This is a genomic window from Streptomyces sp. 891-h, from assembly GCF_022760275.1.
Taxonomy (GTDB): Bacteria; Actinomycetota; Actinomycetes; order Streptomycetales; family Streptomycetaceae; genus Streptomyces; species Streptomyces spirodelae.
Genome location: NZ_CP050693.1, coordinates 1,718,762 through 1,832,518, shown reverse-complemented (window position 1 = coordinate 1,832,518; position 113,757 = coordinate 1,718,762). Strand labels below are relative to the sequence as shown.

The window sequence follows — 113,757 nt, the reverse complement described above, 5'->3', positions numbered from 1 at the left end:
TCCACCGCGAAGTACGTACGCCAGTGCGGCCCCCGGTCGCGCGGCAACGCGTCACCCACACCGTGGATACCGGCCACCGGCGCACCGTCCGTGCACAGGGTCAGATAGTCGAAGCCCGGCGCCTCGATGCTCTCCACCTCGTAACCGAACACCGCCTGGTAGAACTTGACCACCGAGCCCGTCTCCCGGGTGACGAGCTCGAACCAGACCGGAGCGCCCAACGTGCCCCGCGGCGCCGTCCCCAGGCCCGGAACGTGCATGTCCTGCCACAGCCCGAACGGGGCACCGTGCGGATCGGAGACGATGGCCATCCGCCCGGCCGACTCCGCGTCCAGCGGGCCCACCGCTACCGTGCCACCGTACGAACGGACCGCCGACGCCGTCTCGTCGGCGTCCGCCGTGGCCAGATACGGCAGCCACGCGACCGGCAGCTGTCTGCCGTCCGCCTTCTTCCCCAGCCCCGCCACCTCGTGCCCACCCGCGACCGCCCGCACATAAGGTCCCAACTGCTGGGGCCCGGCCCGGAACTCCCAGCCGAACAGGGACTGGTAGAACTCCTTGCCGGCCTCCAGCCCGTGCACCATCAGGCTCGCCCACGCGGGCGCGCCAGGCGTGTGCCGTAGCCGAGTCGCTGCCTCGGTCATCTGCTTCGCTCCTTGACCATCATCGATGCGGTCGTGCGGTGGAAGTGCCCGGCGTCCTTGCCGGAGCTCCGTGACTACTCGCCAGTGCAGATGCTGTCACCACCTGTCGTGCCGCGCTCCCCGGCCGCGCCGCTTTTCTCCGCTTCCGGGCGAGAATCCCCGATCCGTGTGCCGTCGCCGGACCCCCGGCCCGGCGGGCGGGCGACTGCGCGAAGATGGCGCCATGACAGCCATCATCTCCGTACCGGCACTCGCGAGCGACCTCGCGGGCTCGGCGGCACCCGTGCTGCTCGACGTCCGCTACAGGCCCGGTGACCCCCCGGGTCTGCCCGCGTACCAGAAGGGCCACCTGCCCGGAGCCGTCTATATCGACCTGGAGAGTGAACTGGCCGACCGGCCGGAACAGGGGACCGGCCGCCACCCGCTGCCGCCGCTGGAGGTCTTCGGCGACGCCATGCGCCGCGCGGGTGTCACCGCCGGCCGGCCCGTGGTCGTCTACGACGCCGGTGGCCTCGGCGGCGGCTGGGCGGCGGCCCGCTGCTGGTGGCTGCTGCGCTGGGCAGGCCACCCGGACGTCCGGGTCCTGGACGGCGGCCTGGAGGCCTGGCAGAGCTACCGCGACCCCGAGACGGGGAAAGCGCTGCCGATCAGCACCGAGACCCCCGAGCCCGCAACCGGTGACTTCACTCCCTCGCCGGGCTGTATGCCCACCCTGGACGCGGAGGAGGCCGCGGCTCTGGCCCGGCGCGGGGTGCTGCTGGACGCGCGCGCCGCGGAGCGCTACCGCGGGGAGGTCGAACCGATCGACCCCGTGGGCGGACACATCCCCGGCGCCGTCTCCGCGCCCACCACGGAGAACCTCACCGACGCCGGTACGTTCCGCTCGGCGACAGCCCTCGCCGAGCGGTTCGAGGCCCTGGGCGCCGGTCCCGGCACGGAGGTGGGGGTCTACTGCGGCTCCGGCGTCTCAGCGGCGCAGGAGGTCCTGGCACTGCACCTGGCCGGCATCGAAGCGGCCCTCTACGTCGGCTCCTGGAGCGAGTGGGTCGCCGACGGCCGCCGCCCGGTGGCCACGGGCCCCGAACGGGGCTGAGGGCTGCCTGGTCCGCCAGGGAGCACGAGGGGAGGGGCGCCGCACCGCCAGGTGCAGCGCCCCTCGCCCGGCCTCATTCCTTCTTGCGGCGGGTACCGAAGACGATCTCGTCCCAGCTGGGCACGGCCGCCCGGCGGCCCGGCCGGACGCCGTCGGCCTCCGCCTGCCGGTCGGTGTTGCCCTTGAGGCGGTCCCGGTGGGCGCCCACCGAACGAGGCATCAGCACATCCGCGTACGCGGACCCGGCGCTCGCGGCGGGCGCCGGCGGCTCCACGGCCTCCGGCTCCTGCTCCTCCTCGCGCTCGCTTTCGGTGCCCTCGACCGTCTCGGCGGAAGCGGCGGCCTCGCCGTCCTCGTCCGCGCCGGCGGGCTTCGACTCGGGGACCACCAGGTCGCCCCGGAAGCTGGGCACCGCCTCCAGGAGGCTGGTCAGCGAGTCCGGGGTGCCGCTGCCGTCCTCGACGCCGGGCGGCAGCTGGTCGTCCTCGTCGCCGGGCGCGGGCGCCAGGGACGCGGGCTCCAGCTCGTGGCGGCCGGTGCCGGAGCGCTCGCCGCGGTCCGTACGCTCCCGGGGCAGCCGGGCGATCCGGGGCACGAACGGGAAGCTGGGCTCCGGTGTGTCGTCGGTCTCCCCGATGAGCGCCCTGGCCTCGTCGTCCACAGCCTGCACCAGCCGGCGCGGCGGGTCGTAGGTCCAGGTCGCCGAGTGGGGCTGGGCTGCGACGCGGTAGGCGAGCAGCACCTCCCAGGTGCCGTCGTCGCGCCGCCAGGAGTCCCAGTGCACGGAGTCCTTGTCGGCGCCGCGCAGCAGCAGCCGCTCGGCCACTGCCTCGCCGAGCTGCGGTCCGACGTTCTCGCCGGGGCGGCGCACGGGGGTCTTGCGGGCGCGCTCGGCCATGAACGCGCGCTCGGCGAGCACGGGGCCCTCGAACCGGCGTACGCGGTCGACGGGGATGCCCGCGAGGGACGCGACCTCCTCAGCGGAGGCACCGGCTCGTATCCGGGCCTGGATGTCGCGAGGCCGCAGGTGGCTCTCCACCTCGATCTCGATCTGGCCCAGCCGCGCCCGGTCGTTCCGGACGGCGGCGCGCAGCCGCTCGTCGATCGGAAGCGTGTATTCCGTGCTGTCGGCAGCTTTGAGCACCAGTCGTGTGCCGTCGTTGCTGACGGCCACGACACGCAGTTCGGGCATGGGGACCTCCCGGGTGGTGCCTGCCGACGTCACGTGCGTCGCTGCTCCCGCTAGACGAGTGTGGCCTGCCCGGGTGCAGCCTGCCACAACCTTGCCGACTTCCTCGGGGTCCGAGGCTGTGTCCAGATCGTTGTTCGAATCGTTGGAACTGCCCAGAACCGCCGCTATGGCACGGTTACCTCCTCACAACGCACAGTCACCGAGGTGGTCACTGTGTGCAGCCAGCGCCGGGTCAGAACCGAGACCAGGGCTCGTCACACTACTCCATTAGGGCCACCCGGGTGGACCGGCGCGCCACCGAAGTTGCTCCGGAGTAAGGGAGTTGACGCCCCAAGAGTCCATTTGGCCTGGATACGGGGGTGGGAAGCGTCACAGAACCACCCGAAATGGAACCTTCCCCTTCGCTCGAAAGTCCCCTAATCGTGCACAGTGCTTGGAGTGTGCGATCAAGGGCGGTAGATGGACAAGAGCGACAAACGACCTGCGTCCCCCAGGGAAACCCCTCAACAGGAAGAGAGCAAGAGTGCCGGCAAGCTGGATCTGAGCGTGGCCCAGGTGCTGGGCAGCGCCGTCGCCGCGGTGATCGCCGCGTTCGCGGCGGGGCAACTGGGGGTGTACGGCACCTTCCTGGGCGCCGGCGTGATGAGCCTCGTCGCCACCAGTGGCGGCCCGGTCTTCCAGCACTTCTTCCGCAAGACCGGCGAGCAGATCAAGGAAGTCACCGTCCCGCCCAAGGCGCGGCAGGCCCCGGTGCGGGACCCCGCCGCGGGCTGGAAGGAGGACGAAGGCCACCACACCCGCCAGGCCCTCCACAACGCGGAGGCCCTGCACGACACCGGGGCCGCGGCCACCCAACTGCTCCCCACCGCGGGAGGGACGGCCGAGGACGCGACCCGGGTGCTGCGCAGTGTGGACGCCACGCGGAGGCCGCGCCATGACGACGCCACGCGCGTACTGGGCACCGTCAGGCGCCCTCCGGACGGTGCGGACACGATGGACGGCGACGAGGTCCCCGGTGACGGGGAGTTCACCGAGGCCACCACGCACGGCACCAAGTGGCGCGGCTGGCGGCGTACGCTGCTGCCCGCCGTCGTGGTGTTCGTGATCGCGATCGGTGGCATCACGCTGTACGAGGCGATATCCGGCCACAGCGTCTCCGGTGGGAAGGGCACCTCCCTCAGCGATGTGTTCCGGCCGGACCACGGCTCCTCCACCGGCGACACCCCCAAGGCCCCTGGGGTCGGTACGGATCAGGACGGGACGGGGAACAGCGAGAGCCCGAGCCCCACTCCGGAGAGTTCCCAGCAGTCCACGGAGCCGGGCGACCGCGACAGCAGGGAGAGCGGAAAGACCGGCTCCACGGACACCGACACCACGTCCGGCCCGACGCCGGACCCGTCCCACTCCCCGTCGGACGGGACGGAGGGCTCGGGGGACGGCTCCAGCAGCGACCCCGGCTCCGGCGACACCAGCGGCTCGGACAGTGGGCAGGACGGCGACGGAACGAGTTCCGGACAGAGCGACGGAGCAGGCAGCGGCTCCCAGCTCCCCCAGGGACAGCAGCCCGGACTCTCCTCGCAGGGCTAGTCCCCTTCCGCGACGCAGCACACGGACCCCGCGCCGCACACGGGCCGCACCGCACGTCTGCACAGACGGTGGTGCGGCCCGCTCCGTACGCCCGGGGCCGCCCTCGTAAGCCGGGGGCCGCCCTCGTACGCCCGGGGCGTACGAGGTCAGTCGCCCAGTACGCGCCGCAGATAGTCGTTGCCGAAGACCCTGTCCGGGTCCAGGCGGTCGCGCAGGGCCGTGAACTCCTCGAACCGGGGATACACCCGCGCGAGGTACTCGGCGTCCCTGCTGTGCAGCTTTCCCCAGTGGGGGCGGCCGGCGTGCGCCGTCATGATCCGCTCGACCGCGCTGAAGTACCCCTGGTGGGGCGTGCCCCGGTACAGGTGCACCGCCACGTACGCCGTCTCGCGCCCGCTCGCCGTCGACAGCGGTATGTCGTCCGCGGGCGCCGTACGCACCTCGACGGGAAAGCTCACCCGGAAGTCCGACCGCTCCACCAGCGCCTTCAGCTCCCGCAGCGCCTCCACCAGCGCGGCACGCGGAATCGCGTACTCCATCTCCACGAAGCGCACCCTGCGCGGGCTGGTGAAGACCTTGTAAGGGATGTCGGTGTAGCTGCGTGCGGAAAGGGCGCGGCTGGAGATACGGGCGACACCGGGAACGGTCGCGGGCACCGCCTTGCCCAGGGCGCAGGCCGCCTGGAAGACCCCGTTGGAGAGCAGTTCGTCGTCCACCCAGCCGCGCACCCGGGGGAGCGGGGCCGCGGGGCCCGCGCTGCGGTTGTTGCGCTTGGTGTTGCAGCGGTCGGTGTGGGGGAACCAGTAGAACTCGAAGTGTTCGTTCTCTGCGACCAGTTGCTCGAACTCATCGACGACCCGGTCGAACGGCATCGGCTCCTCGTGGGCCGTGAGCAGGAACTCCGGTTCGACCCCGAAGGTGATCTCGCTGACGACGCCCAGCGCCCCGAGCCCCACCCGGGCCGCTTCGAACAGCTCCCGCTCCTGTGGCGTCCCCTCCGGCGAGCAGCGCACCACCGAGCCGTCGGCCAGCACCAGCTCCAGGCCCTTGATCTGGGCCGCTATCGAGGCCGAGTCCCGGCCGGTGCCGTGGGTGCCGGTGCTGACGGCTCCGGAGACGGTCTGCTCCATGATGTCGCCCATGTTGGTCAGCGACAGGCCCCGCGCCGCCAGCGCGGCGTTCAGGTCCTTCAGCGGGGTGCCCGCTGCGACGGTGACCTCTCCCGCCGCCCGGTCCACGGCCCGTATCCCCCTCAGCCGTTCGGGACGTATCAGCACCCCGTCCGTGACGGCGGCGGCCGTGAACGAGTGACCGGTTCCCGCGGCCTTGACCCGCAGCCCGTCGGCGGCGGCGCGCCGCACCACCTCGGCCAGCGCCTCCGTGGTGGAGGGTGAGACCGTCCGCTGCGGCGCGGCCGTCACATTGCCCGCCCAGTTCCGCCATGTCGCCGCCCGGCCGCCCGCCGCCCGTATGCCCGATCGCGCGCTCATCTGTGACCGTCCCCTCTCGCCGCGGCGCCGGCCGGGGTTCGGCCGGCGGTGGCCGAGGGCCGCGCCACAACCGCCGACGCCCCCGCTCCGGCGGGCCCCCACCAGTTGGAGAGGGATCATACTCACGGGTCTCCTCCGGTCTTCCGTTCGGACACCGGCGCTCCGGAGCCGAGGGCGGCGGCTTCCGCCGCGCACCGGATGGCAGGATCGAGACATGTCCGATGCGCTCCCCACCGAATCCTCCGGCTCCGAGCCGGACGCCTCCCCGGCGCCCTACGACGCGCTCCTGCTGCTGTCCTTCGGCGGTCCCGAAGGACGCGAGGACGTCGTCCCGTTCCTGCAGAACGTCACCCGGGGACGAGGCATCCCCACCGAGCGGCTCGAAGAGGTGGGGCGGCACTACTACCTCTTCGACGGGATCAGCCCCATCAACGAGCAGAACCGGACGCTGCTGACGGCGCTCCGCGACGACTTCGCCGAGCACGGTCTCGACCTGCCGGTCTACTGGGGCAACCGCAACTGGGACCCGTATCTCACCGACGCGCTGCGCGAGATGACGCGTGACGGACACCAGCGGGTCCTCGTACTGGCCACGAGCGCGTACGCGTCCTACTCGGGCTGCCGCCAGTACCGCGAGAACCTGGCCGAGTCGCTGGCCGCCCTCCGGGACGAGGGGCTGCGTCCGCCGCGGGTGGACAAACTGCGGCACTACTTCAACCACCCGGGCTTCATCGAGCCCGTCGTGGACGGCGTACTCGCCTGCCTGGAGGACCTCCCGGCCCAGGTGCGCGACGGTGCCCACCTCGCCTTCACCACCCACTCCATCCCCGTCGCCGCGGCCGACACCTCGGGCCCGGTCGAGGCACACGGCGACGGCGGCGCCTATGTGGCACAACACCGCGACGTGGCAGCGCTGATCACCGAAACCGTCCGGGAGCGCACCGGAAGGCAGCACTCCTTCAGCCTCGTCTACCAGTCGCGCAGCGGCCCGCCGTCGGTCCCGTGGCTGGAGCCGGACATCTGCGACCACCTGGAGGAGCTGCACGGGCAGGGGGTTCCCGGTGTGGTCATGGTGCCGATCGGGTTCGTCTCGGACCACATGGAGGTCCGCTACGACCTGGACACCGAAGCCATGGCCAAGGCCGCCGAGCTGGGCCTGCCGGCACGCCGTTCGCCCACCGTCGGCGCCGACCCCCGGTTCGCAGCGGCGGTTCGGGACCTGGTGCTGGAGAGAGCCGCGAGTGAGCGGGGCGAGCAGCCCGCACGGTGCGCGCTGGGCGCGCTGGGCCCGAGCCACGATGTGTGCCCCGTCGGCTGCTGTCCGGCGCGGACACCCAAGCCGGCGGCGGCCGGCGCCGACGCTCCGGCCCTGTGAGGACGCTCTGGCCCCGCAAGGCCCTGCACCGTCCAACGACATACACCCGCCACACACGTACCGACTGGAGCAGCGACAACAGTGACTGACACCTCGCGGTCCGACACCGCGCAGTCCCCGACCGAGCCCGCCGACGACGCGCTCAAGGCCGAACTGCTCACCCTCGCCCAGGAGGCCGCGACCCGCGCGGGCGCCCTGCTGCGCGACGGCCGCCCCGCCGACCTGGGCGTCGCCGCGACCAAGACCAGCCCCATCGACGTGGTCACCGAGATGGACCTGGCCTCCGAGAAGCTGATCACCGGCTTCCTCACCGAGCACCGCCCGCACGACGGCTTCCTCGGCGAGGAGGGCGCCTCCAGCGCCGGCAGCTCCGGAGTCCGCTGGGTGATCGACCCGGTGGACGGCACCGTCAACTATCTGTACGGACGCCCCGACTGGGCCGTCTCGATCGCCGCCGAGTTCCACGGCGAGCGCGTCGTCGGCGTCGTGGCGGCGCCGGTGCGCGGGGAGACCTGGCACGCGGTCAGCGGACAGGGCGCCTTCCTGGACGGTCACCGGCTGCGGTGCCGCCCCTCGCCGCCGCTGGAGCAGGCGCTGATCGGCACCGGCTTCGGATACGTCACGGAGCGGAGGGTCGCGCAGGCAGCCGTGGCCCAGGAGCTGGTTCCCAGGGTGCGGGACATCCGCCGGGGCGGCTCGGCCGCCATCGACCTGTGCGATGTGGCCACCGGACGGCTCGACGGCTTCTACGAGCGCGGCCTCAACCCCTGGGACCTCGCCGCGGGGGAGCTCATCGCACGGGAGGCGGGCGCCGTCACCGGTGGCCGGCCCGGTGAGCCCGCCGACGGGGAACTGACCATCGCCGCCTCGCCCGGCGTCTTCGAGGCTCTCCAGCCGCTGCTGGACCGGCTGGGCGCCTGGCACGACTAGATGAGTGAGTCCGATGTGTGTGCTGGTCGCGACCATGGCGAAGGGCGCCCGTTGGTCAGTGTGTGAAGACAAACCTGGACGCCCTTCTGGCGGCACTGTACGTGTTCATCGACGACCATGTGGCGCCTTGTCGCCGGATCGGGCGACCACCGAAACTCACGGACGCCGAACTGCTGTGCCTGGCAGTCGCCCAGGTCCTGCTGGGCTTTCCCTCGGCCCGGCACTGGATCCGCTTCGCCCACGCCCGGCTCGGGCACCTCTTCCGCTACCTGCCCCAGCAGTCGGCCTACAACAAGCGCCTCAACGCGGCCGGACCGCTGATCAGCCAGGTGGTCGAGATGCTCGCCCGGCAGGTCCCGACCTGGGACGACGACCTGCGCCTGATCGACTCCACCCCGCTGCCGTGCGCGGCCTCCCGCGAGACCGTCAAACGCTCCGACCTGGCCGGGCATGCCGGCTACGGCTACTGCCGCAGCCATTCGCGCTTCTTCTGGGGCTTGCGCCTCTACCTGGTCACCACCGCCGAGGGCATGCCCGTCACCTGGTGTCTGGCCACCCCGAAGCTCGGCGAGCGGGAGGTGATGGCCGCGCTGCTGGAACGCGATCACCACCTCATCCGCCAGGGACAGGTGATCCTCGCGGACAAGGGCTTCGCCGGGAAGGAGTTCGAAGCCTTCGTGAGCGAGCGGTTCGGTGCCCGCCTCGTGCGGCCGGACCGCAAGGACGAGCCGGTCCGGCACGGGAAGATCGCCCGGGTCCGGCAGTGGATCGAAGCCGTCATCGACACCCTCAAAGGCCAGCTCAGCCTCGAACAGCACGGCGCCAGATCCCCGGCAGGGGTCTTCGCCCGCACCGGCCAACGACTCCTCGCCCTCGCCACCGGCATCTGGCACAACTGGACCACCGGCGCCACGGTCAAACGATCCCTGATCGCCTACGACCACTAAGAACATCGGACTCAATCATCTAGGGCGCGCCCCTGGGCGCGAAAACGCGCCCCCTGACGGGGTACAAAAAGGTGCGGCCCCCGGTCGGGGGCCGCACCGTCGGTTGTGTGAAGCGCGCCGTCAGGCGACCTGTACGCCGTGTTCGGCGGCGAGACGGCGGAGGTCTTCCAGTTCCGACTGCTCGACGTCCACGAGGAAGTCGTCGCCCGATTCACGTGCGCGGTGCAGGTCGGACTCGGTGGTCCGTATACGCTGCAGGATGCCTGCGGTGAATGCGTCCATGGTGTGCCCCCTCGTCGCGGGTCGGTGGCACGGGGTGTGCCGAGGGATTGTGGTGCTTCCCCGATCACGGCGTGGTCCCCGGACTTGCGTCAGCGGTACGTCGTGGCACGCTGCGCACAGGGCGTGATCGTGGGTGGTGCTCAGGTCCTCCCCAACCGGAACCTCAGAGAAACCTCAAGCGCCCTGAAAAAGTGCCACGGTCCCGTGCCGGAGTCCCTCCCCACCCTCTCACCTCGGCTCTTACCGCCGATTTACCGGGGGTCGAGGCACGATGGAGAGCAACGATCCCCCTTTCGTGTCCAGGGGAGTCCATCCGTACCCAGGGAAGGAACAGCGCCGTGCGCGTACTCGTCGTCGAGGACGAGCAGCTGCTCGCCGATGCCGTGGCGACGGGCCTCCGCAGGGAGGCCATGGCCGTCGATGTGGTCTACGACGGCGCGGCAGCGCAGGAGCGCATCGACGTCAACGACTACGACGTGGTCGTACTCGACCGCGACCTGCCGGTCGTCCACGGTGACGACGTCTGCCGGCGGATCGTCCAGCTCGGTCTGCCCACCCGGGTGCTGATGCTCACCGCCTCGGGGGACGTCAGCGACCGGGTGGAGGGCCTGGAGCTGGGCGCCGACGACTACCTGCCCAAGCCCTTCGCCTTCTCGGAGCTGACGGCCCGGGTGCGCGCGCTGGGACGGCGCACCACAACGGCGCTGCCGCCGGTGCTGGAGCGGGCCGGTATCCGGCTCGACCCCGGCCGCCGTGAGGTCTTCCGGGACGGCCGGGAGATCCAGCTGGCACCCAAGGAGTTCGCCGTACTGGAGGTGCTGATGCGCGGGGAGGGAACCGTCGTCTCCGCGGAGCAGCTGCTGGAGAAGGCGTGGGACGAGAACACCGACCCGTTCACCAATGTGGTGCGCGTGACGGTGATGACGCTGCGCCGCAAACTCGGTGAGCCGCCGGTGATCGTGACCGTGCCCGGCGCGGGGTACCGGATCTGACGTCGATGGCTTCCTCACCCTCCCCCACAGGGGCCGGCCCCGGCGCGGGCGACAACGGCGGCCCGCGCCAGGGTCAGATGCCGTCGACTCCGCCCAAGCCGAGCTGGGACCCGCGCGAGACGACACGCCCCTCACCCTGGCTGCGGCCCACCATCCGGATAAGGCTCACGCTGCTGTACGGCGGCATGTTCCTGATCGCCGGCATGCTGCTGCTGACGATCATCTATCTGCTGGCGGCCCAGGCCCTGGACGACGCCAGCCAGCTTCCGTTCCGCATCCTCAACGGAAACGCGCAGCCGACCTCGGACCGCTGTCCGGGGCTGACCGGGACGCTGCCCAGCGATGTGTTCATGCAGCGTCTGTCGGCGTGCGCGGAGGAGCAGCGCAGGATGGCGCTCGACGGGCTGCTGCGCCGCTCGCTGCTGGCCCTGCTCGGGCTGGCCGTGGCCGCTTTCGCCTTCGGCTATGTGATGGCCGGACGGGTGCTCTCGCCGCTTGGCCGTATCACTCGTACGGCTCGTCAGGTGGCCGGCTCCGATCTGCACAAGCGGATCGAGCTGGAAGGCCCGGACGACGAGCTCAAGGAGCTGTCGGACACCTTCGACGAGATGCTGGACCGCCTGGAGCGCGCCTTCACGGCCCAGCAGCGGTTCGTCGGCAACGCCTCGCACGAGTTGCGCACCCCGCTGACGATCAACCGCACGCTGCTGGAGGTGCAGCTCGCCGACCCGGGCGCCTCGCCGGAGCTGCGGCAGCTGGCCAAGACGCTGCTGGCCACCAATGAGCGCAGTGAGCAGCTCGTGGAGGGCCTGCTGCTGCTGGCGCGGAGCGAGAACGAACTGGTGGACCGCAAGCCGGTGGACCTTGCCGAGGTGGCCTCGCAGGCGGTCGAACAGGTGCGCGGGGAGGCCGAAGGCAGGGGCGTCGAGTTGCGCGGAGTGCGGCAGCCCACATATGTCCAGGGCAACGGGGTACTCCTGGAGCGCGTCGCACTGAATCTGGTGCAGAATGCCGTGCGCTACAACGTGCGGGAAGGCGGCTGGGTGTCGGTGAGTACCGAGGCTCAGCCGGGGCAGGCGGTGCTGGTCGTCGAGAACACCGGGCCGGTGGTACCGGCCTATGAGGTGGACAACCTCTTCGAGCCGTTCCGGCGTCTTCGCACGGAGCGGACGGGCAGCGACAAGGGCGTCGGGCTCGGGTTGTCGATCGTGCGCTCGGTGGCGCGGGCGCACGGCGGCGCGGTCTCGGCCGTGCCGCGCGAGGACGGCGGCCTGGTGATCCGGGTGACGTTGCCGCTGTGAGAGGGCGCGGAAGCCGTGCGGGACCGCGGCGCTCGGTGAGGCCGTGGCAGGAGTGAGCGAAGGCGAGAGACGTGGAGGTGACGAAGAGTGACTGAAAACAGCTCGACGTAGCCAGGATGTCGTTCGCTATATGCGGAATTCACGGCTTCGCACCGCTTACGACCGAGCTGTGATCGATCACACACGCGAATCTTTCAAGAGGTGCGCACTGTGGCCACCGGACGGGAACAAATCCCGGAAAGTCCAGGTTTCCGCAGGTGGAGATCGTGGGCAGTACCCCGGATGGCGTGTGTGGAGCACTACCGGGGACCGTTTATGGTCCTCCTCGGCAACCGACATGATCACCTCTTCAGGGGTGCGGTTGGGTGTCGATTGAGTAACAGACCTTGATGTGAGGCAAAATCTCCGCCTCAGGCCGGGCACAAGTCCGGCCTCTCACGCGTTACGTGCGCTGGAGACACCACAGACACCCAGAGGGGGAGAGCGACAATGGCTACGGATTACGACACTCCACGCAAGACCGACGACGACGTCAATGAAGACAGCATCGAGGAGCTGAAGGCCCGGCGGAACGACAAGTCCGCGTCCAATGTCGACGTGGACGAGTTCGAGCAGGCCGAGGGTCTTGAGCTGCCCGGTGCCGACCTCTCCAACGAGGAGCTGTCGGTGCGGGTGCTGCCCCGCCAGGCGGACGAGTTCACCTGCATGAGCTGCTTCCTGGTGCACCACCGCTCCCAGCTCGCCGCGGAGAAGAACGGTCAGCCGATCTGCCGCGACTGCGCGGCCTGACGAGCGGACCGACTGCTCGTGGCGGTCGAAGGTGCACGTGACGACGAGCGAGGCCCTCATGACCGGTCGGCCTCGCTCGTGCCGTACCAGGGCGGCCCCGAGCCGCACACAGGTGGCACAGCGCTGTCCGCGCTGCCCGGCGGCGACCTGAACGGAGCCGGGGGTGAAGGCCGGCGCGGCAGGGCGGCCCTGTGGCGTGCCGGGGGGCGCCGTGCCCGGGTCTTTCTGCACGCCGTCGCCGAGCGCATCATCGAGACCGCGCCGCGTGTGCCGGTGCGGGATCTGGAGACACTCCGCACGCAGTTCCCAGGGCTCGGCACCGAGGAGCTGGCCGAAAAACTGGTCGCGGGAGCCACCAAAGGCTCCGCGACCGTGGGCGCCGGAGTCGGCGCAGCCGCCATGCTGCCGGTGCCGCCCGCCATGCCGGCCGAGCTGGCCGCCGAGATCGTCGGCGTCGCCGGCGTCGAGCTCAAGCTGATCGCCGAGCTCCACGAGGTCTACGGCCGCCGCGCGCCCGGCAACGCCCGCGAGCGTGCCACCGCCTACCTGGGGTCCTGGGCCTCCGAGCGGGGCATCGAGCTCACCCGGCCCGCCACTGTGAGCGTGGCCATGGGCGGGGAGCTCCGCAGCCGCCTGCGGCAGCAGATCACCAAGCGCACGCTGCGCAATCTGCCGAACCTCACGCCGTTCCTGATAGGAGCAGCCGTCGGCGCCTTCGCCAATCACCGGGAGACCGCGAAGCTCGCCGAACGCATCCGCGCCGACCTGCGCACCGGCCGGCCTCCAGGAGCCTAGGCTCCAGGGGCAGCCTCAGGACTAGGACGTGGAAGCCGCACGGGCGGCGCGCAGCGCCGCGGCCAGCCGCTCCGGGTGCCGGGTGGAGACGTAGACGTACGGCGTCGGGTCGTCGGGGTCGGTCACCGGTATCCGCACCGCCGTCGGGACGTAGCCGCGCAGCACCATGTGCGCACGGGTGTCCGCCTTGTACGTACGCCACGCGCGCGCCGCCTCGGCGTCCAGCGGCTCGGCCTCGCCCAGCGCCGAGACGGGGATACGCGCCTCACCCGCGACCAGCGAGCCTGCCACCACCCGCACCCGGACGCCGCCGTACGCGCTCACGCACACAGCCGCCAGCGCGGTACCGCCCACCAGCCCGCACAGCAGCGGCAGGGGGCTGAAGGGGAACAGCACCAGTGCGCACGCCACACCGATACCGGCGGCGATCAGCCACCAGGACCGGGGAGCGGTCAGGCGTTCGTCGTAGGGCGGGGGCGCGGAAACCATGCGTCCAGCTTGGCACGGCGCCGCTTCGCAGCCCGCACGGCGGTAAGGTCTGCACCCGTGAGTGCAGTCAATCCCCCCGGTCCCCCGAAGTCGTCCCTGGTGCCGCCGCCCGACGCCGTACCTCCGGTCCGCCATCCCGAGGCTCCCGCGCCCGGCGAGCCCCTGGGCGCCCACTACGACATGTGCTTCGGCTGCGGCGGGGGGCAGCCGCACGGCCTGCACTTGGCGGCGCGGGCCGGTGAAGGGGTGAGCGTCACCGCCGAGTTCACGGTGCAGCCCGCCCACCAGGGCGCTCCCGGGCTCGCGCACGGCGGGGTGCTGACCACCGCGCTGGACGAGACGCTGGGCTCGCTGGGCTGGCTGATGCATGTGATCGCCGTGACGGGCCGGCTGGAGACCGACTTCCTGCAACCCGTCCCGCTGGACACGCTGCTGCACATCGAGGCCCATGTCACCGCGGTGCACGGGCGCAAGATCTACTCCACGGCCACCGGCAGGATCGGCGGTCCCGACGGGCCGGTTGCCGTGCGTGCCGACGCCCTCTTCATCGAGGTGAAGGTCGAGCACTTCATCGAGAACGGCCGCGAGGAGGAGATCCGCGCTGCCATGGACGACCCCGACCAGATCAGGCGCGCACGTGCCTTCGAGGTGAACCCGTGAACGAGAGCGTCGAGGTACTGCTGCGCCGCGTCGACCCCGAGGTGCCGGTGCCCTCCTACCAGCACCCCGGCGACGCCGGCTGTGATCTGGTGACCACCAGGAGCGCACGGCTGGCACCGGGGGAGCGGGCCGTGCTGCCGACCGGAGTCTCCATCGCCCTCCCGGACGGCTACGCCGCGTTCGTCCACCCGCGTTCCGGTCTCGCGGCCCGCTGCGGCGTCTCGCTGGTGAATGCACCGGGAACGGTGGATGCCGGGTACCGTGGTGAGATCAAGGTGATCGTGGCCAATCTGGATCCGCGCGAGGCTGTGCGGTTCGAGCGGTTCGACCGTATCGCCCAACTCGTCGTCCAGCAGGTGGAGAAGGTGCGTTTCCGCGAGGTTGAGGAGCTGCCCGGCTCGGCACGGGACACGGGCGGATTCGGCTCCACGGGCGGTCACGCGGCAGCCGGCCCGGCCCAGCGGACAGCCTCCGCCGACGAGCCGGGCGCCACCCGGCAGACAGCCGCACAGCAGAAGGATTACGTTGCGGTCGGTGCCGATCGAGCTTCCGACCTGAGAGGACAGTGACGTGTTCGGACGTCGTCGCAAGAAGAGCGAAACGCCCCAGAAGGGCACCTCGGACGAGTTCGAGACGGAACAGGACGGCCAGGACGAGCCGCAGGACAGCGTGGAAGCCGACTCCGGTGACATGACCGAGACCGGCGAGACCCGCGTCAAGCTGCCCCCGGCGCCCCGGCCGGACGGCCCCTGGGACATCGAAGAGGTCACCGAGCCCGCCTCCGGGCGGGTCGATCTGGGCGGCCTGTTCATCCCCGGTGTCGAGGGAATGGAGCTGCGGGTCGAGGTCGCGGGCGACGCGATCGTCGCGGCGACCGTCGTGCTCCAGGACAGCGCCGTTCAGCTCCAGGCCTTCGCCGCGCCCAAGCGCGAGGGCATCTGGGACGAGGTGCGCGAGGAGATCGCCTCCGGCATCACGCAGCAGGGCGGTGTCATCGACGAGGTCGAGGGCCCCCTCGGCTGGGAGCTGCGGGCCCAGGTGCCGGTGCAGCTGCCCGACGGCACGGGCGGCGTCCAGGTCGTACGGTTCGTCGGCGTGGACGGCCCGCGGTGGTTCCTGCGGGGTGTGATCTCGGGCCAGGGCGCGGTGCAGCCGCAGGCCGCGGGGGTGCTGGAGCAGATCTTCCGGGACACGGTCGTGGTGCGCGGCGACGGGCCGATGGCTCCGCGTGACCCCATCGTCCTCAAGCTGCCGGAGGACGCGCAGATGGTGCCGGACGGTGTGCAGCAGGAGACGGTCGAGGAAGGCTCCCGCTTCGCGGGCGGCCTGGACAAGCTCCAGCGCGGACCGGAGATCTCCGAGGTCCGGTAACGCACAGCGCACCCGCCGCGGCGCACAGACTTTCGGCGGCTCTTTCGGCGGCCGGGCCCTGTCACGGGTCCGGCCGCCGTCGCGCTCCTGCCCCCCCCTCCGGCCTGGTCAGGACCGCCGCCGTCCGGGATCCATACGGAACTCTGACGTCCCCCCGGCCCTTCGGCGGCCGGTCGCGCCCCGGGAGCGGTGACAATGGGAGGCATGTCGTCTGGAGCACAAGCGCGGCGGGGCCGACTGCGGGTCTTCCTCGGCGCTGCGCCCGGCGTCGGCAAGACGTACGCCGTACTGTCCGAGGCGCACCGCCGGGTGGAGCGGGGCACCGACGTGGTGGTCGGGTTCGTCGAGCACCACGACCGGCCGCGTACCGAGGTGCTGCTGCACGGGCTCGAACAGATCCCGCGCCGTGAGCTCACCTACCGCGGTGCCGTGCTCACCGAGATGGACACCGACGCGGTGCTCGCACGCCGCCCCGCCGTGGCCGTCGTGGACGAGCTGGCCCACACCAACGTGCCCGGCTCGCGGAACGCCAAGCGCTGGCAGGACGTGGAGGAGCTGCTGGCGGCGGGGATCGACGTCGTCTCCACCGTCAACATCCAGCATCTGGAGTCGCTCGGTGACGTGGTCGAGTCGATCACCGGCGTACGGCAGCGCGAGACCGTGCCGGACGAGGTGGTGCGGCGCGCCGACCAGATCGAGCTGGTCGACATGTCACCGCAGTCGCTGCGCCGCCGGATGGCGCACGGCAACATCTACGCGCCGGACAAGGTCGACGCCGCGCTGTCCAACTACTTCCGCCCCGGCAACCTGACGGCCCTGCGCGAGCTCGCACTGCTGTGGACGGCCGACCGGGTCGACGAATACCTCCAGCAGTACCGCACCGAGCACCGCATACGCTCCACCTGGCAGGCCCGCGAGCGGATCGTCGTCGGCCTCACCGGCGGGCCCGAGGGGCGCACCCTCATCCGCCGTGCCTCCCGGATGGCGGCCAAGGGCTCGGGCAGCGAGATCCTGGCCGTCCACATCTCCCGGGCCGACGGGCTCACCTCGGCCTCCCCGAAGGAACTCGCCGACCAGCGCACCCTCGTCGAGGACCTGGGCGGCACCTACCACCACGTCATCGGGGACGACGTGCCCCAGGCGCTGCTGGAGTTCGCGCGCGGTGTCAACGCCACGCAGATCGTGCTCGGCTCCTCGCGCCGCAAGACGTGGCAGTACGTCTTCGGCCCCGGGGCCGGCGCCACCGTGGCCCGGGACTCGGGCCCGGACCTGGACGTGCACATCGTCACCCACGAGGAGGTCGCCAGGGGCCGCGGGCTGCCCGGGGCGCGCGCCGCCCGGCTGGGCACGGGACGCGTCGTCGCCGGCCTGCTGACCGCCTTCGCGGCACCCTCGCTGCTGACGTTCCTGATGCTGGCCGGTGACCCCGGCATCGGCTTCACCAACGACGTCCTGCTCTTCCTGGTGCTGACCGTGGCCGCCGGACTGGTGGGCGGGCTGCTGCCCGCGCTCGCCTCGGCCGCCGTGTGCTCGGCGCTGATGAACTACTACTTCACAGAACCCGTCCGCACCTGGACCATCAGCGACGGCCGCAACATCGTCTCGCTCGCCGTCTTCTTCGCCGTGGCCGTCGCCGTCGCCTCGGTCGTCGACCTCGCGGCCCGCCGCACCCAGCAGGCGGCCAGGCTGCGCGCCGAATCGGAGATCCTCTCCACCCTGGCCGGCAGCGTGCTGCGCGGCGAGAGCCGCCACGGCACCGGCACACCCGGCGCCTGGCCCAGCCTCGACGCGCTGCTGGAGCGGGTGCGCGAGACCTTCGCCATGGACTGTGTGGCGCTGCTGGAGCGGACCGACGAGCGGGCCGCCTGGACCTGCGCCGGAAGCGTCGGCGCCACCGCGTCCGGCAGGCCGCCGGCCACCCCGGAGGACGGCGACACCGACATGCCCGTCGGCGACAACATGATGCTGGTGCTCTCCGGGCGGGTGCTGCCCGCCGAGGACCGCCGGGTGCTCGCCGCCTTCGCCGCGCAGGCCGTCGGAGCGCTGGACCGGCAGCGCCTGCTGGGCGAGGCCGAACAGGCACGCGAACTGGCCGAGGGAAACCGCATCCGCACCGCGCTGCTGGCCGCCGTCTCGCACGATCTGCGCACCCCGCTGGCCGCCATCAAGGCGTCCGTCTCCTCGCTGCGCTCGGGCGATGTGGAGTGGTCGGCGGAGGACGAGGCGGAGCTGCTGCGGGCCATCGAGGAGGGCGCGGACAAGCTCGACAACCTGGTCGGCAACCTGCTGGACATGTCCAGGCTGCAGACCGGCACCGTCAAGCCGCACATCAAGGACATCAGCCTGGAAGAGGTCGTGCCCAAGGCGCTGGGCGGGGTGCCCGACGGCAGTGTGCGGCTGGCCGTCGCCGAGGCGCTGCCGCTGATCGCCGTCGACCCCGGGCTGTTGGAGCGGACCGTCGCCAATCTGGTGGAGAACGCGGTCAAGTACAGCCCCGAGGGCAAGAAGGTGCTGGTGCGGGCGAGCGCGCTGGCCGACCGGGTCGAGGTCCGCGTCACCGACCGCGGTCCCGGTGTGCCCGACAGCGACAAGGACCGCATCTTCGAGCCCTTCCAGCGCTACGGCGACGCCCCCGGCGGCGCCGGCGTCGGGCTCGGCCTCGCCGTAGCCCGCGGCTTCGCCGAGGCGATGGGCGGCACCCTGGAGGCCGAGGACACCCCGGGTGGCGGGATGACCATGGTGCTCACCCTGCGCGCGGCACACAGCCGGGGGCCCGTACGCGCCCGCCCGTCCGCGCGGACCGGCACACCGGCTCCGACACAGCCGGGCGCGCCGCGGCCGGGCCCGTCCCAGCCCGTGCCGCGTCCCCAGCCGCAGCGCTCCGGCGCCTGAGCGGCCACAACGGAATCGAGAGGAAACCAGCATGCACCGGGTGCTCGTGGTCGACGACGAACCGCAGATCGTCCGTGCCCTCGTGATCAACCTCAAGGCACGCAAATACGAGGTGGAGGCCGCGCAGGACGGCGCGACCGCGCTGCGGCTCGCCGCCGACCGGCACCCCGACGCCATCGTCCTGGACCTCGGCCTGCCCGACATGGACGGCGTGGACGTCATCCGCGGCATCCGCGGCTGGACCCGGATACCGATCCTGGTGCTCTCCGCGCGGCAGACCTCGGACGAGAAGGTCGAGGCGCTGGACGCGGGGGCCGACGACTACGTCACCAAGCCGTTCGGCATGGACGAACTGCTCGCGCGGCTGCGCGCGGCCGTCCGGCGCGCCGAGCCCCCGGCGGGGATGCCGGACGGCGCGGGCGTCATCGAGACCGACTCCTTCACCGTCGACCTGGCGGCGAAGAAGGTCCACCGCGACGGCGGCGACGTAAGGCTCACCCCCACCGAGTGGCACCTGCTGGAGGTCCTGGTGCGCAACCCCGGCCGGCTGGTGAGCCAGAAACAGCTCCTGAAGGAGGTCTGGGGGCCCTCGTACGGCACCGAGACCAACTATCTGCGCGTCTACATGGCCCAGCTCCGCCGCAAGCTGGAAGCCGACCCCTCGCACCCTCGGCACTTCGTGACGGAGGCGGGGATGGGGTACCGGTTCGAGAAGTGAGGGGGCGGGGGTTGTCCCCCGGGGAAATGCAGCGTGACGGAGGCGGGGATGGGGTATCGGTTCGAGAAGTGACACAAGGCTCGAGACTGCCCGAGCACGGCGGGAAGGACGTAGCACGGGTGGGGGAGACGGGCGGCCGTCCGGCGGTACCCTGGCGGTTATGACTGGCGCCACCCGAGAGCAGCGGGGCACGGGAAGCGGGCGGTTCCGAAGGTTCCTGGAACGGCTCTCCTCCTCGGAGGAGGACCTGCGCTCGGCCGAGCTGCGTGAGGAATCCGAGGACACGGGATGTGCCCGCATCTCCGAATGCACCGACCGCGAGATGGTGCGGGTAACCGGTACGCTGCGCACCGTGACCCTGCGGCCACGCGCCGGAGTGCCCACCCTGGAGGCCGAACTGTTCGACGGCTCGGCCTCGCTGGACGTCGTCTGGCTGGGCCGCCGCTCCATCGCGGGGATCGAGCCGGGCCGCAAGCTGATCGCCTGGGGGCGGATCACCGTCAACCACGGCCGTCCCGTGTTGTTCAACCCCAAATACGAGCTGCGACCCCTCGGACAGGAGTAGCGGGTGACCTCTCCCGACAAGCGGACGACCGAAGCGGAGGAGCCGGCCGGCCGGCCGGCCGGTGAGACCGGATCGCACGCGGTGACGGAAGCCGCGCTGTTCGAGGCGTTCGGCGGCGTGCGGGGCCTGGTCGAGACGACCGTGCCCGGCCTGCTGTTCATCGCGATGTACACGGTGAACAAGGACATCCACCTCGCCGCCATCACCGCACTGGTGATCTCCGGTGTGATGGTCGTCGTCCGGCTGCTGCGCAAGGACACCGTCAAGCACGCGTTCAGCGGGATCTTCGGCGTCGGCTTCGGTGTGCTCTTCGCGATGATGACCGGGAACGCCAAGGACTTCTATCTGCCCGGCATGCTCTACACGCTCGGGCTGGCGCTCGCCTACATCGTCACCTCGCTGGCGGGCGTGCCCCTGCTCGGGCTGGTGCTCGGCCCGGTGTTCAAGGAGAACCTGTCCTGGCGCAAGCGCAACCCCGGCCGTAAGAAGGCGTACACCAAGGCGAGTTACGCCTGGGGGTTCATCCTGCTCGGCAAGTCCGCCGTGCTCTTTCCGCTCTACTTCTGGGGCGACACCACACAGTTCGGCTGGGTGACGGTCATCCTGAAGATCCCGCCGTTCCTGCTGGCGGTCTACCTCACCTGGATCTTCCTGGCCAAGGCGCCGCCGCCGATCAACGTCATCGCGGAGATGGAAGCCGAGGAAGAGGCCGCCAAGGCCGAGAAGGCGGCAGCGAAGGCCACCAACTCCTGAGAGCGCTCGCGCTGAGCGCTTGCGGCGCGGCGAGTGTGTCCGCCGGTTCCGCACCGGCCGCGGCCGCTACTCTCGGCGGGACGGAGGCGATGCGGCATGGAAGAGTCCACCCGACGCGAGCAGCCCGCCCACCGAGCGCCCCGCAGAGCCGTGCTGCGCACCGCGCTGGCGGCCGGCACCGGCGGCCTCCTCGCCGCCGCCTGCGGGCCCGGTGGCGACGACGACGCGTCCCCGTTCACCGGGGAGCGGCGCACGGGCGAGCACGTACTGGCCGTGAAGGTCGACAACGTGGCCGCTGCACGTCCGCAGACCGGGCTCCAGCACGCCGACATCGTCTACACCGAGCAGGTCGAGGCGGGCCTCAGCCGCATACTCGCCGTCTTCGCCTCCGACATCCCCGCCACCGTCGGGCCCGTCCGCAGCGCCCGCGAGTCCGACATCGAGCTGCTGCGCCAGTTCGACCGGCCCGCGCTGGCCTTCTCCGGCGTACAGGGCAAGCTCCTGCCCACCCTGAAGGCGGCCCCGCTGCTCCCGCTGTCACCCGGCGAGCTGACCGACGGCTACGAGCGCGACCCCGGCCGCCGCGCCCCGCACAACCTCTACCTCAAGGCGCGCCGTGCCGAGCGGGCCGCCGACGACGCCTCCGCGCCCCGCGACATCGGCTTCCGGTTCGGTGCCGCGCCCAAGGGCGGCACGGCCACGGACCAGGAGACCGTCCGCTACCCCGCGGCCCGCACCACCTTCACCTGGTCCGCCGACCGCCGCCGCTGGCTGGTGGCGATGGACGGCGCCCCGGCACGCTCCCGCGGCGACGGACGGCTCGCGCCCGCCACCGTAGTGATCCAGTACGTGACCGTGCGCTCCTCCCGCTTCCACGACAGCTCCGGCAGCGTCACCCCGTACACCGAGACGGTGGGCTCGGGCGACGCGCTGGTGCTGCGGGACGGCAAGGCGTACGAGGCGCACTGGTCCCGGCCCTCGGCGAGTGGCGGCACCACCTTCACCGAGGCGGAAGGAGGGCGCCGCCTGCCCTTCGCGCGCGGCCAGGTGTGGATCGCGCTGGTGGAGAAGAAGGGCTGAAGCCGGGGGAGGGGCTGAGGGGCCGGCCTGTCAGCAGGGCCGCCTCTCAGCGCGCCGAGAGCAGCTCCTCCAGCTGTTCCTCGCGTGCGGGCGCGGCGACGAACAGCAGCTCGTCACCGGCCTCCAGGACGTCGTCCTGGTCCGGCGTCAGCACCCGGGAGCCCCGGATGATCGTCACCAGCGAGGTGTCCTCCGGCCAGCTCACATCGCCCACCCGGGTGCCGGCCAGGGTGGACTCCGGAGGCAGCGTCAACTCGACGAGGTTCGCGTCACCCTGCGAGAAGCGCAGCAGCCGCACCAGATCGCCGACGCTGACCGCCTCCTCGACCAGCGCCGACATCAGGCGCGGCGTCGAGACGGCGACATCCACGCCCCAGGACTCGTTGAACAGCCACTCGTTCTTCGGGTTGTTGACCCGGGCCACGACCCGCGGCACCCCGTACTCCGTCTTGGCCAGCAGGGAGACCACCAGGTTGACCTTGTCGTCACCCGTCGCGGCGATCACCACATGGCAGCGCTCCAGCGCCGCCTCGTCGAGCGAGGTGATCTCGCAGGCGTCCGCCAGCAGCCACTCCGCCTGCGGCACCCGTTCGACCGAGATGGCCGTCGGCGCCTTGTCGATGAGCAGCACCTCGTGCCCGTTCTCCAGCAGTTCGCCCGCGATGGAGCGACCCACGGCGCCCGCTCCGGCAATAGCGACCCTCACGACTCCGGCCCCCCAGTGAAAATCTCCTCGACCCGTGCGACCTCGTCGCAGCGCATCATCACATGCACCAGGTCGCCTTCCTGGAGGACCGTTTGGGACGTGGGCAGTATGGCCTCGCCCAGCCGGGTGAGGAAGGCGATGCGCACACCCGCCTCCTCCTGGAGCTTGCTGACGCGCTCGCCGACCCACGCTGCGGAGGTGTGCACCTCGGCGAGCTGCACCGTGCCGCTCGGGTCGCGCCACAGCGGCTCGGAGCCGGACGGCAGCAGCCTGCGCAGCATCTGGTCGGCGGTCCAGCGCACGGTCGCCACCGTGGGAATGCCCAGCCGCTGGTAGACCTCGGCGCGCCGCGGGTCGTAGATGCGTGCGGCCACGTGCGTTGTGCCGAACATCTCACGTGCCACCCGGGCCGCGATGATGTTGGAGTTGTCGCCGCTGCTGACCGCGGCGAACGCTCCCGCTTCCTCTATCCCGGCCTCGCGCAGGGTGTCCTGATCGAAGCCGATGCCTGTGACCCGGCGGCCGCCGAAGCCCGAGCCAAGGCGCCGGAATGCGGTGGGGTCACGGTCGATGACCGCGACCGTATGGCCCTGTCGCTCCAGGGTCTGCGCGAGCTCCGCTCCTACTCGTCCGCAGCCCATGATCACAATGTGCAACGCCCGTCCCTTCGTCCCGTACAGCGGGCCGTCTCAGCATCGCACGACTGACCGCATACGATCCTCTGCGTGTCCAGGATGACCGACGTACCGAAACGACTTCTCCTCGGGAGGGCTCTCCGCAGCGACAGGCTCGGCGAGACGCTCCTTCCCAAGCGTCTCGCTCTCCCCGTCTTCGCCTCGGATCCGCTGTCCTCGGTCGCGTACGCGCCGGGCGAGGTACTGCTGGTCCTCTCGGTGGCGGGGGTCTCCGCCTACAGCTTCAGCCCGTGGATCGCCGTCGCGGTGGTCGTGCTGATGTTCACAGTGGTGGCCTCCTACCGGCAGAATGTCCGGGCCTATCCGAGCGGCGGCGGCGACTACGAGGTCGCGACGACCAACCTCGGCCGGAGGGCGGGTCTCACCGTCGCCAGCGCGCTGCTGGTCGACTATGTGCTGACCGTGGCCGTCTCGATCTCCTCCGGAGTGGAGAACCTGGGTTCGGCCATCCCCTTCGTCGTCGAGCACAAGACGCTCTGCGCGGTCGCGGTGATCGTGCTGCTGACGCTGATGAACCTGCGGGGCGTACGGGAGTCCGGCAAGCTGTTCGCCGTACCGACCTACTGCTTCGTCGTCGGCGTCTTCGGACTGCTGGTCTGGGGAGTGGTGCGCGGCGTCATCCTGGGCGACGAGATGCGCGCTCCCACCGCCGACTACGAGATCCACACCGAGCAGTCGGGCATCGCGGGCTTCGCGCTGGCCTTCCTGCTGCTGCGCGCCTTCTCCTCCGGCTGTGCGGCGCTGACCGGCGTCGAGGCGATCAGCAACGGCGTGCCCGCCTTCCGCAAGCCCAAGCCGAAGAACGCGGCGACCACGCTGGCCATGATGGGGCTGATCGCGGTCACCATGTTCTGCGGCGTGATCGCGCTGGCGCTCGCCACCCACGTCCGGATGGCCGAGAACCCGGCCAAGGACCTGCTGATCGACGGCCGGCCGGCGGGCGCCGACTACACCCAGAACCCGGTCATCTCGCAGGTGGCGGCGGCCGTGTTCGGCGACGGGACGCTCCCGTTCGTCTATCTGGCTGCGGCCACCGCGCTGGTGCTGTTCCTGGCCGCCAACACCGCCTACAACGGCTTCCCGCTGCTCGGCTCGATCCTGGCGCAGGACCGCTATCTGCCGCGTCAGCTGCACACCCGCGGCGACCGGCTGGCCTTCTCCAACGGCATCGTGCTGCTGGCGGGCGCGGCGACGATACTCGTGGTGGTCTACGGAGCCGATTCCACCCGGCTGATCCAGCTGTACATCGTGGGCGTGTTCGTCTCCTTCACGCTCAGCCAGACCGGCATGGTCCGGCACTGGAACCGGCTGCTGACCACCGAGACCGACCGCTCGCGCCGCCGCCACATGTACCGCTCGCGGGCCATCAACACCTTCGGCGCCTTCTTCACCGGGCTGGTGCTCGTGGTGGTGCTGGTGACCAAGTTCTCCCACGGAGCCTGGGTCTCCCTGGTGGGCATGGCGCTGTTCTACGCCCTGATGACCGGCATCCGCCGGCACTACGACGGGGTCGCCGAGGAGCTCGCGGCCGAGGACCCGGGCGAGGCGAAGCTGCGCCCCTCGCGGGTGCACTCGTTCGTGCTCGTATCCAAGATCCACAAGCCGACGCTGCGGGCGCTGCGCTACGCCAAGCTGCTGCGCGCGGACACCCTCGAGGCCGTCACCGTCAACATGGACCAGGCGGAGACCGAGCAGCTGCGCAGGGAGTGGGACGAGAGCGACATCGACATCCCGCTCACCATCCTCGACTCGCCCTACCGGGAGATCTCCCGGCCGGTCATCGCCTACGTGAAGCGGCTCCGCCAGGAGCAGCCCCGCGATGTGGTGAGCGTCTTCATCCCGGAGTACGTGGTCGGCCACTGGTACGAGCACCTGCTGCACAACCAGAGCGCGCTGCGGCTCAAGGGCCGGCTGCTGTTCACGCCCGGCGTCATGGTCACCTCCGTCCCCTACCAGCTCGAATCCTCCGAGCTGGCCAAGAAGCGGGCCAGGCGGCGCGAACAGTGGAACGCGCCGGGCTCCGTGCGCCGTGGCCCCGTCATCCAGCCGCGCAAGTCCCAGAAGGACGGCAAGTCGCAGAAGGACGGCAAGGACGGCAAGAGCAAGCAGGGGAAGGGCGGCAAAGGCCCCGGAAACGGACCGGGACCGGCGGGCAGTCTGACCCGGCAGCGCGGGAAGTAGACTGGACGGCTGCGGCCACGACCGCCGGCCGGCCCCTCACGCCCCTCCCCCTCCGCACCTCTTTCTTGGAGCCACTCACCGATGCCCGAAGCCAGCGCGTCCGCCAGCGCCTCAGACCAGCTCGCTCCCTCCCTGGTGGGGGAGGAGTACGAGGTCGAGGTCGGCCCGGTGGCGCACGGCGGCCACTGTGTCGCCCGCACGGAGAGCGGCCAGGTGCTCTTCGTACGGCACACACTGCCCGGCGAGCGGGCCGTCGCGCGGGTGACCGAGGGCCGTGCCGACTCCCGCTTCCTGCGGGCCGACGCCGTGCGGGTGCTGGAGGCCTCCAAGGACCGCGTCGAGGCGCCCTGCCCCTTCTCGGGCCCCGGGCGCTGCGGCGGCTGCGACTGGCAGCACGTCAAGCCCGGCGCGCAGCGCCGACTGAAGGCCGACGTGCTGGCCGAACAGTTGCAGCGGCTGGCCGGTATGACCCCTGAGGACGTCTCCTGGGACGGCACTGTCGAGCCCGCACCCGGCGACAAGGTCGCCCCCGGCGAGGTGCCGGCCTGGCGCACCCGGATGCGCTACACCATCGACGACGAGGGCCACGCCGGGCTGCTCAAGCACCGCTCGCACGAGGTCCAGCGCATCGACCACTGCCTGATCGCCGCGCCGGCCGTCGAAGAGCTGGGCATCGAGGAGCGCGAGTGGCCGCAGATCGCCACCGTCGACGCCATCGCCGCCACCGGCTCGGCCGACCGGCAGGTCGTCCTCACCCCGCGCCCCGGGGGCCGGCTCCCCATCGTGGAGCTGAACCGGGAGGTCTCCGTACTCCGGGTCGGTGAGAAGGACCGCGCCGTACACCGCGTACACGGCCGCGACTTCGTACGCGAGCGTGCCGACGGCCGCACCTGGCGCGTGGGCGAGGGCGGCTTCTGGCAGGTGCACCCGCAGGCCGCCGACCTGCTCGTCGACGCCGTGATGCGCGGCCTGACCCCGCGCAAGGGCGAGACCGCGCTCGACCTGTACTGCGGCGTCGGCCTGTTCGCCGGAGCGCTGGCCGACCGCATCGGCGAGAAGGGCGCGGTGCTCGGCATCGAGGCGGGCAAGCGGGCGGTGGCTGACGCCCGTAAGAACCTCGCCGACTTCCCGCGCGTACGCATCGAACACGGCAAGGTCGAAAAGGTCCTGCCCCGCACCGGCATCACCGAGGCCGACCTGGTCGTCCTCGACCCGCCCCGCACGGGCGCCGGCAAGCAACTCGTGGACCACATCGCAGGGCTGGGCCCCCGCCGCATCGCCTACGTCGCCTGCGACCCGGCCGCCCTCGCCCGCGACCTCTCCTACTTCTCCACCGCGGGCTACCGCCCCCGCTTCCTCCGCGCCTTCGACCTCTTTCCGATGACGCAGCACATGGAGTGCGTGGCGATCCTGGAGCCGGCGGAGAAGGGCAGCTGAGCCACTCACGCGCCCGACCGCAGAGGTGGCTCAGAAGGCGACGACGATCTTTCCGGCCAGGCTCCCGGCGAGGAAGCGTTCGTGCGCGGCCTCGATCTCGTGGAGACCGAAGGTGGCGTGCACACGCAACCGCAAGGAGCCTTCGTCGACGAGCTTGGTCAGCTCGCCCAGCCCCGTTCCGTCCTCACGCACCTGGTTGACGGTCGTACGGGCACCGCGTGCGGACAGGTCGGGGACCGGGCCCGCTTGCGTGGCGACCGATGCGTACCGGCCGCCGTCGGCCACGGCCTCGGTGAGGAAGGCCCCGAAGGTGTCGAAGACCGCGTCGTAGCCCCGGTCCTCAAAGCCGTCGCGATCGGTGGTGACGAAGTCGGCACCATGGTCACGGGCGAAGGTGGCCTGGGCGTCCCGTGAGACCAGGGCATCGACTTCGACGCCTCGTGCGTGGGCGATCTGCAGCGCCGACCCACCGACCGCGCCGGCGGCACCGGCAATCAGCAGCCGCTGGCCTGCGGATGCCTCGAGCCAGTCCAGTGTCTGCAAGGCCGTCAGCCCCGGAAGCGGGAGAGTGGCAGCCTCCAGCAGGCTGGCCGCCTGCGGTGCTGCGGCCACTGCCTCCGCCGGAAGGGCAACCAGCTCGGCCCACGTCCCGCGGCCCGAGCTGAGGTGGTGCGACATCGCGATCACGCGCTCCCCGGTGCGGAAGCCGCTGTCGCCCGGGTCGACCACGATGCCGGCCAAGTCCCATCCGAGTCTCATCGGCAGCGGCGGTGCACCCTCACCGATGGCTCCCTCCCGCGTCTTGTCGTCAACGGGATTGATACTGGTGGCGACGGTCCTGATCAGGACCTCCCCAGGCCCTGGCTCGGGCTGGGGAACCTCGACAAGGCCGAGGACGTCGGGTGCGCCGAAGCGATCGATCTGTACAGCTCGCACGGAGAGTCCTTCACACGACTACTGCTGACGCGTGATCCAACCGACGTGCTGATCACAGCATTCCCACCCGCAGGCCCCAATTGCCTAGCGTGGACGCTCGGCCCGGCGCCCGGCCTGGTGGCCTTCCTGGTAGAAGGCGTGGACGGTGAAGCTGATCCACTCGGGGTTCTCCCAGGTGGCCCAGCGGGCCCGCACGGCCTTCTCCAGGACTGCGGCCGCCTCGTCGGCCGGGACGCCCGTCGCGCGGAGGCGCTCCGTCTCGTCGCGGACATGGCGGAGGTAGTCGCGTACGTCGCGGAGCAGCGAGCTGTCGGTCACCTCGCCATGGCCGGGTACGACGATCCCGGCGTCCAGGGTGAGGAGTTGGTCGAGCACCGTGATCCAGCGGTGGGCGTCGATATCGGTGTCGTGGGGTGGGAAGTAGGGGGCGATCGGAAACATACGGGTCTCGAACAGGTCGCCGCCGAACAGGACGGAGTCGTCGATCAGTACGGTCTGGTCGGAGGCGGTGTGCGCGGGGCCGACGGCGCGGAGCGTCGCCCGGTGCCCTCCGAGGTCGATCTCGGCACGGCCGTCGTGAACGATGTCCGGGTCGACGAATTCGACACCCTCCAGCTGCGCCGCGATGTGCGGGCCGAGGCCCCTGAACATGTCGAGGTAGCCGGCGCCCTTGCGGCACAGCTCGTCGCGCTGGCCGCGGTTGCAGACGATGGTGGCCACTCCCTTGAACACCTGGGCGCCGAAAGCGTGTTCGGGATGGAAGTGGGTCGTGGTCAGGTAGAGCCGCCGGTCACCGGCCAGCCGCTTGGCCTGGTCGAGGACGTAGGCGCCATTGCGCGGTCCGGCCCCCGTGTCGATGACCAGCGCGGCGTCGTCGCCGACCACGATGCCGATGTTCGGGACGAGTGGCACCCGGTTGTCGGGGATCACATGGACCCCGTCGGCAATCCGCACCGGTTCGCCCCGCACGAGGGGTGCCGGTGCGCTCCGTATGTCGGGCGGTGCGTGCCCGGCCTGCGGGCCCGGCGGCTGTGGCGGCTCGGTGTCGGTCGTGCTCGGGGAGGGTTCGACAGCGCACATGACGGCTCCGGTCTGTCAGCGGTCTGAGCAGTGTTCAGATTGTCTTGTGCGGCGAGCATAGCAAGGATCTGAACACTGCTAAGATCGCCGACATGGCGAGAAGGCGCTACCACCACGGAGACCTGCGGACCGCACTGCTGGACGCCGCCGAGGCGCTGGTCCGCGAACGCGGCGCCCAGGGCTGGTCGTTGCGGGAGGCGTCCGCTCGGGTGGGGGTCAGTCCGAGCGCCGCGTACCACCACTTCGCCTCCCGTGACGTACTGGTGCGTGCGGTGTCCGAGCGGGTGCTCGCGCGGCTCGGGACACGTATGAGTGAGGCCGCCGGACGGGCGTCGTACGACGCCACCGAGGACGATCCGCTGCGGCGGATCGTCGCCGTCGGCCGGGGCTACGTCCGCTGGGCTGTTGAGGACCCGGCCGTCGCCCGACTGGTGTTCGGCGCGGGGGTGACGGACTCCGAGAGCGCCGTCTCGCCGCACCCCCACGATGTGCTCGCCGCCGAGCTCGACCGGCTCCACGCGAGCGGCGGCCTGACCGCATCGGCCCGCGAGGGCGCCGAGTTCGTCGTCTGGGCAGCCGTGCACGGACTCGCCACGCTGCTCATCGACGGGCTGATGCGACTCGACGGCACGCAGGAGATCGACCGGGAGGCCGAACGCGTCGTCCGCGCCGTCGTCCGCGGCCTGACGACGGAGACGGCACCGCCCCTGCCGTGGCCGGCCCCGCAGTCGGCGCACACCGAGCACCAGGCCGCCGTACGCTTCGGTACGGCGGCGCCTGGAGAGGCCAACGAACCCCGCTCAATTGACAGTTGAACGAATCTGTTCACGGGCGTGCGGGACTGGCAAGCTTGGCATGTCCCCGGCGAACCCCACCTGGCCGGGGCATCGGGCTCGTCCCCCTCGGAGGTTTCATGAGAATGCGCCGCCGTTACGCTGTCCCGCTCACCGCCGCCGCTCTGGCGCTTCCCGCCGTACTCGTCCCGGCCGGCTCCGCTTCGGCAGCCCCCGCCGACAAACTGCAGGTCCTCAGCTCGTGGACGCAGACCAGCGCGTCGAGCTACAACGCCTGGTACGCCGCCCGGCAGAACCAGGGCGACTGGGCGGCGTACGGGTTCGACTGGTCGACGGACTACTGCAGTTCATCGCCTGACAACCCGTTCGGCTTCCCGTTCCAGAACGCCTGCGCCCGCCACGACTTCGGCTACCGCAACTACAAGGCGATCGGCGCCTTCTCCGCCAACAAGTCCCGAATCGACTCCGCGTTCTACGAAGATCTCAAGAGAGTGTGCAACCGGTACTCCGGGGCGACGAAAGCCGCCTGCAACTCGACGGCGTGGACCTACTACCACGCCGTCGATATTTTTGGCCTGAAGGGCGCCGACAAGGCGGCTGCCGCCGCCGGCGGCTCCTGATGCGCTAGCGGGGCACCCTTTCCCCACCGCAGCGGTACGCAAGCACCGGGGTCGAACCCGGCGGTGCCGTTGCGGCGGGAACCCGCCGTTGGGCTGTTGCCGGATGCCGGATGCGCGTGCTTCGTGGCTGGTGGCACAGTTCCCCGCGCGCCCCTGAGGGGGCGCCCCTCACTTGCGGGTGAAGACCCAGGCGCGGAAGAGGAGAAACCGCAGCACCGTGGCGGCGAGGTTGGCGCAGACGAGGACGGCCAACTCGGCGCTGTGCGGAGCACCGGCCGCGGCAGTGTCCAGCGCGGCGAGCGAACCACTGGTCAGCGCCAGACCGACGCCGAACACGAGCAGCCCCTGGGCCTGATGGCGTACGGCGCGTTCCCGGCCGCGTACGCCGAAGGTGAGCCGCCGGTTCGCGGCGGTGTTCCCGAGCGCCGACAGCAGCAGGGCGAGCGCATTGGCAGCCTGGGCGCCCATGCCCTGCCGGAGCAGTGAGTAGAGCGCCAGATACAGCAGCGTGCTCAGCGCGCCGACGAGGCAGAAGCCGATGAGCTGCCGGGGCAGCCCGCCGGGCACGTCGGCGAGGTGACGGTCGCGTGGGTCGTCGCCGAACGGGCGGCGCAGCCGGTCGAGCGGCAGCGCCCCGCTCGCAAGCGCCCGTCCGACCCGCCAGACACCCTTGAGGTCGTCGGTCACGGTGCGCAGTATGTCGACGCGCGAGTCCGGGTCGTCCACCCAGTCGACGGGCACCTCGTGGATGCGCAGCCCGGCACGCTCGGCCAGTACCAGCAACTCGGTGTCGAAGAACCAGCCGTTGTCCTGCACCAGGGGCAGCAGCCGGTCCGCCACCTCCCCGCGTACGGCCTTGAAGCCGCACTGTGCGTCCGAGAACCGGGCGGCCAGCGAACCGCGCAGCAGCAGGTTGTACCCGCGCGAGAGAACCTCGCGTTTCGGGCCGCGTACGACACGCGAACCGGAGGCCAGCCGGGTGCCTGTGGCGACATCGGAGTGGCCGGAGATGAGTGGTGCTACCAGGGGCAGTACCGCGTTGAGGTCGGTGGACAGATCGACGTCCATATAGGCGCGCACCGGAGCGTCGGAGGCGGCCCACACAGTGCGCAGGGCGCGCCCCCGCCCCTTCTCCTCCAGACGTACCAGCGAGACGGAGTCGAACTCCTCCACCAGCTCGCGTGCCACCTCCTGGGTGCGGTCCCGGCTGGCGTTGTCCGCGACGGTGATGCGGAAGCCGTAGGGGAAGTGGCGGGTCAAGAAGGTGTGCAGCCGCCGGACGCAGGGCCCCAGGGACGCCTCCTCGTTGTAGACGGGCACCACCACGTCCAGCACGGTGGTGGGCGTCCGGGACGGCAGATGACGGCGGGCCGGAAGGGCACCGCCCGCGGTGAGATCGGTTTGAACGCTCATGCGACCGACCGTCGCGGGCGGGCCTGTCAGCCCGGTGTGGCCAGGCTGTGAGGCGCCTGTGAGCTGTCGGAGCCGGCACAACTCGCGGGCAGGTGTACGGTGAACACGGTGCGGCCCGGACGGCTGACGACCCGGACGTCGCCCTGGTGCGCAGCCACCACGGCGGCCACGATCGCCAGCCCGAGCCCGGTGCTGCCATGGTGACGGGAGCGCGAGGCGTCACCCCGCGCGAACCGTTCGAAGACCCGCTCCTGTACGTCCGCGGCGATACCGGGACCGTCGTCCACGACCCGCACCTCGACCTGTTCGCCGTCGAGCGCGAGTCGGGTGGTGACGGTTGTCCCGGGTGGGGTGTGGGTACGGGCGTTGGCCAGCAGATTGGCCAGCACCTGCCGCAGCCGCCCCTCGTCGCCCGTCACCGACAGCGGCGACGAGGGCATTTCCAGCCGCCACACATGCTCGGACCCGGCCACCCGCGCGTCGCTGACCGCGTCGACCACCAGCGCGGAGACGTCCACCGGGCGGCGCTCCAACGGGCGCCCCGCATCGAGCCGCGCCAGCAGCAGCAGATCCTCCACCAGCCCCGTCATGCGTACGGCCTCGGACTCGATCCGTTGCAGCGCGTATCCGGTGTCCGCCCCCGCGTGCGAAGCCGAACCGGGAGGCGGGTCGCCCTGCTTCCGGCGCGACAGCTCCGCGTACCCGCGGATCGACGCCAGTGGGGTACGCAACTCGTGGCTGGCGTCGGCGATGAACCGGCGCAGCCGCTGCTCGCTGTCGTGCCGAGCCGCGAGGGCCGATCCGACGTGCCCGAGCATCCGGTTGAGGGCTGCGCCGACCTGTCCGACTTCCGTCTCCGGGTCGGTGTCCCGCACCGGTACCCGCTCGCGCAGCCGCACCTCGCCGCTGTGCAGCGGCAGTTCGGAGACCCGCGTCGCGGTGTGCGCCATCCGCCGCAGCGGCCGCAGTGCGACCCGTACCGACGCCGCGCCCGCGAGCCCGGCACCCAACAGCCCGGCGCCGGCCACACACGCCTCGACCACGACCAGGGTGCTGATCGTGTCGTCCACCGAGGCGGTCGGCAGGCCGACCAGCAGCGTGCCGTCCGCCACGTGTACGGAGGTCACCCGGTAGCTGCCCAGCTGCGGCAGGTCGGCCGTGTGCGGCCGGCCGTCCCGCGGCACCGCGGCGAGCGCCGCGGACTGCTCGCTGCTCAACGGCCGGATGCCGACGCCGGGCCTGCCGTCGGCCGGCTTCTGCTGCACGCTGCGCGCCGCGGAGTCGAACGCGCGGCTGGATGCGCGGTCGGAGGTGCGGTCGGACGCGCGGTCGGAGGTGCCCTTCTCGGACTCCTCGGCAAAGGCTCCGATGGTGCCCACCGGCTGCCCGCCGACCTCCAGGAAGCGCAGCTTCTCCAGCCCCGGCGGCCGCGGATGGCCCGGGGGCCCCGGTCCGGCGGCGCGGAAGGAGACGTCTGTGAGCTGGTTGTCGAGCTGCTGGTACAGATACGTGTGCAGGGCGATCGTCGTCACCGTACCGATCACCGCGGCCACCACGGCGATCATCGCCACCGCCGAGAACACCAGCCGGGCCCGCAGGGAGCGGCGCATCCGCAGCCGGGCCCGCAACCGGTCCCAAAGCCGGCCGAAGAACCGGGACATGTCCGTGTTCCTTCGCTCTTCCCTCACTCGGCGGCGGGCTTGAGCAGATAGCCGGCCCCACGCCGTGTGTGGATCATCGGGGACCGCCCCGCGTCGATCTTCCGCCGCAGATACGAGATGTAGAGCTCCACGACGTTGCCCTGACCGCCGAAGTCGTAGGACCACACCCGGTCCAGGATCTGGGCCTTGCTCAACACCCGGCGCGGATTGCGCATCAGATAGCGCAGCAGCTCGAACTCGGTGGCGGTCAGCTGGATCTCCGTTCCGCCCCGCGTCACCTCGTGGGTGTCCTCGTCCAGGGTCAGGTCACCGACCACCAGCAGGGACGACGGCTGCCCTGCAGCGGTGGCACCAGCACGCCGCAGCAGTCCCCGGAGCCGCGCGATCACCTCTTCCAGGCTGAACGGCTTGGTCACATAGTCGTCCCCGCCCGCCGTCAGCCCAGCGATCCGGTCCTCGACCGCGTCCCGCGCGGTCAGGAACAGCACCGGAATCCCCGGCGTCACCGCGTGCAGCCGCCTGAGCACGGTCAGCCCGTCCACATCGGGCAGCATCACATCGAGCACCACGGCATCCGGCCGCCACTCCCGCGCGGCACGCACGGCCGCATCCCCACCGCCCTCGGCCCGCACCTGCCAGCCCTCGTACCGCAGAGCCATCGACAGCAGCTCCGTGAGCGACGGCTCGTCATCGACCACCAGAATCCGCACGGGGCTGCCATCCGGCCGCCGCAACGGCTCCTGCTCCAGCGCACCAGCACGCGCACCGGAACCCGCCTTCTCGTCCATGCCCGCAGCCTGCACGCCGAACCTGAGAGAACCCTGTGAAAGGGCTGGGGGACGGCTGAGAAGGCGGCTCGCTGGCGCCTGGCTCGCTGGCGCGGGGCTAGCTCGCGCGGGGCCGTCCGTCACGGCGGGCTCACCCGCCGATGCCGAGTGCCTTCCGACTGCGCGCGTTCAGCTCCGCGACACGTGCGCTCAGCACTTCGGCGTGGGTCAGGAGCTGGACGCGGTCGGGGCCCGCGTCCCACTCCCGACCGCCCCCGAGCGGCCGGAGCTGGAGGAAGGGACCCTCCCGCGCCATCACGACGCCGACCCGGGAACTGCTGAGGTCCCGTACGGTCGAACCGACGATCGGCTCCACGGGCGTGGTGGTGGCGGGCGCCTGTGGCTCCGTTCGTCCGCTTGTCACCGCTCGGCACCGCGTGCGATCACGGCCGCCAGCGCGAAGGCGACGGAGGCGGAGCAGACGCCGAGATGTACGAGGGCGTACCGGGCCGCCGTCGCCGAGTGCGCCTCGGGCTCCTCGTCGCGGCCTTCGATGGCGTCGCGCCACGGAGTGCGCACGTCCATCGCGGGGAGCTGGATGCCCGCGCGAGTGAGGGCCTCGGCCAAGGCGTCGCGCGCCTCCACCGCCTCCCGCACCTTGACGGCCCCGGCCGGGGTCCGGCCCGCCGTCCAGCCCTGGAGTTCGTTCTCGTTTGCGTTCTCGTCGCGGTCGGCTTGCTGAGGGCTTGCCATGAGGGGGCTCCTGAACATTTCAGAGTTTGTTCTGATATTTCGCCGCCCGGAGTGCACCGTCTGGACTACCGTGCGTGATGGGCGCATTACGAGAATGCGGCCTCGCTGAGCTGCGCACACCTCGGACCGGTTGTGCTTCCCCGGCAGACCAGCGCATGTTCCACACCTTCCACGGAGCACACCATGCCGACGAGGCGAGCGGTCACCGGCCGCAGCCGCGAACCACGCGCCCGGTTCGCGGAGGAACTGCGATATCTGCGGGCGCAGCGCGGGGAGAGTCTCCGCCAGCTCGGCGAACGGCTGGGCTGGGACTGGTCCCTGTTCGGAAAGATGGAGAGCGGCGAGACCCTGGGCGGCCCCGAGGTGGTCGAGGCCCTGGACCAGCACTACGGCACGCCGGGCTTGCTGCTGGCCCTGTGGGAGCTGGCCATCAACGACCAGACCCAGTTCCGCGAGCGCTACCGCCGCTACATGGAATTGGAGGCCAAGGCCACCAGCCTTTGGCACTTCGCGGTCAGTGTGCTGCCGGGGCTGTTGCAGACCCCGGGGTACGCACGCGAAGTGCTCGCCGCTGGAGGGCTGAAGGGGCTGGAGCTCGAACAGCAGGTTCAGGCCCGAATGAGCCGTCGCTCATTGCTCGAGGGCGACGACGCACCACCGTTCCGCACCATCCTGTCGGAGGCCGTGCTGCGGACGCCTTTGCGGGATGCGGGGGAGTGGCGGGCGCAGTTGGAGTACGTGGGGGAGGTGTCGGAGCGAGGGAATGTGACGCTGCATGTGTTGCCATTCACCAGTGGCCTGCATGGCTTGGTGGGCACGGACATGTGGTTCCTGCGGCTCCCAGACGCACGTACGGTGGCGTACAGCGAGAGCACCTACCGTGGCGACCTCATCGAGGAAAACGTGTCGGTTGAGCGTTTGCAACGTGCGTACGATGCGTTGCGCGACCTGGCGTTGTCCCCGACTGAGTCGCGGAAGTTCGTCCTACGCATGCTGGAGGAAGTACCGTGCGTCCCCTCGACCTGAGCGCTGCGACCTGGCGCAAGAGCTCGTACAGCAACCCCGATGGCGGCGCGTGCGTCGAGGTCTCGGATGACTTCGCCTCCATCGTCCCCGTCCGTGACAGCAAGGCCCCGCACGGGCCGGTGCTGACGTTCGCCGCGGACGACTGGTCGTTGTTCGTAACGGCAGTGAAGGCGGGCGAGCTGGGCGGCTGACCCGTCCTGGTCACCAGCAACGCAGCGGCCCCCGCGACCGGTTGACGGTCGTGGGGGCTCTGCGGTAAGTGACATCGGAGAGGAGGCGCCCGTGCGAACCTTCGAACCCAGCGCCGTCACTTGGCGCAAGAGCAGCTACAGCAACCCTGACGGCGGCGAGTGCGTGGAAGTTGCCGCCGCAAGCTGGCGCAAGAGCAGCTACAGCAACTCAGACGGTGGCGCGTGCGTCGAGGTCTCCGACGACTTCGCCACCCTCATCCCCGTCCGCGACAGCAAGAACCCGCACGGCCCTGTCCTCACATTCGCGGCGGATGGCTGGTCGGCGTTCGTGTCGGCGGTCAAGGACGGCGAACTGCGGGCCTGATCCACGACTGGCGCAACAAGGCGGCCTCCGCGTGTGCGCTCAGTCGTCTCGCTCTGCGGGGCGCAACGGACACCCCGTACCGACGCGCGCTGCGAGGTCGGCCCGCAGGGTGGCGAGCTCGGCCATGCGGGCGTCGATGAGTTGGATCTTCTCCGCCAGGAGAGCGGACAGCGCCTCGGCGGAGTCCGGTGCGTCGCGCAGTTCCTCGCCGTGCTGTGCGATCTCGGTCAGCGAGAAACCGAGTTTCTTGGCGGTGCGCACGTACTGCAGCCAGAGCACCGCTTCCGGCGGGAAGTCGCGATAACCGTTGGGCAGTCGTCGGCCGGTGATGAGTCCGGCCTTTTCGTAGAAGCGAATGGCGTCCTTGCTCAGACCGCTTTGCGCGGCCAACTCCCCGATACGCATGAGCCTCTGCCCCCTCGGACTTGACCTTGGAGCGTACTCCACTCTTTAACGTGACGCTGTCCTTGCCGAGAGCGCAGTAGAACAGCGGGAGCCCTGAACCATGGCGTATGCACTCCACCCTTCCGGTCGCAGTTACCTCCGCGTTGTACGCGCGAGCGCCTGGTATGACGTCCTCGTCACGGCGGGATTCGCGACACCCTGGACGTACACGCTGCTGCACGGCCTGCTCTCGTCGGTGGGCGATGTGCTCGGGCTTGGCGCGCTGCCCGCCCTCGACCCGATGCAGACTTTGTACGCGAACCTGATGGGTTCGGTGGTGGTCGTCTGGGCGCTTCTGCGGATCCTCAGGCCACTGCCGGTTCACGGGCTGTTCGACGGTGTGGCGCGGGTGCTGTTCGCGACGTGGCAGGTCTACGCGCTGACGCACGGCGTCACAGGGCTTCTGTGGGCATTCCTCGTCGTAGAGGTGTCGTTCGGTGCCGTCCAGCTTCTGCCGTGGTGGCGCTCCCGGGGCTCGATCAACGAACCAGCGCAGCAGCGGGTGTAAACCCTGGCTGTAATCCGCCGGGCGGTGCCTGTGCGGGCTACCGCGCTCGGGGGACAAGGGAATTCGACCCGTGGTTGCTGTCCGTCGGGGTCCGTGCCGCGTAGCGTTCTCGCCGTGTCGATCTCTTTCGGCACGGAAGGGGGAACACGTCAAATGAAGGCTCTGCGGAAGGCAGGTATCGCGATCGGTACCGGCTGCCTCGTCGCCGGCGGATTCACCGTACTCCCGGCTCAGGCCGCGCCGAGCGCGGCCTCCGCGAAGGTGGACAGCTACATGGCGGCCGTCCCGAACGGCACCAAGCTGAGCAACAACGAGATCGCCTACGAGGGCGGCCAGGTAAGGGTGCTCATGAACGCCACCGCGAAGTCCTGCAAGCCGGGATGGTACTGCGTGTGGGAGCACAGCAACTGGCGTGGCGCGATGGGGAAGTGGAAGGCCTCGTCCGAGAATTGCAAGAAGTTCAAGTTCACGAAGTACTGGCGGAACAAGGTGTCGTCGTTCTGGGCGCGAGGCGGGTGCCCGAGGCAGAACTACTTCCTCAAGGACGCGAAGAAGTGGCAGCCTGACCCGTTCGAGCCGTTCGAGGGCAAGAAGGCGTACGTCCGCTACAACGACCGCTACGACTACGCGGCCCGCGGCTATACGGACTGACGGGAACTCCTCTTCGCCCCGCTCGTCGGGCGGGGCGAAGAGCCCGGGAGCCGGCCGCCGGGCGGGCGCGCAGCGCGTGATCTCGCAGTTCAGCTTCTCCGAGCGCGCTACCGTGCGCCCCTTGTTCACCCCATCGAGTCATGTGACACTCCTGCCGTGACGACCCGGATATATACGGAAGGCCCGGAATGGCAGCGAGTCGCAGCGGTCAATCCGGAACTGCTATCCGTAGAAGTGACAGAGCAGTTCTTCCACGGCGGCATTGGCGACGATAGCGCGGCACAGTCAGACGGCGGGGACTACATCTACACCGTCACTGTGACGCTGGCGTTAGCACCTTTTTTGCAGTCTGTCGTGGGCGCGTTGGGGAATAAAACGGGCGATGCGCTGACCAGGAAGATCCCCGAGCGGCTGGCCAGCGTACTTCGCAGACGACGAGAAGAGACCGCCCCTACAGTGGGGGCACGAAACTTCCAGTACACGCTGCAAGTCGAGGAGACGCAGGTCAAGGTGGACCTGCCTCTCGAAGATTCCGAGCTCGTGAAGGCTGTGAATCTGCTGCCCGAGGCACATTTGACCACTTCGGCGACCAACCTGCCGGACTGTCCTGGGACGCTCACCGCGGAACGTGGCAGGCGTGGGTGACTGAGGGGGCAGGGATGCAGCTGTGGTATTGGAGCACGGAAAACCGGAAATGGGTGCGGCCAAGTCAGTTGTGAGTCTTTTCCTATGCGCGGGGACATGTACAACTCCGCGTCCTCGCGGAAGGCTCTGCGCCGCGCCCAGCGGGGCGGGGGCAAAGAGGTGGTGAAAGGCCGCCTCGCCATTTCTTGGTGGCCCGCCGTCCGCCTGTAGCGGGGGACGGTAGTCAGGCCAGGCCTTCGTCGGTCAGGCCGTGCTGGCCGACGACGGAGGCGTCGAGAGCGTCTCCTACTCGTAGTGCTCCTGTCGCCGGCCCTCCGCCGCCCCTGACGAGGCGATCACCACCAAGGTGAAAATCGTAACTGCGAGCGCCGTATCCGCTTCTCTCCTGCGCAGGCGCCACTCACTCGCGACGCGACCGGCCCGGCTGGGTATCCTTGATCCCTCGTCATCCGCGGCCCGCCGGGCTTCCGCTCTCCCTGACCGGAGACACACGGACACGCCCCCACCCGCACGAGTCTCGTCGTGTTGCCTGGGGGCATTTCTTGTTGTTCCGCGCGTCCGCCAAGACGGTTGCCGCCATGGTTCTTGACGGTTCGCTCTTCCTCCACCTGAACGAACAGTTCGCCCACCATCACGGGTACCGGGTCGGCCCGGCGGAAGCCCAGTCCTGGGAGCGGAGTATCCCGGCCCTGGTGAACGCGCTGAACGACGCGGGGCTCGGGGACGTAGAGGTGCTGCTGGAGTACGCGTTGCCGTTGAACAGCAGGCGCGCCGACGCGGTACTCGCCGGCCGGCATCCCACGACCGGCGAGCCTTCCTACGTGGTGGTCGAACTGAAGCAGTGGAGCCAGGCCGAACCGGACGCGGAGGACCCGGAGCTCTGCCACGTCCACGGCAACGACCGCTCCCGACCGAAGCTCAACCCGATCGAGCAGGTCCGCCGATACTGCGAGTACCTCGTCAACTTCAACGGCGCACTGGCCGAGCACGGGCACCGGGTGAGCGGTGTGGCCTATCTGCACAACGCGACAGAGTTCGGTGTCGCGGGGCTGCGCGCAATCGAGTCGGATGAGTGGGGCCAGCTGTTCACAGAGCAGCATCGGGGCGGGTTTCTGGAATATCTGCGCGCCAAGCTGAGCCGTGCGGTCCCCGGGGCTCCCGTGGCGGATGAGCTTCTCAGCGGGAAGCAGGTCCCTTCCAAACAGCTCATGTCGGTTGCTGCCCAGGAGGTGCGCGAACGCGAGCAGTTCGTCCTCCTGGACGAGCAGCAGGTCGCCTACCGCATCGTGCTCAATGCCGTACGCAGGGCCAAGCAGGCAGATCACAAGGAAGTCGTGGTTGTCGAAGGCGGTCCTGGTACGGGAAAGAGCGTGATCGCGCTCTCGCTGCTCGGCGAGCTCTACCGGCAAGGCGACACCGCGCTGCACGCGACCGGCTCACAGGCATTCACCAAAACGATGCGGAAGGTCGCCGGCGCCCGGAAGCGTGACGTGCAGGACCTGTTCAAGTACTTCAACAGCTTCATGGCCGCGGAGAAGAACGCCCTCGACGTGCTCATCTGCGACGAGGCACACCGGATGCGGAAGACATCCGCCAACCGCTACACCCCGGCCAGGCTTCGCACCGACAAGCCTCAGGTGGAAGAGCTGATCGACGCCGCCCGCGTTCCTGTTTTCCTCCTCGACCAGCACCAGGTGGTGCGCCCCGGCGAGATGGGCACGGTGGAAGAGATCGAGGCGGCCGCCAAGAAGCGGAATCTGGCCTGCACCGTCGTCCATTTGGACAGTCAGTTCCGCTGCGGAGGCAGTGATGCCTACCTTCGCTGGGTCCTCCGGCTCCTCGGGCTGGAGCCGGGCGGGCCCGCGCTCTGGGAACCCGACGATCGGATGGAACTCCGCGTCGCTGACAGCCCGGAGGAGATGGAGCGGTTCCTCGATGACTGCCGTGCTCAGGGATACGGAGCCCGCATCACAGCTGGCTACTGTTGGAAATGGTCGAAGGAGCCGAAGCCGGGGGACCCGTTGCCCGCCGACGTGGTGATCGGGGACTGGGCACGGCCGTGGAACCTGAAGGGGGAGCGGGGCGTGTCCGGCGCGCCACCGTCCGCGCTCTGGGCCACCGATCCAGCGGGCTTCGGGCAGGTCGGCTGTGTCTACACAGCCCAGGGCTTCGAATACGACTGGTCGGGCGTCATCATCGGTCCTGATCTTGTCTGGCGCGGTGACCGGTGGATCACTGATCGTGCGGCGTCGAAGGATCCGGCCTTCAACAAGTCGACGTCCGACGACGACGTCGACCGGCTCATCCGCAACACCTACAAGGTTCTGCTGACACGCGGCATGGTCGGCACCGTGGTCTATTCGACCGATCCGGAGACGCAGGAGAAGCTGCGTGCATTGGTGGGCGCCCAACGCGAGGTCGCTGTCGGCTGACGCCGATCGACGCGAGCCGGCGCCGGTGTTCATTAGGATCGTCGGGAACGGTTGCGGCCCGACGGGCTTCCAGCAGGACATGCCCCCACCCGCACGAGTCACTCGTGCCCTGGGGGAACAGAATCCGTGTCCATGCTCCTGCTGAAGCTCTCGGCGGAAGACCTGCTCACCCTGGACGAGCGGCATCGCATGGTGCCGCACCTCGCCGAGCGGTGGAAGCGCTTCCGGAAGAGTGACGCCTCCGATGGGGAGCGCGCCGCCTGGGCGGAGAGCCTGGTGGAACTGGCCCGCACCATGGTGGACGCCGGCCGTGGGCATGTCGAGATGGTTGTCGAGTGCGCGGCCACCATCGGACAGAGCCCCAAGAGCGTTCCTATCATCGATGTGGTGCTCCTCGGCAGCCATCCCGAGACCGAGGGTCTCTCGGTGCAGCTTGTCGAGCTGAAGCGGTGGTCGTCGGTGACGCAGGTGGACTCCGCGACAGCCACGGAAGTCGTCGTGCCGGGGCTGGGTAAGAAGCCGCACCCTGCACTGCAACTCGAGGCGAACTACCAACGCTTCGTGGGCGAAACCGGCCCTTTGCGCAAGCTGTCATTCGAATCCGGAGGCTTCACCTACCTGCACAACGCGACGGAGGAATCGGTTCAGCCGCTGTTGGGCATCAATGCGCCGATGGGCGCGTACTCCGCCGTCTACACGCGGGACAGACGTGAGCAACTGATGAAGGACCTGCGGAAGCACTTCGGCGAGGACAGCGGGTACTCCCACGCCGAGATCCTGCTTCGCCGGATGGGTGTCCGGAACACACCGCTGCTCGACGCGATGATTATGTCGAGAGGCGAAGACACCGTCTTCACCCTGCGGCGGGAGCAGCGGACGGTGGCGGACCATGTCAAGGACAGGGCCGCGAAGGTGCTGGACGAAAACGCCACGGACCTCGAGCGGGCGGTGTTCGTCGTCACGGGCGGTGCGGGCACCGGAAAGAGCGCCATCGGTCTGCAGCTCAAGGCTGAGTTCGAAGCAGCAGGATTGGAGGTCCGCTATGCGAGCGGGTCCAGAGCCTTCAACGGTGCGATGCAGCGGCATGTGGGTTACGGTGACCGCGAGTTCCAGGAGAGCTTCACCTACTTCAGTAGCTTCATGGACCCTCCCGAGGAGCCTCTGGACGTCCTGATCTGCGATGAAGCGCATCGGCTCAGGGAAATCTCCGAGACCCGATCAGGCGAGAAGGGGACAAAGCCACAAGTCGAAGAAATCCTGGACGCTTCTCGAGTCGCTGTGTTCTTTCTCGATGAGGGGCAGTCGGTACGGCCGAACGAAGTCGGCACCCAACAGTTCATCGTGGACGCTGCCGAAAAGTACGGAGCTCCGGTCGTTCCTCTCGACCTGCGGGCACAGTACCGGTGTGGAGGCAGTGATGCCTACGTGAACTGGGTCCACGACCTTCTCGGCCTCTCGGACAAGGAACCGGGGAGGTGGGTCCCCGACGGGCTGATGCACATCGAGGTCGCCGATTCACCGGAAGAAATGGAAAGGATCATCCACGCGGAAGCCCGTGCTGGGGCAACTGCCCGCATGGTTGCAGGGTTCTGCTGGCCCTGGAACCCACCGCAGGGTAAGGAGAAACGCCTCGTGGCCGATGTACGCATCGGCGACTGGCACCGCCCGTGGAACGCGAAAGGCGACAGCTACTGTGAGAACGGCGCTGTTCCTCCGGGCACGCTGTGGTCCGTCCACGAAGGGGGCATCGGTCAGATCGGATGCGTATATACCGCGCAGGGGCTCGAGTGGGACTGGTGCGGCGTCATCATGGGCGACGACATGGTGAGGCGGGACGGTCAGTGGGTGTTCCAGCGGGGAAAGTGGAGGATGGACAAGGAGACCGGGTACAGGCGCGTAGCCGTACCGGGTTCGCTGGACGATGAAGTCCGGAACAGCAACCTCAGTGATGAGGAGTTTCGTCAGTGCGTCCGCAACGCCTACCACGTGCTGCTGACCCGAGCCAGCCGGGCCACGGTGCTCTATTCAACGGATGAGGAGACGCGAGCGTACCTGAGAGAGCTGGTCGGCGAGGTGCAGATCCATGGGTTGCGGCCTTCCTGGCAGGAACTCCCACCGGCGCTGAGGGTCCCGCACCAGAAGCGACCGGAACGACGACGTTCCGGAAAGAAGAAGCCCCAAGCCCCGGAGGGCCAGGAACCTCTCTTTTGAGGTCTGTCCGACTACGGCACCTCGGGAGAGCGAAGAGACGTGGCGGGTTCCCGTACCCGCCACGCGCCGCCTCAGAAGAGGAGGCGGGAAGCTGCCGCCACCAGCGCCGTCACCAGCAAATTGGTGACGGTCTTGGTAGCGACGTCGAGCAGGACCTTGCGGATCCATGCGCGACGCGCAGACTTGTACTCGACCGGGTTCATATACCACTCCACAGATGAGTCGGCGGAATGGTGAAGCGGCTGCCCCACCGGGCAATCGCAGTGGTGCCGTACTGTTCAGCACGGCGGACCATTCGCTCGCACTCAGTGCAGTGGATCAGAACTCGGGCCTCGTACCTTCCGGGAAGGTGCGCAGCGCAAAAATCCTATCTCATAGGGGCGTTGGGTTTGGGCGAAGGGGGTGCAGTGCCGTGACGGCATCACCCCGGCACCGGCGGGGAGTCGCGAACCTCGGGGAATCAGGAGCCGAAAGATCGTCGTCCACCAGCTCAGGTGTCACCGGTCCGGAGTTGACGGCCCTCGGGTGGGCTTTCCGGACGGGTGTACGTGGTGGACAGGGCAGGGCGCGGCAGGGTGCGTTCGGCGCGCTGCCGCCTGTCAGGCGGCGCGCCTGCCTCGGTCACTGCTCGGACGCGGCGGTCAGCGCACCGAGTTGTGCGGCTCCGCTGTCCCTCAGCACTTCTTCGAGCTGCTGTGCCGGCCGCACCAGTGCGAAGCGGGTACTGCCGTCAGCGGCGCGCCAGAAGCCGTGCACGGCGGGGCGGGGAAGGCTGTTGTACTGGAAGGGCGTGGAGAAGTAGTAGGCGCCGGTGTCCCACAGGGCGACCACGTCGCCGGGTTCCAGTTCGGGCAGTGCCTTCTCGCGCGCCATCAGGTCCCCGGCGAAGCAGCACGGTCCTGCGACGTCCTGCACCACCTCGGGTGTGCTCTTCGGTGCGCCCTGTGCGTCGAAGGCACCCACCCGAAGGGGCCATGACTCAGGGGCGAACGCGGTGCGCGTCGCCACGTGTGCTCCCGCGTGGGTGATGGCGATCCGTCGGCCCCCGGAGGTCTTGGTGTACTCCACCAGTGCGGCGATGAAGCCCTGTTTGGCCAGCAGCGAGCGGCCGAACTCGGTGACGAGGGTGTACCGGCCGTCGAACAGGCCCGGGACGGTGCGGCGCAGCAGTCGTGCGTACGCGTCGAAGGACGGCTCGGTCTCGTCACCCGTGAAGTTGACCGGGAGGCCGCCGCCGATGTCGAGGGTGTCGATCTGCTGTCTGCCCGCCGCTCCGTTGATCCGTTCGGCCAGTTCGAAGACGACCCGTACCGACTCGGCCATCAGTTCCAGGGGTACGCCCTGTGAACCGGTGTGGGTGTGCAGCCGGGTCAGCCAGGGGCGGGCCAGAAAGCTGTCGACGATCCACTGTTCGGCACCCTCGTCGCGCAGTGCCACCCCGAACTTCGAGGTGGCCGTCGCGGTGCTCATGGCGCCGATGGCGCCGGTGCCCACCTGGGGGTTGATCCGCAGACCGAGCGGGGCGCCGGGAGGCTGCCCGGCGGCGGAGCGCTCGGCGACCAGGGTGTCGAGGCGGGCGAGCTCCTGCGGGTTGTCGGCGTTGACCGCGACGCCGCTCTCCAGCGCGTCCCGCAGCTCGGCCACGGTCTTGGCGGGGGAGTCGAGGACGGTGCGCTCGGCGGGTACGCCCGCAGCGCGGGCGAGTGCCAGCTCTCCCGGGCTCGCCACCTCGCAGCCGATCCCCTCGGCGGCCAGCAGCTCCAGCACGGGCACCAGCGAGGCCGCCTTGACGGCGAAGGTGTGCAGCACGGGGAAGGGGCCGGCGAACGCGGTGTGCAGCTGCCGGGCTGCCTCCCGGATGCCCTCCACGTCCAGCAGGGCTACGACCGGAGCGTGCGGGCCGAGCAACCGCTCGCGGACTGCTGCGACGATCGCGTCCTGTCTGCGCGTCACGCTGTCCAGCACCATTCGTCGCTCCCTTCTCGTGCGCCGGTCGAGTAGATCGAACCAGGCGGTCGCCCAGGTAGTCGAACCGAGCGGTGGCCCAGGCAGTCAACCAGGCGATGGGCCGAGAGGTCGAGACCAGTGGGGACGGAATCAGCGCGAGGACGGTACCCGTCCGCTCCGTGCCACGAACACCGGGACACGGCCCGAGGACGGCCCGGCAGCCGTGCCGTGCCGGGCGGGCGGGGCGGGCGGGGCGACCGGGGCCGATGGGGAACCGGGCGGCGTCACAGTGGCTCGTTCCACTGGTCGAGGAGGCTGTCGGTGTCCTGCTCGGCACTGTTCCCCTCGGGGTGCAGGTTCTGCTCGGTCCACATCACCTTGCCGTGCGGCGTGTAACGGGTCCCCCAGCGCTCGGCGAGCTGGGCGACGAGGAACAGGCCGCGCCCACCCTCCTCGGTGGCGGCCGCGCGGCGCAGATGGGGCGAGGTACTGCTGCCGTCGGCGACCTCGCAGGTGAGGGAGGTCTGGTAGAGCAACCGGACCCGGATGGGTTCGCTGCCGTAGCGGATGGCGTTGGTGACCAGCTCGCTGAGGATGAGCTCGGTGGTGAAGGAGGCCTCCTCCAGCCCCCACTCGGTCAGCTTGTGGTTCACCTTGGCGCGCAGCGGGGCCACCGCGCCGGAGTCGGCGGGCACGTCCCACTGCGCGACCCGGTCCGGCGCGAGCACCCGGGCGCGGGCCACCAGCAGTGCCACGTCGTCGCTGGGCTCGGCGGGCAGCAGGGCGTCCAGCACGGCCCGGCAGGTCTCCTCGGGGGATCTGCCGGGGTGACCGGTCAGCGTCTCGTGCAGGAGGGCGAGACCGTCGTCGATGTCCCGTTCGCGGTCCTCCACGAGGCCGTCCGTGAAGAGGACGAGCCGGCTGTCGCGGGGCAGCAGCAGCTCGGCCGTCTCGAACGGCGCGCCGCCCAGCCCGAGCGGCAGCCCGACGGGCACGTCGGGGTACTCCACGGTGCCGTCGGGCAGCACGAGAGCGGGTCCCGGGTGGCCGGCGCGGGCCACGGTGCAGCGGCCGGAGACCGAGTCGTAGATGGCGTACAGACAGGTGGCTCCGGTGACCATCGCGCCGTTGCTCTCGGCTGTCTGGTCCTGGTCGATCCTGTCGACCAGCTCGTCCAGGTGTGCCAGCAGTTCCTCGGGGGTCAGGTCGAGGGAGGAGAAATTGAGCACTGCTGTGCGCAGCCGGCCCATTGTCGCGGCGGCGTGCAGCCCATGGCCGACCACGTCGCCCACCACCAGCGCCACCCGTGCGCCGGGCAGCGGGATGACGTCGAACCAGTCGCCGCCGACCCCGGCTCTGGTGGGCCGGTAGCGGGAGGCCACCTCGAGGGCGTCCTGTTCGGGCAGCCCGCGGGGCAGCAGGCTGCGCTGGAGGGTGACCGCCATGGCGTTCTCGCGGGTGTACCGGCGGGCGTTGTCGATGCTGACCGCGGCGCGCGCCGTCAGCTCCTCAGCGAAGGCCAGGTCCTCCTCGTCGTAGGGCTCGCTCTGGTCGGTACGCCAGAAGTCGGCGGTGCCCAGCACCTTGCCGCGCGCCCGCAGCGGGGTGCTGATCAGCGAGCGGATGCCGTACTCCAGGGCGCGCCTGCCGTGTTCGGGGTTGTGCGCCAGCCAGTCGTGCGCCTCCCTCAGATCGGTCTCCAGCACGGCCTGCCCGCTCTCCTCCACAGCCTGGCCGGTGCTGGGAACGGTGACGCTGCGGACGGTAGCCCCCACCGGGCGGAGGGGCACGTCGTCGCGGATGCCGCTGATGGCCGCACGGCGGATGTCGGTGCGGGCGGCAGTGGGCTCCTCCCCGCGCAGCACAGGGTCCAGCAGCTCGACGGTGGCGAAGTCGGCGAACCGGGGCACGGCCACCTCGGTCAGCTCCTCGGCGGTGCGCACCACATCCAGCGTGGTGCCGACCCGCACCCCGGCCTCGTACAGCAGCCGCAGCCGCTCCCGTGCCCCCTCGGCGCGGCCTTCCAGCGCGTGCAGCTCGGTGGTGTCCCGCAGGGTCGCCACCCGGCCCCGAGGGCCCTCCCCGCCGCGGGTGGAGCGGACGTTGACGGCCAGCAGTCTCCCCCCGGCCAGGTGCACCTCGTCCGAGGCGGTACGGCCCGAGGCCAGCAGTGCCGCCATTCCGGCACCCAGGCCGACCTCGTCGACGCGGCGGCCCTCCGCGTCCTCGGGCAGCTCCAGCAGCCGTCTGGCCTCGTTGTTGACGAGCACCAGCCGCCCCGTGTCGTCGAGAATGAGCACGCCCTCCCGCACGGCGTGCAGCACCGCGTCGTGGTGCTCGTACATGCGCGTCATCTCTTCGGTGCCCAGCCCGTGCGTCTGGCGCCGCAGCCGCCTGCTCACCAGCGCGGAGCTCCCGGAGGCGAGGGCCAGCGCCCCGGCGGCCGACATCAACAGGACGGGGAGCTGGTTCTTCACTCCCTGGTTCACCCGCGAGACGGTGACTCCGGTGGACACCAGCCCGATGAGGGTGCCGTCCGGGTTGTTGACGGGAACGGCGGAGTTCACGGTCGGGCCGGGTGCCGCCTGAAGGGTCTCGGTGGTGGAGCGTCCCTCGCGGGCCTCCTCGACCACGTCCTTGAAGGGCCCGCTGACACGCTTGCCGATCAGACCGGGCTCCGGCGCTGTGACCCTGATTCCGTCGGGCTTCCAGACGACGACATAGGACACGTCGGTCGCCGCGCGTACCGCCTGCGCTCGGGGCTGGAGCTTGGCCGTGGGGTTCTTCCCGTCCAGTGCGGAGATCACTTCCGGTGACTGGGCGAAGGTCCTGGCGACGGCGAGAGCCTGTTTGCGAGCTTGGCGGATGTTGTCCCACCGGGCGTGCAGTACGAAGGCGATGACGACGGCGACCATCAGCAGCACGATGACCGTCACCTGGAGGACGAAGACCTCTCCGGCGACGGTGCGCGGGCCGAAGGGGAGCCGGAAGCGGCGTTTGCGGGGCGGTGGCTGCCCGGCGTCCTCGGACGTTCCCGGTTCCGTGGTGCGCTCGGCTCCGGGGCCGCGGGAGCGCGCGGAGGCGGGCGGCAGTCGGCGGTGCCGCTCGCGCCGAGCCGACCGGCGCCCGAAGAGTCCGCGCATGCCCCTTTTCTAGCAGTTAGTCGGATTCTGAGCCTCCGTCGACTCGGGCGTTCACCTCCGGGGGACGGGCAGTCGGGGGTCGCGAGCAAGGGGCTTGTCAAAAATCCAGGATTCTGTTTACTGTTCCCTCGTGAACGGTTACGACGAGCGGTTCCTGACCCGCAACGGCCTGGCTGCGCGCCAGCTCGCGCTCCTCCTGCTCGAGTACGAGCCGGAGACGCGGCTGCCCCGGGTGCGGGATTTCGCCGAGGAACTGGGGTGCGGCAACGGCACCGTGCAGGCCGCGCTGCGGCTGCTGGAGGAGGCCGGGGCGATCGAGATCGCCGCACGCGGCCATCTGGGCACCTTCCTCGTCCGGTCGGACCGCTCGGTCCTGTGGCGGCTCTCCGGCCTCGGCACCCTGCTCGCCGCCATGCCGCTGCCCTACTCCCGCCGATACGAGGGGCTGGCCACCGGGCTGCGCGCCGCCTTCGACGACGCCGGGACGCCGTTCGCCATCACCTTCATGCGAGGTGCGGGCAGCAGGGCCACGGCGCTGCTCGAGGGCAAGGCGGACCTGGTGGTCCTCTCCCGCTTCGCCGCCGACCGCCTGATCGAGGAGTATCCGGAAGACCTGTCCCTGGTGGTCGACCTCGGCCCCACCACCTATGTGGGGGCGCACGGGGTGCTGCTGCGGGAGGGCGGCTCGCTGGACGAACCCGGGCTGCGCGTCGCGGTCGACCACGCCTCGGAGGACCAGCGGATGCTCGCCGAACGGGCGTTCGCGGGGCGGGACGACGTCGAGTGGATCGAGTGCTCCTACATGCAACTGCCCGACCTGCTGGCGCAGAACAAGGCGGACGCCACCGTCTGGAATCTGGACGAGGTGCAGGGCCGGATCGACGCGGGCATCGAGGTGCTGCCGCTCGGCGACGAGATAACGCGTGACCTCTCGCTGCGGAACTCCAGCGCGGCGGTCATCGGCAGAGCAGAGAGCGTGGCCGCCCTGCACGCCATACGGGACGCCATCGACACCGAACGGGTGACAGAGCTTCAGGCCGAGGTCGTAAGAGGAGACCTGATGCCCTCGTACTGACCGGCCCCGTGCCCGTGTGGGCGCGGACGGAGAGGGCTCGGGCCGCCGTGAGAATCCAGAATCCAGATTTCTGCCGTTTTCTGTCGCCGTCGAGGAGAACCCGTGGACGATCAGCTCGCACTCCGCCTCCAGCTCTTCCGCGAGGGCGGCCAGGTCCGGCCGGACGTGGTCGACTTCGTGACGGCCGAGCTGTCCGCCCTCGCCGCCGAGGGCGCCGACGTCACCGAGGAGACGGCGGGCATGCTGACGAGCCATCTGGTGATGGCCCTCACCCGGCTGCTGGACGGCGAGCCCATCGAGAAGTTCCAGACGGACGAACAGATCACCGCCGAGCTGGCCGACCACCCGGCCGCCGTAGAGCGGGCCCGCCGCGTCGCCGCCCGTGCCGAGGCGGAGCTGGGCGCCACGCTGCCCCGTTCCGAAACCAACTTCCTCGCCCTGCACCTGGCCGTTCTCGCCCAGCGCATATCCGGCTGAGCCACCCGGCCTCCACTCACCCCACCCGACGGGCCGCACCCCGCACCCGCCCCCCACCGGTCACAGCGCACATGAGAGGCACCCAGCCATGACAAAGATCCTCACCGGCGGAGTCGGCAAGACCGAGGTCGCGAACGCCGTCGACGCGCTCGGTCTCGACGGCCTCGAAGTCGCGGTCTCCAGCGACATGGACGCCGCCATGAAGCTCCGCTCCGGCCAGGCCGACTACTTCCTCGGCACCTGTCACACCGGCGCCGGCGCCTCCCTCGGTGTGCTGGTCGGCCTGCTGGGGCAGCCCGCCTGCCACACCTTCGGGCGCTCGGTGCCCACCGAGGAGCAGGTCGCCGCGCTGCTGGCCGACGGCAAGAAGGTCTTCGGCTTCTCCATGGACCAGATCGACACCATCGCCCCCCTGCTCGCCCGCGCCGTCGCCGCGCGCGCCTGACCGGGTCCGGCACAGACACCCCGGGCGTGAAGGAGCGACCCCGTGAGCCTCAAGAGCACCGCCGGCCTCCAACTGGCCGCTGACGCCGGACTGGACCTCTCGCTGCCGCAGCAGCTGACCGTCATCCTCCTGTGTGCGCTGACCGCGTTGGTCTCGCACATGGCGCTCGCCGTCTTCAACGACGGAGTGCGCCCCTTCATGCTGGACTTCATCCACGGGCGCACCACCCGCTCGGCCACCACGGCGGTCTCCTTCGGGCTCTCCGCCGGCTTCATCTTCGGACTCGGCGCGCCGATGGCGCTCTCCTCCGGCGTCCTCAACCCGTGGCTGCTCTTCCTGCCCACCGACATCCTGGGTCTGTTGGCGCCCAAGAAGTGGCTGGCGCCGCTGCTGGGCGCCGGGTGGGGAGCGATCGTCGTCTTCGGGCTCAACGGCGCCAACGAGGTGGCACACGACCTGCCCGTCGACTTCCTGACGGCCATGCAGCAGATGTCGACGCCGATCCTCTTCCTCTTCACGCTCTTCCCGGTGCTGGCCATCACCAAGCAGTTCGGCCGGGCCTGGGGCGCGGCGGCGGGCGTCGCCGAACTCGCCCTCGTGGTGCTGACGATGAAGGTGTGGCCCAACATGTTCGCGGGCGCTCTCGCGATGGCCGTCGGCGTGCTGCTGCTGATCGGTCTCGCGGTGCGCCGGGACCTGGCGCACCGCAAGGCCGACCGCGAAGCCCAGGCCAAGGCCGGTCGTGTGGCCGATGCCGGGGGTGTGGCCGGGGCCGGGGGTGGGGAAGGAGCCGAAGCCGGAGCCCGGCCGGAGGCCGCTGCCCCGGCCCCGGCCGAGGATGACCCGATGGCCTCGCTGTTCACCAGCAGCGCGGCCCGGCTGCGCCGCTACCTGCCGCTGTTCATGGTGCTGGGCGCCGGTGTCTGTGTGCTGGCACAGATGCATATATTCGGCGGCGGTGAGGCCACCAGCTTCCTGATAGCCAAGGGCCACATATCCGAGGCGGCGCAGGTCGACTTCTACCGCTTCTTCGGCTTCCTCCCGCTGATCGCGACGACGGCGCTCGCCTCGGGCGCCTACGGCATCGCCGGTTTCACGCTCGTCTACCCGATCGGCTATCTGATGCCGAACCCCGTTCTGGCGGCGATAGCCGGAGCGGCCGTCTTCGCCCTGGAGATCCTGGCCCTCTCCTCGATCGGGAAGGTCCTCGGCAAGCTGCCCAGCGTCCGCGACTCGTCCGAACATCTGCGCAACGCCATCGGCGAGAGCCTCCGGTTGGCGATCCTCTTCGGCTCGCTGATGGCGGCCAACGCGATGGGCGCTGGGCTCGGCATCCTCATCGTGGGCGGGCTCTACCTGCTCAACGAAGCGATGGGGCGGCCCGTCGTACGGATGGCGGCGGCGCCCGCCGCGGTGCTCGTCGGCGGTGTCCTGCTGAACGTCCTCCACTGGCTCGACCTGTTCACCCCGCTCAAGAGCTAGCCCACCGGCCCGCTCCCAGGGCCGGCCCGGCCGTCATGGGCTGCCCCCGCCAAGGGGCAGGCCCCCTCCCGGCCGGTGTCCCAGGCCGCGCTGCCACAGGAAGGCCCACCATGAGCTCCACCGCCACCCCCCATGGCCCCGAACCGCTGCTGCGAACCGTCGCGGGAGCGCTGCCCGCAGCCTCCGTGGGCGGCCCTGCGCTGGCCCATGAGCACCTCGTCCTGGACCTGGACCTCAAGGGCGACGGCGCCGCCGTTCTCGACGCGCGGCGGCACGGCCCGGCCGTCAGCCGCGAGCTCGCCGAGCTGCGCGAGGAGTTCGGGCTGGCTCTCGTCATCGAGCAGACCTGCCGGGGCATGGGCCGGGACCCGGGAGCGCTGGCCCGGATCGCCGAGGAGAGCGGGGTCGCCGTCGTCGCCGCGACCGGGTGGTATTACGAGCCGTTCCACCCGGCTGCGGATCTGGCGGGCGCCTCCGTCGAACAACTCACCGCCACTCTGGTGCGGGAGATCCACGAGGGGATCACCGGGCCGGACGGCAGACCGACCGGAATCCGGCCCGGAGTGCTCGGCGAGGTGGGCAGCCACGGAGAGGTCCCCAGCGAGCCGGAGACCCGCTCGCTGCGCGCGGCGGCGCGGGCGGCCGTCGCCACCGGCCTGTCCGTCGCCACCCACGCCCAGCTCGGCCACGGCGGACTCGCCCAGCTCGACGTGCTGACCGGCGCGGGTCTCGCCCCGCACCGGATCTGCGTCGGCCACCAGGACCTGCTCACCGCCCCGGCCGTCCACCAGCGGCTCGCCGCCGAGGGCGCGTACGTCGCCTTCGACACCGTCGGCAAGGAGAGCTACCAGAGCGACGAGGTGCGGCTGCGACTGCTGCTCGCACTGCTGGAGGCAGGCCACGCCGACCGGGCGCTGCTCAGCTGCGACATCTCCCGCCACGGCTATCTGCGGTCCGAGGGCGGCCAGGGCTACGGCCACCTTTTCCGCTCGTTCCTTCCCGCGGTCCGCGCCGCGGGAGTCGACGACGACCTGATCGATGTGCTGACCCGGCGCAACCCGCTGCGCTTTCTGACCGGCGCGAGCCCGGAGGAGGGCTGAGATGGCCGAGACACCAGCCAACGAGAGGCCGGCCACCGAGAGGCCGGCCACCGAGACGCCGGCCACCGAGACGCCGGCCACCGAGACGCCGGTCACCGAGAGACCGGCCACCGAGACGCCGGCCACCGAGACGCCCGGCAACACCGCCCCGACGGCCGCCCCCGGGCCGGTGCCTCCGCCGCTGCCCCCTACCTTCCCGCTGGCCACCGTTCCGGTCGAGGAGGCGGTCGAACAGCAGTTCCGGCTGCTGGAGGCAACCACCGCGCACTTCGGCGGGACACAACTGTTCGCCGCCGACGCCGGTGTGGTGCCCGGACTCGGGCGGCCGCGGACCACCGCGCGCGTCGAGGCCGTGCTGGCCACCTACTTCGGGGCCGAGGACGCCGCGCTGGTGCAGGGCGCGGGCACCGGCGCGATCCGGGCCGCGCTGAGCGCCGCCGTCGGACCGGGCGAGCCGCTGCTCATCCATCGGGCACCCGTCTACCGCAGCACCGCCGTCACCCTGCGCGGGCTGGGCGTCGAGACCGTCGAGGCCGACTTCAACGACCTCGGCGCGCTGCGGGCCGCACTCGCCACCGGCCGCTTCCGCTGGGCGTACGTCCAGCACACCCGGCAGCGTCTGGCCGACTCCTACGACCCGGGCGAGGTCCTGGCCGCCTGCCGCGAGGCCGGGGTCCGTACGGTCACCGACGACAACTACGCCGTCTTCCGGGTGCCCGCCTCCGGTGTGGAACTGGGGGCAGACGCCTCCTGCTTCTCGCTGTTCAAGCTGCACGGCCCGGAAGGCGTCGGCGCGGTGGTCGGTGCCGCGGACCTGGTCGCCCGGGTGCACGCCGACAACTACTCGGGCGGCGGCCAGGTCCAGGGACACCAGGCACTGGACGCGCTGCGCGCCCTCACCCATGTGCCGGTGATGTGGGCGGTGCAGTCCCGCGTCGGCGCCGAGGTCGCCGAACGCCTCGCCGCCGGGGAGGTGCCCGGAGCCGCCGATGTGCGCGTGGCCAACGCGCAGGACAGATGCCTGCTCATCCAGCTCGACGCGCCCCTGGCCGGCCGACTCCCCGAGGTGGCGGCCCGGTTCGGTGCCGCGCCCTACCCGGTGGGCTCCAACTCGCGGTACGAGATCGCGCCGCTGTTCTACCGGATGTCCAGCTCGGCCCTGGAGGACGCACCGGAGCTGGCCGACTGGGTGGTCCGCGTCAATCCGATGCGCGCCGGAGCGGATCTCGTCCTCGAGATCCTGCGCCGCTCCCTGGAAGCGCTCCGCGCCGAATCACCCACTGCCGCCCCGCACGAAGCAAAGAAGCACCGCACAAAGGACTGACGTGTTCCTCGACAGCCTCCTCGCCCGCAATCCGGAGCTCGCCGACACCGCGGCCGACCTCCACCGGCGCGGCGAGATCCCGCCCGACACCTACGTCATGGACCTGGACGCCGTCGCGGAGAACGCCACCCTCCTCGCGGGCGAGGCCGAACGGCTCGGCCTGTCCCTCTGGTTCGTCGTCAAGCAGTTCGGCCGCAACCCGGAGCTGATCCGCGCCGTCTCGCGCGCCATTCCGTCCTTCGCCGCCATCGACCCCGTCGAGGCCCGCACGCTGCACGCCGCCGGTGCCCGCGCGGGCAACCTCGGCCACCTCGTGCAGATCCCGCACCGGGCGCTGCCCGAGATGCTCGGCTGGCGGCCGGAGGCCGTCACGGTCTTCGACCTGGCCAACGCACGAGCCGTATCGGCGGCGGCCCAGCGCCTCGGCCACGTCCAGGACGTACTGATCCGGCTCGAGGGCGCGGCCGGCGCCGGCTACCCGGGGCAGGAGGGCGGGGTCCCACTGTCCGCGCTCGACGCGTTCGCGGAGGAGGCCGAGCGGCTGCCGGGCATCAGAATCGCGGGCGTCACCGCGTTCCCCTGTGTGCTGTGCGACCCGGAGACCGGCGCCCCGGCCCCCACCCCGAGCTTCGACGTCGCCCTCAAGGCCCGGGAGCTGCTCGCCGCACGTGGCCACCAGGACCTCAAGCTCAGCGCGCCCAGCGCCACCTCCATGGCCAGCCTGCCCCTGCTCGCCCGGCTCGGCGCCACCCATGGCGAGCCCGGTCACGCCCTCACCGGCACCACGCCGCTGCACGCGCTCGATCCCGGTCAGCCCGAGCGGCCCGCGTATGTGTACGTCACGGAGGTCGCGCACACGCTGGCCGACGGCCGCCCGGCGGTGTTCGGGGGCGGGTTCTACCCCCGGGCCCGTATCGCCTCGGCGCTGCTGCCGCGTACCGGCGTGCGGCTGTCCGTGCAGAGCGCGCCCGCCGAGAACATCGACTACTACCGGCTGTTGTCCGCGCCAGCGCCCGCGCCCGCGCCCGGGGACGGGGCGCGGGAAGACGGACAGGTGCGCGCCGGTGACCCGGTGCTGCTGGCGTTCCGTACGCAGATCTTCGTGACCCGCTCCACGGTGGCGGTGGTGGCCGGCCTCTCGTCCGGAAGACCTCGGCTGACCGGACTGTACGACGCACACGGGAGGGCGCTGTGACCAGCGGGACCCAGGAGGCGCCCGGCCGGGGGCGTACCGTCATCGTCGTCGTCGACGGGTTCGGCATCGGCGCGATGCCGGACGCCGGGGCGCTGCGGCCCGGCGACGCCGCCGCCGACACCTGCGGCCATGTGCTCGACCATGCCCGCGAGGCGCTCGGCCGGCCACTGCGGCTGCCGGTGCTCGGTGCGCTGGGCCTCGGCCTGGTCCACCCGCACCCCGACCTCGCGCGCACTGCCCGGCTGCCGGTGGCGGCAGGCAGGGCCGCGCTGGGCTACCCCGGCGCCGACACGTTCGCCGGCCACCAGACGATGATGGGCGCGGACTTCAGCAGGGTGACGGTCGCGCGGCTCGGCGACCACCTGGGGGAGGTGACGGCCGCGCTGCGGGCGGCGGGCCACCGTGTCGAACGCCTCGACGGCAGGGCGCTGTTGCTGGTCGACGGCAGCGTGCTGGTGCACGACAACCTGGAGGCGGACCCCGGAATCAACTGGAACGCCTCGGCCAGGCTCGAGGACCTCGGCTTCGACGGCATCCTCCGCGTCGCCCGCACGGTGCGCGAAGTGGCTCCGGTGGCCAGGGTCATCGCGGTCGGCGGCCACGCGGACGGCCCGCTGCACGAGTTCGTCCGCGACGGCGACGGCGGAACGGTGGGCCTGGACACCCCGGCCAGCGGCTTCTACCGCAACGGCGGCCTCCAGGTGCGGCACCTGGGCGCGGAGCTGGACCACACCCGGCAGCTCCCGGAGCTCGCCGCGCGGGCCGGAATCCCCGTCACACTCGTCGGCAAGGCCGCGGACATCCTGGCGTGCGAGGCGGCCGTCCGCTGTCCCGCCGTGGCCACATCCGAGGTGCTGGCGCACACCGTGGAGGCCGCTCGCGCGCCGGGCGAGTCGCTGGTCGTCGCCAATGTCCAGGAGAGCGATCTGGCGGGTCATCAGCGGGACCCGGAGCGGTACGCGCGCATCCTGGAGCAGGTCGACGCCGGCCTGGCCGCACTGGTCGCGCTGCTGGACCGGCCCGGCGACCGCCTCGTCGTCACCGGCGACCACGGCAACGACCCAACCATCGGGCACGCCTACCACACCCGGGAGTATGTGCCCCTGCTCATCCACCGGCCCGGCGCCGCCACCGTCGATCTGCTGCCGGACACCGGAAGCCTGGCCAATGTGGGCGCCACAGCGGCGGCGGCCCTCGGACTCGACCCCGCGGGCCTCGCCAGCGGGAGGCGGATACCGGAGGGCGCGGCCGCCTGAGCGATCAGCGGCTGCCTGGGCGATCAGCGATCCCCTGAGCGATCATGGGTCGGAGTCCGTGCAGTACCGCCGCCCAAGGAAAGGACCGCGAACGTCGTGCGCACAGTGAACCTTCCCTCAGGTACGCCCGTCCCGGCGCTCGGCCAGGGCACCTGGCACATGGGCGACGACCCCTCCCGGCGCGCCCAGGAGCTGGACGCGCTGCGCACCGGCATCGACCAGGGCATGACGCTCATCGACACGGCCGAGATGTACGGCAGCGGCGCCGCCGAGGAACTGGTCGGCGAGGCCGTCAAGGGGCGCAGGGAGGACGTGTTCCTCGTCAGCAAGGTGCTGCCGTCCAACGCCGACCGGCGCGGCACCGTCGAAGCCTGCCGGGCCAGCCTGCGCCGGCTGGGCACCGACCGCATCGATCTGTACCTGCTGCACTGGCGTGGCGGCGTCCCGCTGGCGGAGACCGTCGAGGCGCTGGAGGGGCTGGTCGACGCGGGAGACATCCGCTTCTGGGGGGTCAGCAACCTGGACACCGACGATCTGGCCGACCTTCCGGATGGGGCCGTGCCCGCCACCGACCAGGTCCTCTACAACCTCACCCGGCGCGGCCCGGAGTTCGACCTGCTGCCCCGCTGCCGCGATCTGTCGGTGCCCGTGATGGCGTACTCGCCCGTCGAGCAGGGGCGGCTCCTGGACCACCCGGCGCTCCGCTCGGTCGCGGACGCGCACGGTGCGACGTCCGCGCAGGTGGCGCTGGCCTGGGTGCTGCGCCACCCGGACGTCATCGCGATCCCCAAGGCCTCCTCCCGCGCCCATGTCGAGGAGAACCGCGCGGCGGCCGACCTGCGCCTGACCGAGGAGGACCTCGCCGCGCTGGACGAGGCGTTCCCGCCGCCGAGCCGCAGGCGCCCGCTGGAAATCCTCTGAGGGCTCCGCCGCACGCGGCCCGGACAAATCAGTGGCACATCTCAGCCGCATGCGGGGACCCTGACGCCATGCCGGAACCGCCCAAGTACCAGATACGCGCCGTGCACACGGCGTCCACGGTCACCGTCTACCAGGCGTACGCGCCCCGGATCGGCCTGCCCGCGGCCCGCGACGGGCGGTTTCCCGCCGCCTGGAAGCGGGACCGGATGACCTGGATCAAGCCGTCCTTCCTGTGGATGATGTACCGCTGCGGCTGGGGCACCAAGCATGACCAGGAGACCGTACTGGCCGTGGAGATCACCCGCGAGGGCTTCGAGTGGGCGCTGCGCAACGCCTGCCTGTCGCACTACGACGCGGCCCGGCACGGCGACCACGCCGCGTGGAAGCAGCAGCTGCGGCAGTCACCGGCCCGGGTGCAGTGGGACCCCGAGCGGGATCTGCGCCTGAGCCCGCTGCCGCACCGCTCCCTCCAGCTGGGCCTGGCGGGCGAGGCGGCGCACCGCTATGCCGACGAGTGGACCGTCTCCCTCACGGATGTCACCCCGCTCGCCCACCAAGTGCACGCCGCCGTGCGGGACGGCGACCTGGAGGCGGCCCGCGCCCTGCTCCCCGACGAACGCCCCTACCCCGCACCGCCCGCCCTGACCGCCCACCTGACCGGCTGAGCCGGACGCCGGAGAGGAGCCCGGGCGGTGCCCCGGGAGACGGCCTACCCCTGGCGCTGGCCCGTGCGGCCCCCCGCGGGGAAGGAGCGGGGGCCGCGGCCCTGCGGGGCGAGGACCTCCACCATTTCGGCCAGATCGTCGCAGGCGGCGGCGATCCTGCGGTGGGTGTTGCGCTTCTCCGCCGTGACGGCGGCCAGTAGCAGGGTCGTCAGCGCTGCGGAGCCGTTGAGCGCCTGGAGTGTGACCATGTCCGTGATCAGGTCCTGCCGCGCGAACACCCCGGCACGGTCGGTGGCTCCCCAGGTGGCGGCGATGGCGAGGATGGTCGTGCTCACCGCGCTCCCGGCGAGCTGGAAGCGCAGCGCCGCCCACACCAGCAGCGGGAAGACCAGGAACAGCAGGTCGATCGGGGCGCGGGTCACCACGATGGCCACCGCGGTGGTAGCCGCCGCAAGGCCGACCGCTTCGCCGGCCTGCACCCAGTTGCGCGGGCGGCCCAGCTTGGGCAGCGACAGCAGCAGGGGGGTGACGACCAGGACACCGACCGCGTCGCCGGCCCACCACGCCGACCAGACCGGCCAGTACTCCCGCAGCTGCAGATTGCCGCCCGCGACCAGCATCAGGCAGCCCACGGTCGCGCTCACCAGCATGCCGAGGAGCGCTCCGAGGAAGACCAGGCTCACCCCGTCCCTGAGCCGGTCGACCTGCTCGCGGAAGCCCACCCGGCGCAGCAGGAAGCAGGCGACGACGGGCGCGAGCGTGCTCCCGGCCACGGACCCGGCGGCCGTCCAGCTCAGCGGTCCCATGTAGAGGAGCACCAGCAGCGAGCCCAGCGCCACGCCCGGCCACACCCGCAGCCCGAAGTAGAGCAGGCCGGCGACGGCGATACCGGTCGGCGGCCAGAACGGGGTGACCACCGCTCCCTCGACCTCCACCCGCCACAGCAGGCCGAGCCGTCCGCCCGCGTAGTAGCACAGGGCCAGTACGACGATGCACAGCGCGTACGCGGCGACCAGGCCTCCTCTGGTGCCGCCGGTCAGTGGCCGGACCGGGAAGGGGGAGGGCTCCGGTGTCCGGTCCGCCGTCGTCTCGTTGGGTGGTGCCACACCGTTCATCAGACAACGCCGGGTGCCGTGTCGGCCGTCTGACACGCCTCCGGCCCGTCATAGCTGAGCACCAGCACCGCCGCGTCGTCGGTGTGGCCGGTCTTCTCCGCCACATCCATGACGCGGTCGGCGAGCACCTCGGGGTCCTCCCGGACGCCGTCCCGCAGCACCCGCGCCACCTGGGCCAGGCCCTCCTCGAGCGGGAACCGGGGCCCCTCCACCACCCCGTCGGTCAGCAGTGCCAGCGCACCGGGCTGGGTCAGGTGGTACTCGGTCACCGGGTAGCTCTGGCACTCCATGACGGCCAGCGGGAGGCCGATCTCCTCCGGGGGGTGGTCGATGACCCCGCCCACCCCGTCGGCCCGTGCCCACACGGCTCCCGTGTGTCCGGCCCGCGCGGTGTGCACGCTCCAGGTGCGCGGGTCGAAGCGGAGGAAGACGCAGGTGGCGAAGAGCGGATTGTCCGTGGCGGCGAGCAGCTCGTTGGCGGTGTGCAGGATCTCGCCCGGGTCCGTTGTGCCCATGGCGGCCACGGCGCGCAGCGCGATCCGCACCTGGCCCATGTAGGCGGCGGCCTCCACGTCGTGCCCTTGCACATCGCCGACGGAGAAGCCGAGGGTGCCGTCGGACAGCCGGAAACCGTCGTACCAGTCGCCTCCGATGTCCAGGCCGTTGCGGGCGGGGGCGTAGCGGGCCGCGACGCGCAGGCCCGGTGCGGTGGGCAGGGTGGAGGGGAGCATTCCGCGTTGCAGGGCTTCGGCCAGCTCGACTCGGGCGCGCTGGACCTCGACCTCCTCGCGGACCCTGGCCGTGAGCCGTCCGAGCTGCGAGAGCAGATCGTCGGCGCTCGCCGGCCGTGCATGACGGTGCCGACCACCCATGTCATGAGCGTAGCCGCGGCCCTGCACCCTCGCCCGGCGAGCGCGTCCGGCCCGCGCACAGCGCCGCCACCGACAGCGCGCCCCAGCCCACCGAGACGGCGACCGCCTTGGCGCGGGCCTTGCGGGGGAGCGTCGCGCCCAGCAGCGCCGCGTCACCCAGGTCGGCGGCGGCACGCAGCCAGGCGGCGGTGGTCAGCGCCGGGCCCTCGGGCGCCAGCATCAGGGCCGCTCCGCAGGCCGCGTCCCGCCAGGCCAGCGGGCGCAGAGCGGTGCGGGTGTCCTGCGGGGTGCGGCCGTCCTCGGTCACCAGTCCGGAGGGCTTGGCCAACAGCTGCGGCCAGGCTGCGACGGCGACTCCGTAGCAAGCGGTCGCCGCGCCCACGGCCCTCAGCAGTCCCACGCGCGTCACAGGTTTCACCCGTCCTCCCTCTCGCAGCCCTCTCCCCGCGGTGCCCCGGTCCACCCGCACACCGTGCCCCGCGGCCGGCGGGCCAACCAGCCGTATCGCCGAACTTCGCGAACTCGGCCCGTACGTACGGTAGTCGTGCGCATACTTGCCGCATGCAGGGAGAGTGTGACGGGGCGGATCGCGTACCGCCCTACCGGACGATCAGAGTGGCCCCCCTGGCGGAGCCGGTGGCCGCCATGGCGGATGAGGAGGCGTGGCTGGCGCGGGAGCGCTACCCCGTACTGATGGGGTTCCGCCCCGTCTTCGGGCCGGCCAGGGAACGCAGGACGGAGGCGGACGGGAAGGCCCGCTGGCAGTTGCTGTCGTACTTCGGCGCGCCCACCCCGCAGAGCGCCCGCGACGGGCTGGGCTCGCACTTCCGCCGCCGCGCCCACGAGGCACGGGAGGCGGGCGATGAGGAGACCCGGGCGGCCTGCCAGGCGGCCGCCGAGCGCCTGGACCGGGAGGCGCTGGACGAGCTGACCGTGCTCGGCGAGCGCTACCGCGTGGTACGGGCCGAGAACGTCATCCGCTCAGGGCCGGCGGGCCCCGAGCCGCCCCGCCCCTCCGACCCCGACCCGGCCGCGCCCGGCACCGCGCGCCGGCTGCCCGACCGTACCGCCGGGTTCGTACTGGACGCGGCCGCACCCACCGGCCCCTCCGAGGGCATCCTCAAGGCCGAGCTGCTCGCCTCCGCCCACCGCGAGGGGGACGAACCCCAGGTCCGCGAGGACGCACGGCGGGCCGCCGTCACCCATCCGGGGGGTGTGCTGCTGCCCCCGGCGTTCCTCTTCGCCGAGGAGGAGTGCGGCGCCTGGCGCTCCGAGACCGGCGACAGCGGCACCCCACAGGAGGCCCGCGACTCCCTCACCATGCTGCTGCGGGTGCTGGCACCCGCCTTGCAGAACTTGGACGAGGCCACCCGCGCCGTCTACAAGGAAGCGGCCGACCGGCTCGACGAGGAGCGCGGCGTCGAGCTGCGCTTCGCGGGGCGCCGGCTGCGCCTCGTCCGCGTCGAACGGTTCGTCCGGATCGGCCCCGACGGTCCGGAGGGCCCCCGCCCCAGCGACTACGACCCGGACGAGCCGGTCCTGGTGCAGGACGAGCGGATGCGGGCCGAGGAGGTGGACGTCGAGGACGAGGACGAGGCCGACGATCCCGAGCTGGCCGCCCGGGTGGCGCTGCTCCAGCGGCTCACGGAGGAGGAACTGGCCCGTCGCAACGGCGACACCTAGGGCAGGGGCGCCCCCTTACCGGGCTTGCCGGACCAAGGAAGGGGCGGATTCCGGCGCGGGGGCGGCCCCCAGCCGTGAGCGGCGCCGGCCGTACGCCGAGTACACCAGCGCTCCGACGGCGACGAAGACGGCGAACTGCATCCAGGTCACCAGCGGCAGCCCGGACATCAGGTACAGGCTGAAGGCCACGCCCAGCAGCGGGGCCACCGGGTAGAACGGCACCCGGAACCTGCGCTGGAGGCCGGGGTGCGAGCGGCGCAGGGCGAGGACGCAGATGTTCACCACGGCCATGATCGCCAGCGTGCCGATGACCGTCATGTCCAGCACCACGTCCAGGGGCACGACGGCGGCCGGGACGGCGAAGACGACAGCGACGATCCAGGTGTTGGCGACCGGTGTCGAGGTCTTCGGCGAGACCCGCTCGAACACCTGCGGCATCAGCCCGTCCCGGGACATCGACAGCAGGATGCGGGTCTGCCCGTACATCACCGCCAGCACCACCGAGGCGATGGCCACCACGGCACCCAGCGCGATCACCGTGGAGCCGAAGGCGGAGCCGGTGGCGTGGTCGACGATCAGCGAGAGCGCCGCCGGCTTGCCGCCGACCTGCTCCCAGGGCATCGCACCGATCGCGGCGACCGACACCAGGCAGTACAGCAGCGCCACACAGCCGATGGTCACCATGATGGCCAGCGGTATGTTCCGGCGCGGGTTCTTGACCTCCTCACCGGCGGTGGAGATCGCGTCGAAGCCGATGAAGGAGAAGAACGCCAGCGAGGCGCCCGCGCCGATACCGCCGATGCCCTCCGGCGCGAAGGGCGTCAGGTTGCCCGCGTCGTAGGCGGTGAGGGCGATGGCGCAGAAGAGCACCAGGATGCCGACCTTGATCACCGCCATCACGGCGGTGGCCCGCGCGCTCTCCCGCACCCCGCGCACCAGCAGCACGGCGGCGAGCAGCATCACCACGACGGCGGGCACATTGACGACGCCGCCGTGTCCGGGAGCGTCGGCGAGGGAGGCGGGGATGCGCAGGCCGACGGTGTTCTCCAGCAGCTCGTTCAGATACTGCCCCCACCCGATGGCGACGGCGGAGACGGAGACCCCGTACTCCAGCAGCAGGCACCAGCCGACCAGGAAGGCCGCGCGCTCGCCCAGGGAGGCGTAGGTGTAGGAGTAGGAGCTGCCCGAGACGGGGATGGCGCCGCCCAGCTCCGCGAAGGAGAAAGCGGTGAAGACGCAGGTCAGGGCGGCGAGGAGGAAGGAGACGACGACGGCGGGTCCGGCCTCGGCCACGGTGTCGGACAGGCCGACGAAGATGCCGGTTCCCACGATCGCGCCGATGCCGAAGCACACGAGCTGGAACGGGCCCAGGGTGCGCTTGAGGCCGTGTCCCTCCAGGTCGGCGCCGGATTCGGCGACCAGCAGATCGGGGGACTTCAGGCGCAGGCCGGTGCGGGGCATGGAACTTCCAGGGCGGTGCGGGGTGTGCACGGGGTGGTGTGCACACGCGGACGTGCACAAGGGAAGGGTCCGGGCGGTGGCCCGGACCCTTCGAGGCTGGAGTCCATCGTAACGGCGAACTCTGCATGATCCCGCACTCAGCCGTATGACTATGCACACATGCACACATGGCGAGGTCGCCTCCGTCAGGGGCGAGGCCGCCCTGACGGCCTCAGCTCAGTGTCGCCACCAGGACGGCCTTGATCGTGTGCAGCCGGTTCTCGGCCTGGTCGAAGACGACCGAGTGCTCCGACTCGAACACCTCGTCGGTGACCTCCAGCGAGGTCAGCCCGTACTGCTCGTGGATCTCCCGAGCCACCGTGGTGCCCAGGTCGTGGAAGGCGGGCAGGCAGTGCAGGAAGCGCGCCCGGGGGTTCCCGGTGGCGCGGAGCACGTCCATGGTCACCGCGTAAGGCCGCAGCAGTTCGATCCGCTCGTCCCATACCTGCTTCGGCTCGCCCATCGAGACCCATACATCCGTGGCGAGGAAGTCGGCGCCGCGCACGCCCTCGGACACGTCCTCGGTCAGGGTGATCCGGGCCCCTGTCTCCTCGGCCAGCTCCCGCGCCCGCGCGGTCACCGACTCCTCGGGCCACAGCGAGCGCGGCGCCACGATGCGTACGTCCATGCCCAGCAGCGCGCCCGTGACCAGGTAGGAGTTGCCCATGTTGTTGCGCGCGTCGCCCAGGTAGGCGTACGCCAGCTCGGACAGTGCCCGGTCGGGGGCGCCCGGCGCGTGCTCGGCCATGGTGAGCACGTCCGCGAGCATCTGGGTGGGGTGCCACTCGTCGGTGAGCCCGTTGTAGACGGGGACGCCCGCGTGTGCGGCCAGCTCCTCGACGACCTCCTGGCCGCTGCCGCGGTACTGGATGCCGTCGAACATCCGCCCGAGTACACGTGCGGTGTCCTTCACGGACTCCTTCGCGCCCAGGTGCGATCCGGTGGGGTCGAGGTAGGTGGTGTGCGCGCCCTGGTCGGCGGCGGCGACCTCGAACGCGCAGCGGGTACGGGTGGAGGACTTCTCGAAGATCAGTGCGATGTTGCGTCCGCCCAGCCGCGGACGCTCGGTCCCGGCCCGCTTCTCGGCCTTCAGCTCCGCCGCGAGCCGGACCAGGGCGCGGAACTCCTCCGGCGTGAAATCCAGCTCCTTGAGGAAGTGGCGGCCTGTGAGGTCTGCTGCCATGAGGGCTCCTAGCTGCACGCGCTGAACGGTAGGGCTGCAATAGTATACGAGCTACCGAATTCCTATACGACCGGGTCGCGCTCCACCGGGCAGCTCATACAGCGCGGCCCGCCCCGCCCCCGCCCCAGTTCGCCGCCCGGGATCTCCACCACCTCGACGCCCTGCCGCCGCAGATGGGTGTTGGTCGTCACGTTCCGGTCGTACGCCAGGACGACACCGGGCTCGACGGCCAGCACATTGCACCCGTCGTCCCACTGCTCCCGCTCGGCCGAACGCACATCCTGCGTCGGTGTCAGCACCCGGACACGGTCCAGCCCCAGCGCGGCGGCGATGGCGTGGTGCATGTGCTCGGGCGGGTGGTCGGAGACCTTCAGCTCGGCCGCGCCCGAGCCCGGCTCGATCGTGTACGAGCGGAGCATCCCCAGCCCCTCGTACTGGGTGAAGGTCTCACCGTCGACCATCGTCAGCACCGTGTCCAGATGCATGAAGGCGCGGCGCTTGGGCATGTCCAGCGCCACGATCGAACGGGCCGACCCCTGCTCGAACAGCCCCCGGGCCAGCGTCTCCACGGCCTGCGGCGTGGTGCGCTCACTCATCCCGACCAGCACCGCGCCGTTGCCCAGCACCAGGACGTCACCGCCCTCGATGGTGGCCGGATACGCCGACTGGCCGCCCGCCCAGGTGTGGAAGCCCCCGCCCGTCCCGCCCTGCCCGGGCGCGGCGAAGAGCGGATGGTGCCGGTAGACGGCCTCGAAGTGGACGGTCTCGCGCTGCCGGGCCGGCCACCGCATCGCGTTGATGCACACTCCGTCGTAGACCCAGGCGGAGGTGTCGCGGGTGAAGATGTGGTTCGGCAGCGGGGCGAGCAGGAAGTCGTCCAAGTCCATCACATGGAAGCGCACGGAGGACGGTTCGGGACAGCGCTCCAGATACTCCCGCTTGGTCATGCCCCCGATCAGCGCCTCGGCCAGCTCGGCGGTCGGCAGCCGGTCGAAGGAGTCGCGCAGATGGTCGGTCGCCAGCAGCCCGTACTCCTTCTCGTCGAAGACCCGGTCCAGGACCAGGGCGCGGGCCGCCGGTACGTCGAGCACCTCCGCCAGCAGCTCCCCGAACAGGTGGACCTCGACACCGAGTTCGCGCAGCGTGCCGGCGAACGCGTCGTGCTCCTCCAGGGCCCGGCGCACCCAGAGCACGTCGTCGAAGAGGAGGTCGTCCTTGTTGGTCGGGGTGAGCCTCTTCAGTTCGAGCCCCGGCCGGTGCACGATGACGCGGCGCAGCCGCCCGGTCTCGGAGTCGACATGGAATCCCATGTGGCAATCCTCGCGGAGCGTCGGCCGCTTTGCGAGGACGCCTGCGATTTGCGGGGTTTGCGGGGAGGGGGTGCCCCGGCGGTTGTTACCGGTCTGCGGGTCGGTTTGTGGTTTGCCGCGCAGTTCCCCGCGCCCCTTCGGGGCGCAGTACCTCTCCCAGCGCGGCGACGGCGTCCGGGCCCACCCGGCAGCAGCCGCCGATCAGTCGGGCACCACGCGCCACCCACTCGGCGGCGAGCGCCGCGTCGAACGAGGCCGCACCCGTCCAGGCCGCGCGCGCGGCGTCCCAGCCCTCGCCGCTGTTGGGGTAGGCGACCAGCGGCACACCCGGGCATGCCGCAGCGGCCGCCTGCAGCGCCCCGCCGACATCCTCGGCCGCACAGCAGTTGACACCGACCGCGAGCACCTGCGGATTGCCGGCTGCCACGGCGAAGGCCTCCGCCAGCGGCTGGCCGGCACGGCTTTGGCCGCCCGCCACCGTGTAGCTCAGCCATACCGGCACCCCGCAGCCGTCCGCTGCCCGCAGCAGGGCCTCGGCCTCCAGCGCGTCCGGCACCGTCTCCAGTGCGAGAACATCCGGCTCCGCCGCGACCAGGGCCTCGATACGCGGACGGTGAAAGGCGACCAGCTGCGCCACGCTCAGCCCGTACCGGCCCCGGTATTCGCTGCCGTCGGCGAGAACGGCACCGTACGGGCCGACCGACGCCGCGACCCACACCTGCTCGCCGGCTGTGGTGCCGGAGGCCGCACGGGCCAGCTCCACGCTGCGCCGGAACAGCGCCGCCGACTCCTCCTCCGACAGGCCACGCCGCCCGAACCCCTCGAACGACGCCTGGTAGCTGGAGGTGATCAGCACCCGGGCACCGGCCCGTACATACGCGGCGTGCGCGGCCTCGATCTCCCCGGGCGCCTCTGCCAGCAGCCGGGCCGACCACAGCTCGTCGGACAGGTCGTTGCCCTGCGCCTCCAGCTGGTTGGAGAGCCCGCCGTCCAGCAGCACGGTGCCGTGGGCGAGCGCGTGGGCGAGCGGGGTCGCGGCGTCGGCGGCCGTCACGAGAGCTTGGCCTGCACCTGGTCCGCGATCAGCGCCAGGTGGTCGAGGTCGCTCAGATCGAGGATCTGCAGGTAGATACGGGTACTGCCGAGCTCGCCGTAGCGGCCGATCTTGTCGATGACCTCCTCGGGCGTACCGGCCAGGCCGTTCTCCTTCAGCTCGTCCACCTCGCGCCCGATGGCGGCGGCGCGGCGGGCCACCTCCGCGTCGTCCTTGCCGACGCAGGCCACCAGCGCATTGGAGAAGGTCAGCTCCGAGGCGTCACGGCCGCGCTCCTCGGCGGCGGCCCGCACCCGGTCGAACTGCCGCTCGCTGTCGGCCGGCGAGGCGAAGGGCACATTGAACTCGTCCGCGTACCGCGCGGCCAGCTTCGGTGTCCGCTTGGCACCCATGCCGCCGACCAGGACCGGGATACGTTCCTGATGCGGCTTGGGCAGCGCGGGGCAGTCCTTGAGCTGGTAGTAGGTGCCCTCGTAGTCGAACTTCGCACCGACCGGGGTCTTCCACAGCCCGGTGATGATCTCCAGCTGCTCCTCCAGCCGGCCGAACTTCTCCCTGGGGAAGGGGATGCCGTAGGCGGTGTGCTCGGCCTCGTACCACCCCGAGCCCAGCCCGAAGTCGACCCGGCCGCCCGACATGGCGTCCACCTGCGCGACCTGGATCGCCAGCGTCCCCGGCAGCCGGAAGGTCCCCGCCGTCATCAGCGTGCCCAGCCGGATGCGGCTGGTCTCACGGGCGAGGCCGGCCAGGGTGATCCACGCGTCGGTGGGCCCGGGAAGACCGTCCGAGTCGCCCATCGCCAGATAGTGGTCGGAGCGGTAGAAGGCGTCGAAGCCGAGGTCCTCGGTGGCCTTGGCGACCTTCAGCAGCGTGTCGTAGTCGGCCCCCTGCTGGGGCTCGGTGAAGATTCGCAGTCGCATGGTCCCATCTTGCCGCGCCGGTGGGACAGGACCGCCGCCCCTCCTGCCGGATCCGCGCCCGCTGCTGCCGACCCGGCCCCGAAGGGCGTTCCCTCACTCGGCGCCCAGCAGGCGCAGCACGCTGATGCGGAGGGTGTCTCTCGCCTGCCGAGGGGAGAGCCGACCGCCCTCCACCTGTTCACTCGCGGCGTGGGCCAGCGCGATGGTGGCGGTGACCAGCCAGTCCGTCGGGAGGCGGTCGTCGAAGTCGCCGCTCGCCTGCCCGCGCCGGACGACGCGCTCCAGCAGGGCGGTGACCGGGGCGTGCCGCTCGGCGTCGTCCGGAGGGCTCACGGGCAGCGTGCCGAGCAGCCGGACGAGGGCCGGATACGCCCCGGCGGTCTGCTCGGCGGCGTCGAGCACGCGCAGCAGGGCCTCGGCGGGCGGGCCGGAGTCGGGGTCGGCCGCTGCCATGGCGGCGACGGTCCGCTCGGTGAGCCGGTCGAGCACGGCGGTCAGCAGCTGCTCGCGGGAGGGGAAGTGGGCGTAGACGGTCTGCCGGGTCACGCCTGCGGCTGCGGCGATGGCTTCGACGCTGGCGTCGGGGCGGTCGTTCAGCAGCCGGATCGCGCCGTCGAGGATCGACGTCCTGCTGCGGCGGGCGTCGGCGCGGCGGTTCCGGGTGGTCCGGGTGGTCCGGGTGGTCCGGGTGGTCCGGGGGGTGGGCGGAGGAGTCATCATTGACACCTTGTCAAAGTTATCGCTGGGGTCATATCTTACAACTCATACAGCGTGTAAGACTTCCTTGGAAAGCCGAGGCCCCATGCGCCCGTTCGACGCGAACGACCCCGGGCGGTTCATCGCCGACTTCCTCACGGGGTTCCACGAGGATCTGCTCAGCAGTGAGGAGGACGCCGAAGCGGTCGTCGACCGGTACCACACCCCTGACGTCGTGCAGGTCGCCGACGGCCATTGGATGGACCGCGCGAAGCTCGTCGCCCACACCCGTCCCATCCGTAAGCGACGGCCCGGGCTTCAGGTGTCCGTGCACGAGGCGTTCGCGGCCGATGACCGGCTCGCGGCCCGCTATACGATGCATGTGCGGGACCCGAAGCGTGAACTGGAGCTCGAGGTCTGCTACTTCGGCCACTTCGCCGCCGACGGGCGCCTGCGGCGAGCCCACATGCTGACGCGTGCGGTGCCTGTGGCCGGGTGACATCTTGCGTACCCCTGCCATTCAGCGGCGCGGCAGCCTCAGGCGAGGCTGCCGCGTTCGCGCATGGAGAGTGTCCGCAGGATCGAGGCGATCCGGTCGCCCGACTCGTCCGCCGCGTCGATGGCTTCCATGCACTGCCAGTACAGCGTCTCGTCCTCGGCGGTGACGGCCACCCCCACCAGGGCGACCCCCGCCTCGCCCAGCAGGGCGCCCAGGTCGTCCAGCGTGCGCCGGGGGTCCTCGATGGCCGAAAGCTGTGCGGCTCGTACGGCGCCCGCGCGCAGCGCGTGGTTCCTGGACTGGCCTGCTCTGCCGCCCACCTCGCTCAGCCCCAGCGCCTCGGACCGCACTGCCGGAGGACCGCTGATCGCGAGGTGGCTGCCCACCGCCGCTGCGATCGCCTGCGCCTGCCAGGCCTCGGCGAGGATCTCGGACACGTCCGCGCTGAGCGCGAGGGCCTGGCGCGTGGCGGCGATGAGCCGGACTGCATCCATCTGCCTACCCCTCACTGGTCGTTACCCAGCGTGACTGCAAATGGTCAGCTCCGCCAGGAGGTTTCGGAATTACCTGGATAAAAGGCTCGTGTGAAGAAGTTCGTCACTCCATAGAGTGACCGGTTCCGGGCTTCGGGAAACGCGTTTCGTTCCTCTCGATCTTTGCTTCCAGTGCCACGAGGGGGTCGACACCCACCACATGGCAGAACTGGAGGAGGTAGGCGAGGACGTCGGCGACCTCGTCCTCGACCCGCGCGGCCGCCTCCGGGTCGGTCATCACCCGGGCCGACTGCTCCGGCGTCAGCCACTGGAAGATCTCCACCAGTTCGGCCGCCTCCACGCTCAGCGCCGCGGACAGGTTCTTGGGGGTGTGGTACTGCCCCCAGTCCCGCGCCTCCGCGAACCGTGCGAGGCGCTGCTGCAGCCCCGCGACCGTGCGGGGGGCCACTGCCGGGCCGTCCTGGTTTCCGGTGTCGCCGGCCGTCTGCTCGGCCGCTCGTGTCTCGTCGTGCTCTTCGTTCACCTCCCAAGGTCTACCAGGGCCAGGCCCTCGGTCCGCGCCGCCTCCCGCGCCAGCGCACCTCCCGACGGGCCGGTCGCCAGCAGCCGCACATGGCCGCGCCGCGCCATCCGGCCCGCCAGGGCCAGCAGTTCGGCCGTCTGCCGTGCGTCCAGCGCCCGGTCCAGGCCGTCGGCGAGCACCGTGAGCGCCTGCCGCGCCGCCGGTACCTCGTCCACCGTCTGCACCGACAGCACCCCGGGGCCGGTCACCAGCACCAGAGCCAGCGCCAGGAACCGCAACTCGCCCTCGCCAAGCCACTCCAGCGGAGTGGCCGGTGCGCTGCCGCCCCGCTCCCGCACACCCCGCTCGAGTACTCCCCGCACCAGGGCGCTCCCCGCGCTCCCGGTCGTCTCGGTACGCAGTTGGGTCACCGGCCCGGCGCAGCCCTCGCGCACCACCGCTAGCAGCGCGGCGTGCCGGGTGGCGCACTCCGCGTGCGTACGGCGCAGTACGTCGGCCAGGTTGCCGCAGTCGCCGCGCAGTCTGCCGTCCCGGGCCGCGACGGGCTCCCGTATCCGCGCGGGCACCGGGTCGCACCAGAAGACCGAGCGCAGGGCGACGACGACCTGTTCGACGGCCGCCAGCAGCGCGCGGTCCTCCGCGGTGTTGCCCGCCACGCGCAGCGGGAGCAGCGGGAGGGTGAGCCGGTCGTCGGGGAAGGGCGTCCGCAGCGCCCGGCTCACCCCCGCCACCTGCCGGGTGGCGGTCACCGAGTGCCGGGCCGGGTCCAGCAGGGCTGTCGCCACCAGCGTCTCGCCCGTGGGGCGTGACAACCGCTCGCCCACGACCCGCAGTTCGGGCTCGGCCTGTACGGCGACGTCGAAGTGCAGTGGTCCGGCCGGGCCCGTCACGGCGCAGCCCAGCCGGAACCCGCGCCGCCCCTGCCGGTCGGCCCGTGCGGTGTGCGGTACGTACGGGGAGGGGCGGCCCGGCGGGGTGGCCCGCTGCCCGAACACCTCCTCCAGCAGCCCGCCCTGCCCGAGCCGGGCCAGCGCCTCGTACGCCTCCAGGACCGTCGACTTGCCGCTGCCGCCAGGTCCGGTCAGCACCGTGACGGGGCCCAGTGGGACGGTACGGGCGCGCAAGGACCGGAAGGCGGACAGGCGCAGCGCGCTGACGGCCGGTGCCCGGACGCTCTGCCCGGGGCCGCCCGGAGCGGCCACCGGACCGTCCAGGGCGGCCGTCGGGCCGGCCTGCTGTGACGCTCCCATGGCGGCGACCGTACGCACGCCGCCGCGCGGCGAACCGTTCCCGCACCCGCCTGCTCCCCCGATCGGATGACGCGCGAGTGGGCTGCTGCGGCGGGCAGTTGGGCTGCGGCGCGGTATGGCACGACCCGTCGCATGTGCCGAGGGGGAGGCATCCACGGCTATCGCGTACTGGTGACGACAGTCACAGACGAGTGATACGTTCGCCGAGTGGAGCCGCACGCCCCCGTGGCGGTTCGCGGATGCACGGTTCGCCGACGGAGCGACGGAGGCTGCGGAATGAGCCCGTTCACCGGATCAGCGCGGCGCACCGAGGAGTGGCGGCATCTGCGCGTCGAGGAGCAGGACGGGGTCACCACCGTCACGCTCGCCCGGCCCGCGAAGCTGAACGCGCTGACCTTCGAGGCGTACGCCGACCTGCGCGATCTGCTCGCCGAGCTGTCGCACCGGCACCGCACCCGCGCGCTGGTGCTGGCGGGGGAGGGGCGCGGCTTCTGCTCGGGCGGCGACGTGGAGGAGATCATCGGCGCCACGCTCGGCATGGACACGGCGCGGCTGCTGGACTTCAACCGGATGACCGGGCACGTCGTGCGGGCGCTGAGAGAGGCGCCGTTCCCCGTGATCGCCGCGGTGCACGGCGCCGCGGCCGGCGCGGGCGCGGTGCTGGCGCTGGCCGCGGACTTCCGGGTGGCCGACCCCACGGCGCGGTTCGCGTTCCTGTTCACCAAGGTGGGCCTGTCCGGCGGCGACATGGGCGCCGCCTATCTGCTGCCCCGCGTCGTCGGGCTCGGCCACGCCACCCGCATTCTGATGCTGGGCGAGCCCGTGCGGGCGCCGGAGGCCGAACGGATCGGACTGCTCAGCCAGTTGGTGTCCGAAGGCGAGACCGAGCAGGCCGCCCACGCGCTGGCCCGGCGGCTGGCGGACGGCCCTGCGCTCGCCCACGCGCAGACCAAGGCGCTGCTCACCGCCGAACTGGACCTCCCGCTGGCCGGCGCCGTCGAACTGGACGCGGCCACCCAGGCGCTGCTGATGCACGGCGAGGACTACAAGGAGTTCCACGCGGCCTTCACCGAGAAGCGGCCGCCCGCCTGGCGGGGCAGGTGAGACAGCCGTGACGGTGCCACGGGCCGGGGGCCGGCCGCTGCGGGTGGCCGTCATCGGCGGCGGCCCCGGAGGGCTGTACGGGGCGCTGCTGCTCAAGCGGCTCGACCCGGCGCGCGAGGTGACCGTCTACGAACGCGACGCCCCCGGGGACACGTTCGGCTTCGGTGTGGTGCTCTCCGACGAGACGGTCGGCGGTATCGAGAACGCCGACCCCGAGGTGTTCGCCACCCTGGGCGAGCACATGGTGCGGTGGGACGCGATCGAGGTCGTCCACCGCGGCCGCACCCTCAGCTGCGCCGGGCACGGTTTCGCCGCGCTCGGCCGCCGTACGCTGCTGTCGGTGCTGCACGCGCGCTGCCGACGGCTCGGTGTCACCCTGCGCTTCCGCACCCAGGCGCCGCCGGCGGCGGAACTGGCCCGCACCAACGACCTGGTGATCGCGGCGGACGGGGTGCACAGCGCCACCCGTACGGCACACGCCGACATCTTCCGGCCCACGGTCACCACGCACCGGTGCCGCTACATCTGGCTCGCCGCCGACTTCGCCCTCGACGCCTTCCGCTTCGAGATCGCCGAGACCCCGCACGGCGTTCTCCAGCTGCACGCCTACCCCTATGCCCACCCGTCACCCGACCACCACCCCTCATCGTGGCCCTCCGGGCCGCAGGTCCATCCGTCACCCGACCACCACCCCTCATCGTGGCCCTCCGGGCCGCAGCTTTCGACCGGCCGCTCGACCGCCGTCGTCGAGACCCGTGAAGAGGTGTGGCGGGCCGCCGGCCTCGACCGGCTGGACGAGGACGGCGCCGCCGAGCGGTGCGCCGCGCTCTTCCCGCACACGCTCGGCGGGCGCACGCTGCGCGGCAACCGCTCGCAGTGGACCGCCTTCCGCACCGTCGTCAACGAGCGCTGGTGGCACGGGACGGACGCCGGAAAGATCGTGCTGCTCGGCGACGCCGCGCACACCGCGCACTTCTCGATCGGCTCGGGCACCAAGCTCGCCGTCGAGGACGCTCTGGCGCTCGCCGCCTGCCTGCGGGAACAGCCCGACCTGTCCTCCGCACTGGCCGCGTACGAGGCCGAGCGCCGCCCGGTCGTGGCGTCCACGCAGCGCGCCGCGCACGCCAGCCTGACCTGGTTCGAGGAGCTGGCCGGGTACACCGCTCAGCCGCCTTACCGGTTCGCCTTCAATCTGCTCACCCGCAGCCGCCGTGTCACCCACGCCAACCTGCGGCTGCGGGACGCCGGTTTCGTCGCCGCCACCGAGCGCGAGGCGGGGATACGGCCGAAGACCCCGCCCATGTTCACCCCGTTCCGGCTGCGCCGTCTCGAGCTGCGCAACCGGGTCGTGGTCTCCCCGATGGACATGTACAAGTCGCGCCGGGGCGTGCCCGGCGACTTCCACCTCGTCCACCTGGGCGCGCGGGCGCTCGGCGGGGCCGGGCTGGTGATGACCGAGATGGTGTGCGTCTCGGCGCGGGGCCGCATCACACCGGGCTGTGCGGGGCTGTGGGACGACGAGCAGGAGGCGTCCTGGCGGCGCGTCACCGACTTCGTGCACCGCCAGTCGCCGACCGCCGCGATCGGCCTGCAACTCGGCCACTCGGGGCGCAAGGGCTCGACCCGACTGATGTGGGAGGGCATCGACGAGCCGCTGCCGGAGGGCAACTGGCCGCTGGTGGCCGCATCCCCGCTGCCCTACCGTCCCGGTGTCAGCCAGACCCCGCACGAGCTGACGCCGAAGGGGATGGCCGCGATCCGGGAGGAGTTCGTCGCCGCGGCCCGGCGGGGCGCACGCGCCGGGTTCGATCTGCTGGAGCTGCACTGCGCGCACGGCTATCTGCTCTCGGGCTTCCTCTCGCCGCTGACCAACCGCCGCACCGACGCCTACGGCGGCTCGCTTGCGGCACGGCTGCGCTATCCCCTGGAGGTCTTCGACGCGGTGCGCGAGGTCTGGCCCGCCGAACGCCCCATGACCGTACGGATATCCGCCACCGACTGGGCTCCGGGCGGTACGACGGGGGACGACGCGGTACGGATCGCGGCCGCCTTCGCCGAGCGGGGCGCGGACGCGATCGACGTCTCGACCGGGCAGGTCGTCGCCCATGAGCGGCCCGACTTCGGGCGCTCGTACCAGACCCCGTACGCGGACCGCATCCGCAACGTGCTGGGCGTCCCCGTCGTCGCGGTGGGTGCCGTCTCCTCCTGGGACGACGTCAACTCGCTCGTGCTGGCCGGCCGCGCCGACCTGTGCGCGCTGGCCCGGCCGCATCTGTACGACCCGCACTGGACGCTGCACGCGGCGGCCGAGCAGGGGTACGAGGGGCCGGGTGCGCCGTGGCCGGAGCCGTACCAGGCGGGCAGCCGCAGACCCCCCACCGGGCGCACAGACGCCCCCAAGCCTCGGCTGGCGCTCTGAGCACAGTTGGCACATACCGTACGGTATGTAGTGATCCCCAGGTATTCGGGCCCGCAGCGGGTCTAGGCTGAGCGGTCTCGTTCGCGAACCCCGGCCTCCGGGTGGCAGGCGCCCCGGGGGGCGAACGGGCGAGCCAGCGCGGACACCCGCCGAGAGCCGGAAAAGGGGGAGATGTGCCCGCTGAGAACCAGGTCGAACTGGTGCTGGTGCACAGTCCGCTGACCGGAGACCTCGTCTGGCAGCCGGTCGCCGACGCGCTGCGCGCACGGGGGCGCACCGTCAGCGTTCCCTCCCTCGCCGGCGCCTTCGACGGTCCGGGCCCGTACTACCCCAAGCTGCTGGACGCCCTCGCCGGACAGGTGGCAGCGCGCCCGCCCGACCCGGCGCCCGCGCCCCTGTGGCCGGTCGTACTGGCGGGGCACAGCGGCGCCGGCCCGCTGCTCCCCGGACTCCGCGCCCGCCTCACCCACGGCCACTCCCCGCCGCGCACGGTCGCCGGCACGGTCTACGTGGACGCACAGTGGCCGCACCCCGGCCGCAGCTGGCTGGAGGCGGCCCCGCCGGACCTCGCCGAGCAGCTCCGCGAACTGGCCGTGGACGGGATGCTGCCGCCCTGGGACGCCTGGCTGCCGGAGCGGATGCTGAGCGACGAGGTGCCCGACCCCGAGCTTCGCGAACGGTTCCGCGCCGGACTGCCCCGGCTGCCCCTGGCCTACTTCCAGGAGCGCGCACCGCACGCAGCGCCCGACCCCGACCACGTACGCACCGCCTATCTGAGGCTGAGCCCCCGCTACGAGGACACCGCGATGCGCGCCGAGGCCATCGGCCACCGCGTACTGCGGCTCACCTCGCACCATCTGAGCCCGCTCACCGACCCGGAGGCCACAGCCGACGCCCTGGAGAAGCTGGCCCGGCGCTTCGCCGTGTGCCCCGACTGACGGCCGCGGGCCGCCGCCGTACGGTGGAAACATGTACGCACGAAGGCGGCGGCGGTATTTCACGCTGATGGCCATCTGCCTGGCACTGTTCATCAGCGCCTGGGCCTTCGTGCGGCTGTGGTCGGTGCCCGCCGCCATCGGAATGTGCGTCGTCGCCATGGTCATCCCGCCGCTCGCCGCGATCGTCGGCAACCGGCGGGAGTCCGACGACCGCTGGTGGGACGAGCCGCCGGACGATCAGGGACCGGACGATCCGGGACCCGACAACCAGGGAAAGGACGACCACGGAAAGGACGCCCCGTAAGGGGCGAGCCCGCACTCAGCGGCCGAGCGCCTCCGCGTGCGTCTCGCGCACATACGCGAGACCGGCGTCCCGCAGCTTCTCGTGCAGCGTGAAGAACACCTTCGCCGAACGCTCGCCCGGCCAGCGCGCCGGCAGCAGCGCGGGCGGCAGCCCCGGGTCCGCGTACGGCAGCCGCCGCCAGGCGTCCAGCGCCGGCAGGTAGTCACGGTAGGCGGCCTCGCCCGGTACCCGGCTGCGCCGCGCCCAGCGGCGCAGCACCGGCTCGTGCTCGGCGAGGAACGCGCGGTGCCGCTCCGCCACCGCCGCCAGGTCCCACCAGCGCGCCACCGCCTCGGCGGTCGGGGTGAAGCCGGTGTGGCGGCCGCGGAACAGGTCGACGTAGGGCGCCAGTTCCAGCCGGTCGAGGGCGTGCCGCGCCTCCTCCTCCAGGTGCGAGGGCGCGATCCACACCCCCGGAGCCGCGTTGCCGAACCCGAGCCGGGCCAGCCGGGAGCGGAGCAGATGCCGCCGGTCGCGTTCGCTCTCGGGCACGGAGAAGACGGCCAGCAGCCAGTCGCCGTCCGGTTCGGGACGGCTGTAGATCCGGCGGTCACCGTCGGCGAGGAGTTCGGCGGCAGCGGGCGAGGGCCGGTATCCGGCCGCCTTGCTGCCGGGTCTGTCCGCGGTCAGCAGCCCGCGCCGCTTGAGCCGGGAGACCGCGGAGCGGACCGACGGTGCGTCGATGCCCACGGTGCCGAGCAGCCGGATGAGCGCGGCGACGGGGACGGTGCCGGTACGGCCGTCCGCGCTCTCCAGTTCGCGCCCGTAGGCACCGTAGAAAGTGAGGATGAGGGAACCGGGTGAGGGCTTTCTCGGCTGCGGCGCACCGGGGGCCTGAGCAGCCTCGTCGAGCTGCGGAAACACGTTCTGAACCACGCCGTCACTCTAGGGCTGCCGCCCGCCAGGACCGCCGCCAGGCCGCGGCAGGCCCGCGCGCTCGCGCTCCAGCTCCCGCAGGCGGAAGCGCTGGAGCTTGCCGGTGGGCGTGCGCGGCAGCGCGCCGGTGAAGACGAACCGGTGCGGGCACTTGTATCCGGCCAGCTCCGCCTTCACGAACTGCCGCAGCCGCTCGGCCGTCCCGCTGTCGGGCTCTACCCCGGCCGCGAGCACCACATGGGCGACCACCAACTGTCCCCGGCGCTCGTCGGGGCGGCCCACCACGGCGGCCTCGCACACGTCGGGGTGGCGCAGCAGCGCCTCTTCGACCTCGGGGCCCGAGACGTTGTGCCCCGCAGAAATGATCATGTCGTCGGCGCGTCCCACGAAGCGGAAGTAGCCCTCCGCGTCGCGCACATAGGTGTCCCCTGTGAGGTTCCAGCCGTCGCGTACGTACGCGCGCTGGCGTTCGTCCGCCAGGTAGCGGCAGCCGACCGGGCCGCGCACCGCCAGCAGCCCCGGGGTACCGTCTGGCACCGGTACCAGCGATCCCCGCTCGTCCTGGGCGACGATCCGCGCCTGGTAGCCGGGCACCGGGACTCCCGTACGGCCGGGGCGGATCGCCTCGTCGGCTGCGGAGATGAAGATGTGCAGCATCTCGGTCGCCCCGATCCCGTCGATGATCCGCAGCCCCGTGCGCGCGTGCCAGGCCTCCCAGGTGGCGGCGGGCAGATGCTCACCGGCCGAGACGCAGCGGCGCAGCGAGGACAGGTCGTACGGACCGCCGGGGCCGGGCGCGTCCAGCAGCGGCAGCATCGTCCGGTAGGCGGTCGGCGCGGTGAACAGCACCGACAGCCGGTGTGCTGTGATCGCCTCCAGCGTCCGGGCCGCACCGCTCCACTGCTCCAGCAGCGCCGAGGCGCCCACCCGCAGCGGGAAGACCACGAGCCCGCCCAGCCCGAAGGTGAAGCCCAGCGGCGGTGTTCCCCCGAACACGTCGTCGGCGCCGGGCCGCAGCACCCGTGCGGCGAAGGTGTCCGCTACGGCGAGCACGTCCCGGTGGAAGTGCACACAGCCTTTGGGGTCGCCGGTGGTGCCGGAGGTGAACGCGATCAGCGCCACGTCGTCGGCTGCCGTGTCCACCGCCTCGAACCGGTCGGGCATGGCGGCCGCCGTGCGCAGCAGATCGTCCTCGTCTCCTCCCGGGCGCTGGGGAGCATCCCCGGTGCCGAACAGCCTCGTACGCAGGCCCGGCACCTCGGCCCTGGCCAGCTCGTCGGCCACCCGCGCGTCACACAGCGCGTGCGATATCCGTGCCAGTCGGCAGACGGTGGCCAACTCGCGCGCCCGGTGCGCCGCCAGCACGGTCACCGCGACGGCGCCCGCCTTCATCACCGCCAGCCAGCAGGCGGCCAGATAGGGACTGGTGGGCCCGCGCAGCAGCACTCGGTTGCCGGGCACCACCCCCAGCTCCCGCGTCAGCACATGGGCCAGCCGGTCGACGGTCGCGCGCAGTTCGCCGTACGACCAGGTGGCGCGCGGTGGCGGCCCGTCCTCCCCTTCCGCCGCCGGGAGTCCGCCGGAGTGGAACGCCGGACGGTCGGCGCCGAGCCGCTCGATGGTGCGGTCCAGCAGTGCGGCACCGCAGTTGAGGCGGGCCGGATACGCCAGGTCCGGGTCGTCCAGCAGGAGCTCGGGCCACTGGTCGCGGGGTGGCAGATGGTCCCGTACGAAGGTGTCGACGTGCGCGGACGGAGTCGGAATCATGACCGGTCTACCCCCTCGCGGGCGGCCTTCCGAACGCCGGCCGACGCTCGGCGGGCCGCCGACGGCGCCGGGTGCGGCAGTGGCGATGAGCGTAACGCGTTGGTGACGGCAGTCAATGGTCCGCGATAGACAGGAGGTGGTGGCCCGCGCGTGCGGGCCGCACCGGGTCGCACCGGGCCACGGCCGAGGGAGCAGCCATGACCACCACCCCGCCACCCACCTCCTCGTTCGCGCTCACCCCCGAACAGCGCGCCTGGTGCGCACAGTTGCGCGTGCTGGGCGCCGAACGGCTCGCCCCGCTGGCCGCCGAAGGCGAGGCCGGGCGCGTCAACCGGCCGTTGCTGCGGGACCTCGGCGAGCTCGGGCTGCTGGCCCGAGCGGTACCCGGCGCACCCCCGTGGCGCCGGGTCGCCGCCCTCGACCTGTGTCTGCTCCGCGAGTCCCTGGCGTACTCCTGCCCCGAGGCCGAGACGGCGCTCGCCCTCCAGGGACTCGGTGCGGGGCCCGTCGCGGACGTGGGAACGGCCGAACAGCGGGCACGCTGGCTGCCCGCCGTCGCCACGGGGGAGGCGGTCGCGGCGTTCGCACTGAGCGAGCCCGACGCGGGCAGCGACGCGGCGGCGCTGGCGCTGCGCGCGGAGCCGGAGGTGCGGGGCGGGAAAGGTGCGGGTGGTGGCGACGGGGTCGAGGGGGCCGGGGAGACCGGCGGTACGGGCGGCTGGCGGCTTACCGGGACCAAGACCTGGATCTCCAACGCGCCATGGGCGGACTTCTACACCGTCTTCGCCCGCACCGGCGAGGCGCCCGGCTCGCGCGGAGTGACCGCGTTCCTCGTCCCCGCCGACCGGCCGGGGCTCAGCGGCGAGCCGCTCGACATGCTGGCGCCGCACGCCCTCGGCACCCTCACCTTCGACGCCGTACCCGTCACGCGCGCCGACCTGCTCGGCGAGCCGGGCGAGGGCTTCCGGGTGGCCATGCGCACCCTCAACCTCTTCCGGCCCAGCGTCGGCGCGTTCGCCGTCGGCATGGCGCAGGCCGCGCTGGACGCCTCGCTGGCCCACGCCGGCCGGCGGCCCGCGTTCGGCGGCGTCCTGCGTGATCTCCAGGCCGTCTCGCACCAGTTGGCGGAGATGGCGACCCGTACGGAAGCGGCGCGGCTGCTGGTGTACGCGGCCGCCTGCGCGTACGACAGCGAGGGGGCGGGCGGCGAGGACGTGGCGCTGCGTGCGGCCATGGCCAAGCTGCTGGCGACCGAGACCGCGCAGTACGTGGTGGACGCCGCAGTCCAGATCCACGGGGCCGCAGCGCTCCAGCGTGGGCATCTGCTCGAACACCTCTACCGGGAGGTGCGCGCACCCCGCATCTACGAGGGCGCGAGCGAAGTGCAGCGCACCCTCATCGCCAAGGAGCTCTACAAGGAGACGCACAAGGAGGCGCGGCACCCATGAGCAGCACGAGCCCCGATTCCGCCGACGGCAGCGCCCTGCACCGGATCAACCCCGTCGAACTCTCCCCGCCGCGCGGCTTCTCGCACGCGGTGACGGCGGCCGGCTCGCGGCTGGTCTTCCTCGCGGGCCAGACGGCCCTGGACGGCGACGGCCGCATCGCCGCGCACACCCTCCCCGGCCAGTTCCGCACCGCGCTCACCAATCTCCTCGCCGCGCTCGCCGCGTGCGGCGGTGCCCCGGAGCAGCTGGCCCGGGTAACCGTCTATACGACCGACGTTCCCGCGTACCGGGCCCACGCACCCGAGCTCGGCCGCATCTGGCGGGAGCTCGCGGGCCGCGACTACCCCGCGATGGCGGTCATCGGCGCGGTCCGGCTCTGGGACGAGGAGGCGCACATCGAACTGGACGGCATCGCGGTGCTGCCGTAATGACCACCAGGAAGGGGCACACCCTCCCGGCGCGCACTCACCCCTCGCGCCGTCTACGACGCCGGTGCTCAGCGACGCGGCTCCGCGTGGCGCAGGTCCGCGAACAATAGCGCTGCGGCGCACCGGGCCCGGCCCCGAGAAAGAGCCGTCGGCAGCCCGGCGCCGCGCACTCGCCCCAGGCGACACCGCCGCGCTCGCTCAACAGCCGCGCGAGAGCCAGCGCGGCACTCGCGGTGAACCAGTCGGCCCAGCTCGCGTCGTCGCCCCGGTCGACGTGCAGATGCCAGGCATGACCGTCATGCCGGCTCAACCGAGGGCGTGCGGCACAGCGCTCCAGCAGCGTGTTGAGCGCCTCGGCCGCGCGGTCGGTCTCCGTCTCCGCCAGCACCCGCTCCGTCAGCTCGGCGACCGCGCGGCGCAGCGCTGCCGCCTCACCCTCCGTCAGGCCGCGCAACTCCCGTTCCGTCTCGCCGTGCCTGGCCAGGACGGCGGCCATCACCTCCCGGGGAAGCTCCGGGTCCGCGCGTACGGCGTTCGCCAGCTCGATCAGCCTCTCGCCGGGCCGGAACCCGCCCCAGGGTTCCCCATGCTGCTCCATGTAACGCATTATAGAAGTAAGCCGTTACACATAGGTACCGGAGCGGGAGCCGCGCGGATGAAGACGTACCTGGCCACGGCCTTCCTGGCACGGCTCGCGGACGAGGGCGTCGGCATCGCGCTGGCACTGCTGGCCGTGGAGCGGACGGCGGGCCACAGCCCGGAACTGGGCGCCTACGTCCTGGCCGCCTGGCTGGCACCGCACGCGGTGGCGGCCCCGCTGGTCGGCGCTCTGGCCGAACGAGCCGGAGCGCGGCGCCTCTTCCACGGCTGCGCGCTGGCCGTCTTCGGCGCGGCGATCGCCCTGCTGGGGCTGACCCTGGGGCGGGCACCGCTGCCGCTGACCCTGGCCGCCGCACTGGTCGGCGGCAGCGTGGGACCTGTCGTCACCGGCGGCCTCTCCAGCCTGGTGGCTTCCCTCGGCCCCGCCGGACAGCCCCGAACCCGGGCCTTCGCGCTGGACGCCACCACCTACAACGCCGCCGCCGTCACCGCACCGGCCGCCGTCAGCACCATCGCGGCAGCCGCCTCCGCGACCCTGGCAACGGCCCTGCTCGCCGCCTCAGCGACCGGCGCGGCCCTGCTCTCCACCGGCCTGCGGCTGCCCCCGCACCGGCACACGCCGGGCGCGCCCGCCCCCGCCCCCGGGGGCCAACCCCCGCCCGGATCCGCGTCCGGATCCGCGTCCGGATCCGCGTCCGGGTCCGTGCCCGCGTCCGGGACCCGATCCGTGCCCGGGTCCGTGCTCGGGTCCGTGCTCGGGTCCGTGCCTGGGCCCGCGCCCGCGCCCGCGTCCGGGCCGGAGTCCGGGGGCGGGTCCGAGTCCGCGTTCGGGGGCGGGTCCGCGCATCCGCCCGCGCCCAGGCCCGGCTCCGCGCCCAGGCCCGGCTCCGCGCCCAGGCCCGGCTCCGCGCCCAGGCCCGGGTCCGCGCCCGTACCCGGGCCTGGGCCCGGTGCGCTCACCATCGGCTTCCGCGCCCTGTGGCACGTCCGGCCGTTGCGGGCCATCACTCTCGCTACCTGCGTGGCCTTTCTGGGTGTCGGTGCGCTGCCGGTCACGGGTGTGCTGCTCGCGCAGGAGCGGGGCGAACCCGGCGCGGGTGGGGTGCTGATGACGGCGTTCGCGGTGGGCGGGCTCGCCGGTTCGCTGGGGACGGCGCGGTGGCGGCGGGCGCCAGGGCCCGCACGGCTGGCCCTGTTCAGCCTGCTGCTGACCGCCACCGCGCTGGCGGGTGCGGCGCCGGCCCCGCAACTCCCGCTGACGGTCGTACTGTTCGCCCTCGCGGGGCTGGGCGACGGTCCGCTGCTGACCGCCACCCTGCGTCTGCGCGCCGACCACGCACCCGAGGGCGCCCGCACGCAGGTCTTCACCCTGGGCGCCGGACTCAAGCTGACCTCGGCAGCGCTGGGCACCGCACTCGTCGGCACCCTCGCCCACCTCCCCGCCGGAGCCCTCACACTTCTCGTCGCGGCGCTGCACCTGGCCGCCGGTGTGCTCCTGTGGGCACTGGGCACTGGGCACTGGGCCCCGGCCACAAGCCGGCCGGTCCGGGGGCCAGCACCGACGGGCCGTTGACGCCTGACGTGCCAGGTGATGGCCTGTGACGGTGGAATCAGGTCAGATCGGCTTGCCGGCCGCCCGGGCGGAGGAGGCAGCGTGCGAGTTGTCGTGATCGGGGCCGGGATCGTCGGCGCGGCCGCGGCGTACGAACTGGTACGGGCGGGCGCCGAGGCGGTCCTGGTCGACGCCGTACACGAGGGCCGTGCCACCGCGGCGGGCGCGGGCATCATCTGCCCCTGGACCGGCCGGGTGGCCGACCCCCTCGCCGTGGCCGGTGCCGGTCACTACCCGGGCCTCCTCGCGGCCCTGGCCGAGGACGGCCGAACCGATGTCGGCCACCGCAAGGTCGGCGCCCTCGTCCTGCTCCCGCCCGACGGGGAAGCCGCCGAACAGGTGCGGACCCGCGTGACGGCACGCGCGGCGGCCGACCCGCACGCGGGCGAGGTCACCACTGTCGACGCAGCCGAGGCCCGACGGCTGTTCCCCGCTCTGGGCCACAGCGGTGGCGGCTTCGCGGGCACTGCCCTCCACCTGTCCGGAGCCGCCCGGCTCGACGGCCGCAGACTCCAGGCCGCACTGGTCGCCGCCGCCGAACGGCACGGACTGCGCGCCCTCTCCGGTACGGCAAGCCTGGAGGTCCGCGACGGCCGGGTACGCGGCGTACGGGTGGCCGGTGAACTGGTGTCGGCCGACGCCGTGGTGGCAGCGGCAGGCGCCTGGTCACCCGCGCTGCTGGGCCCTGCCGGGGTGCACATCGACGTAGTACCGCAGCGAGGCCAGATCGTGCACCTGCGGCTGCCCGGCTCGGACACGTCCGACTGGCCGGTCGTCCTGCCCAGCGGCAGCGGCCACTACCTGCTCACCTTCGACGACTCCCGCGTCGTCGTCGGCGCCACCCGCGAGGACGGCACCGGCTTCGACCACCGTGTCACGGCGGGCGGCCTCGCCGAAGTCCTCCGGCACGCTCTCGCGGTGGCCCCGCGCCTGGCGGATGCCACACACCTGGAGAACCGGGTCGGCTTCCGCCCGACGAGCCCGGACGGGCAGCCCCTGCTGGGCACCGTCGCCGCGCTGGAGGGCCTGGTCGTCGCGAACGGCCTCGGTTCAGGGGGCCTGACCGCCGGTCCGTACGCGGGTACCGTCGCCGCCCGCCTGGCCCTCGGCCGCGCCCCGGAACCCGACCCCGCCGTCGAGCTGGACCTGTCACCGTACGACCCGATGCGGTTCGCCCCGGCCTGACGCCGCGCACGGCCCGGTCACCCCCTTGGGCGCTGTCCCCTCGCGCGGCGATCCCGGCCGAGGGAGGGTGAGAACTCCCGGCATCCCACCCGTGAGGAGACCGCGCCATGCGCATGCTGCTGAAGGCCAGGCTGGACACGGAAAAGGGCTCCGAGCTGATCGCGAGCGGCAAGATGGGCCAGGTGCTCGAATCCCTGCTGCAGCGACTCCAGCCGGAAGCCGCCTACTTCACCCCGGACAGAGGGCACCGCAGCTGCCTGTTCGTCTTCGACATGGAGGACTCCTCCCAGCTGGTGACCCTCACCGAACCCCTCTTCCGGGAGCTGGGCGCAGAGGTGACGGTCCAGCCTGCGATGAACGTCGACGACGTCAAAGCGGGCCTTGCCTCCCTCAAGGGCTGATCCCTTCTTGCAGCACGGCGCGGACGGTCTTGCCGCTCGGTGGGTAGGGCACGGTGTCCCAGTGGTCGGCCAGGGCGGCGACCAGGGACAGACCGTGCCCACACGTACGCAGCGCACCGGACTCGGTCTCCGGCGGCGGGAGGTGCGGCCACAGCTCCCCGCGTGCATCGGTGACCTCCACACGCAGGCGGGCCGCCGACGGGTCGAAAGCGAGCGTGAGCCGGAAGCTGCGACCGGGCACGCGGCCGTGGAGCGCGGCGTTGGCAGCGAGCTCCGCGACGACGATTTCAGCACGCTCCGTAATGTTCTGCGGAACGCCCCAGCGGCGAAGTTCGGCCACGCCGAGCAGCCGGGCGAGCCGGGCGCCGCGCCGCGTCGATGAGAGCAGTTGAGTGAAGGTGCGGAGGGCGGCGTCGAGTTGGGTAACAGATCGGTCCATGGAGCCAGCGTGGCGGCCGGAAACCGATGGGTGCGAGCGTGGCGCCTCGTACGCGGAGTGAGCGTACGGGCACTTGGGGTGGACAGTACGCAGAAGGTCTCGTCACTCTGAGTCGTGAGCGCGACGGCTGTGAGGGGCCGTCACGGTGCGGACAGAGAGGGGCGGGCGTATGGACATCGCTGAGGAAGACGCCGACGGGCGGCCGGTTCCGGAGGGGGAGTGGGAGCGAGAACCCCACCCGTCGGACAGTGTGCGCACCTTCGGGGCGGTCGTCCAGGCCCTGCGCGAACACGCGGGGCTCAGCCGTACGGAACTGGCCACCCGCGTGCGGTTCTCCAAGCACACGGTGGAGTCCGTCGAGTTGGGACGCCGCATGCCGGACAAGGAGTTCGTGGAACGCGCGGAGGAAGCACTGGGCAACACCGGCGCCCTACGGAAAGCCGCCCGCCACCTCACCCGGGGTGAGGCGGGACTCGCCGCGTGGTTCCGCCGCTGGGCCCGGCTGGAGCGGAAGGCGGTGAGCCTGTGCACGTACGAGTGCCGACTGGTGCCGGGGTTGTTGCAGTCGGAGGCGTATGCAAGAGCCGTGTTCGACGGCACGATCCCCCTGCGGACCGACGACGAGATGGAGACGCAGCTCATCGCCCGAATGGAGCGACAGGCGACGATGAGGGAACGGCCGAAGGTGCCGTTCAGCTTCATCGTTGAGGAATATGTCTTCCGGCGGCGGTTCGGCGACGCGGAGGCGATGCGCGAGCTGTTCGACCACGTCTTGGAGCGCAGTGCCCCGAGGAATGTGACGCTTCAACTGGTTCCGCTGGAGGTTGGGTTGCATGCGTGTCTGGACGGGCCTGTGCAGATCTTGGAGACTCCTGCGGGACAGCGGCTCTGCTACTCCGAAGGGCAGCGGAACGGTCGGCTGATTTCGGACCGGAAAGAGGTAAGTCTCCTCTGTCAACGCTATGACACACTGCGCTCGCAGGCCCTGAGCCCCACGGAATCCCGGGCCCTGCTGGAGCGACTGCGAGGAGAGCTATGAGCAGCGGTATGACGGAACTTGCCTGGTTCAAGTCCAGCCACAGCGGCAGTGACGGCGACAGCTGCGTGGAGGTCGCGATCGCCGAACAGGCTGTCCACGTGCGGGACTCGAAAGACGCGTCCCGTCAGCCGTTCGCGGTGGGCCGTGAATGCTGGAGCCACTTCGTGCGGTTCGCGGCGGGGCGCTGAGGGCGTAGCTCAGCTCCAACTCGGTGTGGGCCCGACCAGCCCTCTGAACGGAACCGGTCGGCCCGTGATGGCGTCGAGCAGGACCCGGTCCCGCAGGGGCCGGTCCAGCTTCACCGTCACCTGTTGCAGCTTTGCCTGCTTGGTGCAGTGGCCGCCCTTCTCCCGTTTGCCGACGGTGGCCGACAGCACCACGCTGTCGCGCGTCTCGAGCGCCTTCACCACGGGTCCGCTGTCGCAGGCACCATGCTGGGCGACCACGGTCACCGAGTGGCCATCGTCAGCGATGCGCACCAGGTGATGGAGGCTGAACCCGGACACGTCGCTGGTCGGCTTGATCGGGGGCGTGGGGAGCTTCGACGGTACGACAGCGGCGCGTTTGAGGGGTGAGCCGTACCCGTCCAGGCTGAACAACCAGGCGGGCACGGTCGCCTTGCCCCGGCTGGTGTCCAGGGTCATCGTGCCCAGCTTCGCCCCGGTCACCGTCAGGTGTGGCCGTTCACCCCCACTCCCCGCCAGGCTCTTGTACGCCTCGCGGGCCCCGATCACGGGCCGTTCGAGGGATCGGCCACCTTCCCAGGTCACCTTGCCGTCCTTCGGCGAGGTGTCGGGAAGCTCGCCCCGCAAGACGAGGTTCCGATCCCTGAGGGCCTGCTTGTCGGCCCGGCTGTGCAGGCCACCGCTCGGCAGCTGGATCACATCTCCCATGGGGTGGTAGCCGGCTCGCCATTCGGCAGTGGCGGTTGCCCCGTCCCAGGCTTCGGCGACCTGCCGGGCCCGGTGCGCCAGTTCGTCCTCATCGTCGCCGCTGGACGATTCCTGCTGGCTGCCGCACCCGGCAAGGCCACCGAGGGCAGCCATGAAAAGGGCGCACGCAGCGAGTCGGCCAACGGTACGCGATGCTCTGATGCGCATGTGAGCTCCAGAACGGACGACGAAATGGGAGCGCTCTTCTGACGCAGCCGGACCAGGGCGGGTTTCACCGGCGGAGACGGCTGGGACGGCGGCGCGCCGTCAGTAGACGTGCAACCCGCGCTCGTTCAGTACCCGCTGCACCGGTTCGAAGTAGTTCCAATAGGTGCCGCTGGAAGAGGAACTGCACTTCGTCTCGTCGGTGCCCCCGGAGAGCAGGCCCAGCGCCGTCGACCCGGTGAGCAGGGGGCCGCCGCTGTCGCCGTGCAGAGCACAGACATTGGACTCGTGCATGCCGTACATCTTCTTGCCGTCGATGGTGACCGTCACTTTGACGTTGGTGATGATGCCCGTCTTGTCCTGGCTGGTGACGCCGATCCGGTCGACGCTCTCGCCCCCTACGCCGAAACGGGACTTGGTGATGTCCTTGTAGGTGCCTCCCCAGTACCGGACCGAGCCAACCGGGTGGATGCCGGAGTCACTCGCCCGGACCGTGGCACAGTCGCCGCACCGCCAAGGGGACGCATCGGTTCCGCCGCCGTTCCGGTAGAAGTTCTGGTTGCCGATCCTCTGGTCGTTCCAGTTCATGTACCAGGTGTTGCCGGTGCCCGGTACGCAGTGGCCGGCGGTGAGGGTGTAGATCGCTCCTGAGGAGTTCTTCGCGTTGAACCCGGCTGAGCAGAGCATGCCCGAGGAGTAGATCCCGTTGCCGCCGCGGATATCGGTGGCCTTGAAGCTCAGTTTGCTCCTGACCCGGTCGACGCGTATCGCGTCGGAGTGCGCCGCCGCGACCTTCTCGATCCGGGCCCGGCCGGCGGCGGGCGCCCCGTCGAATATCTTGACGTGCACCCGGTTGGTCCTGGCTTCGGCGGCCCACGCGGTGTTGTCGATGGTCCCGAGGCTGTCGAGCTCGTTGCGGAGGGCCGTGAGCTCTGCCGCGCTGCGCTTCACGCGCTTCGCGGTTCCCCCGGCATTCCTGACGGTACGTTCGGCGGCCTGGTCGGTCACCGTGACGACGAGGCGCCCATCCTGGTAGTAGACACCGCCGGTCCGGTCCTCGCCGAGCTTCTTCGCCAAGGCTTCCGCCCGAGCGGGGTCCGTAAGTGGCTTCGACGACCCATCGGCGGACGCAGGCACCGCTGCGGCGACGGTGACGAGAAGCGCAGCGGCGCCCATCTGTAAGAGTCTCTTTCCGACCTTCCCCACGTGCTGCCTCCCAGGGCTCTTGTGACACCAGTAGCTGTCATGTGCACCAAGGCAGCGAGCTTAAGCGAGGGAGCAGACAATCGACGCCTGTGTGACGCAAGGTGGCAGTGGGAGTTCCGCTTCCGCCACTGCGTTCAAGCCACAGCTGGGCCTGGGCCCGCCACGCACAACAAGCGGCAAACGGCTGGGGAGACCCAGCCCTTCAAGACCCCTCAGTCATCATCTGAGGCGTTTCGATAGCAGGGCGATACCAGTGTTACGGCGAGCAGGGGCGGCGCGGAGCTGCCATCCGGCCTCAAGCGCAACGACGCCTTGAGAAAGAACCCATCCTCGGGGCGACTGGCAACAATCTCAGGATTATTGTTGGGGGAGCCGTCGGGCCCGTCCTTCGAGATCTCCCAGCCGTTCTCCGGAAGACGCTCCCGAAGGCGATCCATGCCCGCGCGCAGTTCCGCCCTCGGTAGCTCATAAATGCTCCAGGCGTGTCGAACCCGGAATGTATTGTCCCCGCCGGGGCAATCAGCGTATCCGTCTACGAGCGCGCCGGGCTCTGTGGTCTTGCCAGCGATGTCGATCAGGTCTCGGATGCGACTGGAGACCTCCTCTGTATGATCCTGTGCGCTCTCTTCGGTGCGTGACTCATATTCGGGGTTCCCCATCCCTGCATCGCCCTTCCCGCACCCGCTCAGCACTCCGACCACGGCCAGAGAAGCAGTTTCCCCTAGCCTGGGCCCTCGCGCCTACTGCGCGTTCAGGCGGGCAAGGTGTCTGCAGCAGTTCAGTTGTGCTCGGTGGGCGGGGGATTATCCGGCAGTTGACGACCCGTCGGCCCGCCCTCGTCGACGAGCCGACGATTGCTCTCGGCTACGCGCGTCCAGCTCGGCACGCAGCTGCGCGCGGCGTCATGTCGTATGCGCTGTAGGCGAGTTCGAGGACGAAGAAAGCGTGGGGAAGAGGTGCAGAGGAATGGCGTCCGACGAGTGGCCCGTGGAGGAAGGGCTGATACCGGAGTGGTGGAGGCGGCAGCCGGAGCGGGCGAAGAGGCTGGCGGCGCGAGTTGTGCGATGGAGCCTGCCGGCGGCGTTCCTCATCGGCTCGGTTGTCTCCGTGCTGACCGGTATCCATGTGCAGGATGAGGCCGCCCTCCCGGCCGGTCATCCGCCGGAGGCGTGCGGCTCCGTCCTTTTCCCTGTGAACCGTCACATCGACGGCGACTACCGAAACGCCTTTGGTGAAGCCGCTGCCAAAAGGGCGGTCACCTGGCACGTCAGCCTGTGCGAGCCTGCGCGGAGCGCCCGGCTGGGCTGGACCGCGCTGCTTCTGGTGGGAGCGATCGCCACTGCCGTGCCCGCCACCGTGGTCGAGACGCGGCGGGCGGGGCGCCCGAAGGCGCACCCGCCCGCAGTAGCCCGCTGAGCGCGCGGGCGCGGCGGCAGCCGCCGCTCAGATGTCCCGGAACGTCTCGATCTGCGCTCCCACCTCGTTGAGGCGTTCGGCAAGGTCCTCGTAGCCGCGGTTGATGACGTACACGTTCCGCAGCACCGAGGTGCCCTCCGCCGCCAGCATGGCCAGCAGCACCACGACGGCCGGGCGGAGCGCCGGGGGGCACATCATTTCCGCTGCCCGCCAGCGGGTGGGGCCCTCGACCAGAACCCGGTGCGGGTCGAGCAGTTGGAGCCTGCCGCCGAGGCGGTTGAGGTCGGTCAGATAGATGGCGCGGTTGTCGTAGACCCAGTCGTGGATGAGGGTCTTGCCCTGCGCGGAGGCGGCGATGGCCGCGAAGAACGGGACGTTGTCGATGTTGAGGCCGGGGAACGGCATCGGGTGGATCTTGTCGATGGGCGCTTCCAGCTTGGACGGCCGCACCGTCAGGTCCGTCAGCCGGGTACGGCCGTTGTCGGCCGCGTACTCCGCGCTGCGGTCGAAGTCGAGGCCCATCTCCTCCAGGACCGCCAGCTCGATCTCCATGAACTCGGCCGGCACCCGGCACACCGTCAGCTCCGACTCGGTGACGACGGCGGCGGCGACCAGGCTCATCGCCTCGACCGGGTCCTCGGAGGGCGAGTAGTCCACGTCCGTGTCGATGACGGGCACGCCGTGCACCGTCAGCGTCGTCGAGCCGATGCCCTCGATCCGTACGCCCAGCTGTTCCAGGAAGAAGCACAGGTCCTGGACCATGTAGTTGGACGAGGCGTTGCGGATGACCGTGACGCCGTCGTGCCGGGCGGCGGCCAGCAGCGCGTTCTCCGTGACGGTGTCCCCGCGCTCGGTCAGTACGATCGGCCGTTTGGGTGCGACCCCGGCCTCCACCTCGGCGTGGTAGATGCCCTCGGTCGCGGTGACCGCCAGGCCGAAGTGGCGCAGCGCGCTCATATGCGGCTCGACCGTACGGGTGCCCAGGTCGCAACCGCCCGCGTACGGAATCCGGAAGCGGTCCATCCGGTGCAGCAGCGGGCCGAGGAACATGATGATGCTCCGGGTGCGGCGCGCGGCCTCCTCGTCGATGGAGTCCAGGTCGAGTTCGGCGGGTGGCACGATCTCCAGGTCCGCGCCACCGTTGATCCACCGGGTGCGCACCCCGATCGAGGAGAGCACCTCCAGGATGCGGTAGACCTCCTCGATACGGGCGACCCGACGCAGCACCGTACGGCCGGAGTTGAGGAGCGAGGCACACAGCAGGGCCACGCAGGCGTTCTTGCTCGTCTTGACGTCGATACTGCCGGAGAGGCGCCGTCCGCCCACCACGCGCAGGTGCATCGGGCCCGAATAGCCCAGCGACACGATCTCGCTGTCCAGCGCCTCGGAGATGCGGGCGATCATCTCAAGGCTGATGTTCTGGTTCCCGCGCTCGATCCGGTTGACGGCGCTCTGGCTGGTGCCGAGCGCCTCCGCGAGCTGGGACTGCGTCCAGCCCCTGTGCTGCCGGGCATCGCGGATCAACTGGCCGATACGTGCGAGGTAGTCGTCGGTCATGGAGGAAACCGTATCTCAGATCTGAGATAGGAGCGCGCCCGGGGGTGGTGAGGTGCGTGTGGCTGAAGGGCAACCGCCCGAATGCCGCAGCCGACTTGCGTACCTGGCGGTTCCGGTGCATGCGAGCGGCGGTCGTTCCTGGCCGTTCCTGGTGCATGCGCCTGGGTCGTTCGAGTGGATGCCACGACCCGTACGGCCCAGCGCTCGCCTCCGGGCGGACCCGTGCGGCGGTCACAGCCGCGACCCGCCCGGGTCCTCGCCGCGCGCCCTGAGCACCAGTTTGTTGACGGCCCACAGTGCGACGCCCAGCAGCACCAGGACGCCCGCCCTGAGGTAGACCCCGGCGGAGCGGTCCGCCAGCGGGCTCGCCAGGATCAGCGCGGTGACGGCGCCGAGGACCGGCAGCGGGGTGGGGGCCCGGAAGTGAGGGTGCGCCACCTGGTCGCGGCGCAGCACGAGCACGGCGACGTTCACCACGGCGAAGACGCACAGCAGCAGGAACGACGTGGTGTCCCCGAGCCCGGCGATCTCGCCCGTCGAGACCAGTCCGAGGGCCAGCAGCGTCACGAAGACGATGCCGGCCACAGGGGTGCGGCGGCCGGGCAGCACTCTGCCCATTCCGCGGGGCAGGATGCGCTCGTTGGCCATGCCGTAGCACAGCCGCGAGGCCATCATGATGTTGATCAGTGCGGAGTTGGCCACCGCGAACAGGGCGATCACGGCGAACAGCCGGTGCGGGAAGGCGACCCCGCCCGCCTTGACCACCTCCAGCAGCGGCCCGCTGGAGGCCGCCAGCGTGCTCGTCGGCACCAGCAGCGAGGAGACCAGCGCGACGAGGACGTAGACGGTGCCGGTGACCGCTACACCGATGAAGATGCCGCGCGGGAAGGTGCGCTGCGGGTCCACCGTCTCCTCGGCCATGTTGACCGAGTCCTCGAAGCCCACGAAAGCGAAGAACCCCAGCGCAGTGGCACCGAGCACCCCGGACAGCAGCGCGTAGCCGGTGCCCCCGGTCTCCACGTTGCCCAGCCTGGCCGGCTCGCCGTCACCGGTGAGGACGGCGGCGAGGCCGATCCCGAGGATGACGAGCAGACCGGTCAGCTCGACCAGGGTGAAGACGACGTTGGCCTTGACCGACTCCGAGACGCCGCGCAGGTTCAGCGCTGCGAGCGCCAGGATGAACAGGACGGCTGCCAGGGTCGCCGGCACGGTGCCGTTCGTCAGCTCGTCCAGGTAGTCCCCGCCGAAGGCCAGCGCTGCCGCGCTGGCCGAGGACAGTCCGGAACACATCACCATGAAGGCGACGAGGAACGTCACGAAGGGCACGTTGAACGCGCGCTGGGTGTAGAGCGCGGCACCGGCCGCCTTCGGGTACTTGCCGACCAGTTCCACGTAGGAGGCGGCCGTCAGTATCGCCACGGCGAAACCGATCGCGAACGGCAGCCACAGCGCTCCGCCGACCTTTCCCGCGACCTTGCCCGTGGTGGCGTAGATGCCGGTGCCCAGGATGTCGCCGATCACGAACAGGATCAGCAGTCTGGGCCCGATGGCCCGCTTGAGCGTCGGCTCGTGCGGCTCTCGGGGGCCGAGGGGTGCGGTGTCGGGCGGGCCGTTGCTGGACACGGAGACCACTGTGGGGCAGCCGCGGCCTCCCGTCCACGGGGCCCCCGTCCACGGGCCCGCGCGTGTCGGAGCCGCGTACGTCGGCGCCGCACCGGACCGGCGCCGCACGTGTCGGCGCCGCGCGCCGTGGGCACCCGGGGGCAGGCATGACCGGCGGGCGGTCGTGTACTAGAGTTATCTCGACATCGAGATAACTGGCGACGGCATACGTCGCGGTCGCTGTCGCAGGGCGAGATCGAGTTGGCGTCGGTAGTGACGTCGGTAAGAGTTGGTAAGGCTTACCTAACTTGCGTCCCGCTCACCATAGCGCACCGGCGGCCGATGCACTCAAGGCACTGAAGGAGACTGTCGTGTCGGCGAACAGCTTCGACGCCCGCAGCACGCTGCAGGTGGGCGACGAGTCGTACGAAATCTTCAAGCTGGACAAAGTAGAGGGTTCAGCGCGGCTGCCCTACAGCCTGAAGGTCCTGCTGGAGAACCTGCTCCGTACCGAAGACGGCGCCAACATCACCGCCGACCACATCCGCGCGCTCGGCAACTGGGATCCCGCGGCCAAGCCCAGCCAGGAGATCCAGTTCACCCCGGCCCGGGTGATCATGCAGGACTTCACCGGAGTGCCCTGCGTCGTGGACCTGGCGACCATGCGCGAGGCCGTCAAGGAGCTGGGCGGCGACGCCAACCGGATCAACCCGCTGGCCCCCGCCGAGCTGGTCATCGACCACTCCGTGATCGCCGACACCTTCGGCACCTCCGACGCGTTCAAGAAGAACGTCGAGCTGGAGTACGGCCGCAACCGCGAGCGCTACCAGTTCCTGCGCTGGGGCCAGACCGCCTTCGACGAGTTCAAGGTCGTCCCGCCCGGCACCGGCATCGTCCACCAGGTCAACATCGAGCACCTGGCCCGCACCGTCATGGTCCGGGACGGCAAGGCGTACCCCGACACCCTGGTCGGGACCGACTCGCACACCACCATGGTCAACGGCCTCGGCGTCCTGGGCTGGGGCGTCGGCGGCATCGAGGCGGAGGCCGCGATGCTGGGCCAGCCCGTCTCGATGCTCATCCCGCGGGTCGTCGGCTTCAAGCTCACCGGCGAGCTGCCCGTCGGCACCACGGCCACCGACCTGGTGCTCACCATCACCGAGATGCTGCGCAAGCACGGCGTCGTCGGCAAGTTCGTGGAGTTCTACGGCCAGGGTGTGGCCTCCGTGCCGCTGGCCAACCGCGCCACGATCGGCAACATGTCGCCCGAGTTCGGCTCCACCGCGGCGATCTTCCCGATCGACGAGGAGACCATCAGCTACCTCAAGCTGACCGGCCGCAGCGCCGAGCAGCTCGCGCTGGTCGAGTCGTACGCCAAGGAGCAGGGCCTGTGGCACGATCCGGCCCAGGAGCCGGAGTACAGCGAGTACCTGGAGCTGGACCTCTCGACGGTCGTCCCGTCCATCGCGGGCCCCAAGCGCCCGCAGGACCGCATCGCGCTCGCCGACGCCGCGCACAAGTTCGGCCAGGATGTCGTCAACTACGTCTCCGAGGCCGACACCGACGAGGCGGGCAAGGAGTCCTTCCCGGCCTCCGACGCACCGGCCGTCTCCAACGGCGTGCCCAGCAAGCCGGTGCAGGTCACCAGCCCTGACGGAGTGACCTACGAGCTCGACCACGGCGCCGTCGCCGTCGCGGCCATCACCTCCTGCACCAACACCTCCAACCCGTACGTCATGGTCGGCGCCGCGCTGCTGGCCAAGAAGGCGGTGGAGAAGGGCCTGACCCGCAAGCCCTGGGTCAAGACCACCCTTGCCCCCGGCTCGCAGGTCGTCATGGACTACTACGACCGCGCCGGTCTCACCCCGTACCTGGACAAGCTGGGCTTCAACCTCGTCGGCTACGGGTGCACCACCTGCATCGGCAACTCGGGCCCGCTGCCGGACGAGGTCTCCAAGGCCGTCAACGACAACGACCTGGCCGTCGTCTCCGTGCTGTCCGGCAACCGCAACTTCGAGGGCCGGATCAACCCCGACGTCAAGATGAACTACCTGGCGTCCCCGCCGCTGGTGGTCGCCTACGCCATCGCCGGCTCGATGAAGATCGACATCACCACCGAGGCGCTCGGCACCGACCAGGACGGCAACCCGGTCCACCTGTCCGACCTGTGGCCCTCCGAGCAGGAGGTCGAGGAGGTCGTCGCCTCCTGCATCGGCCAGGAGATGTTCACCAAGGACTACGCCGACGTCTTCGCCGGCGACGCCCAGTGGCAGGCCCTCCCCGTCCCCACCGGCAACACCTTCGAGTGGGACGCCGAGTCCACCTATGTGCGCAAGCCCCCGTACTTCGAGGGCATGGGCATGGACCCGGCCCCGGTCGAGGACATCTCCGGCGCCCGCGTACTGGCCAAGCTGGGCGACTCGGTCACCACCGACCACATCTCCCCGGCCGGTGCGATCAAGGCCGACACCCCGGCGGGCAAGTACCTGACCGAGCACGGTGTCGAGCGCCGCGACTTCAACAGCTACGGCTCGCGCCGCGGCAACCACGAGGTCATGATCCGCGGCACCTTCGCCAACATCCGGCTGCGCAACCAGATCGCGCCGGGCACCGAGGGCGGCTTCACCCGGGACTTCACCCAGGACGGCGGCCCGGTCTCCTTCATCTACGACGCCGCGCAGAACTACCAGGCGCAGGGCACCCCGCTGGTCATCCTCGCGGGCAAGGAGTACGGCTCCGGCTCCTCCCGTGACTGGGCGGCCAAGGGCACCGCGCTGCTGGGCGTGCGCGCCGTCATCGCCGAGTCCTACGAGCGCATCCACCGCTCGAACCTCATCGGCATGGGCGTCCTGCCGCTCCAGTTCCCCACCGGCGGCTCCGCGCTCGACCTCGGGCTGACCGGCGAGGAGACCTTCTCCATCACCGGCATCACCGCGCTCAACGACGGCAGCATCCCGGAGACGGTGAAGGTCACCACGGACACCGGCGTCGAGTTCGACGCCACCGTCCGCATCGACACCCCCGGCGAGGCCGACTACTACCGCAACGGCGGCATCCTCCAGTACGTGCTGCGTTCGCTGATCCGCGACTGAGTCCGTACGGGCGAAACGCCCACCACGAAGGGCCGCACCCCGCGAGGGGGGCGGCCCTTCGTCCGTCAGTGCCTGCCCAGGAGCTCCAGCTCCGCCAGGCGGGCTCCCGGCCGGGTGGGGACCAGGCGGTAGGTGCGGTAGCGGGCGGGGTGGGGGAGGGCGAAGACGCGGGTCTGGTTGTCCCAGCGGAACGTCTCGTCCGTGCGGCGGTCCACGGTGCGCCACCGCTTGCCGTCCCGCGAGCCCTCCAGCCGCCAGCCGCCGGGGGCCTTGGTGTGGTCGTCGGAGGTGAGGGTGTACGAGGTGACACGGGCGCCCTCGTGCACGGGGACGGGGTCGGGGTCGGTGCTGACGTCGGCGGCCGTGCTGGAGGTGTTGTCCAGCAGCGGAGAGCCACCGGGCTCGCTGACGTCAGCCTCCGGTGAGGGCACCTTGTCGTCGCGGGTGAGGGAGGAGGGGGCGCTGCCGGGTCCCGAGCCCCACTTCGACGGCTTCGGCCCCATGGCGAACTCCAGGGTGCCGCCCTTGGCCAGCAGCTTGTGCGGCAGCGCGGTGGAGTGCCACGCCTTGCCGTTGACCTTCAGCCCCTGTACGTAGACGTTCCGTGCGCTGTTCTTCGGCGCCTCGACCACCAGGTCCCGGCCGCCCTCCAGATGGACGGTGGCCTTGGTGAACAGCGGGGAGCCGACCGCGTATTCGGGGGAGCCCATCACCAGCGGGTAGAAGCCCAGCGCGCTGAAGACGTACCAGGCCGACATCTCCCCGTTGTCCTCGTCGCCGGGGTAGCCCTGGCCGATCTCGCTGCCGACGTAGAGCCGGGAGAGCGCTTCGCGGACCTTGGCCTGCGTCTTCGACGGCTGCCCGGCCGCGTCGTACATATAGGCGATGTGGTGCGACGGCTGGTTGCTGTGCCCGTACATGCCCATCCGCACGTCGCGGGCCTCGGTCATCTCATGGATGACGCCGCCGTAGCTGCCCGCGTACTTCTCCTCGCCCGTCTCGGGCGTGTCGAAGTAGCGATCCAGCTTCTTGGCGAGCGCTGCCCGGCCGCCGTAGAGGTTGGCCAGGCCCTTGGTGTCCTGAGGCGCGGTGAAGGCGAAGTTCCAGCCGTTGGTCTCGGTGTAGTCGTAGCCCCACACCCGCGGGTCGTACGCGTCGGGTGCGAGCCGCCAGGAGCCGTCGCGGTCGCGGCCCTGGAAGAAGCCGACCTTCTGATCGAAGAGACGGACGTAGCCGCGGGCGCGCTGGAGGAAGTAGGCGGACTCCTCCTTGTAGCGCTTCTTCCCGGTCTTCTTGTGGAGCGCCTTGCCCAGCTGCGCGATGCCGAAGTCGTTGAGGTAGCCCTCCAGCGCCCAGGACATGCCCTCCTTGGTGTCGGTGCTGGTGTAGCCCAGGAAGGGGGAGGTGGCCATGCCCTTGCGGCCCACGCCGGGGTCGGGCGGTGCCACGGTGGCGTTCTTGACGGCGGCCTCGTAGGCGGCCTCCGCGTCGAAGTCGACGCCCTTGAGATACGCGTCGGCGAAGGCGACATCGGAGGAGGTGCCGGTCATCAGATCGGCGTAGCCGGGTGAGGACCAGCGGGAGATCCAGCCGCCGTCCTTGTACTGCTGTACGAACCCGTCGGCCATCCGGCCCGCCTGCCGGGGCGTGAGGAGGGAGTACGCGGGCCAGGTGGTGCGATAGGTGTCCCAGAAGCCGTTGTTGACGTACACCTCGCCCTCGACGATCTTCGACCCGGTCTCGGTGGGGGAGTCCGGCTTCTCGGCGGGGGAGAAGGGACTGGCGTAGCGCGTCCTGCCGCGCTCCGTCCTCTCGTGGCCGGCGTTGGGGTACAGGTAGAGCCGGTAGAGGTTGGAGTAGAGCGTGGTGAGCTGGTCGGGGGTTGCGCCCTCGACCTCGACGACACCCAGCAGCTCGTCCCAGCGCTGCTGCGCCCGCTTCTCGACCTGTGTGAAGGAGCGGCCGGCCGGGATCTCCGCCCGCAGATTGGCCTTCGCCTGTTCGACGCCGATCAGCGAGGTGGCTATCCGCATGGTGACGGTGCGGTCGGCGCCGGGGTCGAAGCGCAGATAGCCGGCGGCGTCCTTGCTGCCGCCGCCCGCCAGCTTGCTCCCGCCGGTGACCGGCGCGTCGAACTCGGCGTAGACGAACATCCGGGTCGCTCCGGCCGACAGCCCGCTCCTGACGTCGGACCAGCCGTGGACGACGCCCCGGCCGGTGTCGAGGGTGAGCCCGGCGTTGTCGTCGACGTTGTCGAAGAGCAGCGCGGCGTCCTTCCCCGGGAAGGTGAAGCGCATCATCGCGGCGTGGTCGGCCGGGGTGACCTCGGCCCGCAGTCCGTTGGTGAAGGTGACCCCGTAGTAGTGCGGCCTGGCCGTCTCCTCGGAGTGCCGGAAGGGCAGCGCGCGAGCCGTCCGCGAGACATCCGGGGTCCCCTTCGCCGCGGACGGCATGACCTGGAACGTCTGCCGGTCGCCCATCCACGGGCTGGGCTCGTGGCTGGCGCCGAGGGCCTGCAGCGTCGGCAGGTTGTCGGCGTTGTTCCTGCGCGCGTACTCGTACAGCCAGTCCTTGGCGCCCGCGTTGGTCACCGGCGTCCAGAAGTTGAAGCCGTGCGGAACCGCCGTGGCGGGGAAGTTGTTGCCGCGCGAGAACGAGCCGCTCGAATTGGTGCCACGCGTGGTGACGACGTGGTCGGACAGGTGCGCCTTCGGCTCGGTCGGCCGCTGCGGGGCGAGGCGGACGTCGTCGAGCCAGCCGCGGAAGGCGCGGGTGCCGCTCGCCGGTCCGGCCGGAGCGTCGTAACCGAGCAGTACCCTGTCCACGGTCCTGCCCTCGGCGACGCGTCCGATCGCGGCCTCGACGCTGTTCCACTGGTTGACGTACAGCGTCTTGGCCGCACCCTGCGCGGCCGGGCTCAGCCGATTGCCGTGCTGGTCGGCGGCGTGCAGCTCGCTGAGCCGGCTGCCGTCGGTGAAGACGAGGTCGACGGCCACGTGGGTGGCCGCGTACGAGCGGTCGTCCCCGGTCATCTCCGGGAAGAGCCGGTAGGAGAGCACGGTGTCGCGGGTGACCGTGACATCGACGTCGAAGACCTTGTTGTACGCGTACCCACGGCCCGGCACCGTGTGCTCACCCGCGAAGCGCAGCGCGTGCCTGCCGGTGAAGCCCGCCCGGGCCTTGGCCGTGGGCGAGGAGACGGGCCCGCTGCCGGTGCGGGTGGCCAGCCCCGGCTTCCCGTCGGCGGTGACACCGTCGGCACGGGGCCTGCCGTCGGGGCCCGTCTCGACTGTGTCGTTCCAGTCGGGCGCCGGGGTGTCGGGCTCGAACGACGACGCGAACCGCGTACCGCGCGGACCCGTGCCCGGGTCGGGTGCCGCCGTCGCGGTCGTCACCTGCGCGGTGCAGGTGACGAGTATGGCGAGCACCACGGCGAACGCCCATCGCCGGGCCCGCCGGGAACAGGGCGGTAGGGGGCTGCGGCGCACGCGGACCTCTCAAACAGGCCGACAACGTTGTCAGGTTGTGAATTTCAGCGACCAGTAACGTACGTATACGCCCTGGTGTCAAGGGAGTTGGAGATGTCGGAAGAAGTGGAAATCCGCACAGGTCTCAACTCGGGAAAGATGGCGGGACGGAACGTTCTCGATCTTGCCCAGGTGGCGAAGAGTGGACTATACCTGTCCCACCTCGAACGGTACCCGCGCGCGGGCGCCGTTTCACTGGCGCACCATCCGCAAGATCCGCACCACCGCACCACCCAGCTTGAACTGACCCGCGGTGTCGGGCCCTTCGCCGGTGGCGAGTCGACGGGAGACCGGTACACCGCCTGAGTCCTGGAGAAGGCGAGGACTTGAGCATGGGAACCAACAGCGTCAACCGTCGCGATGTCGTCAAGGCCACCGCGGCCGGACTGCTCGCCGTGCCGGCCCTCGGCTCGCTGACGTCCTGCGCCACCGGCGGCGGTGACGACAAGAAGGCCGAGAAGGGCAAGAAGTCGGCCGAGAATCCGCTCTCCGTCAAAAAAGACGCCGCATTGCAGGTCTACATCTTCAACGGCGGATACGACGACAAGTACGCGCGCTTCGTCAGCGACATGTACGAGAAGCAGTATCCCAAGGCGGAGCTCGACCAGAAGAAGACCGAGCGAATCGCCACTCAGGTTCAGCCGCGGATCATCAAGGGCGATCCGCCGGACGTGGTCAACAACTCCGGCGCCGAGATGATGTCCATCTCCAAGCTCGTCAAGAACAAGCAGGTCAGCGATGTGACCGAACTGCTCGACGCGCCGAGTTGGGACGACCCGGACGTCAAGGTGCGCGACACCCTGGTGCCCGGCGTCCTGGAGATGGGCCAGTTCGGCAGCGACGCCTGCTACCAGCTCAACATCGCCCAGACCGTCTACGGCATCTGGTATTCGGACACGATGCTCCGCGAGAAGCTGGAGACGGAGTACCCGAAGACCTGGGACGACATGCTGGCCCTCTGCAAGAAGGCCAAGAAGAAAGGGCTGCACGGCTGGACGTACCCGGCGGGTCACCCCCGGTACATGTTCTTCAGCATGTACGCCATGTTCGGCCAGGCGGGCGGCCGCAAGCAGCTGGACGCCTTCGACTACCTGGAGCCGAACGCCTGGAAGACCGACGCGGTCAAGCAGGTCTTCGAAGCCTACGAGGAACTGCTCGCCAAGAAGTACGTGCTCACCGGTTTCGACGGCAAGAACGCCCACATCGAGGCGCAGACCGCCTGGACGAAGGGCAAGGCCGTCTTCATTCCGGACGGCTCCTGGGTGGAGAACGAGGCGAAGGACACCACGCCCAAGAACTTCGAGATGCGGGTCGGCGCGACCCCCTCCCTCGACAAGGGCGACGCGATGCCCTTCGGCACCCTCTACGCGCCGCCCGGCGAGCCGTACATCATCCCGGCCAAGGCCTCCAACCGGCAGGGCGGCCTGGAGTGGATGCGGATGATGTACAGCAAGAAAGCCGCGGTGAACCTCTTCCGTGAGGTCTCCTCGATGCCCGTGGTCAAGGGCGCCATCGACGGCATGGAACTCCCGCCGGGTGTGAAGAGCGCGCAGCAGGCGGTCAAGGCCGCAGGCGACAACATCGTGATCGCGTTCTTCAAGGAGTGGTACGCCGATCTGTGGCGGGTGGACTTCGACGCCGTCATCGGGAAGTTCATGAACGGCGAGACCTCGGTGAAGGAGGCCATGAGCGCGATGCAGAAGGCTGCCGACCGCACCGCCAAGGACCCCGACGTCACCAAGATCAAGAAGTCCTGAGCGGACGGGGTGGCGGCGGAGCCCCGGGGAGAATCGGAGCGGCGTGAAGACTGAGACACGGCCGGCCACGGGCGGCCAGACGAGCGGGAAGCGGCCTTCCGGGCGGGCACGGACGAGTAGCCAACTGGCCTTCGCGGTGGCCGTCGTCCTGCCACCCCGGTTCACCCCGGAGCGGGTGCGCAACGACCGCAGATACCGCACGCTGGACAAGTACCGGTTCATCGTGGGCTTCCTGGCTCTGCCGCTGCTGTTCTACGCGGTCTTCGTCATCTCCCCGTTCCTCCAGGCGATCTACTACTCGTTCACGGACTGGGCGGGCGGCACCACGGCGAACTTCGTCGGCGGCGACAACTACGTGAAGATGTGGAACGACGAGAAGTTCTGGGACTCGCTGCAGTCCAGCCTGCTGCTCCTGGTCGTCGTTCCGCTGATCACCCTGGCGCTGGGCATCTTCTTCGCCTACATGATCACCGCGGGTGGACGGCACCGCAGGGGCCGGGCGGTCTCGGGCGTGGCGGGCTCCTCGCTCTACAAGATCGTCTACTTCTTCCCGCAGGTGCTGTCCATCGCGCTGATCGCCGTCGTGTGGCAGCAGGTCTACAGCTCCCGCAGCGGCCTGCTCAACGGTCTGCTCGGCTCCGTGGGCCTGGAGAGCCTGGAGCAGCGCTGGCTGGGCGGCGACTACAAGCTCGCGCTGTTCTCCACCATGGCGGTGATCGCCTGGAGCTTCGTCGGCTTCTACGTGGTGCTCTTCTCCGCAGCCATGGGTGCCATCCCCAAGGACATCTACGAGGCCGCGCTGCTGGACGGCGCCGGGCGCGCGGCCACCTTCTTCCGGGTCACGCTGCCGCTGATCTGGGACACCGTGCGCACCGGCTGGATCTATATGGGCATCCAGGCACTGGACGCCTTCGCAGTGGTGCTCATCATGGTGCCGCCGCACGCGCTGAAGGTGACCCCCGTCTATCTGTACGAGCGGTTCCGGGAGGGCCAGTTCGGCTACGCCACGGCCATCGGCGTGGTGCTCCTCGTGCTGAGCATGATCTTCACGCTGATCGTGATGAGGATCGGACGCCGTGACCAGATCGAGTACTGAGAAGCGGGAAGCGAAGCGATGAGTGCCGAACCGATGCCCACCGACGCCGTCACCGACCAGTCGGCCGGTGCCCCGCCCTCCGCAGCCGCCGCGTCCGCCTCCCCGGCCCGCTCCGCGGCCTCGTCCAAGGGGCCCGGGCGCGGAGAGAGCGGCGTGCTGAACGTCTTCTCGCACGCCTTCCTGATCGCGTGGGTCGTCATGGCAGCGGGTCCGCTGGTCTGGGTCGCGCTGACGGCCTTCCGGCCAACGGCGGACTTCCTCAACGACCCGATGGGCCTGCCGACCTCCATCCACTGGCAGAACTTCACCAACGCCTGGACCGAGGCGAAGATCGGCCGGTACGCGTTCAACTCCCTGATCATCCTGGCGGGCTCACTGACCGGCACCATGCTGCTGGGCTCGATGGCGGCCTACGTCATCGCCCGCTTCACCTTCCCCGGCAACCGGTTCATCTTCCTGCTGTTCGCGGGCGGCATGATGTTCCCGGTCATCCTGGCGCTGATCCCGCTGTTCACGATCATGGACAACATGTCCCTGCTGGACACCCGCCCCGGCCTGATCATCGCGTACATCGCCTACTCGCTGCCGTTCACCACCTTCTTCCTCACCTCGTTCTTCCGGACCCTGCCCAGCGGGGTGCAGGAGGCGGCGATGATCGACGGGGCCTCGCACACCCGGACGTTCTTCCAGGTGATGCTGCCGATGGCCAAGCCGGGGCTGGTGAGCATCGGGATCTTCAACTTCCTCGGTCAGTGGAACCAGTACCTGCTGCCGCTGCTGCTCAACAACGAGGACGAGAACAACTACGTCCTGCCGCAGGGGCTGGCGGCGTTGACGGTCTCCCAGGGATACGCGGGAGACTGGGGCGCCCTCTTCGCGGGGCTGACCATCGCCATGGTCCCGGTGCTGGTGGTCTACGCCGTCTTCCAGCGTCAGGTGCAGGCGGGACTGACCGCGGGCGCCCTGAAGTAGGCGGCCGGGCATACCCTCGGACCGCCCGCCCGAACCTGCGGCGCCCGGCAGTGATTTCAGGTTGGCCACGAAAGTGGCCTAGACCTGTGCGGCGGAATATGCCGTGAGTAGTCTCTGCGCCGTAGCGGCACGGGGATCACCTCGCCAAGCAGTTCGGGGCTCTCCTCGCCCGACGTTGCCTGGGGGATCCGGGTCGCGCCCGGAGTGACGTACCACCTGCGAGCAAGTCGACACCGATGTCGAAGGGTTGAGCAACATGAACAAGAGAGCAGTGGCGGCCGGTGCCGCAGTGCTCGCCATGGCACTGAGCGTCACCGCCTGTGGCGGTGACGACGGGGGCTCCGGGGACAAGAACACCATCAAACTGGTGGCCGCCGACTACGGCGACAAGAAGTCCAACGCCTCCAAGATCTACTGGGACGAGGTCGCCAAGGACTTCGAGAAGAAGCACAAGGACATCAAGGTCGACGTCCAGGTCATCAACTGGAACGACATCGACAAGCAGGTCAAGACGATGATCCAGAGCGGAAACGTTCCGGATCTGCTGCAGACCGGCGGCTACGCCGACAAGGTCGCCGACGACCTGCTGTACAAGGCCGACGACGTGCTCTCGCCCGAGACGAAGCAGAACCTCATCCCCTCCTTCGCGAAGGCCGGCGAGGTGGACGGCACCCAGTACGGCATCCCGTGGGTCTCCTCGTCGCGGGTGCTCTTCTACAACAAGGAGATCTTCAAGAAGGCGGGCGTCAAGAACCCGCCGAAGACCTGGGACGAACTCGCCGACGCGGCGAAGAAGATAAAGAAGTCCAAGGCCGCCGACACCCCCTACGCGCTGCCCCTCGGCCCCGAGGAGGCGCAGGGCGAGATGATGATGTGGGAGCTGGGCAACGGCGGTGGTTACACCGACGGCAGCGGCAAGTACACCATCGACAGCAAGAAGAACGTCGAGACCTTCAAGTGGCTCCAGAACAACCTGGTCAAGCCCGGTCTGACCTACTCCAACCCGGGCACCACCGACCGTAAGGAAGCCTTCGCGGACTTCGCGGCGGGCAAGGTCGGCATGCTCAACGGCCACCCGAGCCTCGTCCAGATGGCCAAGGACGGCAAGGTCGACTACGGCGTCGTCACCATCCCCGGCAAGGACGGGCCGCTGAAGTCCACGCTCGGCGTCGCCGACTGGATGATGGCGTTCAAGGACGGCGGCAAGCAGAAGCAGATCAAGAAGTTCCTCGACTTCGTGTACTCGAAGAAGATGCTGAAGTTCGACGAGATGTACAACTTCCCGCCGGTCACCCAGGACGCGCTCAAGACGATGCAGTCCAACGGCAAGCACGAGGACCTCAAGCCCTTCTTCGACGAGCTGGAGAACGCGAAGTTCTACCCGCTCGGCGACCCCGCCTGGGACATCGTCTCCGCGGAGATCAAGAAGACCGGTGGCAAGGCGGCCAAGGAGGACCCGAAGAAGGTCCTCGGCGACCTGCAGAAGAAGGCCGAAGAAGCCGCCGCCAACAAGTAGGCCCCGAACGTACTGGCTGGGGCCGCCATTGATTCCGCCGGACCCTCGCCGTCGTGGCGCGCCGCCGTTGCGGCGGAAAGGGGGTCCGGGGGCTCCGCCCCCGGACCCCCGGCTGCGCTCGCGGCTCACCGGCAGTACCACCCCGCACCGCAAGGAGACCCCGTGTCAATGAAGGCCCCGCCGGTCCGCCGCACCCGAGGCGGACTGGCCCGGCTCGGCCCGCTTCCCTGGATCGCCCCCGTCGTCCTGCTCATTCTCGCTGTCGTCGTCTGGCCCGTCATCGAGCTGATCAGGACCTCGTTCCTGAACATCAGCATCGCGGGGATCGTGCGGGGCTCGGCCGGCACCGACAAGTACAAGAAGCTCTTCGACGAGACCGACTTCGGGCACGTCCTCCTGTGGACCGTGCTGTGGACGGTCGTGGTCGTCGGCGTGACGATGCTCGTCTCGCTGGGCCTGGCCCAGCTGTTCAACCAGCGCTTCCCGGGCCGCCGCGTCACGCGCTGGGCCCTGATCGCGCCGTGGGCCGCCTCGGTGCTGATGACCGCCATCGGCTTCAAGTGGATGCTCAGCCGCACCGCCGGCGTCCTCAACACCGTGATGATCGACCTCGGCCTCATCGACCGGTCCAAGGACTGGCTGGGCTCGGCGGGCACCGCCTGGCCCTGGATGATGTTCGTGGCGGTCTTCGTCTCGCTGCCCTTCACCACCTACACCCTGCTGGCCGGGCTCCAGACGATCCCGGGGGACGTCTACGAGGCCGCGCGGATCGACGGCGCGGGCGCCTGGCAGACGTACCGGGGGATCACGCTGCCGCTGCTGCGGCCGGCGTTCCTGGTCGGCGTGGTCATCAACCTGATCAACGTCTTCAACTCCTTCCCGATCATCTGGGCGATGACGCAGGGCGGCCCGGGCAGCGACACCGCGACGACCACGGTGTTCATGTACAAGCTCAAGGAGACGGACATCGGCGAGTCCGCGGCGATGTCGGTGGTCAACTTCGCGATGGTCGTCGTACTCGTGCTGATCTTCTTGAAGGTCAGCCGGTGGAACGAGGAGGACTGATGGCGACCGCGACACAGACCGCAGCACCCGAACCGGTCGAGAAGCAGCCCGCCGGAAGTGCTCCGCGCCCGGCGCGGACGAAGCGCACCTTCCGGCCGCGCACCCTGGTGATCACCGCGGTCGCCTGGCTGCTCGCCGCGCTGTTCCTGGCGCCCTATCTGGAGATGATCGTCACCGCGCTGCGGCCGGCGGACGAGCTGCGCGACCGTACCTATCTGCCGGACAAGCTGCACTGGTCCAACTTCATCGACGTCTGGAAGGAGTCCTCGCTCGGGGACAACCTCCAGGTGACGCTGTTGATCTCCGGCGGCGCCACGGTACTGGTGCTGCTGGTCTCGCTCCCGGCCGCGTACTACACGGCCCGGATGCGGTTCAAGGGACGCAAGTGGTTCCTGCTGCTGGTGCTGGTCACCCAGATGTTCCAGCCGACCGCGCTGCTGGTGGGTCTGTACCGGGAGTTCCACCAGCTGGAGATGCTCAACTCGGTCTGGACGCTGATCCTCACCAACGCGGCGTTCAACCTGGCCTTCGCGGTGTGGATCCTGACCGCCTACATCGGGTCGATCCCGGCGGAGCTGGAGGAGGCGGCGATGGTGGACGGCACCAGCCGCTTCGGAGCGATGATCAGGGTGACGCTGCCGCTGGCGCTGCCCGGCGTCGTCACCGCGGTGATCTTCACCTTCATCACGTCCTGGAACGAGTTCGTGATGGGGCTGACGCTCTCCACCGAACCGGACAAGCAGCCGCTGACCGTCGGGATCAACAACTTCATCGGTGCCTACACGGTGCAGTGGAACTACCTGTTCGCCGCTTCGGTCGTCGCGATCGTGCCGGTGATCGTCCTGTTCGCCTTCATCGAGCGGCACGTGGTCTCCGGACTGACGGCGGGCTCCGTGAAGTGACCGTACGGACGCCTGACAGGTGCCCGGTCGCCTGACAGACCCCGCAGCTCCGACGGGTCCCCGGCCTCCAGGGCCGGGGACCCACCGCGTTTCCCCCGTTTCCCTCCGTATGATGATCACAAATGAGCGCCGACCGTTCCCAGCCGAGCTCGAAGGGCTTGACGGGAAGAATCGCCGGGGCTCTCCTTAGGGTTCAGATGTTGGAGACAAACGGGGAGTGAACAGTGGTGGAGACTCCGGGGTCGCAGTCCTCGCTGCACCGGGCGAATCTCGAGCGCGTGGTGCGGGCCGTCCGCATGGCCGGCTCGCTCACCCAGGCCGAGATCGCCCGCACCACCGGGCTGTCCGCCGCGACCGTCTCCAATATCGTCCGTGAGCTCAAGGACGCCGGAACGGTGCAGGTCACCCCCACCTCCTCCGGAGGGCGCCGGGCCCGCGCCGTCTCGCTCAGCGCGGACGCCGGGATCGTCGTCGGCGTCGATTTCGGCCACTCGCACCTGCGCGTCGCCGTCGGCAACCTGGCGCACACGGTGCTGGCCGAGGACGCCGAGCCGATCGATGTGGACGCCTCGGCCGACCAGGGCTTCGACCGCGCCGAGCAGCTGGTGCGGCGGCTGGTGGGGGAGAGCGGCATCAGCCCGGCGAAGGTCATCGGCATCGGCCTGGGCGTGCCGGGCCCCATCGACATGGAGACCGGCGTGCTGGGCTCCACCGCCATCCTCCCGGGCTGGGTGGGCACCAATCCTCGCGACGAGCTCGCCGCCAGGATGGGCGTCCCGGTCTACGTCGACAACGACGCCAACCTCGGAGCCCTCGGGGAACAGGTCTGGGGTGCCGGCCACGGAGCGCGCGACCTGGCCTACATCAAAGTCGCCAGCGGTGTCGGCGCCGGGCTGGTGATCAACGGCCAGATCTACCGGGGCCCTGGCGGCACCGCGGGGGAGATCGGCCACATCACGCTGGACGAGTCGGGCCCGGTCTGCCGCTGCGGCAACCGCGGCTGTCTGGAGACGTTCACCGCGGCCCGCTATGTGCTGCCCCTGCTGCACTCCAGCCATGGCACCGACCTGACCATGGCCGGGATGGTGCGGCTGGCGGCCGACGGCGACCCGGGCTGCCGCCGGGTCGTCGCCGACATCGGCCGGCACATCGGCAGCGGTGTCGCCAGCCTGTGCAACCTCCTCAACCCCTCGCGGGTCGTCCTCGGCGGCGACCTCGCCGACGCCGGAGACCTGGTGCTGGCTCCCGTACGGGACTCGGTGGCGCGTTACGCCATCCCCAGCGCGGCCCGCCAACTGAAGGTGCTGCCCGGTGAACTCGACAGCCGCGCCGAGGTGTTGGGCGCGCTGGCCCTGGTACTCAACGAGATGGGCGACACCACCTTGGTGGACGCGGCGGCTTCGGCTGTCGTCTGAGGCCCCCACCAGCTGTCCTCGGGCCACCCATGGGTTCCCTCGGGGCACCCATGGGTTTCTGTCTTCAACAGATGGCATCGTTGTCATCTCGTTAAGGATTTGCTTATTGACCGCTGAGTCACCGGCGAGTTGACTTCCCGCTACCTCGGCCGCACCGCCGCGGCCCCGTCAGGGAGGTCTTACGAAATGCACGCAGCGCTGCGCGGCATCGTCCTCGGCACCGTCACACTCTCGCTCGCCCTCACCACCGCCGCCTGTGGCAGTGCCGATCAGGCGGACGGCAAGGACGACAAGAAATCCAAGAAAGGCCAGCTGACCATCGGGCTGCTGCTGCCCGAGAACCAGACGGCGCGCTACGAGCGCTTCGACCGGCCGCTGATGGTCAAGAAGATCAAGGAACTGGCGGGCAAGGACACCAAGGTCCTGTACGCCAACGCCAAGCAGGACGCCAACCTTCAGCAGCAGCAGGTCGAGACGATGATCGCGAAGAAGGTCGACGCGCTCATCGTGGACGCCGTGGACGCCAAGTCCATCTCCAGCTCGGTCAAGAAGGCGGACGACAGCGACATCCCGGTGGTGGCCTACGACCGCCTCGCCGAGGGCCCCATCAAGGCGTACACCTCGGTCGACAACCCCCGCGTCGGCAGGATCCAGGCCCGCTCCCTGCTCAAGGAGCTCGGCGACAAGGCCGACAAGGGCAAGATCGTCATGATGAACGGCTCCGTCACCGACCCCAACGCCAAGATGTACAAGGACGGCGCCCACTCCGTCCTGGACGGCAAGGTGAAGATCGGCAAGGAGTACGACACCAAGGAGTGGAAGCCGGAGAACGCCAACGAGAACATGAAGGGCGCCATCTCCTCCCTGGGCAAGAAGAACATCGTGGGCGTCTACTCGGCCAACGACGGCATGGCGGGCGGCATCATCACCGCGCTCAAGCGCGCGGGCTTCGACAAGGACAACCTGCCCCCGGTCACCGGCCAGGACGCCGAGCTCAACGCCGTGCAGCGGATTCTGGCCGGCGAGCAGTTCATGAGCGTCTACAAGCCGTACGTCCCCGAGACCTCCGCAGCCGCCGAGTTCGCCGTCGCGCTGGCCCGCGGCGAGTCGCTGGACAAGATCGCCACCTCGAAGACCGACAGCGAGTCCACCGAGGACATCCCGACGAAGATCGTGACGCCGCTGCCGCTGGTCAAGGAGGACATCAAGAAGTACGTCGGCAAGTCCGGCTTCTTCACGGCCAAGGAGATCTGCACCGCCGACTTCAAGAAGGCTTGCGCCGAGGCGGGCATCAAGTAGACCACCTCCGGTGGCCGGCACCCCGCCGCCGAGGCGGCCCGCGGTGCGATGGCCCAGGGGCATAAGGAGTGATTCACGTGTCCGCTACGCCCGTGCTGGCGTTGCGCGGTATCTCCAAGCGGTTCGGTGCCGTCCAGGCGCTCACGGACGTCGAGCTGGAGGTCCACCCGGGCGAGGTCGTCGCGCTCGTCGGCGACAACGGTGCCGGAAAATCCACCCTGGTCAAGGCCATCGCGGGCGTAGCCCCGGCCGACGACGGAACGGTGGAGTGGGACGGCCGACCGGTCCGTATCGAGCGGCCGCACGACGCCCAGGAACTGGGCATCGCCACCGTCTACCAGGACCTGGCGCTGTGCGACAACCTGGACGTCGTCGGCAACCTCTTCCTCGGGAACGAGATCAAGAGCCGCACGATCCTCGACGAGGTGGAGATGGAGCGCCGCGCCCGCGAGCTGCTCTCCACCCTCTCCATCCGCATCCCCAGCGTCCGCGTGCCCGTCGCCTCGCTCTCCGGCGGGCAGCGGCAGACCGTCGCCATCGCCCGCTCACTGCTGGGCGAGCCCCGTGTGGTCATCCTCGACGAGCCCACAGCGGCCCTCGGCGTGGAGCAGACCGCGCAGGTTCTCGACCTGGTGGAGCGGCTCCGGGAGCGGGAGCTGGGAGTGCTGCTGATCAGCCACAACATGGCGGACGTGCGGGCCGTCAGCGACCGGGTGGCCGTGCTGCGGCTCGGCCGCAACAACGGAACCTTCACGGTGAGCGAGACCAGCCAGGAGGAGATCGTCTCCGCGATCACCGGTGCGACCGACAACGTCGTCACCCGCCGCAACGCCCGTACCGCGCAGAGCGCACCCACCACGGAGGTGCACAAGTGACCACCGGCACCCCCACGGACGGCACGCCGGCCGACAACACGTCCGTGGACATCGCGAAGGCCCCGCGGGAGGGCGCCGCCGCGGATGACACGGCGGCCCCCGACTCGTCCGCCGCCACCGTCGATCCCCGGCTGCTGGTGCGGCAGCAGGGCTTCGCCGGCTACCTGGAGGATCTGCTGCGCCGGCTGCGCACCGGTGAGCTGGGCTCGGTCCCGGTCATCGTCGGCCTGCTGGTGATCGGCGTGGTCTTCCAGCTCCAGGACTCGGCCTTCCTGAGCTCCAACAACCTCAGCAACCTGTTCGTGCAGAGCGCGGGGACCGGGCTGATCGCCGTCGGGATCGTCTTCGTGCTGATCCTCGGGGAGATCGACCTGTCGGTCGGCTCGGTCAGCGGAATGTCCGCCGCGGTGCTGGCCGTCCTCAACGTCCAGCACGGGATGAACGAGGTCCTGGCGGTCCTCCTGGCGCTCCTCACCGGTATGGCGGCAGGCGCCGTCCACGGCTTCTTCTTCGCCAGGATCGGCGTCCCGGCCTTCGTGGTCACCCTGGCGGGCCTGCTGGGCTGGAACGGTCTGATGCTCCAGATACTCGGGCCCAGCGGCACCATCAACCTCGACGACGACGGCCTGGTGGCGCATCTCACCAACTACTACTTCTCCGACAAGGCGGCGGCCATGGGCCTGGCCACCGTCTGTGTCCTGGCCTTCCTCGGCTTCTCCCTGCTGGAGCAGCGCCGCCGCAAGGCCGCCGACGTGCCCAGCCGCCCGCTCAGCGAGATCCTGCTGCGCACGGTGGTGCTGGCGGTGCCCGCCTATGCCGTGGCCGCGGTCTTCAACTCCTACAAGGGGCTGCCGCTGGCAGTGGTGATCTTCCTGGGCGTGGTGGTGCTCGGCGACTTCGTGCTCCGCCGCACCAGCTACGGCCGCCAGGTCTTCGCCGTGGGCGGCAGCAGCGAGGCCGCCGCGCGGGCGGGCATCAGCGTGCCCATGGTGCGGATCACCGTCTATGCCATCGCCGGGACCATGGCGGCCGTGGGCGGACTGTTCTTCGCGTCACAGATCAACGCGGCCAACCAGTCCTCCGGCGCCGGCAGCCTGCTGATGAACTGCATCGCGGCAGCCGTCATCGGCGGCACCAGCCTCTTCGGCGGCCGGGGCAAGACCTGGTCCGCGCTGCTGGGCGCGCTGGTCATCCAGTCGATCAACTCCGGCATGGCGCTGCTGGGCACCGGCTCGGCGCTCCGCGACATGATCACCGGCGCGGTCCTGCTGGCGGCCGTCGTGATCGACTCCGTCTCCCGCAGGACGCAGAAAACGGCAGGCCGGGCGTAGCGCGGCTGCGTCGGCGCAGCGCGCAGCTGCGCAGGCGTCGGTCAGGCAGTCGGTCAGGCAGTCGGTCCAGCTCGTCGGTCCAGGCAGCGGAGAGCAGAACTCCGTGCCTGGACCGACGTGTGAGGCGGCGCCCTAGCGCCCGGCCTCCCTCTGCTCCCTCGCGAGCTCTTTCTGCTCGGACTTCTCCTTCGGCTCGTGCAGCCGCTCGTACGCTTCCTTCCACGCCGGGTCGGGCTTCTCCTTCTTCTCGGCCTTGTCGGGCTTGTCACCGCCGGCGACCGACGCCGGGCCGGCGGCCTGGGCCGGTGTGCCGGCCAGGGTCAGGGTGAGTGGAGCGGCAACCAGGGCCGCGACCGCGAGGGTGCGCTTGAGTCGGTTCGGCATCGGGCCTCCTGTGCGTCGGGACGACGCCGTGGAACGGGCATCGTTGTCTTCTGTCCGTTATAAGCACATTAGGGCCAAATCGGCTATATATCCCCCTCGATCGGGTGTACGGGCTCCGTGCGGGACGCTTGCGAGGGGCGGGTGCAAGGGGGCGGAGTCAACTCCTGTCACTTACACGTATGTATGCACCGCGGCTCGAGCGCGTGCTGGCATTCGTGTGAGTGAGATGGCACTGTCCGGTGAACCCGGGTGATGGCGGAACATTAGACTCTGGGGAATCAGCACGGTCCGACAACGACGGCTCGACAGCGTTCGATCACGCTTGACGCAAGGAGGTACGGGTGGCGTTGCTGACCCGCATCAGGGGACCACGCGATCTGGACCGGCTCACCCCGGAGCAGCTGGAGAGCCTGGCCGAGGAGATCCGCACCTTCCTGGTCGAGGCGGTCTCCAAGACCGGCGGCCATCTGGGGCCGAACCTCGGCGTGGTCGAGCTGACCATCGCCCTGCACCGTGTCTTCGACTCCCCGAAGGACAAGGTGCTCTTCGACACAGGGCACCAGTCGTACGTGCACAAGCTGCTGACCGGGCGGCAGGACTTCTCCAAGCTGCGCGCGAAGGGCGGCCTGTCGGGCTACCCGTCCCGCGCCGAGTCGGCGCACGACGTGATCGAGAACTCGCACGCCTCCACGGTGCTGGGCTGGGCGGACGGTCTGGCCAAGGCGAACGAGGTGCGGGGGCGTGACGACCATGTCGTGGCGGTCATCGGTGACGGCGCACTGACGGGCGGGATGGCCTGGGAGGCGCTGAACAACATCGCCGCAGCGAAGGACCGGCCGCTGGTGATCGTGGTCAACGACAACGAGCGGTCGTATTCGCCGACCATCGGCGGCCTGGCCAACCATCTGGCGACGCTGCGCACCACTGACGGCTATGAGCGCTTCCTGGCCCGGGGCAAGGACGTCCTCAACCGCACCCCGGTGGTCGGCAAACCCCTCTACGAGACGCTGCACGGCGCCAAGAAGGGGCTCAAGGACTTCATCGCGCCGCAGGGCATGTTCGAGGACCTGGGCCTGAAGTACGTGGGCCCGATCGACGGGCACGACATCGCGGCCGTGGAGTCGGCGCTGCAGCGCGCCAAGCGGTTCGGTGGCCCGGTACTGGTGCACTGCCTGACCGAGAAGGGGCGCGGCTATCAGCCGGCCCGCCAGGACGAGGCCGACCAGTTCCACGCCGTCGGCGTCATCCACCCCGACACCGGACTGCCCGTCAAGTCCTCCGGCGCCGACTGGACTTCCGTCTTCAGCGACGAGATGGTCAAGCTCGGCCGCGAGCGCGAGGACATCGTCGCCATCACGGCGGCCATGATGCGGCCCGTCGGCCTCCACGCCTTCGCGCAGGAATTCCCCGAGCGGGTCTACGACGTCGGCATCGCCGAGCAGCACGGCGCGGTCTCCGCC

General features: G+C 70.7%; 107 protein-coding genes (2 of these 107 only partly in view). 66 read left to right on the top strand and 41 right to left on the bottom strand.

Annotated elements, in window-relative coordinates; translation table 11 throughout:
- Positions 1-644 carry the 5' portion of a VOC family protein gene (locus tag HC362_RS07770; RefSeq protein WP_243083185.1) on the bottom strand. 151 nt of this gene lie to the left of the window's left edge, so only the first 644 of its 795 coding nucleotides appear in the window; its start codon is at positions 642-644; the stop codon falls past the left edge of the window.
- Between the two features lie 223 nt (positions 645-867).
- Between HC362_RS07770 and HC362_RS07765 the strand changes: the two genes are divergently transcribed.
- Positions 868-1,737, top strand: a complete 870-nt coding sequence (locus HC362_RS07765; protein WP_243083184.1) for a sulfurtransferase — start codon at positions 868-870, stop codon at positions 1,735-1,737.
- A gap of 73 nt (positions 1,738-1,810) precedes the next feature.
- On the opposite strand, the gene sepH is transcribed toward HC362_RS07765, so the two are convergent.
- Positions 1,811-2,929, bottom strand: a complete 1,119-nt coding sequence (sepH, locus tag HC362_RS07760) for a septation protein SepH (RefSeq protein ID WP_243083183.1) — start codon at positions 2,927-2,929, stop codon at positions 1,811-1,813.
- A 459-nt stretch (positions 2,930-3,388) separates the two neighbouring features.
- Between sepH and HC362_RS07755 the strand changes: the two genes are divergently transcribed.
- Positions 3,389-4,516 (top strand): MSCRAMM family adhesin SdrC, encoded by a 1,128-nt coding sequence (locus HC362_RS07755; protein WP_243083182.1) that lies wholly within the window; start codon positions 3,389-3,391, stop codon positions 4,514-4,516.
- Positions 4,517-4,662: 146 nt separating this feature from the next.
- On the opposite strand, the gene HC362_RS07750 is transcribed toward HC362_RS07755, so the two are convergent.
- On the bottom strand, positions 4,663-6,006 hold the full coding sequence (locus tag HC362_RS07750) for a D-arabinono-1,4-lactone oxidase (RefSeq protein WP_243083181.1): 1,344 nt from the start codon (positions 6,004-6,006) through the stop codon (positions 4,663-4,665).
- Between the two features lie 214 nt (positions 6,007-6,220).
- Between HC362_RS07750 and HC362_RS07745 the strand changes: the two genes are divergently transcribed.
- The 3 genes from HC362_RS07745 to HC362_RS07735 all read left to right on the top strand — a co-directional run bounded on the left by HC362_RS07745 (position 6,221) and on the right by HC362_RS07735 (position 9,258).
- Positions 6,221-7,381: a ferrochelatase gene (locus tag HC362_RS07745; RefSeq protein ID WP_243083180.1), complete on the top strand. Its 1,161-nt coding sequence runs from the start codon at positions 6,221-6,223 to the stop codon at positions 7,379-7,381.
- A gap of 153 nt (positions 7,382-7,534) precedes the next feature.
- Entirely contained in the window at positions 7,535-8,311 is a 777-nt protein-coding gene (locus HC362_RS07740) for an inositol monophosphatase family protein (RefSeq protein WP_243088422.1), read from the top strand.
- 62 nt (positions 8,312-8,373) lie between these two features.
- Positions 8,374-9,258: an IS982 family transposase gene (locus tag HC362_RS07735; RefSeq protein ID WP_243083179.1), complete on the top strand. Its 885-nt coding sequence runs from the start codon at positions 8,374-8,376 to the stop codon at positions 9,256-9,258.
- Between the two features lie 120 nt (positions 9,259-9,378).
- Here the strand turns inward: HC362_RS07735 and HC362_RS07730 are convergent, their stop codons facing one another.
- Positions 9,379-9,540, bottom strand: a complete 162-nt coding sequence (locus HC362_RS07730; protein WP_019359798.1) for a hypothetical protein — start codon at positions 9,538-9,540, stop codon at positions 9,379-9,381.
- A gap of 338 nt (positions 9,541-9,878) precedes the next feature.
- On the opposite strand from HC362_RS07730, the gene HC362_RS07725 reads away from it, so the two are divergent.
- The 4 genes from HC362_RS07725 to HC362_RS07710 all read left to right on the top strand — a co-directional run bounded on the left by HC362_RS07725 (position 9,879) and on the right by HC362_RS07710 (position 13,417).
- The gene (locus HC362_RS07725) at positions 9,879-10,532 is read left to right on the top strand and encodes a response regulator transcription factor (protein ID WP_209268554.1); all 654 of its coding nucleotides are present in this window, start codon (positions 9,879-9,881) and stop codon (positions 10,530-10,532) included.
- Between the two features lie 77 nt (positions 10,533-10,609).
- Positions 10,610-11,833, top strand: a complete 1,224-nt coding sequence (locus HC362_RS07720) for a HAMP domain-containing sensor histidine kinase (RefSeq protein WP_243088421.1) — start codon at positions 10,610-10,612, stop codon at positions 11,831-11,833.
- Between the two features lie 489 nt (positions 11,834-12,322).
- Positions 12,323-12,622: a DUF4193 domain-containing protein gene (locus HC362_RS07715; protein WP_016470291.1), complete on the top strand. Its 300-nt coding sequence runs from the start codon at positions 12,323-12,325 to the stop codon at positions 12,620-12,622.
- A gap of 18 nt (positions 12,623-12,640) precedes the next feature.
- Complete coding sequence (locus HC362_RS07710; RefSeq protein WP_243083178.1) at positions 12,641-13,417, top strand: hypothetical protein; 777 nt, start codon at positions 12,641-12,643, stop codon at positions 13,415-13,417.
- A gap of 21 nt (positions 13,418-13,438) precedes the next feature.
- Here the strand turns inward: HC362_RS07710 and HC362_RS07705 are convergent, their stop codons facing one another.
- Entirely contained in the window at positions 13,439-13,906 is a 468-nt protein-coding gene (locus tag HC362_RS07705) for a DUF3093 domain-containing protein (protein ID WP_243083177.1), read from the bottom strand.
- Positions 13,907-13,963: 57 nt separating this feature from the next.
- Here HC362_RS07705 and HC362_RS07700 point away from each other — a divergent pair, with 57 nt between their 5' ends.
- The 8 genes from HC362_RS07700 to HC362_RS07665 all read left to right on the top strand — a co-directional run bounded on the left by HC362_RS07700 (position 13,964) and on the right by HC362_RS07665 (position 21,945).
- Positions 13,964-14,566 (top strand): PaaI family thioesterase, encoded by a 603-nt coding sequence (locus HC362_RS07700; protein ID WP_243083176.1) that lies wholly within the window; start codon positions 13,964-13,966, stop codon positions 14,564-14,566.
- Entirely contained in the window at positions 14,563-15,135 is a 573-nt protein-coding gene (dut, locus tag HC362_RS07695) for a dUTP diphosphatase (RefSeq protein WP_243083175.1), read from the top strand. The genes HC362_RS07700 and dut overlap by 4 nt, the downstream gene beginning before the upstream one ends.
- Position 15,136: 1 nt before the next feature.
- Positions 15,137-15,937, top strand: a complete 801-nt coding sequence (locus tag HC362_RS07690) for a DUF3710 domain-containing protein (protein ID WP_243083174.1) — start codon at positions 15,137-15,139, stop codon at positions 15,935-15,937.
- 204 nt (positions 15,938-16,141) lie between these two features.
- Entirely contained in the window at positions 16,142-18,829 is a 2,688-nt protein-coding gene (locus tag HC362_RS07685; protein ID WP_243083173.1) for an ATP-binding protein, read from the top strand.
- Positions 18,830-18,860: 31 nt separating this feature from the next.
- Positions 18,861-19,547 (top strand): response regulator, encoded by a 687-nt coding sequence (locus HC362_RS07680; RefSeq protein WP_243083172.1) that lies wholly within the window; start codon positions 18,861-18,863, stop codon positions 19,545-19,547.
- 160 nt (positions 19,548-19,707) lie between these two features.
- The gene (locus HC362_RS07675) at positions 19,708-20,112 is read left to right on the top strand and encodes an OB-fold nucleic acid binding domain-containing protein (protein WP_243083171.1); all 405 of its coding nucleotides are present in this window, start codon (positions 19,708-19,710) and stop codon (positions 20,110-20,112) included.
- Positions 20,113-20,115: 3 nt separating this feature from the next.
- Positions 20,116-20,865 carry a DUF3159 domain-containing protein gene (locus HC362_RS07670; RefSeq protein ID WP_243083170.1) on the top strand — a complete coding sequence of 250 codons (750 nt, stop codon included), beginning with the start codon at positions 20,116-20,118 and terminating at the stop codon, positions 20,863-20,865.
- 96 nt (positions 20,866-20,961) lie between these two features.
- Positions 20,962-21,945 (top strand): DUF3048 domain-containing protein, encoded by a 984-nt coding sequence (locus tag HC362_RS07665; RefSeq protein WP_243083169.1) that lies wholly within the window; start codon positions 20,962-20,964, stop codon positions 21,943-21,945.
- Between the two features lie 46 nt (positions 21,946-21,991).
- Here HC362_RS07665 and HC362_RS07660 read toward each other — a convergent pair whose 3' ends face one another.
- Both HC362_RS07660 and HC362_RS07655 read right to left on the bottom strand, forming a co-directional pair.
- Positions 21,992-22,651, bottom strand: a complete 660-nt coding sequence (locus tag HC362_RS07660; RefSeq protein ID WP_243083168.1) for a TrkA family potassium uptake protein — start codon at positions 22,649-22,651, stop codon at positions 21,992-21,994.
- The gene (locus tag HC362_RS07655) at positions 22,648-23,307 is read right to left on the bottom strand and encodes a TrkA family potassium uptake protein (RefSeq protein ID WP_243083167.1); all 660 of its coding nucleotides are present in this window, start codon (positions 23,305-23,307) and stop codon (positions 22,648-22,650) included. Before HC362_RS07655 ends, HC362_RS07660 begins: the two co-directional genes overlap by 4 nt.
- A gap of 69 nt (positions 23,308-23,376) precedes the next feature.
- Between HC362_RS07655 and HC362_RS07650 the strand changes: the two genes are divergently transcribed.
- Together HC362_RS07650 and HC362_RS07645 are read left to right on the top strand one after the other, a co-directional pair.
- Positions 23,377-25,527: an APC family permease gene (locus HC362_RS07650; protein WP_243083166.1), complete on the top strand. Its 2,151-nt coding sequence runs from the start codon at positions 23,377-23,379 to the stop codon at positions 25,525-25,527.
- A gap of 81 nt (positions 25,528-25,608) precedes the next feature.
- Entirely contained in the window at positions 25,609-26,964 is a 1,356-nt protein-coding gene (locus HC362_RS07645) for a TRAM domain-containing protein (RefSeq protein ID WP_243083165.1), read from the top strand.
- A gap of 30 nt (positions 26,965-26,994) precedes the next feature.
- On the opposite strand, the gene HC362_RS07640 is transcribed toward HC362_RS07645, so the two are convergent.
- Together HC362_RS07640 and HC362_RS07635 are read right to left on the bottom strand one after the other, a co-directional pair.
- Positions 26,995-27,900, bottom strand: a complete 906-nt coding sequence (locus HC362_RS07640) for an NADP-dependent oxidoreductase (protein ID WP_243083164.1) — start codon at positions 27,898-27,900, stop codon at positions 26,995-26,997.
- An 84-nt stretch (positions 27,901-27,984) separates the two neighbouring features.
- The gene (locus HC362_RS07635) at positions 27,985-28,980 is read right to left on the bottom strand and encodes an MBL fold metallo-hydrolase (RefSeq protein ID WP_243083163.1); all 996 of its coding nucleotides are present in this window, start codon (positions 28,978-28,980) and stop codon (positions 27,985-27,987) included.
- Positions 28,981-29,072: 92 nt separating this feature from the next.
- Between HC362_RS07635 and HC362_RS07630 the strand changes: the two genes are divergently transcribed.
- Positions 29,073-29,795, top strand: a complete 723-nt coding sequence (locus HC362_RS07630) for a TetR/AcrR family transcriptional regulator (RefSeq protein ID WP_243083162.1) — start codon at positions 29,073-29,075, stop codon at positions 29,793-29,795.
- A 104-nt stretch (positions 29,796-29,899) separates the two neighbouring features.
- Positions 29,900-30,394, top strand: a complete 495-nt coding sequence (locus HC362_RS07625; RefSeq protein WP_243083161.1) for a phospholipase — start codon at positions 29,900-29,902, stop codon at positions 30,392-30,394.
- Between the two features lie 168 nt (positions 30,395-30,562).
- On the opposite strand, the gene HC362_RS07620 is transcribed toward HC362_RS07625, so the two are convergent.
- From HC362_RS07620 to HC362_RS07600, 5 genes are all read right to left on the bottom strand, one after another.
- Positions 30,563-31,807 (bottom strand): glycosyltransferase, encoded by a 1,245-nt coding sequence (locus HC362_RS07620; protein WP_243083160.1) that lies wholly within the window; start codon positions 31,805-31,807, stop codon positions 30,563-30,565.
- Between the two features lie 26 nt (positions 31,808-31,833).
- Positions 31,834-33,468 carry a HAMP domain-containing sensor histidine kinase gene (locus tag HC362_RS07615; protein ID WP_279240075.1) on the bottom strand — a complete coding sequence of 545 codons (1,635 nt, stop codon included), beginning with the start codon at positions 33,466-33,468 and terminating at the stop codon, positions 31,834-31,836.
- A gap of 23 nt (positions 33,469-33,491) precedes the next feature.
- Complete coding sequence (locus tag HC362_RS07610) at positions 33,492-34,256, bottom strand: response regulator transcription factor (protein ID WP_279240074.1); 765 nt, start codon at positions 34,254-34,256, stop codon at positions 33,492-33,494.
- A gap of 130 nt (positions 34,257-34,386) precedes the next feature.
- Positions 34,387-34,611 carry a hypothetical protein gene (locus HC362_RS07605; RefSeq protein WP_243088418.1) on the bottom strand — a complete coding sequence of 75 codons (225 nt, stop codon included), beginning with the start codon at positions 34,609-34,611 and terminating at the stop codon, positions 34,387-34,389.
- Between the two features lie 44 nt (positions 34,612-34,655).
- The gene (locus HC362_RS07600) at positions 34,656-34,988 is read right to left on the bottom strand and encodes a hypothetical protein (RefSeq protein WP_243083159.1); all 333 of its coding nucleotides are present in this window, start codon (positions 34,986-34,988) and stop codon (positions 34,656-34,658) included.
- Between the two features lie 183 nt (positions 34,989-35,171).
- Between HC362_RS07600 and HC362_RS07595 the strand changes: the two genes are divergently transcribed.
- The 3 genes from HC362_RS07595 (at position 35,172) to HC362_RS07585 (ending at position 36,569) form a co-directional block, all read left to right on the top strand.
- Positions 35,172-36,014, top strand: a complete 843-nt coding sequence (locus tag HC362_RS07595; protein ID WP_243083158.1) for a helix-turn-helix transcriptional regulator — start codon at positions 35,172-35,174, stop codon at positions 36,012-36,014.
- Complete coding sequence (locus HC362_RS07590; RefSeq protein WP_243083157.1) at positions 35,996-36,205, top strand: DUF397 domain-containing protein; 210 nt, start codon at positions 35,996-35,998, stop codon at positions 36,203-36,205. The genes HC362_RS07595 and HC362_RS07590 overlap by 19 nt, the downstream gene beginning before the upstream one ends.
- A gap of 91 nt (positions 36,206-36,296) precedes the next feature.
- Entirely contained in the window at positions 36,297-36,569 is a 273-nt protein-coding gene (locus tag HC362_RS07585; RefSeq protein WP_243083156.1) for a DUF397 domain-containing protein, read from the top strand.
- A 39-nt stretch (positions 36,570-36,608) separates the two neighbouring features.
- Here the strand turns inward: HC362_RS07585 and HC362_RS07580 are convergent, their stop codons facing one another.
- The gene (locus tag HC362_RS07580) at positions 36,609-36,974 is read right to left on the bottom strand and encodes a MerR family transcriptional regulator (RefSeq protein ID WP_243083155.1); all 366 of its coding nucleotides are present in this window, start codon (positions 36,972-36,974) and stop codon (positions 36,609-36,611) included.
- A gap of 100 nt (positions 36,975-37,074) precedes the next feature.
- Between HC362_RS07580 and HC362_RS07575 the strand changes: the two genes are divergently transcribed.
- The 5 genes from HC362_RS07575 (at position 37,075) to HC362_RS07555 (ending at position 43,460) form a co-directional block, all read left to right on the top strand.
- The gene (locus tag HC362_RS07575; RefSeq protein ID WP_243083154.1) at positions 37,075-37,521 is read left to right on the top strand and encodes a hypothetical protein; all 447 of its coding nucleotides are present in this window, start codon (positions 37,075-37,077) and stop codon (positions 37,519-37,521) included.
- A 153-nt stretch (positions 37,522-37,674) separates the two neighbouring features.
- Positions 37,675-38,172 (top strand): peptidase inhibitor family I36 protein, encoded by a 498-nt coding sequence (locus HC362_RS07570; protein ID WP_243083153.1) that lies wholly within the window; start codon positions 37,675-37,677, stop codon positions 38,170-38,172.
- 156 nt (positions 38,173-38,328) lie between these two features.
- Positions 38,329-38,817 (top strand): hypothetical protein, encoded by a 489-nt coding sequence (locus HC362_RS07565; RefSeq protein WP_243083152.1) that lies wholly within the window; start codon positions 38,329-38,331, stop codon positions 38,815-38,817.
- 542 nt (positions 38,818-39,359) lie between these two features.
- Positions 39,360-41,249 carry a DUF2075 domain-containing protein gene (locus tag HC362_RS07560; protein ID WP_243083151.1) on the top strand — a complete coding sequence of 630 codons (1,890 nt, stop codon included), beginning with the start codon at positions 39,360-39,362 and terminating at the stop codon, positions 41,247-41,249.
- Between the two features lie 132 nt (positions 41,250-41,381).
- Positions 41,382-43,460: a DUF2075 domain-containing protein gene (locus HC362_RS07555; protein WP_243083150.1), complete on the top strand. Its 2,079-nt coding sequence runs from the start codon at positions 41,382-41,384 to the stop codon at positions 43,458-43,460.
- 71 nt (positions 43,461-43,531) lie between these two features.
- Here the strand turns inward: HC362_RS07555 and HC362_RS07550 are convergent, their stop codons facing one another.
- The 3 genes from HC362_RS07550 to HC362_RS07540 form a co-directional block, all read right to left on the bottom strand.
- Positions 43,532-43,663, bottom strand: a complete 132-nt coding sequence (locus HC362_RS07550) for a DUF6408 family protein (RefSeq protein ID WP_243083149.1) — start codon at positions 43,661-43,663, stop codon at positions 43,532-43,534.
- Between the two features lie 418 nt (positions 43,664-44,081).
- A complete protein-coding gene (locus tag HC362_RS07545; protein WP_243083148.1) occupies positions 44,082-45,428 on the bottom strand; it encodes a diaminopimelate decarboxylase in 1,347 nt (448 codons plus the stop codon).
- Positions 45,429-45,691: 263 nt separating this feature from the next.
- A complete protein-coding gene (locus HC362_RS07540; protein ID WP_243088417.1) occupies positions 45,692-48,322 on the bottom strand; it encodes a SpoIIE family protein phosphatase in 2,631 nt (876 codons plus the stop codon).
- Positions 48,323-48,680: 358 nt separating this feature from the next.
- Between HC362_RS07540 and yhfZ the strand changes: the two genes are divergently transcribed.
- The 10 genes from yhfZ to HC362_RS07490 all read left to right on the top strand — a co-directional run bounded on the left by yhfZ (position 48,681) and on the right by HC362_RS07490 (position 58,490).
- The gene (gene yhfZ / locus HC362_RS07535; RefSeq protein WP_243083147.1) at positions 48,681-49,625 is read left to right on the top strand and encodes a GntR family transcriptional regulator YhfZ; all 945 of its coding nucleotides are present in this window, start codon (positions 48,681-48,683) and stop codon (positions 49,623-49,625) included.
- Between the two features lie 102 nt (positions 49,626-49,727).
- Positions 49,728-50,102, top strand: coding sequence for a PRD domain-containing protein (locus tag HC362_RS07530; protein ID WP_243083146.1), 375 nt, complete (start codon positions 49,728-49,730; stop codon positions 50,100-50,102).
- Between the two features lie 88 nt (positions 50,103-50,190).
- On the top strand, positions 50,191-50,547 hold the full coding sequence (locus HC362_RS07525; protein WP_243083145.1) for a DUF2620 domain-containing protein: 357 nt from the start codon (positions 50,191-50,193) through the stop codon (positions 50,545-50,547).
- Positions 50,548-50,589: 42 nt separating this feature from the next.
- Complete coding sequence (locus HC362_RS07520) at positions 50,590-52,029, top strand: YhfT family protein (protein ID WP_243083144.1); 1,440 nt, start codon at positions 50,590-50,592, stop codon at positions 52,027-52,029.
- A 110-nt stretch (positions 52,030-52,139) separates the two neighbouring features.
- Positions 52,140-53,129: a phosphotriesterase gene (locus tag HC362_RS07515; RefSeq protein ID WP_243083143.1), complete on the top strand. Its 990-nt coding sequence runs from the start codon at positions 52,140-52,142 to the stop codon at positions 53,127-53,129.
- Positions 53,130-53,298: 169 nt separating this feature from the next.
- Positions 53,299-54,453 (top strand): aminotransferase class V-fold PLP-dependent enzyme, encoded by a 1,155-nt coding sequence (locus HC362_RS07510; RefSeq protein WP_243088416.1) that lies wholly within the window; start codon positions 53,299-53,301, stop codon positions 54,451-54,453.
- Position 54,454: 1 nt separating this feature from the next.
- Positions 54,455-55,648 carry an alanine racemase gene (locus HC362_RS07505; RefSeq protein ID WP_243083142.1) on the top strand — a complete coding sequence of 398 codons (1,194 nt, stop codon included), beginning with the start codon at positions 54,455-54,457 and terminating at the stop codon, positions 55,646-55,648.
- Positions 55,645-56,904, top strand: coding sequence for a phosphopentomutase (locus HC362_RS07500; RefSeq protein ID WP_279240073.1), 1,260 nt, complete (start codon positions 55,645-55,647; stop codon positions 56,902-56,904). The genes HC362_RS07505 and HC362_RS07500 overlap by 4 nt, the downstream gene beginning before the upstream one ends.
- A gap of 96 nt (positions 56,905-57,000) precedes the next feature.
- Positions 57,001-57,825, top strand: a complete 825-nt coding sequence (locus tag HC362_RS07495; protein ID WP_243083141.1) for an aldo/keto reductase — start codon at positions 57,001-57,003, stop codon at positions 57,823-57,825.
- 68 nt (positions 57,826-57,893) lie between these two features.
- Positions 57,894-58,490, top strand: coding sequence for a DUF4291 domain-containing protein (locus HC362_RS07490; RefSeq protein WP_243083140.1), 597 nt, complete (start codon positions 57,894-57,896; stop codon positions 58,488-58,490).
- A gap of 44 nt (positions 58,491-58,534) precedes the next feature.
- Here HC362_RS07490 and HC362_RS07485 read toward each other — a convergent pair whose 3' ends face one another.
- From HC362_RS07485 to HC362_RS07475, 3 genes are read right to left on the bottom strand one after another with little or no spacing between them, the layout of a single operon-like run.
- The gene (locus tag HC362_RS07485; protein ID WP_243083139.1) at positions 58,535-59,605 is read right to left on the bottom strand and encodes an MASE1 domain-containing protein; all 1,071 of its coding nucleotides are present in this window, start codon (positions 59,603-59,605) and stop codon (positions 58,535-58,537) included.
- Positions 59,605-60,477: a PP2C family protein-serine/threonine phosphatase gene (locus HC362_RS07480; protein WP_243083138.1), complete on the bottom strand. Its 873-nt coding sequence runs from the start codon at positions 60,475-60,477 to the stop codon at positions 59,605-59,607. Before HC362_RS07480 ends, HC362_RS07485 begins: the two co-directional genes overlap by 1 nt.
- 1 nt (position 60,478) lies before the next feature.
- Positions 60,479-60,895 (bottom strand): hypothetical protein, encoded by a 417-nt coding sequence (locus tag HC362_RS07475; protein ID WP_243083137.1) that lies wholly within the window; start codon positions 60,893-60,895, stop codon positions 60,479-60,481.
- A gap of 143 nt (positions 60,896-61,038) precedes the next feature.
- Here HC362_RS07475 and HC362_RS07470 point away from each other — a divergent pair, with 143 nt between their 5' ends.
- A complete protein-coding gene (locus HC362_RS07470; protein WP_243083136.1) occupies positions 61,039-62,160 on the top strand; it encodes a DUF5954 family protein in 1,122 nt (373 codons plus the stop codon).
- Between the two features lie 15 nt (positions 62,161-62,175).
- On the opposite strand, the gene HC362_RS07465 is transcribed toward HC362_RS07470, so the two are convergent.
- The 6 genes from HC362_RS07465 to HC362_RS07440 all read right to left on the bottom strand — a co-directional run bounded on the left by HC362_RS07465 (position 62,176) and on the right by HC362_RS07440 (position 68,844).
- Complete coding sequence (locus HC362_RS07465; RefSeq protein WP_243083135.1) at positions 62,176-63,621, bottom strand: amino acid permease; 1,446 nt, start codon at positions 63,619-63,621, stop codon at positions 62,176-62,178.
- A gap of 211 nt (positions 63,622-63,832) precedes the next feature.
- Positions 63,833-64,843 carry an ornithine carbamoyltransferase gene (gene argF / locus HC362_RS07460; protein ID WP_243083134.1) on the bottom strand — a complete coding sequence of 337 codons (1,011 nt, stop codon included), beginning with the start codon at positions 64,841-64,843 and terminating at the stop codon, positions 63,833-63,835.
- A 62-nt stretch (positions 64,844-64,905) separates the two neighbouring features.
- Positions 64,906-66,153 carry an arginine deiminase gene (locus HC362_RS07455; RefSeq protein ID WP_243083133.1) on the bottom strand — a complete coding sequence of 416 codons (1,248 nt, stop codon included), beginning with the start codon at positions 66,151-66,153 and terminating at the stop codon, positions 64,906-64,908.
- 85 nt (positions 66,154-66,238) lie between these two features.
- Positions 66,239-67,207: a homocysteine S-methyltransferase gene (mmuM, locus tag HC362_RS07450; RefSeq protein ID WP_243083132.1), complete on the bottom strand. Its 969-nt coding sequence runs from the start codon at positions 67,205-67,207 to the stop codon at positions 66,239-66,241.
- The gene (locus HC362_RS07445; protein WP_243083131.1) at positions 67,204-68,127 is read right to left on the bottom strand and encodes an LLM class F420-dependent oxidoreductase; all 924 of its coding nucleotides are present in this window, start codon (positions 68,125-68,127) and stop codon (positions 67,204-67,206) included. The genes mmuM and HC362_RS07445 overlap by 4 nt, the downstream gene beginning before the upstream one ends.
- A 93-nt stretch (positions 68,128-68,220) precedes the next feature.
- Positions 68,221-68,844, bottom strand: a complete 624-nt coding sequence (locus tag HC362_RS07440; RefSeq protein ID WP_243083130.1) for a TetR/AcrR family transcriptional regulator — start codon at positions 68,842-68,844, stop codon at positions 68,221-68,223.
- 85 nt (positions 68,845-68,929) lie between these two features.
- On the opposite strand from HC362_RS07440, the gene HC362_RS07435 reads away from it, so the two are divergent.
- Positions 68,930-69,322 carry a nuclear transport factor 2 family protein gene (locus tag HC362_RS07435; RefSeq protein ID WP_243083129.1) on the top strand — a complete coding sequence of 131 codons (393 nt, stop codon included), beginning with the start codon at positions 68,930-68,932 and terminating at the stop codon, positions 69,320-69,322.
- Between the two features lie 38 nt (positions 69,323-69,360).
- Here the strand turns inward: HC362_RS07435 and HC362_RS07430 are convergent, their stop codons facing one another.
- The 3 genes from HC362_RS07430 to HC362_RS07420 all read right to left on the bottom strand — a co-directional run bounded on the left by HC362_RS07430 (position 69,361) and on the right by HC362_RS07420 (position 71,589).
- Positions 69,361-69,816, bottom strand: coding sequence for a DUF6099 family protein (locus tag HC362_RS07430; RefSeq protein WP_243083128.1), 456 nt, complete (start codon positions 69,814-69,816; stop codon positions 69,361-69,363).
- 103 nt (positions 69,817-69,919) lie between these two features.
- Positions 69,920-70,264, bottom strand: a complete 345-nt coding sequence (locus HC362_RS07425) for a nucleotide pyrophosphohydrolase (RefSeq protein WP_243088414.1) — start codon at positions 70,262-70,264, stop codon at positions 69,920-69,922.
- Positions 70,265-70,335: 71 nt separating this feature from the next.
- Positions 70,336-71,589, bottom strand: a complete 1,254-nt coding sequence (locus tag HC362_RS07420) for an ATP-binding protein (RefSeq protein WP_243083127.1) — start codon at positions 71,587-71,589, stop codon at positions 70,336-70,338.
- A 276-nt stretch (positions 71,590-71,865) separates the two neighbouring features.
- Here HC362_RS07420 and HC362_RS07415 point away from each other — a divergent pair, with 276 nt between their 5' ends.
- The 4 genes from HC362_RS07415 to HC362_RS07400 all read left to right on the top strand — a co-directional run bounded on the left by HC362_RS07415 (position 71,866) and on the right by HC362_RS07400 (position 76,354).
- Positions 71,866-72,693: an enoyl-CoA hydratase family protein gene (locus HC362_RS07415; RefSeq protein ID WP_243083126.1), complete on the top strand. Its 828-nt coding sequence runs from the start codon at positions 71,866-71,868 to the stop codon at positions 72,691-72,693.
- Positions 72,694-72,700: 7 nt separating this feature from the next.
- Positions 72,701-75,112 (top strand): FAD-dependent monooxygenase, encoded by a 2,412-nt coding sequence (locus tag HC362_RS07410; protein WP_243083125.1) that lies wholly within the window; start codon positions 72,701-72,703, stop codon positions 75,110-75,112.
- A gap of 173 nt (positions 75,113-75,285) precedes the next feature.
- Positions 75,286-76,050, top strand: a complete 765-nt coding sequence (locus HC362_RS07405) for a hypothetical protein (RefSeq protein ID WP_243083124.1) — start codon at positions 75,286-75,288, stop codon at positions 76,048-76,050.
- Between the two features lie 31 nt (positions 76,051-76,081).
- Complete coding sequence (locus HC362_RS07400; RefSeq protein WP_243083123.1) at positions 76,082-76,354, top strand: DUF3099 domain-containing protein; 273 nt, start codon at positions 76,082-76,084, stop codon at positions 76,352-76,354.
- Positions 76,355-76,369: 15 nt separating this feature from the next.
- On the opposite strand, the gene HC362_RS07395 is transcribed toward HC362_RS07400, so the two are convergent.
- A complete protein-coding gene (locus HC362_RS07395) occupies positions 76,370-77,257 on the bottom strand; it encodes a PaaX family transcriptional regulator C-terminal domain-containing protein (RefSeq protein ID WP_243088413.1) in 888 nt (295 codons plus the stop codon).
- A gap of 21 nt (positions 77,258-77,278) precedes the next feature.
- A complete protein-coding gene (locus HC362_RS07390) occupies positions 77,279-79,036 on the bottom strand; it encodes an AMP-binding protein (protein ID WP_243083122.1) in 1,758 nt (585 codons plus the stop codon).
- 197 nt (positions 79,037-79,233) lie between these two features.
- Here HC362_RS07390 and HC362_RS07385 point away from each other — a divergent pair, with 197 nt between their 5' ends.
- Both HC362_RS07385 and HC362_RS07380 read left to right on the top strand, forming a co-directional pair.
- Entirely contained in the window at positions 79,234-80,484 is a 1,251-nt protein-coding gene (locus HC362_RS07385) for an acyl-CoA dehydrogenase family protein (RefSeq protein WP_243083121.1), read from the top strand.
- Positions 80,481-80,912, top strand: coding sequence for a Rid family hydrolase (locus tag HC362_RS07380; RefSeq protein ID WP_243083120.1), 432 nt, complete (start codon positions 80,481-80,483; stop codon positions 80,910-80,912). The genes HC362_RS07385 and HC362_RS07380 overlap by 4 nt, the downstream gene beginning before the upstream one ends.
- Positions 80,913-80,949: 37 nt before the next feature.
- Here the strand turns inward: HC362_RS07380 and HC362_RS07375 are convergent, their stop codons facing one another.
- Positions 80,950-81,510, bottom strand: a complete 561-nt coding sequence (locus tag HC362_RS07375; protein WP_243083119.1) for a CGNR zinc finger domain-containing protein — start codon at positions 81,508-81,510, stop codon at positions 80,950-80,952.
- A 57-nt stretch (positions 81,511-81,567) separates the two neighbouring features.
- Here HC362_RS07375 and HC362_RS07370 point away from each other — a divergent pair, with 57 nt between their 5' ends.
- The 3 genes from HC362_RS07370 to HC362_RS07360 all read left to right on the top strand — a co-directional run bounded on the left by HC362_RS07370 (position 81,568) and on the right by HC362_RS07360 (position 84,710).
- A complete protein-coding gene (locus tag HC362_RS07370; protein WP_243083118.1) occupies positions 81,568-83,085 on the top strand; it encodes an MFS transporter in 1,518 nt (505 codons plus the stop codon).
- Positions 83,086-83,166: 81 nt separating this feature from the next.
- The gene (locus HC362_RS07365) at positions 83,167-84,309 is read left to right on the top strand and encodes an FAD-dependent oxidoreductase (protein ID WP_243083117.1); all 1,143 of its coding nucleotides are present in this window, start codon (positions 83,167-83,169) and stop codon (positions 84,307-84,309) included.
- Positions 84,310-84,416: 107 nt separating this feature from the next.
- Positions 84,417-84,710: a hypothetical protein gene (locus HC362_RS07360; RefSeq protein WP_243083116.1), complete on the top strand. Its 294-nt coding sequence runs from the start codon at positions 84,417-84,419 to the stop codon at positions 84,708-84,710.
- Here the strand turns inward: HC362_RS07360 and HC362_RS07355 are convergent.
- Positions 84,700-85,149 carry an ATP-binding protein gene (locus HC362_RS07355; protein ID WP_243083115.1) on the bottom strand — a complete coding sequence of 150 codons (450 nt, stop codon included), beginning with the start codon at positions 85,147-85,149 and terminating at the stop codon, positions 84,700-84,702. The genes HC362_RS07360 and HC362_RS07355 overlap by 11 nt on opposite strands.
- A gap of 169 nt (positions 85,150-85,318) precedes the next feature.
- Between HC362_RS07355 and HC362_RS07350 the strand changes: the two genes are divergently transcribed.
- Together HC362_RS07350 and HC362_RS07345 are read left to right on the top strand one after the other, a co-directional pair.
- Complete coding sequence (locus tag HC362_RS07350; RefSeq protein WP_243083114.1) at positions 85,319-86,188, top strand: helix-turn-helix transcriptional regulator; 870 nt, start codon at positions 85,319-85,321, stop codon at positions 86,186-86,188.
- Positions 86,185-86,376: a DUF397 domain-containing protein gene (locus tag HC362_RS07345; RefSeq protein ID WP_243083113.1), complete on the top strand. Its 192-nt coding sequence runs from the start codon at positions 86,185-86,187 to the stop codon at positions 86,374-86,376. The genes HC362_RS07350 and HC362_RS07345 overlap by 4 nt, the downstream gene beginning before the upstream one ends.
- A 9-nt stretch (positions 86,377-86,385) precedes the next feature.
- On the opposite strand, the gene HC362_RS07340 is transcribed toward HC362_RS07345, so the two are convergent.
- The 3 genes from HC362_RS07340 to HC362_RS07330 form a co-directional block, all read right to left on the bottom strand.
- Positions 86,386-87,234: a hypothetical protein gene (locus tag HC362_RS07340; RefSeq protein ID WP_243083112.1), complete on the bottom strand. Its 849-nt coding sequence runs from the start codon at positions 87,232-87,234 to the stop codon at positions 86,386-86,388.
- 153 nt (positions 87,235-87,387) lie between these two features.
- Positions 87,388-88,362: a S1 family peptidase gene (locus HC362_RS07335; protein ID WP_243083111.1), complete on the bottom strand. Its 975-nt coding sequence runs from the start codon at positions 88,360-88,362 to the stop codon at positions 87,388-87,390.
- Between the two features lie 341 nt (positions 88,363-88,703).
- Positions 88,704-89,192, bottom strand: a complete 489-nt coding sequence (locus tag HC362_RS07330) for a hypothetical protein (protein WP_243083110.1) — start codon at positions 89,190-89,192, stop codon at positions 88,704-88,706.
- A 265-nt stretch (positions 89,193-89,457) separates the two neighbouring features.
- On the opposite strand from HC362_RS07330, the gene HC362_RS07325 reads away from it, so the two are divergent.
- Positions 89,458-89,907, top strand: a complete 450-nt coding sequence (locus HC362_RS07325) for a hypothetical protein (protein WP_243083109.1) — start codon at positions 89,458-89,460, stop codon at positions 89,905-89,907.
- Between the two features lie 27 nt (positions 89,908-89,934).
- On the opposite strand, the gene HC362_RS07320 is transcribed toward HC362_RS07325, so the two are convergent.
- Together HC362_RS07320 and HC362_RS07315 are read right to left on the bottom strand one after the other, a co-directional pair.
- Complete coding sequence (locus HC362_RS07320; RefSeq protein ID WP_209264293.1) at positions 89,935-91,464, bottom strand: UDP-N-acetylglucosamine 1-carboxyvinyltransferase; 1,530 nt, start codon at positions 91,462-91,464, stop codon at positions 89,935-89,937.
- A 231-nt stretch (positions 91,465-91,695) separates the two neighbouring features.
- The gene (locus HC362_RS07315) at positions 91,696-93,012 is read right to left on the bottom strand and encodes an APC family permease (protein WP_243088412.1); all 1,317 of its coding nucleotides are present in this window, start codon (positions 93,010-93,012) and stop codon (positions 91,696-91,698) included.
- 425 nt (positions 93,013-93,437) lie between these two features.
- Here HC362_RS07315 and acnA point away from each other — a divergent pair, with 425 nt between their 5' ends.
- Positions 93,438-96,158: an aconitate hydratase AcnA gene (gene acnA / locus HC362_RS07310; RefSeq protein ID WP_243083108.1), complete on the top strand. Its 2,721-nt coding sequence runs from the start codon at positions 93,438-93,440 to the stop codon at positions 96,156-96,158.
- Positions 96,159-96,223: 65 nt separating this feature from the next.
- Here acnA and HC362_RS07305 read toward each other — a convergent pair whose 3' ends face one another.
- The gene (locus tag HC362_RS07305; protein WP_243088411.1) at positions 96,224-99,553 is read right to left on the bottom strand and encodes a GH92 family glycosyl hydrolase; all 3,330 of its coding nucleotides are present in this window, start codon (positions 99,551-99,553) and stop codon (positions 96,224-96,226) included.
- 186 nt (positions 99,554-99,739) lie between these two features.
- On the opposite strand from HC362_RS07305, the gene HC362_RS07300 reads away from it, so the two are divergent.
- The 11 genes from HC362_RS07300 (at position 99,740) to HC362_RS07250 (ending at position 111,913) form a co-directional block, all read left to right on the top strand.
- Positions 99,740-99,991 carry a hypothetical protein gene (locus tag HC362_RS07300; protein WP_243083107.1) on the top strand — a complete coding sequence of 84 codons (252 nt, stop codon included), beginning with the start codon at positions 99,740-99,742 and terminating at the stop codon, positions 99,989-99,991.
- Positions 99,992-100,017: 26 nt separating this feature from the next.
- Positions 100,018-101,442, top strand: coding sequence for an N-acetylglucosamine/diacetylchitobiose ABC transporter substrate-binding protein (gene ngcE, locus HC362_RS07295; RefSeq protein ID WP_243083106.1), 1,425 nt, complete (start codon positions 100,018-100,020; stop codon positions 101,440-101,442).
- Between the two features lie 148 nt (positions 101,443-101,590).
- A complete protein-coding gene (locus HC362_RS07290) occupies positions 101,591-102,538 on the top strand; it encodes a sugar ABC transporter permease (RefSeq protein ID WP_243088410.1) in 948 nt (315 codons plus the stop codon).
- A gap of 18 nt (positions 102,539-102,556) precedes the next feature.
- A complete protein-coding gene (locus HC362_RS07285) occupies positions 102,557-103,510 on the top strand; it encodes a carbohydrate ABC transporter permease (protein ID WP_243083105.1) in 954 nt (317 codons plus the stop codon).
- A gap of 256 nt (positions 103,511-103,766) precedes the next feature.
- Positions 103,767-105,026 (top strand): extracellular solute-binding protein, encoded by a 1,260-nt coding sequence (locus tag HC362_RS07280; RefSeq protein ID WP_243083104.1) that lies wholly within the window; start codon positions 103,767-103,769, stop codon positions 105,024-105,026.
- A 168-nt stretch (positions 105,027-105,194) separates the two neighbouring features.
- Positions 105,195-106,091: an ABC transporter permease subunit gene (locus HC362_RS07275; RefSeq protein ID WP_243088409.1), complete on the top strand. Its 897-nt coding sequence runs from the start codon at positions 105,195-105,197 to the stop codon at positions 106,089-106,091.
- Positions 106,091-106,993: a carbohydrate ABC transporter permease gene (locus HC362_RS07270; protein WP_243083103.1), complete on the top strand. Its 903-nt coding sequence runs from the start codon at positions 106,091-106,093 to the stop codon at positions 106,991-106,993. Before HC362_RS07275 ends, HC362_RS07270 begins: the two co-directional genes overlap by 1 nt.
- A 227-nt stretch (positions 106,994-107,220) precedes the next feature.
- Positions 107,221-108,408: an ROK family transcriptional regulator gene (locus HC362_RS07265; RefSeq protein ID WP_243088408.1), complete on the top strand. Its 1,188-nt coding sequence runs from the start codon at positions 107,221-107,223 to the stop codon at positions 108,406-108,408.
- Positions 108,409-108,594: 186 nt separating this feature from the next.
- Positions 108,595-109,707, top strand: coding sequence for a substrate-binding domain-containing protein (locus tag HC362_RS07260; RefSeq protein ID WP_243083102.1), 1,113 nt, complete (start codon positions 108,595-108,597; stop codon positions 109,705-109,707).
- A 68-nt stretch (positions 109,708-109,775) separates the two neighbouring features.
- Positions 109,776-110,582 (top strand): ATP-binding cassette domain-containing protein, encoded by an 807-nt coding sequence (locus tag HC362_RS07255; RefSeq protein WP_243083101.1) that lies wholly within the window; start codon positions 109,776-109,778, stop codon positions 110,580-110,582.
- A 50-nt stretch (positions 110,583-110,632) separates the two neighbouring features.
- Positions 110,633-111,913: a sugar ABC transporter permease gene (locus tag HC362_RS07250; RefSeq protein WP_243088407.1), complete on the top strand. Its 1,281-nt coding sequence runs from the start codon at positions 110,633-110,635 to the stop codon at positions 111,911-111,913.
- Positions 111,914-112,045: 132 nt separating this feature from the next.
- Here HC362_RS07250 and HC362_RS07245 read toward each other — a convergent pair whose 3' ends face one another.
- Positions 112,046-112,297 (bottom strand): hypothetical protein, encoded by a 252-nt coding sequence (locus HC362_RS07245; protein WP_243083100.1) that lies wholly within the window; start codon positions 112,295-112,297, stop codon positions 112,046-112,048.
- Positions 112,298-112,638: 341 nt separating this feature from the next.
- Between HC362_RS07245 and dxs the strand changes: the two genes are divergently transcribed.
- Positions 112,639-113,757 carry the 5' portion of a 1-deoxy-D-xylulose-5-phosphate synthase gene (gene dxs / locus HC362_RS07240; protein ID WP_243083099.1) on the top strand. It continues 798 nt past the right edge of the window, so 1,119 of the gene's 1,917 nt are visible here — the first part of the coding sequence; it begins with the start codon at positions 112,639-112,641; its stop codon lies off the right edge, out of view.

Bases quoted from the DNA above. Each gene is read 5' to 3' on its own strand.
- HC362_RS07630 (WP_243083162.1), top strand. From the start codon at position 29,073: ATGGCGAGAAGGCGCTACCACCACGGAGACCTGCGGACCGCACTGCTG.
- sepH (WP_243083183.1), bottom strand. From the start codon at position 2,929: ATGCCCGAACTGCGTGTCGTGGCCGTCAGCAACGACGGCACACGACTG.
- HC362_RS07685 (WP_243083173.1), top strand. From the start codon at position 16,142: ATGTCGTCTGGAGCACAAGCGCGGCGGGGCCGACTGCGGGTCTTCCTC.
- HC362_RS07525 (WP_243083145.1), top strand. From the start codon at position 50,191: ATGACAAAGATCCTCACCGGCGGAGTCGGCAAGACCGAGGTCGCGAAC.
- HC362_RS07720 (WP_243088421.1), top strand. From the start codon at position 10,610: ATGCCGTCGACTCCGCCCAAGCCGAGCTGGGACCCGCGCGAGACGACA.
- HC362_RS07490 (WP_243083140.1), top strand. From the start codon at position 57,894: ATGCCGGAACCGCCCAAGTACCAGATACGCGCCGTGCACACGGCGTCC.
- HC362_RS07435 (WP_243083129.1), top strand. From the start codon at position 68,930: ATGCGCCCGTTCGACGCGAACGACCCCGGGCGGTTCATCGCCGACTTC.
- HC362_RS07400 (WP_243083123.1), top strand. From the start codon at position 76,082: ATGTACGCACGAAGGCGGCGGCGGTATTTCACGCTGATGGCCATCTGC.
- HC362_RS07555 (WP_243083150.1), top strand. From the start codon at position 41,382: ATGCTCCTGCTGAAGCTCTCGGCGGAAGACCTGCTCACCCTGGACGAG.
- HC362_RS07765 (WP_243083184.1), top strand. From the start codon at position 868: ATGACAGCCATCATCTCCGTACCGGCACTCGCGAGCGACCTCGCGGGC.
- HC362_RS07430 (WP_243083128.1), bottom strand. From the start codon at position 69,816: ATGGATGCAGTCCGGCTCATCGCCGCCACGCGCCAGGCCCTCGCGCTC.
- HC362_RS07550 (WP_243083149.1), bottom strand. From the start codon at position 43,663: ATGAACCCGGTCGAGTACAAGTCTGCGCGTCGCGCATGGATCCGCAAG.
- HC362_RS07345 (WP_243083113.1), top strand. From the start codon at position 86,185: ATGAGCAGCGGTATGACGGAACTTGCCTGGTTCAAGTCCAGCCACAGC.
- HC362_RS07360 (WP_243083116.1), top strand. From the start codon at position 84,417: ATGCGCATGCTGCTGAAGGCCAGGCTGGACACGGAAAAGGGCTCCGAG.
- HC362_RS07755 (WP_243083182.1), top strand. From the start codon at position 3,389: ATGGACAAGAGCGACAAACGACCTGCGTCCCCCAGGGAAACCCCTCAA.
- HC362_RS07275 (WP_243088409.1), top strand. From the start codon at position 105,195: ATGAAGGCCCCGCCGGTCCGCCGCACCCGAGGCGGACTGGCCCGGCTC.
- HC362_RS07355 (WP_243083115.1), bottom strand. From the start codon at position 85,149: ATGGACCGATCTGTTACCCAACTCGACGCCGCCCTCCGCACCTTCACT.
- HC362_RS07730 (WP_019359798.1), bottom strand. From the start codon at position 9,540: ATGGACGCATTCACCGCAGGCATCCTGCAGCGTATACGGACCACCGAG.
- HC362_RS07350 (WP_243083114.1), top strand. From the start codon at position 85,319: ATGGACATCGCTGAGGAAGACGCCGACGGGCGGCCGGTTCCGGAGGGG.
- HC362_RS07595 (WP_243083158.1), top strand. From the start codon at position 35,172: ATGCCGACGAGGCGAGCGGTCACCGGCCGCAGCCGCGAACCACGCGCC.
- HC362_RS07300 (WP_243083107.1), top strand. From the start codon at position 99,740: ATGTCGGAAGAAGTGGAAATCCGCACAGGTCTCAACTCGGGAAAGATG.
- HC362_RS07715 (WP_016470291.1), top strand. From the start codon at position 12,323: ATGGCTACGGATTACGACACTCCACGCAAGACCGACGACGACGTCAAT.
- HC362_RS07370 (WP_243083118.1), top strand. From the start codon at position 81,568: ATGAAGACGTACCTGGCCACGGCCTTCCTGGCACGGCTCGCGGACGAG.
- HC362_RS07545 (WP_243083148.1), bottom strand. From the start codon at position 45,428: ATGGTGCTGGACAGCGTGACGCGCAGACAGGACGCGATCGTCGCAGCA.
- HC362_RS07665 (WP_243083169.1), top strand. From the start codon at position 20,962: ATGGAAGAGTCCACCCGACGCGAGCAGCCCGCCCACCGAGCGCCCCGC.
- HC362_RS07540 (WP_243088417.1), bottom strand. From the start codon at position 48,322: ATGGTCGCCGTCGTCATCGCCTTCGTACTGCACGCCCGGTGGGACAAC.
- HC362_RS07340 (WP_243083112.1), bottom strand. From the start codon at position 87,234: ATGGCTGCCCTCGGTGGCCTTGCCGGGTGCGGCAGCCAGCAGGAATCG.
- HC362_RS07245 (WP_243083100.1), bottom strand. From the start codon at position 112,297: ATGCCGAACCGACTCAAGCGCACCCTCGCGGTCGCGGCCCTGGTTGCC.
- HC362_RS07575 (WP_243083154.1), top strand. From the start codon at position 37,075: ATGGCGTATGCACTCCACCCTTCCGGTCGCAGTTACCTCCGCGTTGTA.
- HC362_RS07485 (WP_243083139.1), bottom strand. From the start codon at position 59,605: ATGAACGGTGTGGCACCACCCAACGAGACGACGGCGGACCGGACACCG.
- HC362_RS07440 (WP_243083130.1), bottom strand. From the start codon at position 68,844: ATGACTCCTCCGCCCACCCCCCGGACCACCCGGACCACCCGGACCACC.
- HC362_RS07515 (WP_243083143.1), top strand. From the start codon at position 52,140: ATGAGCTCCACCGCCACCCCCCATGGCCCCGAACCGCTGCTGCGAACC.
- HC362_RS07385 (WP_243083121.1), top strand. From the start codon at position 79,234: ATGACCACCACCCCGCCACCCACCTCCTCGTTCGCGCTCACCCCCGAA.
- HC362_RS07325 (WP_243083109.1), top strand. From the start codon at position 89,458: ATGGCGTCCGACGAGTGGCCCGTGGAGGAAGGGCTGATACCGGAGTGG.
- HC362_RS07380 (WP_243083120.1), top strand. From the start codon at position 80,481: ATGAGCAGCACGAGCCCCGATTCCGCCGACGGCAGCGCCCTGCACCGG.
- HC362_RS07455 (WP_243083133.1), bottom strand. From the start codon at position 66,153: ATGGGATTCCATGTCGACTCCGAGACCGGGCGGCTGCGCCGCGTCATC.
- HC362_RS07445 (WP_243083131.1), bottom strand. From the start codon at position 68,127: ATGCGACTGCGAATCTTCACCGAGCCCCAGCAGGGGGCCGACTACGAC.
- HC362_RS07375 (WP_243083119.1), bottom strand. From the start codon at position 81,510: ATGGAGCAGCATGGGGAACCCTGGGGCGGGTTCCGGCCCGGCGAGAGG.
- HC362_RS07580 (WP_243083155.1), bottom strand. From the start codon at position 36,974: ATGCGTATCGGGGAGTTGGCCGCGCAAAGCGGTCTGAGCAAGGACGCC.
- HC362_RS07570 (WP_243083153.1), top strand. From the start codon at position 37,675: ATGAAGGCTCTGCGGAAGGCAGGTATCGCGATCGGTACCGGCTGCCTC.
- HC362_RS07390 (WP_243083122.1), bottom strand. From the start codon at position 79,036: ATGATTCCGACTCCGTCCGCGCACGTCGACACCTTCGTACGGGACCAT.
- ngcE (WP_243083106.1), top strand. From the start codon at position 100,018: ATGGGAACCAACAGCGTCAACCGTCGCGATGTCGTCAAGGCCACCGCG.
- HC362_RS07610 (WP_279240074.1), bottom strand. From the start codon at position 34,256: ATGGACGAGAAGGCGGGTTCCGGTGCGCGTGCTGGTGCGCTGGAGCAG.
- HC362_RS07635 (WP_243083163.1), bottom strand. From the start codon at position 28,980: ATGTGCGCTGTCGAACCCTCCCCGAGCACGACCGACACCGAGCCGCCA.
- HC362_RS07645 (WP_243083165.1), top strand. From the start codon at position 25,609: ATGCCCGAAGCCAGCGCGTCCGCCAGCGCCTCAGACCAGCTCGCTCCC.
- HC362_RS07465 (WP_243083135.1), bottom strand. From the start codon at position 63,621: ATGCCCCGCACCGGCCTGCGCCTGAAGTCCCCCGATCTGCTGGTCGCC.
- HC362_RS07270 (WP_243083103.1), top strand. From the start codon at position 106,091: ATGGCGACCGCGACACAGACCGCAGCACCCGAACCGGTCGAGAAGCAG.
- HC362_RS07675 (WP_243083171.1), top strand. From the start codon at position 19,708: ATGACTGGCGCCACCCGAGAGCAGCGGGGCACGGGAAGCGGGCGGTTC.
- HC362_RS07260 (WP_243083102.1), top strand. From the start codon at position 108,595: ATGCACGCAGCGCTGCGCGGCATCGTCCTCGGCACCGTCACACTCTCG.
- HC362_RS07420 (WP_243083127.1), bottom strand. From the start codon at position 71,589: ATGGGAGCGTCACAGCAGGCCGGCCCGACGGCCGCCCTGGACGGTCCG.
- HC362_RS07415 (WP_243083126.1), top strand. From the start codon at position 71,866: ATGAGCCCGTTCACCGGATCAGCGCGGCGCACCGAGGAGTGGCGGCAT.
- HC362_RS07615 (WP_279240075.1), bottom strand. From the start codon at position 33,468: ATGTCCCGGTTCTTCGGCCGGCTTTGGGACCGGTTGCGGGCCCGGCTG.
- HC362_RS07620 (WP_243083160.1), bottom strand. From the start codon at position 31,807: ATGAGCGTTCAAACCGATCTCACCGCGGGCGGTGCCCTTCCGGCCCGC.
- HC362_RS07625 (WP_243083161.1), top strand. From the start codon at position 29,900: ATGCGCCGCCGTTACGCTGTCCCGCTCACCGCCGCCGCTCTGGCGCTT.
- HC362_RS07320 (WP_209264293.1), bottom strand. From the start codon at position 91,464: ATGACCGACGACTACCTCGCACGTATCGGCCAGTTGATCCGCGATGCC.
- argF (WP_243083134.1), bottom strand. From the start codon at position 64,843: ATGGCAGCAGACCTCACAGGCCGCCACTTCCTCAAGGAGCTGGATTTC.
- HC362_RS07705 (WP_243083177.1), bottom strand. From the start codon at position 13,906: ATGGTTTCCGCGCCCCCGCCCTACGACGAACGCCTGACCGCTCCCCGG.
- HC362_RS07600 (WP_243083159.1), bottom strand. From the start codon at position 34,988: ATGGCAAGCCCTCAGCAAGCCGACCGCGACGAGAACGCAAACGAGAAC.
- HC362_RS07280 (WP_243083104.1), top strand. From the start codon at position 103,767: ATGAACAAGAGAGCAGTGGCGGCCGGTGCCGCAGTGCTCGCCATGGCA.
- HC362_RS07480 (WP_243083138.1), bottom strand. From the start codon at position 60,477: ATGGGTGGTCGGCACCGTCATGCACGGCCGGCGAGCGCCGACGATCTG.
- HC362_RS07680 (WP_243083172.1), top strand. From the start codon at position 18,861: ATGCACCGGGTGCTCGTGGTCGACGACGAACCGCAGATCGTCCGTGCC.
- HC362_RS07745 (WP_243083180.1), top strand. From the start codon at position 6,221: ATGTCCGATGCGCTCCCCACCGAATCCTCCGGCTCCGAGCCGGACGCC.
- HC362_RS07750 (WP_243083181.1), bottom strand. From the start codon at position 6,006: ATGAGCGCGCGATCGGGCATACGGGCGGCGGGCGGCCGGGCGGCGACA.
- HC362_RS07470 (WP_243083136.1), top strand. From the start codon at position 61,039: ATGCAGGGAGAGTGTGACGGGGCGGATCGCGTACCGCCCTACCGGACG.
- HC362_RS07285 (WP_243083105.1), top strand. From the start codon at position 102,557: ATGAGTGCCGAACCGATGCCCACCGACGCCGTCACCGACCAGTCGGCC.